Origin of the sequence: Serratia sp. CY40230, assembly GCF_052168835.1 — a bacterium.
GTDB lineage: Bacteria > Pseudomonadota > Gammaproteobacteria > Enterobacterales > Enterobacteriaceae > Serratia > Serratia nematodiphila.
Window position 1 is genome coordinate 57,672 of record NZ_JBJNLX010000004.1, and the last position, 111,030, is coordinate 168,701.

The 111,030-nt window shown below is 59.2% G+C and carries 111 protein-coding genes and 5 tRNA genes (2 of these 116 running past the window's edge); 78 read left to right on the forward strand and 38 right to left on the reverse strand.

Features of this window, described 5'->3' with window-relative positions; genetic code table 11:
- Positions 1-53, reverse strand: partial view of an aspartate ammonia-lyase gene (gene aspA, locus ACJ8IJ_RS14880; protein WP_004929659.1) — the beginning only. It extends 1,384 nt beyond the left edge of the window; the window shows 53 of its 1,437 coding nt (coding positions 1-53); its start codon is at positions 51-53; its stop codon lies off the left edge, out of view.
- 367 nt (positions 54-420) lie between these two features.
- On the opposite strand from aspA, the gene ACJ8IJ_RS14885 reads away from it, so the two are divergent.
- From ACJ8IJ_RS14885 to ACJ8IJ_RS14905, 5 genes are all read left to right on the forward strand, one after another.
- On the forward strand, positions 421-909 hold the full coding sequence (locus ACJ8IJ_RS14885; RefSeq protein ID WP_004929660.1) for an FxsA family protein: 489 nt from the start codon (positions 421-423) through the stop codon (positions 907-909).
- A 189-nt stretch (positions 910-1,098) separates the two neighbouring features.
- Positions 1,099-1,392 carry a co-chaperone GroES gene (locus ACJ8IJ_RS14890; protein ID WP_004929661.1) on the forward strand — a complete coding sequence of 98 codons (294 nt, stop codon included), beginning with the start codon at positions 1,099-1,101 and terminating at the stop codon, positions 1,390-1,392.
- 44 nt (positions 1,393-1,436) lie between these two features.
- The gene (gene groL / locus ACJ8IJ_RS14895) at positions 1,437-3,083 is read left to right on the forward strand and encodes a chaperonin GroEL (RefSeq protein ID WP_004929662.1); all 1,647 of its coding nucleotides are present in this window, start codon (positions 1,437-1,439) and stop codon (positions 3,081-3,083) included.
- A 225-nt stretch (positions 3,084-3,308) separates the two neighbouring features.
- Positions 3,309-4,916: a methyl-accepting chemotaxis protein gene (locus ACJ8IJ_RS14900; protein WP_442518760.1), complete on the forward strand. Its 1,608-nt coding sequence runs from the start codon at positions 3,309-3,311 to the stop codon at positions 4,914-4,916.
- A gap of 178 nt (positions 4,917-5,094) precedes the next feature.
- Complete coding sequence (locus ACJ8IJ_RS14905) at positions 5,095-5,439, forward strand: DUF4156 domain-containing protein (RefSeq protein ID WP_004929664.1); 345 nt, start codon at positions 5,095-5,097, stop codon at positions 5,437-5,439.
- Positions 5,440-5,527: 88 nt separating this feature from the next.
- Here the strand turns inward: ACJ8IJ_RS14905 and epmB are convergent, their stop codons facing one another.
- Complete coding sequence (gene epmB / locus ACJ8IJ_RS14910) at positions 5,528-6,556, reverse strand: EF-P beta-lysylation protein EpmB (RefSeq protein WP_004929665.1); 1,029 nt, start codon at positions 6,554-6,556, stop codon at positions 5,528-5,530.
- Between the two features lie 42 nt (positions 6,557-6,598).
- On the opposite strand from epmB, the gene efp reads away from it, so the two are divergent.
- From efp to sugE, 4 genes are all read left to right on the forward strand, one after another.
- On the forward strand, positions 6,599-7,165 hold the full coding sequence (gene efp / locus ACJ8IJ_RS14915; RefSeq protein ID WP_004929666.1) for an elongation factor P: 567 nt from the start codon (positions 6,599-6,601) through the stop codon (positions 7,163-7,165).
- Between the two features lie 70 nt (positions 7,166-7,235).
- On the forward strand, positions 7,236-7,367 hold the full coding sequence (locus ACJ8IJ_RS14920; RefSeq protein WP_004929667.1) for an entericidin A/B family lipoprotein: 132 nt from the start codon (positions 7,236-7,238) through the stop codon (positions 7,365-7,367).
- A gap of 120 nt (positions 7,368-7,487) precedes the next feature.
- Positions 7,488-7,619, forward strand: a complete 132-nt coding sequence (locus ACJ8IJ_RS14925) for an entericidin A/B family lipoprotein (protein WP_004929668.1) — start codon at positions 7,488-7,490, stop codon at positions 7,617-7,619.
- A gap of 192 nt (positions 7,620-7,811) precedes the next feature.
- Positions 7,812-8,129, forward strand: coding sequence for a quaternary ammonium compound efflux SMR transporter SugE (gene sugE, locus ACJ8IJ_RS14930; protein ID WP_004929669.1), 318 nt, complete (start codon positions 7,812-7,814; stop codon positions 8,127-8,129).
- Here sugE and blc read toward each other — a convergent pair.
- The 5 genes from blc to frdA form a co-directional block, all read right to left on the reverse strand.
- Positions 8,123-8,656 carry an outer membrane lipoprotein Blc gene (gene blc / locus ACJ8IJ_RS14935; RefSeq protein WP_442518761.1) on the reverse strand — a complete coding sequence of 178 codons (534 nt, stop codon included), beginning with the start codon at positions 8,654-8,656 and terminating at the stop codon, positions 8,123-8,125. The genes sugE and blc overlap by 7 nt on opposite strands.
- A gap of 84 nt (positions 8,657-8,740) precedes the next feature.
- A complete protein-coding gene (frdD, locus tag ACJ8IJ_RS14940; RefSeq protein ID WP_004929672.1) occupies positions 8,741-9,100 on the reverse strand; it encodes a fumarate reductase subunit FrdD in 360 nt (119 codons plus the stop codon).
- Between the two features lie 12 nt (positions 9,101-9,112).
- Positions 9,113-9,505, reverse strand: coding sequence for a fumarate reductase subunit FrdC (gene frdC, locus ACJ8IJ_RS14945; protein ID WP_004929673.1), 393 nt, complete (start codon positions 9,503-9,505; stop codon positions 9,113-9,115).
- Between the two features lie 15 nt (positions 9,506-9,520).
- Positions 9,521-10,255, reverse strand: a complete 735-nt coding sequence (locus tag ACJ8IJ_RS14950) for a succinate dehydrogenase/fumarate reductase iron-sulfur subunit (protein ID WP_004929676.1) — start codon at positions 10,253-10,255, stop codon at positions 9,521-9,523.
- The gene (gene frdA, locus ACJ8IJ_RS14955; protein WP_015376381.1) at positions 10,248-12,044 is read right to left on the reverse strand and encodes a fumarate reductase (quinol) flavoprotein subunit; all 1,797 of its coding nucleotides are present in this window, start codon (positions 12,042-12,044) and stop codon (positions 10,248-10,250) included. The genes ACJ8IJ_RS14950 and frdA overlap by 8 nt, the downstream gene beginning before the upstream one ends.
- Positions 12,045-12,429: 385 nt before the next feature.
- On the opposite strand from frdA, the gene epmA reads away from it, so the two are divergent.
- On the forward strand, positions 12,430-13,407 hold the full coding sequence (gene epmA, locus ACJ8IJ_RS14960; RefSeq protein WP_004929681.1) for an elongation factor P--(R)-beta-lysine ligase: 978 nt from the start codon (positions 12,430-12,432) through the stop codon (positions 13,405-13,407).
- A gap of 68 nt (positions 13,408-13,475) precedes the next feature.
- Here the strand turns inward: epmA and mscM are convergent, their stop codons facing one another.
- From mscM to rsgA, 3 genes are all read right to left on the reverse strand, one after another.
- Positions 13,476-16,823, reverse strand: coding sequence for a miniconductance mechanosensitive channel MscM (gene mscM / locus ACJ8IJ_RS14965; protein WP_154870214.1), 3,348 nt, complete (start codon positions 16,821-16,823; stop codon positions 13,476-13,478).
- Between the two features lie 13 nt (positions 16,824-16,836).
- Positions 16,837-17,730 carry an archaetidylserine decarboxylase gene (gene asd / locus ACJ8IJ_RS14970; RefSeq protein ID WP_049188083.1) on the reverse strand — a complete coding sequence of 298 codons (894 nt, stop codon included), beginning with the start codon at positions 17,728-17,730 and terminating at the stop codon, positions 16,837-16,839.
- A gap of 76 nt (positions 17,731-17,806) precedes the next feature.
- Entirely contained in the window at positions 17,807-18,856 is a 1,050-nt protein-coding gene (rsgA, locus tag ACJ8IJ_RS14975) for a small ribosomal subunit biogenesis GTPase RsgA (RefSeq protein ID WP_033638924.1), read from the reverse strand.
- A 244-nt stretch (positions 18,857-19,100) separates the two neighbouring features.
- On the opposite strand from rsgA, the gene orn reads away from it, so the two are divergent.
- The 4 genes from orn (at position 19,101) to ACJ8IJ_RS14995 (ending at position 20,186) form a co-directional block, all read left to right on the forward strand.
- Entirely contained in the window at positions 19,101-19,646 is a 546-nt protein-coding gene (gene orn, locus ACJ8IJ_RS14980) for an oligoribonuclease (RefSeq protein ID WP_004929689.1), read from the forward strand.
- A gap of 192 nt (positions 19,647-19,838) precedes the next feature.
- Positions 19,839-19,914 (forward strand) — tRNA-Gly (locus tag ACJ8IJ_RS14985).
- Between the two features lie 66 nt (positions 19,915-19,980).
- Positions 19,981-20,056 (forward strand) — tRNA-Gly (locus ACJ8IJ_RS14990).
- A gap of 54 nt (positions 20,057-20,110) precedes the next feature.
- Positions 20,111-20,186 (forward strand) — tRNA-Gly (locus ACJ8IJ_RS14995).
- A 311-nt stretch (positions 20,187-20,497) separates the two neighbouring features.
- On the opposite strand, the gene queG is transcribed toward ACJ8IJ_RS14995, so the two are convergent.
- Positions 20,498-21,637 carry a tRNA epoxyqueuosine(34) reductase QueG gene (gene queG, locus ACJ8IJ_RS15000; RefSeq protein WP_004929927.1) on the reverse strand — a complete coding sequence of 380 codons (1,140 nt, stop codon included), beginning with the start codon at positions 21,635-21,637 and terminating at the stop codon, positions 20,498-20,500.
- Here queG and nnr point away from each other — a divergent pair.
- The 16 genes from nnr (at position 21,636) to ACJ8IJ_RS15080 (ending at position 40,261) form a co-directional block, all read left to right on the forward strand.
- Positions 21,636-23,150, forward strand: a complete 1,515-nt coding sequence (gene nnr, locus ACJ8IJ_RS15005; RefSeq protein ID WP_131164170.1) for a bifunctional ADP-dependent NAD(P)H-hydrate dehydratase/NAD(P)H-hydrate epimerase — start codon at positions 21,636-21,638, stop codon at positions 23,148-23,150. The two genes, queG and nnr, sit on opposite strands and share 2 nt — an antisense overlap.
- 10 nt (positions 23,151-23,160) lie before the next feature.
- Positions 23,161-23,631, forward strand: coding sequence for a tRNA (adenosine(37)-N6)-threonylcarbamoyltransferase complex ATPase subunit type 1 TsaE (gene tsaE / locus ACJ8IJ_RS15010; RefSeq protein ID WP_025305017.1), 471 nt, complete (start codon positions 23,161-23,163; stop codon positions 23,629-23,631).
- A 7-nt stretch (positions 23,632-23,638) separates the two neighbouring features.
- Complete coding sequence (gene amiB, locus ACJ8IJ_RS15015) at positions 23,639-25,435, forward strand: N-acetylmuramoyl-L-alanine amidase AmiB (protein ID WP_160125979.1); 1,797 nt, start codon at positions 23,639-23,641, stop codon at positions 25,433-25,435.
- Between the two features lie 22 nt (positions 25,436-25,457).
- On the forward strand, positions 25,458-27,341 hold the full coding sequence (mutL, locus tag ACJ8IJ_RS15020; RefSeq protein ID WP_442518762.1) for a DNA mismatch repair endonuclease MutL: 1,884 nt from the start codon (positions 25,458-25,460) through the stop codon (positions 27,339-27,341).
- A complete protein-coding gene (gene miaA, locus ACJ8IJ_RS15025; RefSeq protein ID WP_004933679.1) occupies positions 27,334-28,275 on the forward strand; it encodes a tRNA (adenosine(37)-N6)-dimethylallyltransferase MiaA in 942 nt (313 codons plus the stop codon). Before mutL ends, miaA begins: the two co-directional genes overlap by 8 nt.
- 114 nt (positions 28,276-28,389) lie before the next feature.
- The gene (hfq, locus tag ACJ8IJ_RS15030) at positions 28,390-28,698 is read left to right on the forward strand and encodes an RNA chaperone Hfq (RefSeq protein WP_004933678.1); all 309 of its coding nucleotides are present in this window, start codon (positions 28,390-28,392) and stop codon (positions 28,696-28,698) included.
- A 98-nt stretch (positions 28,699-28,796) separates the two neighbouring features.
- Positions 28,797-30,077, forward strand: coding sequence for a ribosome rescue GTPase HflX (hflX, locus tag ACJ8IJ_RS15035; RefSeq protein ID WP_442518763.1), 1,281 nt, complete (start codon positions 28,797-28,799; stop codon positions 30,075-30,077).
- A gap of 68 nt (positions 30,078-30,145) precedes the next feature.
- Complete coding sequence (hflK, locus tag ACJ8IJ_RS15040) at positions 30,146-31,396, forward strand: FtsH protease activity modulator HflK (protein WP_280631013.1); 1,251 nt, start codon at positions 30,146-30,148, stop codon at positions 31,394-31,396.
- A gap of 3 nt (positions 31,397-31,399) precedes the next feature.
- On the forward strand, positions 31,400-32,404 hold the full coding sequence (hflC, locus tag ACJ8IJ_RS15045; RefSeq protein WP_004933669.1) for a protease modulator HflC: 1,005 nt from the start codon (positions 31,400-31,402) through the stop codon (positions 32,402-32,404).
- 63 nt (positions 32,405-32,467) lie between these two features.
- A complete protein-coding gene (locus ACJ8IJ_RS15050) occupies positions 32,468-32,668 on the forward strand; it encodes a DUF2065 domain-containing protein (RefSeq protein WP_004933666.1) in 201 nt (66 codons plus the stop codon).
- A gap of 98 nt (positions 32,669-32,766) precedes the next feature.
- Positions 32,767-34,065, forward strand: coding sequence for an adenylosuccinate synthase (locus ACJ8IJ_RS15055; RefSeq protein WP_004933663.1), 1,299 nt, complete (start codon positions 32,767-32,769; stop codon positions 34,063-34,065).
- Positions 34,066-34,298: 233 nt separating this feature from the next.
- Positions 34,299-34,724 carry a nitric oxide-sensing transcriptional repressor NsrR gene (nsrR, locus tag ACJ8IJ_RS15060; RefSeq protein WP_004933660.1) on the forward strand — a complete coding sequence of 142 codons (426 nt, stop codon included), beginning with the start codon at positions 34,299-34,301 and terminating at the stop codon, positions 34,722-34,724.
- Positions 34,725-34,783: 59 nt separating this feature from the next.
- On the forward strand, positions 34,784-37,258 hold the full coding sequence (gene rnr / locus ACJ8IJ_RS15065; protein ID WP_015376392.1) for a ribonuclease R: 2,475 nt from the start codon (positions 34,784-34,786) through the stop codon (positions 37,256-37,258).
- A 61-nt stretch (positions 37,259-37,319) separates the two neighbouring features.
- Entirely contained in the window at positions 37,320-38,051 is a 732-nt protein-coding gene (rlmB, locus tag ACJ8IJ_RS15070; RefSeq protein ID WP_021504939.1) for a 23S rRNA (guanosine(2251)-2'-O)-methyltransferase RlmB, read from the forward strand.
- Between the two features lie 116 nt (positions 38,052-38,167).
- The gene (locus ACJ8IJ_RS15075; protein ID WP_021504938.1) at positions 38,168-39,796 is read left to right on the forward strand and encodes an isovaleryl-CoA dehydrogenase; all 1,629 of its coding nucleotides are present in this window, start codon (positions 38,168-38,170) and stop codon (positions 39,794-39,796) included.
- A 66-nt stretch (positions 39,797-39,862) separates the two neighbouring features.
- The gene (locus ACJ8IJ_RS15080) at positions 39,863-40,261 is read left to right on the forward strand and encodes a DUF350 domain-containing protein (protein ID WP_016929354.1); all 399 of its coding nucleotides are present in this window, start codon (positions 39,863-39,865) and stop codon (positions 40,259-40,261) included.
- On the opposite strand, the gene ACJ8IJ_RS15085 is transcribed toward ACJ8IJ_RS15080, so the two are convergent.
- Together ACJ8IJ_RS15085 and bsmA are read right to left on the reverse strand one after the other, a co-directional pair.
- The gene (locus tag ACJ8IJ_RS15085; RefSeq protein WP_033633541.1) at positions 40,258-40,533 is read right to left on the reverse strand and encodes a DUF1471 domain-containing protein; all 276 of its coding nucleotides are present in this window, start codon (positions 40,531-40,533) and stop codon (positions 40,258-40,260) included. The two genes, ACJ8IJ_RS15080 and ACJ8IJ_RS15085, sit on opposite strands and share 4 nt — an antisense overlap.
- Positions 40,534-40,655: 122 nt before the next feature.
- Positions 40,656-40,964: a biofilm peroxide resistance protein BsmA gene (gene bsmA / locus ACJ8IJ_RS15090; protein ID WP_048325827.1), complete on the reverse strand. Its 309-nt coding sequence runs from the start codon at positions 40,962-40,964 to the stop codon at positions 40,656-40,658.
- Between the two features lie 127 nt (positions 40,965-41,091).
- On the opposite strand from bsmA, the gene yjfP reads away from it, so the two are divergent.
- Both yjfP and ACJ8IJ_RS15100 read left to right on the forward strand, forming a co-directional pair.
- Positions 41,092-41,844 carry an esterase gene (gene yjfP, locus ACJ8IJ_RS15095; RefSeq protein WP_004933641.1) on the forward strand — a complete coding sequence of 251 codons (753 nt, stop codon included), beginning with the start codon at positions 41,092-41,094 and terminating at the stop codon, positions 41,842-41,844.
- Between the two features lie 122 nt (positions 41,845-41,966).
- Positions 41,967-42,326 carry a hypothetical protein gene (locus tag ACJ8IJ_RS15100; protein ID WP_033645683.1) on the forward strand — a complete coding sequence of 120 codons (360 nt, stop codon included), beginning with the start codon at positions 41,967-41,969 and terminating at the stop codon, positions 42,324-42,326.
- Positions 42,327-42,425: 99 nt separating this feature from the next.
- Here ACJ8IJ_RS15100 and ACJ8IJ_RS15105 read toward each other — a convergent pair whose 3' ends face one another.
- Positions 42,426-42,692: a DUF1471 domain-containing protein gene (locus tag ACJ8IJ_RS15105; protein ID WP_004933636.1), complete on the reverse strand. Its 267-nt coding sequence runs from the start codon at positions 42,690-42,692 to the stop codon at positions 42,426-42,428.
- 453 nt (positions 42,693-43,145) lie between these two features.
- Here ACJ8IJ_RS15105 and rpsF point away from each other — a divergent pair, with 453 nt between their 5' ends.
- The 5 genes from rpsF (at position 43,146) to ACJ8IJ_RS15130 (ending at position 45,058) form a co-directional block, all read left to right on the forward strand.
- Positions 43,146-43,544 (forward strand): 30S ribosomal protein S6, encoded by a 399-nt coding sequence (gene rpsF / locus ACJ8IJ_RS15110; RefSeq protein WP_004933634.1) that lies wholly within the window; start codon positions 43,146-43,148, stop codon positions 43,542-43,544.
- A gap of 8 nt (positions 43,545-43,552) precedes the next feature.
- Positions 43,553-43,870, forward strand: a complete 318-nt coding sequence (gene priB / locus ACJ8IJ_RS15115) for a primosomal replication protein N (RefSeq protein ID WP_004933632.1) — start codon at positions 43,553-43,555, stop codon at positions 43,868-43,870.
- 4 nt (positions 43,871-43,874) lie between these two features.
- A complete protein-coding gene (gene rpsR / locus ACJ8IJ_RS15120) occupies positions 43,875-44,102 on the forward strand; it encodes a 30S ribosomal protein S18 (protein WP_000135199.1) in 228 nt (75 codons plus the stop codon).
- Positions 44,103-44,141: 39 nt separating this feature from the next.
- The gene (gene rplI, locus ACJ8IJ_RS15125) at positions 44,142-44,594 is read left to right on the forward strand and encodes a 50S ribosomal protein L9 (RefSeq protein ID WP_004933629.1); all 453 of its coding nucleotides are present in this window, start codon (positions 44,142-44,144) and stop codon (positions 44,592-44,594) included.
- Positions 44,595-44,704: 110 nt separating this feature from the next.
- On the forward strand, positions 44,705-45,058 hold the full coding sequence (locus ACJ8IJ_RS15130; RefSeq protein ID WP_015376398.1) for a DUF488 domain-containing protein: 354 nt from the start codon (positions 44,705-44,707) through the stop codon (positions 45,056-45,058).
- Between the two features lie 3 nt (positions 45,059-45,061).
- Here the strand turns inward: ACJ8IJ_RS15130 and ACJ8IJ_RS15135 are convergent, their stop codons facing one another.
- Positions 45,062-45,736, reverse strand: a complete 675-nt coding sequence (locus tag ACJ8IJ_RS15135; RefSeq protein WP_016929348.1) for an OapA family protein — start codon at positions 45,734-45,736, stop codon at positions 45,062-45,064.
- A 267-nt stretch (positions 45,737-46,003) separates the two neighbouring features.
- Between ACJ8IJ_RS15135 and fklB the strand changes: the two genes are divergently transcribed.
- Positions 46,004-46,624: an FKBP-type peptidyl-prolyl cis-trans isomerase gene (gene fklB / locus ACJ8IJ_RS15140; protein ID WP_004933618.1), complete on the forward strand. Its 621-nt coding sequence runs from the start codon at positions 46,004-46,006 to the stop codon at positions 46,622-46,624.
- A 98-nt stretch (positions 46,625-46,722) separates the two neighbouring features.
- Here the strand turns inward: fklB and ACJ8IJ_RS15145 are convergent, their stop codons facing one another.
- On the reverse strand, positions 46,723-48,675 hold the full coding sequence (locus ACJ8IJ_RS15145; protein ID WP_015376400.1) for a bifunctional 2',3'-cyclic-nucleotide 2'-phosphodiesterase/3'-nucleotidase: 1,953 nt from the start codon (positions 48,673-48,675) through the stop codon (positions 46,723-46,725).
- Between the two features lie 255 nt (positions 48,676-48,930).
- Between ACJ8IJ_RS15145 and cysQ the strand changes: the two genes are divergently transcribed.
- Positions 48,931-49,671 (forward strand): 3'(2'),5'-bisphosphate nucleotidase CysQ, encoded by a 741-nt coding sequence (gene cysQ / locus ACJ8IJ_RS15150; RefSeq protein WP_004933611.1) that lies wholly within the window; start codon positions 48,931-48,933, stop codon positions 49,669-49,671.
- 1 nt (position 49,672) lies between these two features.
- On the opposite strand, the gene ACJ8IJ_RS15155 is transcribed toward cysQ, so the two are convergent.
- Positions 49,673-50,230, reverse strand: a complete 558-nt coding sequence (locus ACJ8IJ_RS15155) for a YtfJ family protein (RefSeq protein ID WP_025159587.1) — start codon at positions 50,228-50,230, stop codon at positions 49,673-49,675.
- A gap of 331 nt (positions 50,231-50,561) precedes the next feature.
- Between ACJ8IJ_RS15155 and ACJ8IJ_RS15160 the strand changes: the two genes are divergently transcribed.
- Positions 50,562-50,768 (forward strand): DUF1107 domain-containing protein, encoded by a 207-nt coding sequence (locus ACJ8IJ_RS15160; RefSeq protein WP_004933604.1) that lies wholly within the window; start codon positions 50,562-50,564, stop codon positions 50,766-50,768.
- Between the two features lie 69 nt (positions 50,769-50,837).
- Here ACJ8IJ_RS15160 and ACJ8IJ_RS15165 read toward each other — a convergent pair whose 3' ends face one another.
- Entirely contained in the window at positions 50,838-52,169 is a 1,332-nt protein-coding gene (locus tag ACJ8IJ_RS15165; protein ID WP_049186990.1) for a hemolysin family protein, read from the reverse strand.
- 180 nt (positions 52,170-52,349) lie between these two features.
- Complete coding sequence (msrA, locus tag ACJ8IJ_RS15170) at positions 52,350-52,991, reverse strand: peptide-methionine (S)-S-oxide reductase MsrA (RefSeq protein ID WP_442518764.1); 642 nt, start codon at positions 52,989-52,991, stop codon at positions 52,350-52,352.
- A 304-nt stretch (positions 52,992-53,295) separates the two neighbouring features.
- Here msrA and tamA point away from each other — a divergent pair, with 304 nt between their 5' ends.
- The 3 genes from tamA to ACJ8IJ_RS15185 are packed head-to-tail and all read left to right on the forward strand — an operon-like array spanning position 53,296 to position 59,179.
- On the forward strand, positions 53,296-55,014 hold the full coding sequence (gene tamA / locus ACJ8IJ_RS15175) for an autotransporter assembly complex protein TamA (protein ID WP_249339672.1): 1,719 nt from the start codon (positions 53,296-53,298) through the stop codon (positions 55,012-55,014).
- Entirely contained in the window at positions 55,011-58,829 is a 3,819-nt protein-coding gene (tamB, locus tag ACJ8IJ_RS15180) for an autotransporter assembly complex protein TamB (protein WP_131164164.1), read from the forward strand. Before tamA ends, tamB begins: the two co-directional genes overlap by 4 nt.
- A 2-nt stretch (positions 58,830-58,831) precedes the next feature.
- Entirely contained in the window at positions 58,832-59,179 is a 348-nt protein-coding gene (locus tag ACJ8IJ_RS15185; RefSeq protein ID WP_004933596.1) for a gamma-glutamylcyclotransferase family protein, read from the forward strand.
- 52 nt (positions 59,180-59,231) lie between these two features.
- Here the strand turns inward: ACJ8IJ_RS15185 and ppa are convergent, their stop codons facing one another.
- The gene (gene ppa / locus ACJ8IJ_RS15190; RefSeq protein ID WP_004933594.1) at positions 59,232-59,762 is read right to left on the reverse strand and encodes an inorganic diphosphatase; all 531 of its coding nucleotides are present in this window, start codon (positions 59,760-59,762) and stop codon (positions 59,232-59,234) included.
- 260 nt (positions 59,763-60,022) lie between these two features.
- On the opposite strand from ppa, the gene ACJ8IJ_RS15195 reads away from it, so the two are divergent.
- Entirely contained in the window at positions 60,023-61,576 is a 1,554-nt protein-coding gene (locus ACJ8IJ_RS15195; protein WP_049186985.1) for a methyl-accepting chemotaxis protein, read from the forward strand.
- A gap of 45 nt (positions 61,577-61,621) precedes the next feature.
- Here ACJ8IJ_RS15195 and fbp read toward each other — a convergent pair whose 3' ends face one another.
- Complete coding sequence (gene fbp / locus ACJ8IJ_RS15200) at positions 61,622-62,626, reverse strand: class 1 fructose-bisphosphatase (RefSeq protein WP_004933587.1); 1,005 nt, start codon at positions 62,624-62,626, stop codon at positions 61,622-61,624.
- A 169-nt stretch (positions 62,627-62,795) separates the two neighbouring features.
- On the opposite strand from fbp, the gene mpl reads away from it, so the two are divergent.
- The gene (gene mpl, locus ACJ8IJ_RS15205) at positions 62,796-64,175 is read left to right on the forward strand and encodes a UDP-N-acetylmuramate:L-alanyl-gamma-D-glutamyl-meso-diaminopimelate ligase (protein WP_016929338.1); all 1,380 of its coding nucleotides are present in this window, start codon (positions 62,796-62,798) and stop codon (positions 64,173-64,175) included.
- 196 nt (positions 64,176-64,371) lie between these two features.
- Here the strand turns inward: mpl and yhcN (ACJ8IJ_RS15210) are convergent, their stop codons facing one another.
- The 3 genes from yhcN (ACJ8IJ_RS15210) to argR all read right to left on the reverse strand — a co-directional run bounded on the left by yhcN (ACJ8IJ_RS15210) (position 64,372) and on the right by argR (position 65,893).
- The gene (gene yhcN / locus ACJ8IJ_RS15210; RefSeq protein ID WP_004933578.1) at positions 64,372-64,635 is read right to left on the reverse strand and encodes a peroxide/acid stress response protein YhcN; all 264 of its coding nucleotides are present in this window, start codon (positions 64,633-64,635) and stop codon (positions 64,372-64,374) included.
- 120 nt (positions 64,636-64,755) lie between these two features.
- Entirely contained in the window at positions 64,756-65,019 is a 264-nt protein-coding gene (yhcN, locus tag ACJ8IJ_RS15215) for a peroxide/acid stress response protein YhcN (RefSeq protein WP_004933574.1), read from the reverse strand.
- 403 nt (positions 65,020-65,422) lie between these two features.
- Entirely contained in the window at positions 65,423-65,893 is a 471-nt protein-coding gene (gene argR / locus ACJ8IJ_RS15220; protein ID WP_004933572.1) for a transcriptional regulator ArgR, read from the reverse strand.
- A 464-nt stretch (positions 65,894-66,357) separates the two neighbouring features.
- Between argR and mdh the strand changes: the two genes are divergently transcribed.
- On the forward strand, positions 66,358-67,296 hold the full coding sequence (gene mdh / locus ACJ8IJ_RS15225) for a malate dehydrogenase (protein WP_442518765.1): 939 nt from the start codon (positions 66,358-66,360) through the stop codon (positions 67,294-67,296).
- 66 nt (positions 67,297-67,362) lie between these two features.
- Here mdh and ACJ8IJ_RS15230 read toward each other — a convergent pair whose 3' ends face one another.
- Complete coding sequence (locus tag ACJ8IJ_RS15230; protein ID WP_049186983.1) at positions 67,363-67,623, reverse strand: helix-turn-helix domain-containing protein; 261 nt, start codon at positions 67,621-67,623, stop codon at positions 67,363-67,365.
- 181 nt (positions 67,624-67,804) lie between these two features.
- Between ACJ8IJ_RS15230 and ACJ8IJ_RS15235 the strand changes: the two genes are divergently transcribed.
- Complete coding sequence (locus tag ACJ8IJ_RS15235; RefSeq protein ID WP_015376406.1) at positions 67,805-68,161, forward strand: DNA-binding protein; 357 nt, start codon at positions 67,805-67,807, stop codon at positions 68,159-68,161.
- Between the two features lie 50 nt (positions 68,162-68,211).
- On the opposite strand, the gene ispB is transcribed toward ACJ8IJ_RS15235, so the two are convergent.
- The gene (gene ispB / locus ACJ8IJ_RS15240; RefSeq protein WP_016929331.1) at positions 68,212-69,183 is read right to left on the reverse strand and encodes an octaprenyl diphosphate synthase; all 972 of its coding nucleotides are present in this window, start codon (positions 69,181-69,183) and stop codon (positions 68,212-68,214) included.
- A gap of 270 nt (positions 69,184-69,453) precedes the next feature.
- Here ispB and rplU point away from each other — a divergent pair, with 270 nt between their 5' ends.
- From rplU to cgtA, 4 genes are all read left to right on the forward strand, one after another.
- Positions 69,454-69,765: a 50S ribosomal protein L21 gene (rplU, locus tag ACJ8IJ_RS15245; protein ID WP_004933561.1), complete on the forward strand. Its 312-nt coding sequence runs from the start codon at positions 69,454-69,456 to the stop codon at positions 69,763-69,765.
- A gap of 17 nt (positions 69,766-69,782) precedes the next feature.
- Positions 69,783-70,040 carry a 50S ribosomal protein L27 gene (rpmA, locus tag ACJ8IJ_RS15250; protein ID WP_004933559.1) on the forward strand — a complete coding sequence of 86 codons (258 nt, stop codon included), beginning with the start codon at positions 69,783-69,785 and terminating at the stop codon, positions 70,038-70,040.
- A gap of 105 nt (positions 70,041-70,145) precedes the next feature.
- Positions 70,146-71,117, forward strand: coding sequence for a DMT family transporter (locus ACJ8IJ_RS15255; RefSeq protein ID WP_021504260.1), 972 nt, complete (start codon positions 70,146-70,148; stop codon positions 71,115-71,117).
- Between the two features lie 16 nt (positions 71,118-71,133).
- On the forward strand, positions 71,134-72,306 hold the full coding sequence (gene cgtA / locus ACJ8IJ_RS15260) for an Obg family GTPase CgtA (protein ID WP_004933553.1): 1,173 nt from the start codon (positions 71,134-71,136) through the stop codon (positions 72,304-72,306).
- Positions 72,307-72,342: 36 nt separating this feature from the next.
- On the opposite strand, the gene pmrB is transcribed toward cgtA, so the two are convergent.
- The 3 genes from pmrB to dacB are packed head-to-tail and all read right to left on the reverse strand — an operon-like array spanning position 72,343 to position 75,505.
- The gene (gene pmrB, locus ACJ8IJ_RS15265; protein WP_021504259.1) at positions 72,343-73,404 is read right to left on the reverse strand and encodes a two-component system sensor histidine kinase PmrB; all 1,062 of its coding nucleotides are present in this window, start codon (positions 73,402-73,404) and stop codon (positions 72,343-72,345) included.
- Positions 73,401-74,063 carry a two-component system response regulator PmrA gene (gene pmrA, locus ACJ8IJ_RS15270; protein ID WP_004933545.1) on the reverse strand — a complete coding sequence of 221 codons (663 nt, stop codon included), beginning with the start codon at positions 74,061-74,063 and terminating at the stop codon, positions 73,401-73,403. Before pmrA ends, pmrB begins: the two co-directional genes overlap by 4 nt.
- 8 nt (positions 74,064-74,071) lie before the next feature.
- Positions 74,072-75,505, reverse strand: coding sequence for a serine-type D-Ala-D-Ala carboxypeptidase (dacB, locus tag ACJ8IJ_RS15275; protein ID WP_015376410.1), 1,434 nt, complete (start codon positions 75,503-75,505; stop codon positions 74,072-74,074).
- 256 nt (positions 75,506-75,761) lie between these two features.
- Here dacB and greA point away from each other — a divergent pair, with 256 nt between their 5' ends.
- A complete protein-coding gene (gene greA / locus ACJ8IJ_RS15280; RefSeq protein WP_004933539.1) occupies positions 75,762-76,238 on the forward strand; it encodes a transcription elongation factor GreA in 477 nt (158 codons plus the stop codon).
- A 112-nt stretch (positions 76,239-76,350) separates the two neighbouring features.
- Here greA and yhbY read toward each other — a convergent pair whose 3' ends face one another.
- Positions 76,351-76,644, reverse strand: coding sequence for a ribosome assembly RNA-binding protein YhbY (gene yhbY / locus ACJ8IJ_RS15285; RefSeq protein WP_004933536.1), 294 nt, complete (start codon positions 76,642-76,644; stop codon positions 76,351-76,353).
- Positions 76,645-76,787: 143 nt separating this feature from the next.
- Here yhbY and rlmE point away from each other — a divergent pair, with 143 nt between their 5' ends.
- From rlmE to yedF, 19 genes are all read left to right on the forward strand, one after another.
- Positions 76,788-77,417, forward strand: a complete 630-nt coding sequence (gene rlmE, locus ACJ8IJ_RS15290; RefSeq protein WP_004933533.1) for a 23S rRNA (uridine(2552)-2'-O)-methyltransferase RlmE — start codon at positions 76,788-76,790, stop codon at positions 77,415-77,417.
- Between the two features lie 56 nt (positions 77,418-77,473).
- Positions 77,474-79,405, forward strand: coding sequence for an ATP-dependent zinc metalloprotease FtsH (ftsH, locus tag ACJ8IJ_RS15295; RefSeq protein WP_004933529.1), 1,932 nt, complete (start codon positions 77,474-77,476; stop codon positions 79,403-79,405).
- Between the two features lie 92 nt (positions 79,406-79,497).
- Positions 79,498-80,334 carry a dihydropteroate synthase gene (gene folP, locus ACJ8IJ_RS15300; RefSeq protein ID WP_004933528.1) on the forward strand — a complete coding sequence of 279 codons (837 nt, stop codon included), beginning with the start codon at positions 79,498-79,500 and terminating at the stop codon, positions 80,332-80,334.
- A gap of 4 nt (positions 80,335-80,338) precedes the next feature.
- Entirely contained in the window at positions 80,339-81,676 is a 1,338-nt protein-coding gene (gene glmM / locus ACJ8IJ_RS15305) for a phosphoglucosamine mutase (RefSeq protein WP_004933522.1), read from the forward strand.
- Between the two features lie 220 nt (positions 81,677-81,896).
- On the forward strand, positions 81,897-82,232 hold the full coding sequence (secG, locus tag ACJ8IJ_RS15310; RefSeq protein ID WP_004933519.1) for a preprotein translocase subunit SecG: 336 nt from the start codon (positions 81,897-81,899) through the stop codon (positions 82,230-82,232).
- Positions 82,233-82,302: 70 nt separating this feature from the next.
- Positions 82,303-82,389: transfer RNA gene (locus ACJ8IJ_RS15315), tRNA-Leu, on the forward strand.
- Between the two features lie 60 nt (positions 82,390-82,449).
- Positions 82,450-82,526: transfer RNA gene (locus tag ACJ8IJ_RS15320), tRNA-Met, on the forward strand.
- Between the two features lie 217 nt (positions 82,527-82,743).
- A complete protein-coding gene (gene rimP, locus ACJ8IJ_RS15325) occupies positions 82,744-83,196 on the forward strand; it encodes a ribosome maturation factor RimP (RefSeq protein ID WP_004933515.1) in 453 nt (150 codons plus the stop codon).
- A 21-nt stretch (positions 83,197-83,217) separates the two neighbouring features.
- The gene (nusA, locus tag ACJ8IJ_RS15330; RefSeq protein ID WP_004933514.1) at positions 83,218-84,726 is read left to right on the forward strand and encodes a transcription termination factor NusA; all 1,509 of its coding nucleotides are present in this window, start codon (positions 83,218-83,220) and stop codon (positions 84,724-84,726) included.
- A gap of 23 nt (positions 84,727-84,749) precedes the next feature.
- Entirely contained in the window at positions 84,750-87,437 is a 2,688-nt protein-coding gene (gene infB, locus ACJ8IJ_RS15335) for a translation initiation factor IF-2 (protein ID WP_004933511.1), read from the forward strand.
- A 70-nt stretch (positions 87,438-87,507) separates the two neighbouring features.
- Complete coding sequence (gene rbfA, locus ACJ8IJ_RS15340; RefSeq protein ID WP_004933508.1) at positions 87,508-87,918, forward strand: 30S ribosome-binding factor RbfA; 411 nt, start codon at positions 87,508-87,510, stop codon at positions 87,916-87,918.
- Positions 87,918-88,862 (forward strand): tRNA pseudouridine(55) synthase TruB, encoded by a 945-nt coding sequence (gene truB / locus ACJ8IJ_RS15345; protein ID WP_265261466.1) that lies wholly within the window; start codon positions 87,918-87,920, stop codon positions 88,860-88,862. Before rbfA ends, truB begins: the two co-directional genes overlap by 1 nt.
- Before the next feature lie 124 nt (positions 88,863-88,986).
- Positions 88,987-89,256, forward strand: a complete 270-nt coding sequence (gene rpsO, locus ACJ8IJ_RS15350; RefSeq protein WP_004933502.1) for a 30S ribosomal protein S15 — start codon at positions 88,987-88,989, stop codon at positions 89,254-89,256.
- A 256-nt stretch (positions 89,257-89,512) separates the two neighbouring features.
- Entirely contained in the window at positions 89,513-91,630 is a 2,118-nt protein-coding gene (pnp, locus tag ACJ8IJ_RS15355) for a polyribonucleotide nucleotidyltransferase (protein ID WP_049186967.1), read from the forward strand.
- 128 nt (positions 91,631-91,758) lie between these two features.
- Positions 91,759-92,643, forward strand: a complete 885-nt coding sequence (gene nlpI, locus ACJ8IJ_RS15360) for a lipoprotein NlpI (protein WP_004933495.1) — start codon at positions 91,759-91,761, stop codon at positions 92,641-92,643.
- 122 nt (positions 92,644-92,765) lie between these two features.
- A complete protein-coding gene (gene yrbN / locus ACJ8IJ_RS15365; protein ID WP_223182019.1) occupies positions 92,766-92,840 on the forward strand; it encodes a protein YrbN in 75 nt (24 codons plus the stop codon).
- Positions 92,830-94,761: a DEAD/DEAH family ATP-dependent RNA helicase gene (locus ACJ8IJ_RS15370; protein ID WP_342578821.1), complete on the forward strand. Its 1,932-nt coding sequence runs from the start codon at positions 92,830-92,832 to the stop codon at positions 94,759-94,761. The genes yrbN and ACJ8IJ_RS15370 overlap by 11 nt, the downstream gene beginning before the upstream one ends.
- Before the next feature lie 146 nt (positions 94,762-94,907).
- A complete protein-coding gene (gene yedE, locus ACJ8IJ_RS15375; RefSeq protein ID WP_004933488.1) occupies positions 94,908-96,122 on the forward strand; it encodes a selenium metabolism membrane protein YedE/FdhT in 1,215 nt (404 codons plus the stop codon).
- Positions 96,119-96,358, forward strand: a complete 240-nt coding sequence (gene yedF / locus ACJ8IJ_RS15380; RefSeq protein ID WP_004933486.1) for a sulfurtransferase-like selenium metabolism protein YedF — start codon at positions 96,119-96,121, stop codon at positions 96,356-96,358. The genes yedE and yedF overlap by 4 nt, the downstream gene beginning before the upstream one ends.
- Positions 96,359-96,395: 37 nt before the next feature.
- Here the strand turns inward: yedF and ACJ8IJ_RS15385 are convergent, their stop codons facing one another.
- Positions 96,396-97,409 (reverse strand): luciferase-like monooxygenase, encoded by a 1,014-nt coding sequence (locus ACJ8IJ_RS15385; RefSeq protein WP_033633542.1) that lies wholly within the window; start codon positions 97,407-97,409, stop codon positions 96,396-96,398.
- 231 nt (positions 97,410-97,640) lie between these two features.
- On the opposite strand from ACJ8IJ_RS15385, the gene ACJ8IJ_RS15390 reads away from it, so the two are divergent.
- The 4 genes from ACJ8IJ_RS15390 (at position 97,641) to ACJ8IJ_RS15405 (ending at position 101,413) form a co-directional block, all read left to right on the forward strand.
- Positions 97,641-98,612: an HlyD family secretion protein gene (locus tag ACJ8IJ_RS15390; protein WP_004933479.1), complete on the forward strand. Its 972-nt coding sequence runs from the start codon at positions 97,641-97,643 to the stop codon at positions 98,610-98,612.
- Positions 98,594-99,748, forward strand: coding sequence for an ABC transporter permease (locus tag ACJ8IJ_RS15395; RefSeq protein WP_044029869.1), 1,155 nt, complete (start codon positions 98,594-98,596; stop codon positions 99,746-99,748). The genes ACJ8IJ_RS15390 and ACJ8IJ_RS15395 overlap by 19 nt, the downstream gene beginning before the upstream one ends.
- Positions 99,745-100,884 carry an ABC transporter permease gene (locus ACJ8IJ_RS15400; RefSeq protein WP_049243041.1) on the forward strand — a complete coding sequence of 380 codons (1,140 nt, stop codon included), beginning with the start codon at positions 99,745-99,747 and terminating at the stop codon, positions 100,882-100,884. The genes ACJ8IJ_RS15395 and ACJ8IJ_RS15400 overlap by 4 nt, the downstream gene beginning before the upstream one ends.
- 109 nt (positions 100,885-100,993) lie before the next feature.
- A complete protein-coding gene (locus tag ACJ8IJ_RS15405) occupies positions 100,994-101,413 on the forward strand; it encodes a hypothetical protein (protein ID WP_157798845.1) in 420 nt (139 codons plus the stop codon).
- A 307-nt stretch (positions 101,414-101,720) separates the two neighbouring features.
- Here the strand turns inward: ACJ8IJ_RS15405 and ACJ8IJ_RS15410 are convergent, their stop codons facing one another.
- Positions 101,721-102,599: a U32 family peptidase gene (locus tag ACJ8IJ_RS15410; RefSeq protein ID WP_049186960.1), complete on the reverse strand. Its 879-nt coding sequence runs from the start codon at positions 102,597-102,599 to the stop codon at positions 101,721-101,723.
- A gap of 11 nt (positions 102,600-102,610) precedes the next feature.
- A complete protein-coding gene (gene ubiU / locus ACJ8IJ_RS15415; RefSeq protein WP_015376422.1) occupies positions 102,611-103,606 on the reverse strand; it encodes a ubiquinone anaerobic biosynthesis protein UbiU in 996 nt (331 codons plus the stop codon).
- 258 nt (positions 103,607-103,864) lie between these two features.
- Between ubiU and ubiT the strand changes: the two genes are divergently transcribed.
- On the forward strand, positions 103,865-104,386 hold the full coding sequence (gene ubiT, locus ACJ8IJ_RS15420) for a ubiquinone anaerobic biosynthesis accessory factor UbiT (protein ID WP_049187007.1): 522 nt from the start codon (positions 103,865-103,867) through the stop codon (positions 104,384-104,386).
- Positions 104,380-104,883: a GNAT family N-acetyltransferase gene (locus tag ACJ8IJ_RS15425; protein ID WP_442518766.1), complete on the forward strand. Its 504-nt coding sequence runs from the start codon at positions 104,380-104,382 to the stop codon at positions 104,881-104,883. The genes ubiT and ACJ8IJ_RS15425 overlap by 7 nt, the downstream gene beginning before the upstream one ends.
- Here the strand turns inward: ACJ8IJ_RS15425 and ACJ8IJ_RS15430 are convergent.
- The 5 genes from ACJ8IJ_RS15430 to speFL form a co-directional block, all read right to left on the reverse strand.
- Entirely contained in the window at positions 104,870-105,166 is a 297-nt protein-coding gene (locus ACJ8IJ_RS15430) for a GIY-YIG nuclease family protein (RefSeq protein ID WP_154870273.1), read from the reverse strand. The two genes, ACJ8IJ_RS15425 and ACJ8IJ_RS15430, sit on opposite strands and share 14 nt — an antisense overlap.
- A 136-nt stretch (positions 105,167-105,302) precedes the next feature.
- On the reverse strand, positions 105,303-105,821 hold the full coding sequence (locus ACJ8IJ_RS15435; protein ID WP_004933453.1) for a nuclear transport factor 2 family protein: 519 nt from the start codon (positions 105,819-105,821) through the stop codon (positions 105,303-105,305).
- A gap of 502 nt (positions 105,822-106,323) precedes the next feature.
- Complete coding sequence (gene potE, locus ACJ8IJ_RS15440; RefSeq protein ID WP_028127578.1) at positions 106,324-107,640, reverse strand: putrescine-ornithine antiporter; 1,317 nt, start codon at positions 107,638-107,640, stop codon at positions 106,324-106,326.
- A 62-nt stretch (positions 107,641-107,702) separates the two neighbouring features.
- Positions 107,703-109,865 carry an ornithine decarboxylase SpeF gene (speF, locus tag ACJ8IJ_RS15445; protein WP_015376427.1) on the reverse strand — a complete coding sequence of 721 codons (2,163 nt, stop codon included), beginning with the start codon at positions 109,863-109,865 and terminating at the stop codon, positions 107,703-107,705.
- A gap of 273 nt (positions 109,866-110,138) precedes the next feature.
- Complete coding sequence (speFL, locus tag ACJ8IJ_RS15450) at positions 110,139-110,243, reverse strand: leader peptide SpeFL (protein WP_004933443.1); 105 nt, start codon at positions 110,241-110,243, stop codon at positions 110,139-110,141.
- 433 nt (positions 110,244-110,676) lie between these two features.
- Between speFL and ACJ8IJ_RS15455 the strand changes: the two genes are divergently transcribed.
- Positions 110,677-111,030 carry the 5' portion of a YhbP family protein gene (locus tag ACJ8IJ_RS15455; protein WP_015376428.1) on the forward strand. 87 nt of this gene lie beyond the right edge of the window, so the window shows 354 of its 441 coding nt (coding positions 1-354); its start codon is at positions 110,677-110,679; the stop codon falls past the right edge of the window.

Here is a 111,030-nt window from a genome sequence, read left to right on the forward strand (position 1 = left end):
GGGACTTCACGTGTTCCTAACAGGTCTTCTTCGATACGAATGTTGTTTGACATGAGAACCTTCTCTATGTGTTGCTGCCGAATTAATAATTTGTCAGGTCAAGGCTAAAGGGCACAGCCTAAATTAATATTGCCGAAGGCTTGGGGCGTGAAACGATTAACCAAATCGCCCGTTGCTGCCCAGATCATATGCTGGTTGATAAGAAATGACTGAATCCAGATCACCTTATGGTGTTTAAGGATATGCCCTTTTCCGGTTCTGTGACTTCTTTCACGTTTGTGAACTTTAGCAATAAAAACCGGCTCTCGGTTGAAATGGTGGGGGGATGCCCTCATTGTAATAGCGTCGGCCGTTTACGGCCTCTTTTTTCGCGCCGTCGCCCCGTGGCGGCCGCGCTTTACCTACCGATAGGAGAACCAGGTGCGCTGGTTACCGCTACTGCTGATATTTCTGCTGGCTTACATAGAAATATCCATCTTTATCAAAGTCGCCGCCGTGCTCGGCGTGGCTGTCACCCTGTTGCTGGTGGTGTTCAGCTCCTGCGTCGGCATTTCGCTGGTGCGCAATCAGGGCATGAAAACCTTCGTGCAGATGCAGCAAAAACTGGCGGCCGGCGAAAGCCCGGCGGCGGAAATGGTGAAAAGCGTTTCGCTGGTGCTGGCGGGCTTCCTGCTGCTGATTCCGGGCTTCTTCACCGACTTCCTCGGCCTGCTGCTGCTGCTGCCGCCGGTGCAAAAATCGCTGACGCTGAAGCTGATGCCGCATCTGTCGGTGTATCGCCCCGGCGGTTGGACGGGCGGCGACGCCGCCAACGGCAACACCTTTGACGGCGAATTCCAGCGCAAGGACGACGAGCGCCCGGTGCTGGAACACCGCCCGGACGAGGATCGCAAACCTCACGATCGTTAAGCAAACGCGGCCCAGGCCGCGTTTTTCATCTCTGCGGCACTCGCCGAACCAAAAATGCGAAATTTTTTTCGTTAGCCCCCTTGAAGGGGGCTGGAACGCCCCCATCTCAAATGCCACGAGGCCGGTAATAACAACCATCCGGTGTACAACCCTAAATCTGATAGAGACCTTCTTACAGGAGAGCGTTCAATGAGTATTCGTCCATTGCATGACCGCGTTATCGTCAAGCGCAAAGAAGTTGAATCAAAATCTGCTGGCGGCATCGTCCTGACTGGCTCTGCTGCGGGTAAATCCACTCGCGGTGAAGTGGTTGCAGTGGGTAAAGGGCGTGTGCTGGAAAACGGCAACATCCAACCGCTGGATGTGAAAGTTGGCGATATCGTGATTTTCAACGACGGCTACGGCGTGAAAGCAGAGAAGATCGACAATGAAGAAGTGTTGATCATGTCCGAAAGCGACATTCTGGCAATTGTTGAAGCGTAATTGCGCTTTATCTTCTGAACTGAACGAGTTGAAGGGAAATACCAATGGCAGCTAAAGACGTAAAATTCGGCAATGACGCTCGCGTGAAAATGCTCCGCGGCGTGAATGTTCTCGCTGATGCAGTAAAAGTGACCCTGGGCCCGAAAGGCCGCAACGTAGTGCTGGATAAATCTTTCGGCGCACCGACCATCACCAAAGACGGCGTTTCCGTTGCGCGTGAAATCGAGCTGGAAGACAAGTTCGAGAACATGGGCGCACAGATGGTGAAAGAAGTGGCCTCCAAAGCGAACGACGCGGCGGGCGACGGCACCACCACGGCAACCGTACTGGCTCAATCCATCATCACCGAAGGCCTGAAAGCGGTTGCTGCCGGCATGAACCCGATGGATCTGAAGCGCGGCATCGACAAAGCGGTTGTCGCTGCGGTTGAAGAACTGAAAAAACTGTCCGTACCTTGCTCCGATTCCAAAGCTATCGCTCAGGTGGGCACCATCTCCGCCAACTCCGACGAAACCGTGGGTAAACTGATCGCGGAAGCGATGGAGAAAGTGGGCAAAGAAGGCGTTATCACCGTTGAAGAAGGCACCGGCCTGCAAGACGAGCTGGACGTGGTTGAAGGTATGCAGTTCGACCGCGGTTACCTGTCCCCATACTTCATCAACAAGCCGGAAACCGGTTCTGTTGAGCTGGAAAGCCCGTTCATCCTGCTGGCTGACAAGAAGATCTCCAACATCCGCGAAATGCTGCCGGTGCTGGAAGCCGTTGCCAAAGCAGGCAAACCGCTGCTGATCATCGCTGAAGACGTAGAAGGTGAAGCGCTGGCGACCCTGGTGGTCAACACCATGCGCGGCATCGTGAAAGTGGCTGCCGTTAAGGCGCCTGGCTTCGGCGACCGTCGTAAAGCCATGCTGCAGGACATCGCGACCCTGACTGCCGGTACCGTTATCTCTGAAGAGATCGGTCTGGAGCTGGAAAAAGCCACCCTGGAAGACCTGGGTCAGGCGAAACGCGTTGTCATCAACAAAGACACCACCATCATCATCGATGGCGTGGGCGACGAAGCGACCATCCAGGGCCGCGTTGCTCAGATCCGTCAGCAGATCGAAGAAGCGACCTCTGACTACGATCGTGAAAAACTGCAGGAGCGCGTAGCGAAACTGGCCGGCGGCGTTGCCGTTATCAAGGTTGGCGCAGCGACTGAAGTTGAAATGAAAGAGAAGAAAGCCCGCGTTGAAGACGCCCTGCACGCAACCCGCGCTGCAGTGGAAGAAGGCGTGGTTGCCGGCGGCGGCGTCGCGCTGATCCGCGTTGCAGGCAAAATTGCCGCGCTGAAAGGCGACAACGAAGACCAGAACGTGGGTATCAAAGTTGCGCTGCGCGCAATGGAAGCCCCTCTGCGTCAGATCGTGGTTAACGCCGGTGAAGAAGCTTCCGTTATCGCCAACCAGGTGAAAGCGGGCGAAGGCAGCTACGGCTACAACGCTTACTCTGAAGAATACGGCGACATGATCGCGATGGGTATCCTGGATCCAACCAAAGTGACCCGTTCTGCTCTGCAGTACGCGGCTTCCGTGGCTGGCCTGATGATCACCACCGAATGCATGGTCACCGACCTGCCGAAGGCTGACGCACCGGATCTGGGCGCAGCAGGCGGCATGGGTGGCATGGGCGGTATGGGCGGCATGATGTAATCATCCCCCACACGCTTGTGTGCTGAGAACCCCGGTCAAACGACCGGGGTTTTTTTTATCTTAAAAATCAATAAAAAGAATGTTTGTTTAGCGTGTTATTAGTTCACTGAATGAATTATTGCATTATTTTGCTTTTACCCTAAACCGTTGTCGTTTCGTACCGATATAGCCCCTACCGGGCGGGGAATTTTCCCCCGCCGGGGTGACTGTCAACGGAGACGACTTATGCTGAAAAATATGAAAATAGCCACCTGGCTGATGTTGATGCTGTTGCTGCTGGGCTTGATGCCCATGGGAACCGGCGCCATCGCCTTCTATTTCATGCAGCAAAACGGCAACAGCATCGGCAGGATGAGCACTTTCTCCGACGAGGAAGCGGCACTGAACCGCAGCTGGCGTTCCTTGCTGCAAACGCAGACGCTGATCGACAACCTCGCGTTCGAGCGTATGGCGCAGACCAGCAGAGCCGATATTCAGCAGGGCATTGATGAGGCGCGCGGCGAGCTGCGCGGCGCCGATGTCGCTTTCAATCTGTTCTGGGATACGCCGGGCCTGACGGTATCGCGCCCGGAGCTGGGCGAGGCGATGAAAAAGGTCTACCTGGCGCAGCAGAGAGTGCTGAAGCAAGAGTTGACGCTGCTGGCCGAGACGCCGCAGGCATCGTTGATTGAACGGCTGCACGCCATGGCGGCCGAGAAGCGTCAGGTGCGCCAACGGTTGGACGGCCAGTTTGCCGACTACATGCGGGCGACGGTGGCCGCCCACCGTCTGGCGGTGGAGGAGGCGGAGCAGACTCAGAAAGTGTTCGCCCGCCTGCTGAGCGGCACCCTGGCGGCGATCCTGCTGCTGCTGGTCGCCGTACAGCGTGATTTCCGCCGGCGCCTGATCCTGCCGCTGCGCCAGATTGCCGAACACTTGCAAAAGGTTGGGCGTGGCGATCTGCGCAGCAAGATCGTGGCGCGCAGCAACGATGAGATTGGCATGCTGTTCGCCAGCCTGCAGGCGATGCAGCAGGAGCTGACTGCCACCGTGCAGCAGGTGCGTGACGGCGTGGAGTCGATCAACCACGGCACGCATGAGATCGCCGTCGGCAACGCCGATCTCTCCAGCCGCACAGAAGAACAGGCCAGCGCGCTGACGGAAACCGCCGCCAGCATGGAACAGATCACCGCTACGGTGCGGCAAAACGCCGATAACGCCAACCAGGCCGCCGGGATGGTCAATCAGACCGCCGGCATTGCCCGCAACGGCGAAACGCTGATGGCCAGCGCGGTCGACAAGATGCGGGCGATCAACGACAGCGCGCGTCAGGTGGGGGATATTACCAGCGTGATCGACGGCATCGCCTTCCAGACCAACATTCTGGCGCTGAACGCCGCCGTCGAGGCCGCGCGCGCCGGGGAGCAGGGGCGGGGTTTTGCGGTGGTGGCCGGCGAAGTGCGCAACCTGGCGCAGCGCTGCGCGACTTCGGCCAAGGAGATCAGCAGCCTGGTCGACGGCGTCACCGGCGATATCGCCGCCGGCGTGCGACTGGTGGAACAGGCGGGTGAGACGATGAATGCTATCGTCGGCTCGGTGAACCAGGTGACGTCGCTGATGGATAACATCTCGTACGCGTCGCAAGAGCAAAGCAAGGGCGTTGAGCAGGTCGGGGTGGCGGTGACCCAGATGGATCAGGTAACCCAGCAGAATGCCGCGCTGGTGGAAGAGGTGGCGACCACCGCCGTCGGCGTGGAGGAGCAGGCGGCCCTGCTGGCGCAGGCGGTGGCGGTATTCCAACTGGCGGGAGAGCCTGAAGCGTCGGCTTCGGCGGCCGGTGCCGGCTGGGTATAATGCCGCCGCTCTGTATTTGATGATATTTTTGCCGCCCGGGGCGATTTAGCTGGTAAACTGGTTAGTCATCAGCTGTCGCTCAAGACGTTGGCCCGCTCGCGCGGCAACGGATGCTTAAGAGATGGCATCGCTTTCTGATAAGCTTTTGCGTAATTCTCAACATCGAATGGGGAACAAGATGCGGATTAAAGCCTTACTGGGTCTTTCGGCAGCGGTGCTGCTGGCGGGTTGCAGCACCACTCATGAACTGACCGCTGCGGGTCAGCAGATCAAGTTCACCGACAGCAAGCCGGCGGCGGAATGCCAGCTGCTGGGGGAAGTGACCGGCACCCAGAGCAACTGGCTGTCCGGCAACGGCGGTGAGGGCAGCTCCATGCGCGGTGCGGCCAACGATCTGCGCAACAAGGCGGCGGCAATGGGCGGCAACGTGATCTACGGCGCCAACAGCCCAAGCCAGAACCTGCTCTCCAGCTTCGCGCCGCTGGACAGCAAAATGGTCGGCCAGGTTTACAAGTGCCCGTAAGGCGCTGAGGCCAAACGCCGCACAGAGATAAAAAAAGAGGAATGCCACGGCATTCCTCTTTTCGTTCCATCAGGCCATGTGACGCGCATCACTCCTGCATCAGGCGCAGGTCGATCGGTGTTTTGCTCGGTTCGCCGCCCACTTCACGCGTCAGGCGCGGCACCAGATAACCGGACACCTTGCTCAGCAGCGCCTGCATGATGACGCGCGCTTCATCGTCGCTGACCATGAAGTGCGCCGCGCCCTGCACCTTGTCCAGCACGTGAATGTAGTAGGGCAGGATGCCGGCGTCGAACAGCGCGTTGCTGAGCGCGGCCAGCGTGTCGGCGTCATCGTTGACGTCGCGCAGCAGCACGCTTTGATTGAGCAGCGTGACGCCGGCGAGGCGCAGCTGAGCCATGGCGCTCTGCAGCTCGCGGTCGATTTCGTTGGCGTGGTTGATATGCGTGACCATCAGCACCTGCAGGCGCGAGGCCGACAGCAGGCGGCACAGCGCCGGCGTAATGCGCGCCGGGATCACCACCGGCAGACGGGTGTGAATGCGCAGGCGTTTCAGGTGCGGGATGGTCTCCAGCTCGCCGACCAGCCACTCCAGCTCGCTGTCTTTGGCCATCAGCGGATCGCCGCCGGAAAAAATGATTTCGTCCAGTTCCGGGTGTTGGCGGATATAATCCAGCGCCTGCCGCCAGTTGTTCTTGTTGCCCTGATTATCCTGATAGGGGAAGTGGCGGCGGAAGCAGTAACGGCAGTTGACCGCACAGCCGCCTTTGACCAGCAGCAGCGCGCGATTGCGGTATTTGTGCAACAGGCCCGGCACCACGCTGCGCTGCTCATCGAGCGGATCGGTGGTGAACCCTGGGGCGTTGATGAACTCCTCTCTGGCGGTCAGCACCTGGCGCAGCAGCGGGTCGTTGGCATCGCCGGGGCGCATGCGCGCAGCGAAGGCGCGCGGCACGCGCAGGGCAAACAGCCGGCGGGCATCGCGCCCCTGCGGCAGTTCCGGGTGCGTATTCAGTGACAAAAGCTGCAGTAATTCATCGGGATCGGTAATAACATCGGCGAGTTGATGCAACCAATCTTCTCTATGTGCCGTACTTTGGGTTATAATGTGTGCCATTTTTTTGGCTAAGCTACCAGTTCAAATATTCAGAGGGCCATCATGGCGACTTATTCTAGCAACGATTTCCGTCCGGGTCTTAAAATCATGTTCGAGGGCGAACCTTACGCCGTCGAAGCCAGTGAGTTCGTTAAGCCGGGCAAAGGCCAGGCGTTTGCACGCGTGAAAATGCGCCGTCTGCTGACCGGCACCCGCGTGGAAAAAACCTTCAAGTCTACCGATTCTTGCGAAGGCGCAGACGTGATGGACACCAACATGAACTACCTGTACAGCGACGGTGAGTTCTACCACTTCATGCACCCTGAGTCTTTCGAACAGCATCAGGTTGACGGCAAAACCGTCGGCGACGCGGCCAAATGGCTGCAGGATAACGCAGAGTGCATCATCACCCTGTGGGATGGCCGTCCAATCGCCGTTCAGCCGCCGAACTTTATCGAAGCGGAAATCACCGATACCGATCCTGGCCTGAAAGGCGATACCGCAGGGACTGGCGGCAAGCCGGCGACCCTGAGCACCGGCGCCGTGGTAAAAGTGCCGTTGTTCGTCCAGATCGGCGAAGTGATCAAGGTTGACACTCGCTCTGGCGAATACGTCTCTCGCGTTAAGTAAGTTTCAAAACAGAGGAACCCCCGCGGTTCCTCTGTTTTATCCCATCCTCGTTCGTTGGCAGAAAATCCGCATGTTCAAGAAAACGCTGTTGGCCGTGCTCTCCCTGTTGTTCCTTTTCTCCCTCAGCAGTTGCAATACGTTTCGCGGTTTCGGCGAAGACGTTCAGCATCTCGGCGGCGCCATCTCCCGCACGGCCAGCTGATCCCGCCTTTAACCCGATGTATTTGCGCCACAAAGCCGGTCTCGATCCCACACCCTCCGTCAATTTTGACTACGCTTAGAAAGCCGTACTTTTTCATCAACGACAAATAAGGACTTTCTTATGCTGAAGAAAAGTATTATCGCGATCTTCTCTTTGATGATTTTGAGCTCGCTGACCGCCTGCAATACCACCCGCGGTGTGGGTGAAGACATTCAGGCCGGCGGCAAGGCTATTCAGCGCAGCGCGGAATAATCCGCATTCCACCCGGCGGCGTTCCGGCTGCGGAGAGCCGCCACATTTCTATCCCTTGCTTGAGCGTTAACGCTGCTGCTATCCTGCCGCAGTGCGGGTGAGGTTACCCGCCGTTCATCACCCCGCTGAACGGGACGACCCGTTTACGCGTCATTTTATCGGGGACGACCCCAGTGGTAGGGAGGCCGTCTCATGGCCTGGATTATTCTGCTTATCGCCGGTTTGCTCGAAGTGGTTTGGGCTATCGGTCTGAAATACACCCACGGTTTTACCCGGCTGACGCCGAGCATTATCACCATCGCCGCGATGGTGGTCAGCATGTTGCTGTTGGCCAACGCCATGAAAACGCTGCCCGCCGGCACCGCCTACGCGGTGTGGACCGGCATCGGCGCGGTGGGCGCGGCCATCATGGGCATGGTGCTGTTGGGGGAATCGACCAATATCGCGCGCATCATCAGCCTGTGCCTGATCGTGGTCGGCATCCTCGGGCTGAAGTTCAGCAGTCACTGATCGGCGGACTGCTGCACCCAGATCAGCTTGTCAGTGGCGAAACCGTAGCCTTTGGCTGTCTGCAATAAACGGTCGCGCACGGCGGCGTCAAGCGTCGGCGTGCGCGACAGGATCCACAGATAGTCACGGTTCGGGCCGCAAACCAGCGCATAGCGGTAGTCCGGGTCCAGGGCAATCACGTTATAGCCGCCGTAGAAGGGGCCGAAGAACGACACTTTCAGCGCCGCGACCTGCGGTGAACCGATAAAGTAGGCTTTGCCTTCGCTTTCTTGCCATTGCTGTTTCTGCGGATTGAAGCCGCGATTGATGACTTTCAGTCCGCCGTCGGCACGCGGGCTGTAGTGGGCGGTCACCTGCTGTAAACCGCGTTCAAAGCGATGATTCAGACGTGCAATCTCATACCAGGTGCCGAGATAGCGCTGGCTGTCGAAAGGGGTCACGACCTTGATGTCTTTAGGCGGGGAGACGCTGCAAGCGACGGAGAGCAGGGCGGAAAGCATGACGCTAAGCTTTGACCATAAACGCATCGGTGGCTCCTGTTTACCGGGGGCGAGTAGACAGTGTAGCCGATGAGAAAAGGGCGGCCAACGGGCGTTGGCCACCCGAGCGGTTTACAGCGTGACGACGCCGATGACGGTGACCACGCTAAGGATCGCCGCCAGACCGTAGAACACCCACTTGCCGGCCGGCACGTGGATCTTCAGATCGTGCATCGCATGGTGGATGCGGTGCAGGCCGCACCACAGCGGCAGAATGATCATCAGCAGCAGGAACAGGCGGCCGATCAGGCTCTGGCAGAACGCCAGCACGCGCTCGTAACCCAGCGCCTCACCGGGGAACAGCCCCAGCGGCAGCAGAATGCCGACCAGCAGTACGATGGCCGGCGCGACGATCGCGCCCCACATGCCGCCAGCGCCGAACAATCCCCAGAAAACCGGCTCGTCGGAGCGTTTAGGTGCTTGATTTATCATGTTTCCTCCGGATTAGATCAGGGCCACGGCCAGGATGACCACGCTGACGACGATGGTGACGGCCCACAGCCCTTTCACGATGGGGCCCGGCCCCATTTTCTCGCTGTTGACCACGATATTGGCGGCCTTCGGCGCCAGATCGAACCAGGTTTTGGTATGCAGCGCCGCCGCCAGCAGGGCGACGACGTTGATCAACAGCACCAGCGGATTCTGCAAGAAACCGACGAAGCCGGCCCAGCTCTCGGCGCCGCCCTTCAGCGCAAACACGCCGTAGAGCAGCACGATGCTGAACCACACCGCCAGCACCGAGGTGCCTTCGCGCAGCATGTAGAAACGGTAGAAGCCGAGCTTTTGCCACCAGGTGGGTGTCATGGTGCGCACATAGGGCTTACGTTGAGTTGTCATGGCAATTTTTCTCCCTTATTGCGGCTTCAGCATGGCGATCATGAAGTCTTTGGCGCTCTCCACCTTGCCCTGCTGGATGGCGGCGGCGGGATCGACGTGTTTCGGGCAGACTTCAGAGCAATAGCCGACGAAGGTGCAGCTCCAGACGCCGTTTTGGCCGTTGAGCTGCGGCATGCGCTGTTTCTTGCCGTGGTCGCGGTTGTCCAGGTTATAGCGGTGCGCCAGCGTGATCGCCGCCGGGCCGATAAACTCGGGGTTGAGGCCGAACTGCGGGCACGCGGCGTAGCACAGGCCGCAGTTGATGCAGCCGGAGAACTGGTGGTATTTGGCCATCTGCGCCGGGGTCTGCACGTTCGGGCCATCCTCCGGTTTGCGATCGTTGCCGATGATGTACGGTTTGATCGCCTCCAGGCTTTCGATGAAGTGGGTCATGTCCACCACCAGATCGCGCTCGATCGGGAAGTTGCCCAGCGCTTCGACCTTCATGCCGCCGACGTAGTCGCGCAGGAAGGTTTTGCACGCCAGCTTCGGCACGCGGTTGACCATCATGCCGCAGGAGCCGCAGATCGCCATGCGGCAAGACCAGCGGTAGGAGAGGTCTGGCGCCAGGTTATCCTTGATGTAGCCCAGCGCATCAAGCAGCGAGGTCTGTTCATCATAAGGCACGGCGTAAGTGACGAAATGCGGCTCGGCGTCACTTTCCGGGTTATAGCGCATGACGTCGATCTTCAGGGTTTGCATCTCAGCCATTTGCCTGCTCCTTATTCTTTTTCTCCTGCGCTTCGGCTTCTGCGCCGTAGACGCGTTTGGCCGGCGGCAGCTTGGTGATTTTCACGTCGCTGTATTCGAGACGCGGCGCGCCCTGCGGGTTGTGGAACGCCAGCGTATGCTTGAGGAAGTTGACGTCGTCACGCTCGGTGCAGCCTTCGTCCAGGCGCTGGTGGGCGCCGCGCGACTCTTTGCGGTTAAATGCGGAGTGCGCCATGCATTCGGCGACGTCCAGGCCGTAGCCCAGCTCGATGGTGTACAGCAGATCGGTATTGAACACGCTGGTGTTGTCGGTGATTTTGACGCGTTTGAAGCGCTCTTTCAGCTCGGCCAGCTTATCGATGGTTTTTTGCATCAGCTCCGGCGTGCGGTAGATGCCGCAGCCTTCTTCCATCGACAGCCCCATTTCGTCGCGGATCTTCGCCCAGTTTTCGTTGCCTTCCTGCTTCATCAGGTTGCCCAGGCGGGTTTCGACGTCGCGGGTTTGCGCATCCAGCGCGGCGCCGTTGGCCGGCGCGGTTTCCAGCGCGCGGCGCGCCGCGTGCTCACCGGCGACGCGGCCGAATACCACCAGTTCCGCCAGCGAGTTGGAGCCGAGACGGTTGGCGCCGTGCAGGCCGACGGAGGAACATTCGCCGACCGCGAACAGCCCCTTGATGCGGGTTTCGCAGTTCTGGTCGGTTTCAATGCCGCCCATGGTGTAGTGCGCGGTAGGGCGCACCGGGATCGGATCTTTCACCGGATCGACGCCGACGTAGGCTTTGGCCAGTTCACAGATGAACGGCAGCCGCTCCAGCAGCTTTTTCTCGCCCAGATGGCGCAGATCGAGGTAGACCACGTCGCCGCGCGGGGTGGCGATGGTGCGGCCGGCGCGCCATTCGTGCCAGAAAGCCTGCGACACTTTATCGCGCGGGCCCAGCTCCATGTATTTGTTTTTCGGCTCGCCCAGCGGGGTTTCCGGGCCCATGCCGTAGTCTTGCAGGTAGCGGTAGCCATCCTTGTTCACCAGAATGCCGCCTTCGCCGCGGCAGCCCTCGGTCATCAGGATGCCGGAACCGGGCAGGCCGGTCGGGTGATACTGCACGAACTCCATGTCGCGCAGCGGTACGCCGTGGTGGAACGCCATGCCCATGCCGTCGCCGGTGACGATGCCGCCGTTGGTGTTGTAGCGGTAAACGCGCCCGGCGCCGCCGGTGGCCATCACCACCGCGTTGGCGCGGATCTGCACGCGGGTGCCTTCCATCATGTTGAGCGCCACCAGGCCGCGCGCCTGGCCGTCATCCACCAGGATATCCAGCACGAAGTGCTCGTCGAAGCGTTGAATTTGCGGGTATTTCAGCGAGGTCTGGAACAGGGTGTGCAGCATGTGGAAGCCGGTCTTGTCGGCGGCGAACCAGGTGCGTTCGATCTTCATGCCGCCGAAACGCCGCACGTTGACCGAACCGTCCGGTTTGCGGCTCCACGGGCAGCCCCATTGTTCGAGCTGGGTCATCTCGCGCGGGCACTGATGCACGAAGTGATCGACCACGTCCTGCTCGCACAGCCAGTCGCCGCCGGCGACGGTGTCGTGGAAGTGGTAGTCGAAGGTATCGTGATCCTGAGTGACGGCGGCGGAGCCCCCCTCGGCGGCGACCGTGTGGCTGCGCATCGGGTAGACCTTCGAGATCAGCGCGATTTTCAGTTGGGGATTGGCTTCCGCTGCGGCTATTGCTGCACGTAAACCAGCGCCCCCGGCCCCAATAATGGCAAGATCGGCGTTAAAGGTTTGCACTGCATTCCTCCAATGTTCTTGTTAAGAACGGCAAGTTAAATATCTATGCTTAAAATTTAGCGAACTCTTCGGGTGCTAACTAATTGAACCGATTAATGTTGCTTAAAGGTTAAGGATAGATATCTCCCACCAATAATGGGGAATTAACTATACCTAAAGTTAAGTAGTCGAAATTTGATGTGATCGATTGTTTTGTCGATTAACGCTTGCCCAACAGGCTTGCCTGCCTTTTCGCGCGTTCGGCGTGCTTTACCCTTTTTAACGCGCTTTTGCCGCCTATTTATCGGAAATTGGCGTTATGGCCGGTTGCGCATCGTGAAGAATTTGTTTGGCTGCAAGGATGCGAGTAGACTGCATCCCCTGTTTGATTTCGGAGTTAATTACCATGAGCGAAACGGCAAGCTGGCAGCCTAGTGCACCCATCGCCAATTTGTTGAAACGCGCAGCGATTCTGGCTGAGATCCGGCGTTTCTTCGCCGATCGTGGCGTGCTGGAAGTTGAGACGCCCACCATGAGCCAGGCGACGGTCACCGACGTTCACCTGTTCCCGTTCGAGACGCGTTTCGTCGGGCCGGGGGCGGCAGAGGGCCTGACGCTATACATGATGACCAGCCCGGAATATCACATGAAGCGCCTGCTGGCGGCGGGCAGCGGCCCGATCTACCAAATGGGGCGCAGCTTCCGCAATGAAGAGGCCGGGCGGCACCATAACCCCGAATTCACCATGCTGGAGTGGTACCGTCCGCACTACGACATGTACCGCCTGATGAATGAGGTGGACGATCTGCTGCAACAGGTGCTGGACTGCGAGAGCGCGGAGACCCTGTCCTATCAGCAAGCGTTCCTGCGCCATCTGGACATCGATCCGCTGTCGGCGGAGAAGGCGCAGCTGCGCGAAGCTGCGGCCAAACTCGATCTGAGCAACATCGCCGATACCGAAGAAGATCGCGATACGCTGCTGCAGCTGCTGTTCACCGTGGGCGTGGAACCGCATATCGGCCGTGAAAAGCCGGCGTTCGTTTACCACTTCCCGGCCAGCCAGGCGGCGTTGGCGGAGATCAGCACCGAAGACCACCGCGTGGCGGAGCGTTTTGAGGTGTACTTCAAGGGCATTGAGCTGGCGAACGGTTTCCGCGAGCTGACCGACGGCCGTGAACAACAGCAGCGCTTCGAGCAGGACAACCGCAAACGCGCGGAGCGCGGTCTGCCGCAGCAACCGATCGACTACAACCTGTTGGCGGCATTGCAGCACGGCATGCCGGAATGTTCCGGCGTAGCGCTGGGCGTGGATCGTCTGGTGATGCTGGCGCTGGGCGCCGAGAGCCTGAGCGACGTGTTGGCCTTCCCGGTCGGGATCGCCTGACGTTTCAGGCGGTGAAAAAAGCAAAAAGGGTCGGCATTTGCCGACCCTTTTTTTATCGCGAGAAGCGCTTACAACCCCCCGGCGTCGCGCTTGGTGTTCGGCGCCGGCGTAGACGGCGGCGTACGGCCGTTGTTGGTCAACCGCGACAGCGTCTCGGTGCGCACCTGGAACGGCGGGTACGGCAGCGTGATGCCGTGCTCGCGATAGCCCGCCAGGATCAGCTGGTGGATCTCGTGGCGCAGCGGCATGCGGTGGCCCATCTCGGCGGCGTAAATACGCATCTCGAAGATCTGGATGCCCTGTTGCAGATCGACCAGGTAAACCTCCGGCGCCGGATTATCCAGCACCAGCGAACAGCGCTCGGCGGCGTTCATCAGGATCTTGGTCACCTCCTCGCTGTTGGCTTCGCCCGGCGCCGGTACGGTCAGCACCACACGGGTCAGGGTGTCCGACAGCGACCAGTTGACGAACTGTTCGGTGATGAACGCTTTGTTCGGCACGATGATCTCTTTGCGATCCCAGTCCGAAATGGTGGTGGCGCGGGTATTGATCTTGGTGACGGTGCCGGTCAGGTTGCGGATCGTCACGGTGTCGCCGATGCGGATCGGTTTCTCGAACAGGATGATCAGGCCGGAGATGAAGTTGGAGAAGATCTCCTGCATGCCGAAGCCCAACCCCAGACTGAGTGCGGTAACCACCCACTGCAGTTTTGACCATTCGATGCCGATCCAGGCGAAGCTGAGCACCGCGCCGAACAGCAGCAGCAAGTACTTGGTGATGGTGGTGATGGCGTAGCCGGTGCCCGGCGACAGATCCAAGTGCTGCAGCACCGCCAGCTCCAGCAGCGCCGGCAGGTTGCGCACCAGCTGCATGGTGATGATCAGCACCAGAATAGCGATCAGCACCGCGCCGAGGGTGATCGGATGGGCGGTCTCTACGCCGTTGACCGTCGAAGTCACGTCCCACAGCGAGATGTTTTCCAGGAAGGCGAACGCGGAGTGGATCTCCGACCACAGCACGATCACCGACACCAGCGCGATCAGCGTTAGGATCGACCGCACCAGCCGCAGCGACTGGGCGCTGATGGTGTCCAGATCGAAGTCCGAATCGTCCGGATCGATGGCGCCTTCGGTGCTGTTCGGGGTGTGCGAGGTTTCGTCTTCGCCGCGGGCGCGCTGGGCCAGGATGTCGGCGCGGCGCTGTTTGGCGCGATCGAAGGCGATGCGCCGCCGTTGGATCAGCATCCAGCGGCGGATGATGTGGTAGATGACCAGCAACAGGAACCAGATCGCCACCGAGGTCTCCAGGCGCGCCAACAGCGCCTGCGCGGTGGTGAGGTAACCGACGGTCGACGCCAGCGCCGCCAGCAGCGGCGCCGACAGCAGCAGCCCCCAGAAGGCGCTGTTGAGCATGTTGTCGCCGGAGCCGTTTTTATCCAGATACAGCGGAATGCCGGCGCGTTTCAGGCTGTGGGTGACCAGCGCCAGCGCCAGACACAGCAGGATGAAGCACAGCCGCCCCAGGGTGTTGGCGAACTCGCGTTCTTTCAGGCTATCGAAGGTGATCAGCGCCATGATCAGCGGCACGATCAGCCAGATCGACATCTTGTAGTAACGCATGGCGCGCGAAACCTGCTTCGCCGGCCAGCGGAAGTGCACGATGAACAGCCCCTGCGGGTGGGCGAAGGCGGCGCAGATCATGCAGATCCACAGGATCGGCAGCGTGGCGGTCACCCCTTTGCCGATCGCTTCCGCCACCGGGTAGTTCCAGGCGCTTTGCAGGCCGTAACCGAGCGCGGCCCACAGCACCGGCAGTGGCATCGCCACCAGAATCGACCAGAACACGGTGCGCACCGTGAGGAAGAATTCGTCCTGCGTCACCTTGCCGACGCGGCTGCTCGCGCGCTCGAGGAAGGCGTGATAGTGCTTGCGTGAACTGATGCTGAAAATCACCAGCAGCAGGGCGCCGAAGATCGGGATCAGCGTTTCGCGGCTGGTCACCATCATCATGAAGGCGCCGCCGAGCTGCGACAGCGTGTCCAACGACAGGACGCGCGTCAGATCGTGCGCCACGTTGAGCGGATAAGAGAAGTTGATCGGATTGACGTCCGGCACCCAGAACAGATAGCGGTGGGTGGCGTCGCGAATTTCGTTCAACGCTTCGATCAGCTGGGTGTTGGCCACCTTCAGCTTGGTCAGCTCGAGGATTTGGGTGTCGCACCCGGACAACAACGAGTTGAGCAGCTCGCGCTGGGTGCGCAGCTGGGCATCGACGATGCGTTGCTCCTGGCTGGTCAGCGCGCTGCCGTCGTCGCGCTTGAATTCGCGCTGCGACAGCTTTTCCAGCTGATTTTCAAACTGCAGGCGCTGCACGCGCAGCTGGGCCATGTCGCCGTCCAGCTGTTGCGGCTTGGGCATTTCCGGCAGCGTCGCCACCTGGGCGCGCAGGGTTTCCCCCAGCGCCGACGACGAGCCGAGCCACTGGGCCTGTTCGATGATGGTGCTCAGCGCCTGGCGCACCTGCAGCGTCTGCGCCGCCGCCTGCCGCTGCTGCGACGAAATCAGATCCATGCGCTGCGCCTGGCTGTTCAGCGCAGCGGACAGTTCGCGGTTGATCTGCAACTGCTGGCTGATGCTTCTTGGCAAGTCGCCGTTCTGCTCGGCCAACTGCTCGGTTCTTTCCAGCGCCAGCTCCGCTTCGCGTTGGCGCTGGGCATTGAGGTTGTTGCGCAGCGCCTGCAGCTGCACGTCTATTTTCTCGTGGCGCTTTTTATAGACCTCGGCGCGCATGCGCGCCAGCTCCTGCCGGTTGTTGGCCGACAGTTGCGCCAGCTCCAGCTCGTCCACTTTGGCTTTGCGCGCCGCGGCTTCGGCCTGCAGCAGGGCCAGGGCGGCCTGCGCGTACGGCGTGGTCGGGTTGGCAGGCTGCGCCTGCAGGCGGCGCTGCACTTCCGTCAGCGCACGGCGAGCGTCGGTCTGCTGCTGCGGCAACTGGCCGAGCGAATCGCTGATTTCCCGCGTGCGATCCTGCTCTTGCTGCAGCAGGCGCGCCTGTTCCAGCAGCAAGCTGCTGGTTTGCAGGATCTGCTGTTCCAGCTCGGCGGCCGGCAGATCGTCGCCGTTCGGCAGGATCTTGTTGCTTTCCAGCACCAGTTGACGGCGCAGCTCCTGCGTCATCTTCGGAAAATCGTCGATCACCCTCTGATACTGCTCGGAGCGAGTCTGCGACTCTTTACGCTCCGTCAGCCAGTTGAGGGCGCTTTGCAGCGCCTCGGTGGTCTCCGCCTGATTCGGCGCGTTTTTGCTGCTCTCCGCCTGCTTCAGCTCCTGTTTGAGCTGGGTCTCGGTCGGCACGGGGGCGGCCAGCGCCGGTTGCCACAACAGGCAACCGAGCAAAAGCGTGATGAAAAGGCGCACGGCGTCGATTCCTTTAGATCGGGGTCTGTGGTGTTTCAGCGGCGGCCGGGATTTCGGCGAAGGCTTCACCCATGCGGGTGACGGTGCCGTTATGCAGCTGCGGCGCAAACTGCACGCTGCCTGCGGTAAACAGGTTGATCACCGTGGAGCCGAGTTTGAAACGGCCCATCTCGGCGCCTTTTTCCAATGTGATGGCGCCTTCTTCACCAGCGGCCGGGTAGGTCCAGCGCTTGATAATGCCTTCGCGCGGCGGCGTGACGGTGCCGGCCCAGACGGTTTCAATGCTGCCGACGATGGTGGCGCCGACCAGGATTTGCACCATCGGCCCGATGTCGGTGTCGAAGACGCAGATCACGCGCTCGTTGCGTGCGAACAGGTTAGGCACGTTGGCGGCGGTGAGCGGGTTGACCGAGAACAGATCGCCCGGCACATAGATCATTTCGCGCAGCACGCCGGCGCACGGCATGTGGACGCGGTGATAGTCGCGCGGCGCCAGGTAGGTGGTGGCGAACAGGCCGTTGCGGAACGGCTCGGCCAACAGGTAGTTGCCGGCCAGCAGCGCTTCCAGGCTGTAGTGGTGGCCTTTGGCCTGGAAGATTTGGTCCTCGCGGATAGGGCCGAGCTGGCTGATGGCGCCATCGGCGGGCAGCGCCAGCCAGTTGGCGTCGGTGATGATCGGGCGCGCGCCATCGCGCAGCGGGCGCACGAAGAAATCGTTGAAGGTGGCGTAAGACGCCAGGTCCGGGTTTTGCGCTTCCTGCATGTCCACGCGGTAGTAGCGGGCGAAGGTTTTGACCACCAGTTGGGTCAGCCAGCCGGCACGTTTGTCGGCGCCCCAGCCCGCCAGGCGGGTCAGCGCCAGCTTCGGCAGCCAATATTGCAGTTTAATCTTGATGCTATCCAGCACGTTAACCTCGTGAATCAGGGTAAAGGGCGCGCATTGTAACGAGGGCTCCGCCGTCGTCAATGCCCGCCCGTCAGTGTCAGTCTGCGGCGTCCGTGAAGTTCTTGCGAACCTTCACCTGCGCCATGCTTTCCAGAATGCGGTGGTAGTTGTCGAAACGCTCTTCCGCGATATCGCCTTTCTCCATCGCCGCGCGGATAGCGCAGCCGGGATCGGTATCGTGGCGGCAGTCGCGGAATTTGCAACCGCCTAAATAATCACGGAATTCGACAAAGCCGCGGGTAATTTGTTCCGGCTCCAGGTGCCACAGGCCAAACTCGCGCACTCCGGGGGAGTCGATCACGTCGCCGCCGTGCTGGAAGTGGTACAGCCGCGCGGCGGTGGTGGTATGTTGCCCGAGGCCCGAGACGTCGGAAACCTGATTTACCAGAATTTGCTCTTCAGACGGCGGCAGCAGCGCGTTCAGCAGGCTGGATTTGCCGACCCCCGACTGGCCGGCAAAGATGCTGATGCGCCCGGCCAGCGCCTGTTCGAACTCCGCCATGCCTTCCCGCGTTTGGCTGGAGACTTCCAGCACCCGGTAGCCAATTTTGCGATAGATATCCATCATGCCGTCGACCAGCTTGCGCGCTTCGGCGTCCAGCAGGTCAATTTTGTTGAGCACGATCAGCGGCTCGACTTCGAGCGTTTCGCAGGCCACCAGATAGCGGTCGATGATGTTCAGCGACAGCTCGGGCAGGATCGCCGACACGATGACGATCTGATTGATATTGGCGGCGATCGGCTTCACGCCGTCGTAGAAATCCGGGCGCGTCAGCACCGAGGTGCGTTCGTGCACCGCTTCCACAATGCCTTTTACCCCTTCATGGGCGCCCAGGCCGGGGCGCCATACCACGCGATCGCCGGTCACCAGCGAACGCAGCGTGCGGCGGATGTTGCAGCGGTGCTGAGTGCCATCCGGCGCCTCAACGTCGGCGTGCATGCCGAAACGGCTGATGACGACGCCTTCCTGCGGCTCGCCCAGTTGGGAATCATCAGGTTCCGGTTTGTTGTCAGCGCGCTTCAGACGGCGCTGATGGTTCGCCTGCACGCGGCGTTGCTGGCCTTTGGACAGTTTGTTCTTACTCACTGCGCCTCACTTGAATCGGTTTTATACCTTTACGTATACGCACAGCTGCGGCGGGGAGTTGCCCCCGGCGCAGCCTTGAACCCGTCAGGGTATATGTCGCCCAAGGCGACCAAAAAGACTATGATACACGCTATTTTATATTAAATAACCGTTGTTAGCCGCCGGCTGCGGCGCGTTGCCACCGGCGGCGCCCGTCGTCTCGTCCGCACAGCGTTTTTCTCTCGGCTTTTAGGCAGGAAACATCATGACAGGAAACGAAAATAACCTGATTTGGATCGATTTGGAGATGACCGGGCTGGATCCCGAGCGTGACCGCATTATCGAGATCGCCACGCTGGTCACCGACGCCAACCTGAACATCCTGGCGGAAGGGCCGGTGATCGCCGTGCACCAATCCGACGAGCAGCTGGCCTTGATGGACGAGTGGAACGTGCGCACCCATACCGGTAGCGGGCTGGTGGAGCGGGTGAAAGCCAGCCGCCAGGACGATCGCGCCGCCGAGCTGGAAACCATCGCCTTCCTGCAGCAATGGGTGCCGGCCGGCAAATCGCCGATCTGCGGCAACAGCGTGGGCCAGGATCGCCGTTTCCTGTTCCGCTACATGCCGGAGCTGGAGGCCTACTTCCATTACCGCTACCTGGACGTCAGCACGCTGAAGGAACTGGCACGCCGTTGGAAGCCGGAAATTCTCGGCGGCTTTAAGAAGCAGGGCACCCATCAGGCGCTGGATGACATCCGCGAATCGGTGGCCGAACTGGCTTATTACCGCGAACATTTCATTCAGCTTTAAGGCGATGGCGGCCCCTGCGGGGAAAAAACGCCGTTTTTAGCCGCTTAATTCGCCAATCTGGCGCTTTAATCGGCAATCAAACAAAAATCGCGTTTTTTTGCTTTCAGGGGCTTGCGGCAAAAAGGATTTCTCGTATAATGCGCACCCCGTACCGATGAAGAATTTCGTAACGTTCCACCATCGATACGCCGGGCGGGAATAGCTCAGTTGGTAGAGCACGACCTTGCCAAGGTCGGGGTCGCGAGTTCGAGTCTCGTTTCCCGCTCCAAATTCAACAATGTCGCGATGCGGCATGATGAATAAATAAAGCAGTATCAAGCAGTACCTATGCGACGCGGGAATAGCTCAGTTGGTAGAGCGCAACCTTGCCAAGGTTGAGGTCGCGAGTTCGAGCCTCGTTTCCCGCTCCAAAAATTCAAAGGTCACGCCAGTGTTTGGTGACCGGATGCCGAAAGCATCTCTATGCGGGAATAGCTCAGTTGGTAGAGCACGACCTTGCCAAGGTCGGGGTCGCGAGTTCGAGTCTCGTTTCCCGCTCCAATTTTCTCTTCGTTTCAAATTCAAGTCCAACGCCTTATCCGGCGCGGATTTTTGTCCCGTTTTACACGCCCGGTAAAAATGTTGTGAACAGAGTTATCCACAGCCTCTGCACATAAACTCGCCTGCCTGAAAAATCAACGTCATACAAATTAAATATTTATCTATTTGATTTATATGCTTATTTATTTATCCCAAAACGTTATGCCGATCACTTGCTCTTTTTGTTGCAGTTGAAAGACAACGTGTTTTTATTTTTATGCACAAATCCACAGAGTAAGGATGCCGGTGATACGGCCGCGCGGCGCACGCCGTCAGGCGTCCCTCGGCAAACCTTTTTCCACAGCCCGTATCAGCCGTTTTTTCTGTGCCGTCTGCACCTCGATGCCCTGCGCTTCACGGCGAGCAAGCTGTTGCGCCAGCGCCCAGTGGATATGTTCGTCCAGCATGCTGTCCTGGCCCAAACGCGTGCGCAGCGCGAGCACGACGCCGTCCTCATAAGGCGCATTGCCCAGAGCCACGGCGATATTGCGCAACCAGCGCAGGTGGCCGATGCGGCGTATCGCCGAGCCTTCGGTGATGCGCAGGAATTTTTCTTCTGTCCAGTTGAACAGATCGATCAGCTGCGGCGCATGCAGTGCGGCGCGTGGGCTGAAATCGTCTTCGTCGGTGAGCTGCGAAAAGCGGTTCCACGGGCAGATCAGCTGGCAGTCGTCGCAGCCGTAGATGCGGTTGCCGAGCAGCGGGCGGAATTCTTCCGGGATCGCACCTTCCAGCTCGATGGTCAGGTAGGAGATGCAGCGCCGGGCGTCGACGGTATAGGGGGCGACGATGGCACCGGTCGGGCAAGTGGTGATGCAGGCGACGCAGCGGCCGCACTGTTCTTCCTGCGGCTGATCCACCGGCAGCGGCAGATCGATCAGCAACTCGCCGAGGAAAAACCACGACCCGGCTTCACGGTTGAGAATTAGTGAGTGTTTACCAACCCAGCCGATGCCCGCCTTGGCGGCCAGCGCGCGCTCCATCACCGGCGCAGAATCGACAAAGGGGCGGAAATTCAACTCGCCGCAGTATTCCTGGATCTGATCGCCCAGCTTTTTCAGGCGCTGGCGCAACAGCTTGTGATAGTCACGCCCCAGCGCGTAGCGGCTGACGTAGCCCAGTTGCGGATTCTGCAAGGTGCTGGCGAACGCCGCCTTGGCCGGCAGGTAGTTCATGCGTACGCTGATCACTCGCAGCGTGCCCGGCAACAGTTCGTGAGGGCGTGCGCGCAACATGCCGTGGCGCGCCATCCATTCCATCTCGCCGTGGTACTGCTTGTCGAGCCAGGCCTGCAGCTTCGGCTCTTCAAGGCTCAGATCGGTATCGCAGATGCCAACCTGCTGGAATCCTAGCGATTGCCCCCATTGCTTGATATGTTGGGCGAGTTGATGGAGATCGAGGGGGTGCGTCATGACGGGCCACAGTGAAAAAGCATACGCTGATAGTTTACCACACTCTGTCTGGCCTGCGGATTGGATCCGTCGTTCGGAACCCGCGGCGGCGGCCTCGCTCGGTATTTCTCTTTACGATTTGATGCAGCGCGCCGGTCAGGCAGCCTACGCGCTGGCGCGCAACGCGTATCCCTCCCGCGACCACTGGCTGGTGCTGTGTGGCCACGGCAACAACGGCGGCGACGGCTATGTGGTGGCGCGCCTGGCGAAGGCGGCGGGCGTGCAGGTGACGCTGATCGCCTGCGAAGGCGCACGCCCTTTGCCACCGGAAGCCGCAGCGGCTCGCGAGGCCTGGCAAGCTGCAGGCGGCGACATTCTGCCGGCGAACAGCCGCTGGCCGGCGTCTGTTTCGCTCATTATCGACGGCCTGCTGGGCACTGGCCTTGGCAGCGCGCCGCGTGCGCCTTACGACGCGCTGATTGAGGCCGCCAACCGCCATTCGGCGCCGGTGGTGGCGCTCGATATCCCGTCCGGCCTGCTGGCGGAAAGCGGCGCGGCGCCAGGCGCGGTGGTGCGTGCCGCGCACACCGTCACGTTCATCGGCCTCAAACCGGGGCTGCTGACCGGCCAGGCGCGCGACTGGGTCGGGCAACTTCATCAGAATGCGCTAGGCTTATCGGGTTGGTTGGCGAAGCAACCGGAGCAGATTCAGCGGCTTACCGCCGAGGTGTTGCCGCGCTGGCTGCATCCGCGCCGCCCCTGCGCGCATAAGGGCGAGCATGGCCGCCTGCTGTTGGTGGGCGGCGATAGCGGTTTCGGTGGCGCCATTCGCATGGCGGCGGAGGCGGCGCTGCGCAGCGGGGCTGGATTGGTGCGAGTGCTTACTCACATTGATCATGTTGCGCCGCTGCTGGCGGCCAGGCCGGAGCTGATGGCGCAGGCGCTCGACGAGGCGACGCTGCGGCAGGCGATGCAATGGGCGGATGTGCTGGTGATTGGCCCGGGGCTGGGCCAGGCTGAGTGGGGAAAAAACGCCTTGAGCGTGCTGCAAACCAGCGATAAACCAGCCTTGTGGGACGCCGATGCGCTGAACTTGCTGGCATTAAATCCCGAGAAACGGCAGAATCGCGTGATGACTCCGCATCCTGGAGAGGCGGCGCGGCTGTTGAGCTGCAGCACTGCCGACATCGAGAGTGATCGCTTACTTGCCGTGCGCAAGCTGACGGCGCGCTACGGCGGCGTGGCGGTGCTGAAAGGCGCCGGTACGCTGATCGCCGATGAGCAGGGGCAGATGGCGATCGCCGACGTCGGCAACGCTGGCATGGCCTCCGGCGGCATGGGTGATGTGCTGTCGGGCATCATCGGCGGTTTGCTGGCGCAAAAGCTCCCGCTGTATGATGCCGCCTGTGCGGGCTGCGTCGTGCATGGCGCGGCCGGCGATCGCGTAGCGGAAAGACAAGGAACAAGAGGCATGTTGGCGACCGATTTACTGCCGGACATCCTTCATTTCGTTAATCCTGAGTGGGCAAAATAGACTTTATCGAATGAAAGAACTCGTTTTACCTCTGCCGGACGAGGCAGCGACTGTCGCTTTGGGCACCACTTTGGCCAAGGCCTGCGATCGCGCCAGCGTCATCTATCTCTACGGCGACCTGGGCGCCGGTAAAACCACCTTCAGCCGTGGTTTCCTGCAGGCGTTGGGGCATCAGGGCAACGTCAAAAGCCCGACCTACACGCTGGTGGAACCCTATGCCTTGCAGCCGCTGGCGGTGTATCACTTCGATCTGTATCGCTTGGCCGATCCGGAAGAGCTTGAATTCATGGGCATTCGCGATTACTTCGCGCAAGACGCCATCTGCCTGGTCGAATGGCCGCAGCAGGGCACCGGCGTGCTGCCGGAGCCGGACCTGGCGCTGCACCTCAGCTATCAGGGCGAGGGGCGAGAGGCGAAGATTGAGGCGATTTCTGCTTACGGCAGCCAGCTGTTAGACCGTATTCATGGATCACAGGGATGATGCTGCAATGACGCATGCGTTGAAAAAATTTGCGGTCATCATGCTGATCGCCGTGCTGGGGCCGCTCGGCGCGTTGAACGCGCTGGCGGCATCCTCGCTGTCCGATATCAAAGTGTCCAACGCCCAGCGCGAAGCGACGGTGTCGGTGAGCTTCAATGGCCCGCCGGACTATGCGTTTTTCCCGCTGCACGGCCCGGAACGGGTGGTGCTGGATGTTAACCAGAAGGGCAAAGTCGGCGGCCTGCCGCTCAACTTTAGCGGGCAAAACCTGGTAAAGAGCATTCGCTCCAGCGCGCCGAAAGACGCTCAGAGCGTGCGCCTGGTGTTTGATCTGACCCAGCGCGCCAAAACCCGCGTTTCCACTCGCCAGAACGGCGGCGTGCATACCGTGGTGTTCACCATTTCGGCTGAAGGCGGCGCCAATATCGTGGCGCGTAAAGCGCCGGTGCAAACGCCTCCGCCGGTCGCCGTCAGTCAACCGCCGCGTCAGGCGCCGGTTGCGGTGCGTGAAGCGCCGGAGCCGCCGCTGCGCAAAGCGCCGACGGGATCGAATCCCTTTACCCAAAAACAGACTGTGGTCGCAGGCACCGCCACTGAGGTCACGCCGCGCAGCAGCCGCGTTTCCGCCGGTTCCGGCGATCGGGTGGTGGTGGCGATCGACGCCGGCCACGGCGGCCAGGATCCGGGAGCCATTGGCCCGAGCGGGTTGAAAGAAAAGAATGTCACCATCGCCATCGCACGCCGCCTGCAGGCGATGCTGGACGCCGATCCGCAGTTCAAACCGGTGCTGACGCGTAACGGCGACTATTTCATCTCGGTGATGGGGCGTTCCGACGTTGCGCGCAAACAGGGCGCCAACGTGCTGGTCTCCATCCACGCCGATGCCGCGCCAAACCGCAGCGCCAGCGGCGCTTCCGTCTGGGTGCTGTCCAACCGCCGCGCCAACAGCGAAATGGCCGGCTGGCTGGAACAGCATGAGAAGCAGTCTGAGCTGCTCGGCGGCGCCGGCGATTTGCTGGCCAACAGCCAGGCCGACCCTTATCTGAGCCAGGCGGTGCTGGATCTGCAGTTCGGCCACTCGCAGCGCGTCGGGTACGATGTGGCGGTGAAGGTGCTGCAGCAGCTGCAGAGCGTCGGATCGTTGCATAAACGCCGGCCGGAACACGCCAGCCTGGGCGTGCTGCGTTCGCCGGATATTCCATCGCTGCTGGTGGAAACAGGATTTATCAGTAATAGCACGGAGGAGCGGCTGCTGGGCAGTAGCGCGTATCAGGAGAAGATTGCCAAGGCCATTCATAACGGCCTGCGCAGCTACTTCCTGGCGCATCCGCTGCAAGCCGACCCAAAGGTGGAAAACCGACCGCTGGACGTCGCAGCGGCGGTTAACACCTCAACACCAGACGTGCGCCAGCCGGAGCCTATCGTCAGCCCGGCCGGCGCGAGTCGCAGCGTTAGCGGCAAGACCCAGATCCACGTGGTGAAGCGGGCGGAGACGCTGTCCGGCATCGCCGACAGCTACGGCACCACCATGGCGGCCCTGCGGGATCTGAACAAACTGAAGAAAGACGGCGTGTGGGTCGGGCAACGCCTGAAGGTGCCGGCGGGGAAAACCGCCGCCGTCACCGCCGTCGCCAAGGCGAAAACGCCGGCGAAGAAGCCGTCTAAACATAAAGTGGCCCGTGGGGACACGCTGTCCTCTATCGCTTCTCGTTATGGGGTCAGCGTCGGCGATCTGAAACGGGTCAATAATCTGAAGTCGGACGTCGCGCCGCTGGATCGGACGCTGACCATTCCGCAGGCCTAGCGCCACCGCTACAGGAGTCAGCATGCCTATCCAGGTGTTACCGCCACAGCTCGCCAACCAGATCGCCGCCGGAGAGGTGGTTGAACGCCCCGCGTCGGTGGTCAAGGAGCTGGTGGAAAACAGTCTGGACGCCGGTGCGACGCGCATCGATATCGATATCGAACGCGGCGGTGCCAAGCTGATCCGCATTCGCGACAACGGCTGCGGCATCGGCAAGGACGATTTGGCGCTGGCGCTGGCGCGGCACGCTACCAGTAAAATCAGCACGCTCGACGACTTGGAGGCGATCGTCAGCCTCGGTTTTCGCGGCGAAGCGCTGGCCAGTATCAGCTCGGTGTCCCGTTTGACCCTGACGTCGCGCACCGCCGACCAGAGCGAGGCGTGGCAAGCCTATGCCGAAGGGCGCGAGCAGGCGGTGACGGTCAAACCCGCTGCACACCCGGTCGGCAGCACGCTGGAAGTGCTGGATCTGTTTTACAACACGCCGGCGCGCCGCAAGTTCATGCGCACCGAGAAAACCGAATTCGGCCATATCGATGAAGTGGTGCGGCGCATCGCGCTGGCGCGTTTCGATGTGGCGATCAACCTCAGCCACAACGGCAAACTGATCCGCCAATACCGGGCGGCGAAAGAAGAGAGTCAGCACGAACGCCGTTTGGGCAGCATCTGCGGTCCGGCGTTTTTGCAGCATGCGCTGAACATCGATTGGCAGCATGGCGATCTGAACATCCGCGGTTGGGTGGCGGATCCGGACGGGGCGCGCCAGCTGGGTGAAATGCAGTATTGCTACGTCAACAGCCGCATGATGCGCGATCGCTTGATCAACCACGCCATTCGTCAGGCCTATCAGGATCAGCTGAAAGACGATCAGCAGCCCGCTTACGTGCTGTATCTGGAGGTCGATCCGCACCAGGTGGATGTCAACGTTCATCCCGCCAAGCACGAGGTGCGTTTCCATCAGGCGCGGCTGGTGCACGATTTTATCTACCAGGCAGTGACCACCGTGCTGCAACAGGCCGGTCAGACGCCGTCGCTGCCGCTGGCGGAAACGCCCGACGAAGCGCCCGCGCCGGTCTGGCAGCAGGAAAACCGCGTCGCCGCCGGCGGCAACCATTTTTCTCAACCGGCGCCGCGCCGTGAAACGCCGCCACCGGCCGGCACCGCCCGCGAGCGGGCGCCGCAGCCGAGCCGGCAAGCGGCGGGCGGCTATCAGAAACGCGAAGGCGAGCTGTACGGTAAACTGATGCAGCCCGCCGCCGAGCCGCCGGCCGCGGCCGCGCCGGAAACCCCGAGCAAGCCGCCGCTGTTCCCGCCGGCGAAAGCCGCAGCGGAAACGCCGTTGGCGGGCGGCCAGCACAGTTTTGGCCGGGTGTTGATGATCCATCCGCCGTGTTATGCGTTGATTGAACAGCGCCAGCAGCCGGCGTTGCTTAACCTGACGGTGGCGGAACGCTGGCTGCGCCAGGCGCAGCTCAACCCGCCGGCAGAAGGGCTGCGGCCGCAGCCGCTGCTGATCCCAGTCAAGCTGACGTTGGAGAAGAGCGAAGCGGCGGCCATCGCGCGGCATCAGGCGCTGTTGGCGGCGATGGGGCTGGATCTGCAGGCGGATCATGGCCGTGTGACGCTGCGCGCAGTGCCTTTACCATTACGCCAACAAAATTTACAAAAACTGATACCCGAACTGTTAGGCTATCTGGCCGAACATCAGGAGATGTCGCCCGCGGTGCTGGCCACCTGGCTCGCTCGCCGCCTTGGCAGCGAACATGAACAGTGGAACACCTCGCAAGCGATACAATTGCTGACCGACGTTGAACGACTTTGCCCGCAGCTGGTCAAATCGCCACCGAGCGGACTTTTACAACCCGTTGATTTACAGGCCGCACTGGCGGCCCTCAAGCATGACTGACACTGAAATGACACCACGTCCCCCGGCTATTTTCATCATGGGGCCAACCGCCTCGGGCAAGACCGCGCTGGCGATCGCGCTGCGCGAACGCCTGCCGGTGGAGCTGATCAGCGTTGATTCCGCGCTGATTTACCGCGGCATGGATATCGGCACCGCCAAGCCGAGCGCCGAAGAATTGGCGCAGGCGCCGCACCGGCTGATCGATATCCGCGATCCCGCCGAAGCCTACTCGGCCGCGGAGTTTCGCGCCGATGCGTTGAAAGAGATGGCCGACATCACCGCCGCCGGTCGCATTCCGCTGTTGGTGGGCGGCACCATGTTGTATTTCAAGGCGTTGCTGGAAGGATTATCGCCGTTGCCGTCCGCCGATCCCGCGGTGCGCGAGCGCATCGAACGGCAAGCGGCGGAGCAGGGCTGGGAGGCGTTGCACCGTCAGTTACAGGCGATCGATCCGGTCGCGGCATTGAGAATTCATCCGAATGATCCGCAGAGACTGTCCAGAGCACTGGAAGTTTTTTTTATTTCGGGTAAAACTTTAACGGAACTGACTAAAATTTCGGGTGAATCGTTGCCGTATCAAGTTCACCAATTTGCGATAGCGCCGACCAGCCGTGAGTTGATCCATCAACGCATCGAGCTGCGGTACCATCAAATGTTGGCGGCGGGTTTTGAGACGGAAGCGCGTGCACTTTTCGCACGGGGTGATTTGCATACGGACTTGCCCTCCATTCGCTGTGTCGGTTACCGCCAGATGTGGTCATACTTGTCTGGTGAAATTAGTTACGATGAGATGGTTTATCGTGGTATTTGCGCAACACGTCAGTTGGCTAAACGCCAGATGACCTGGTTACGGGGTTGGGAGTCGGTCCATTGGTTGGACAGTGAAAAGCCGGGAGAGGCTTTGGACTCGGTGACACAGGTTGTTAGTGCATAGGTTGGGTGATTGTGTACAATTGCTGAGTATTCAGCGCGCAAATTTTTTACGTCGTTTATTTTAGAGCCGACAGGTTCTTAGTTACAAACAACAAGCAAATAAGGAAAAGATAGAATGGCTAAGGGGCAATCTTTGCAAGATCCGTTCCTGAACGCATTGCGTCGTGAACGTGTTCCGGTTTCTATTTATTTGGTGAATGGTATTAAGCTGCAAGGCCAGATTGAGTCTTTTGACCAGTTTGTCATCCTGTTGAAGAACACGGTTAGCCAGATGGTGTACAAGCACGCTATCTCTACCGTTGTCCCGTCACGCCCGGTTTCGCATCACAGCAACAACCCGAGCGGCGGTTCAAGCAACTATCACCATGGCAACAATCCGTCTGCGCAGCAACAGCCGCAGCAGGAAAGCGATGACGCTGAATAAAGCGCGTTGCAAGTCAACCATGACGGGGAGCATAAGCAGCCGCGGGCTGTTTATGTCCCCCAAACTCACGGTGAGTGTCCGTTTGAGAGGTTGCACGCTTGTTTGACCGTTATGAAGCCGGTGAGCAGGCCGTACTGGTTCATATCTATTTCTCGCAAGACAAAGATACGGAAGACCTCAACGAGTTCGAATCGCTGGTCTCCTCAGCCGGTGTCGAAGCTTTGCAAGTGGTGACTGGTAGCCGCAAAGCCCCGCATCCGAAGTACTTTGTCGGCGAAGGAAAGGCCGAAGAAATTGCAGATGCGGTGAAAGCCAGCGGCGCGTCTGTTGTCCTGTTTGATCATTCCCTTTCCCCGGCGCAGGAAAGAAACCTCGAGCGCCTGTGCGAATGCCGGGTGATCGATCGCACCGGGCTGATTTTAGACATCTTTGCCCAGCGTGCCCGTACCCATGAAGGTAAGCTGCAGGTGGAGCTGGCGCAGTTGCGTCACATCGCCACGCGTCTGGTACGCGGCTGGACGCACCTGGAGCGGCAAAAAGGGGGGATTGGCCTGCGTGGGCCGGGGGAAACCCAGCTTGAGACCGACCGTCGCCTGTTGCGCGATCGCATCAGCTTGATTCTGCGCCGCCTGGAGCGGGTAGAAAAGCAGCGTGAACAAGGCCGACGCGCGCGGACCCGCGCCGATGTGCCGACCGTATCGCTGGTGGGCTACACCAACGCCGGCAAATCCACCCTGTTTAACCGAATAACGTCTGCCGAGGTGTATGCGGCGGACCAGCTATTTGCCACCCTGGATCCTACGTTGCGGCGCATTGACGTGCCGGACGTGGGGGATACCGTGTTGGCGGATACCGTAGGCTTTATCCGGCACCTGCCGCACGATCTGGTGGCCGCCTTCAAGGCGACGCTGCAGGAAACGCGCCAGGCATCTCTGCTGCTGCACGTCATCGATGCCGCAGATCCGCGCGTCGATGAGAACATCGAAGCGGTGAACACCGTGCTGGCGGAGATAGACTCGGATGAAATTCCTACACTGTTAGTGATGAACAAAATAGATATGCTGGACGATTTTGTGCCGCGTATCGACCGCAACGACGAAAACCTGCCGATCCGGGTGTGGCTGTCCGCCGCCAACGGAGAGGGTATTCCGTTGCTGTATCAGGCGTTGACGGAGCGCTTATCGGGGGAGATCGCGCATTACGAATTGCGCTTACCGCCACGGGCAGGCCGTCTTCGCAGCCGTTTTTACCAGCTTCAGGCGATTGAAAAAGAGTGGAACGAAGAAGACGGCAGCATTGGCGTGGTGGTGCGAATGCCGATCGTCGAATGGCGTCGTCTCTGCAAGCAAGAACAGGACCTGATTGACTTTATCGTATGATCATATCCTGTTACATTTATGCTTCGCGAAAGCCTGAAGTACCCAATCACAGAATATGGAGCTAAAACATGGCGTGGAATCAGCCCGGTAATAACGGACAGGACCGCGACCCGTGGGGGAGCAGCAATAACAATGGCGGCAACTCTGGCGGTAACAACAAAGGCGGTCGTGATCAAGGGCCACCTGATTTGGACGATATCTTCCGCAAACTGAGCAAGAAATTGAGCGGTTTCGGCGGGGGCAAAGGCTCCAACAGCAATAGCGGCGGCACCGGCACCTCTGGTCCGGGCTTCAGCGGCCGCATTATCGGTATCGCGGCGGTCGCCGTGGTGGTGATCTGGGCCGCCAGCGGCTTCTACACCATCAAGGAAGCCGAGCGCGGCGTCGTGACGCGTTTCGGTAAGTTCAGCCATCTGGTGCAGCCGGGCCTGAACTGGAAGCCGACCTTCATTGACGACGTGCGTCCGGTGAACGTGGAGTCGGTGCGCGAATTGGCAGCGTCCGGCGTGATGCTGACCTCCGATGAAAACGTGGTGCGCGTGGAAATGAACGTGCAGTACCGCGTGACCAACCCGGAAGCGTACCTGTTCAGCGTCGTCAATGCCGACGACAGCCTGAGCCAGGCGACCGACAGCGCCCTGCGCGGCGTGATCGGCAAATACTCGATGGACCGCATCCTGACCGAAGGCCGTACCGTGGTGCGTAACGATACGCAGCGCATGCTGGAAGAGACCATTCGTCCTTACAACATGGGCATCACGCTGCTGGACGTCAACTTCCAGGCGGCGCGTCCGCCGGAAGAGGTGAAGGCGTCGTTCGACGATGCGATCGCCGCGCGTGAGAACGAGCAGCAATACATCCGTGAAGCGGAAGCTTACGCCAACGAAGTTCAGCCGCGTGCGAACGGCCAGGCGCAGCGTCTGCTGGAAGACTCCAAGGCTTATAAGGACCGCACCGTCCTGGAAGCTCAGGGTGAGGTGGCGCGCTTTGCCAAGCTGTTGCCGGAATACAAGTCTGCACCGCAGATCACCCGCGAGCGTCTGTACATCGAAACCATGGAAAAAGTGCTGGGCCATACCCGTAAGGTGTTGGTGAGCGACAAAGGCAACAACCTGATGGTGCTGCCGCTGGATCAGATGCTGCGCGGCCAAGGCGCGGCGACGGAGAGCGGCAACAAGGATACCAGCCTGATTCGCCTCAATCCGAATCCTGCGCCGGCTGCCAACAGCAGCGCTCCGCGCACCAGCGGCGGATCGGTTATGGATCAGCGCCGGGCGAATGCGCAGCGTGACGACACCACTCGCGTAGGGAGAGAGTAATCAATGCGTAAGTCTTTTGTAGTTATTGTCCTCGCGGTGCTGGTGGTGCTGTACGCTTCGCTGTTCGTGGTGCAGGAAGGCCAGCGCGGCATCGTGCTGCGCTTCGGCAAGGTGCTGCGCGATGGCGAAAACAAGCCGCTGGTGTATGCGCCGGGTCTGCACCTCAAGATCCCGTTCATTGAGACCGTGAAGAACCTGGATGCGCGTATCCAGACCATGGACAACCAGGCCGATCGCTTCGTGACCAGCGAGAAGAAAGACCTGATCGTCGACTCCTATCTGAAGTGGCGCATCAGCGATTTCAGCCGTTACTATCTGGCGACCGGCGGCGGCGACGTCTCCCAGGCCGAAGTGCTGCTGAAACGCAAGTTCAGCGACCGTCTGCGTTCCGAAATCGGCCGCCTGGACGTGAAAGACATCGTGACCGACTCGCGCGGCAAGCTGATGTCTGACGTGCGTGACGCGCTGAACACCGGCACAGTGGGCGACGGCGAAGAAGTGGCGACCACCGAAGCCGATGACGCTATCGCCTCTGCGGCGGCGCGCGTTGAGCGGGAAACCACCGGCAAACAGCCGCAGGTGAACCCGAACAGCATGGCGGCGCTGGGCATCGAAGTGATCGACGTGCGTATCAAGCAGATCAACCTGCCGGCCGAAGTGTCCGACGCCATCTACCAGCGTATGCGCGCCGAGCGTGAAGCGGTAGCCCGTCGTCTGCGCTCGCAGGGCCAGGAAGAAGCCGAGAAGCTGCGCGCCAGCGCGGATTACGAAGTGACCCGTACCTTGGCGGAAGCAGAGCGTCAGGCGCGTATCACCCGCGGTGAAGGCGATGCCGAAGCGGCCAAGCTGTTCGCCAATGCGTTCAGCCAGGATCCGGACTTCTATGCCTTTATCCGCAGCCTGCGTGCCTATGAAGCCAGCTTCAAGGACAACCAGGACGTGCTGGTACTGAGCCCGGACAGCGATTTCTTCCGCTACATGAAGTCGCCTGATACCCTGCGCAAATAAGCGCGGGAGGCAATCTGATCGAGGGCCCGTTTATGCGGGCCCTTTCTCGTTTTTGGGGGATGCATGAACTCAACGATTTGGCTGGCGCTCGGGCTGGTTCTGGTGCTGGAAGGATTGGGGCCGATGCTGTTTCCGCAGGCCTGGCGCAAAATGATTGTGGCGATGTCGCAGTTGCCGGACGCGACGCTGCGGCGATTTGGCGGTGGAATAGTGGTTGCGGGCTGCGTGATCTACTACATGTTGAGCGGCCGCACGGGTCTTTAAAGTCTAGCCCAAAATTTATGCAATCGTATGCTAAAAGTGCTGAAAATCGAAAATTACGGTGGTAGAATCCATTTTTAAGCAATCGGTGATTTTGAAAAATGGGTAAGAACGTCGTCGTACTGGGCACCCAATGGGGTGACGAAGGTAAAGGCAAGGTTGTAGACCTGCTGACTGAACGGGCTCAATATGTTGTGCGCTACCAAGGTGGCCATAACGCTGGCCACACTCTGGTAATCAACGGTGAAAAAACCGTTCTTCATTTAATTCCTTCAGGTATTCTGCGTGAAAACGTCACCAGCATCATCGGCAACGGTGTTGTTCTGGCGCCGGACGCGTTGATGAAAGAAATGGGTGAACTCGAAGCGCGTGGCATCCCGGTACGCGAACGTCTGTTACTCTCTGAAGCTTGCCCGTTGATCCTGCCTTACCACGTTGCGTTGGATAACGCGCGTGAGAAAGCGCGCGGCGCGAAAGCGATCGGCACCACCGGTCGCGGCATCGGCCCGGCTTACGAAGATAAAGTGGCTCGTCGCGGCCTGCGCGTCGGCGATCTGTTCAACAAAGAAACCTTCGCCGTTAAGCTGAAAGAGATCGTCGATTACCACAACTTCCAGCTGGTCAACTACTACAAAGTTGACGCCGTCGATTATCAGGCGACGCTGGACTACGTGCTGTCTATCGCCGACATCCTGACCGCCATGGTGGTTGACGTTTCCGAACTGCTGGACGGCGCGCGCAAGCGTGGCGACCTGATCATGTTCGAAGGCGCTCAGGGCACCCTGCTGGATATCGACCACGGTACTTACCCGTACGTCACCTCTTCCAACACCACCGCCGGCGGCGTGGCTACCGGTTCCGGCATCGGCCCGCGTTATGTGGACTACGTGCTGGGCATCGTGAAAGCCTACTCCACTCGCGTGGGTGCAGGTCCGTTCCCAACCGAACTGTTCGATGAAACCGGCGAGTATCTGTGCAAGCAGGGTAACGAGTTCGGCGCCACCACCGGCCGTCGTCGTCGTACCGGCTGGCTGGACGCGGTAGCGGTGCGCCGCGCCGTGCAGATCAACTCCCTGTCCGGCTTCTGCCTGACCAAACTGGACGTCCTGGACGGCCTGAAAGAAGTGAAGATCTGCGTGGGCTACCGCATGCCGGACGGCCGCGAAGTGGACACCACTCCGCTGGCGGCTGAAGGCTGGGAAGGCATCGAGCCTATCTACGAAACCATGCCGGGCTGGAGCGAAACCACCTTTGGCGTGAAAGAGCACAGCAAGCTGCCTCAGGCTGCGCTGAACTACATCAAGCGCATCGAAGAAGTGACCGGCGTACCGGTAGACATCATCTCTACCGGCCCGGATCGCAGCGAAACCATGATCCTGCGCGACCCGTTCGACGCATAATCAGGCTTTGCGGCACTAAACAAACCGGGCGCGTCCCGGTTTGTTTTTATCCTGACTCCCTCCGATTGCGGTTTCACGTCAAAAAATCCTTTCATAAACCCGCCTTAGGGCGCGGGATTCGCTAAATAATTAGCGACGAACTCTCCGGCTGGTTTATTATCCAATGAGTAATCTTTTGAATAGCGCCGAAAAGCGGCGTATCAGACGGGTAAAGTGATACCCAGAGGTAAGATGTGCAGTTAACAAGTTTTACTGATTATGGCCTGCGGGCGTTGATCTACATGGCCTCGTTGCCGCAGGACAAGATGACCAGCATCTCGGAAGTGACCGAGGTTTATGGCGTGTCTCGCAACCATATGGTGAAGATCATCAATCAGTTGAGCCGGGTGGGTTTCGTCACGGCGGTGCGCGGTAAGCATGGCGGCATCCGTTTGGGCAAACCGGCCGAGAGCATTCGCCTCGGCGACGTGGTGCGGGCGCTGGAGCCGCTCGCGCTGGTTAACTGCAGCAGCGAGTTTTGCCACATCACCCCTGCCTGCCGATTGAAGCAGGTGCTCCACCAGGGCGTACAGAATTTCCTTGAAGAGCTGGATAAGCATACGTTGGCCGACATGGTCGAAGACAATCCGCCGCTCTACAAGCTATTGCTTGTCGAATAAAACGACGTTGAGAAGACAAGGCTCAACGTCATCCTGCTGATGACAACGGAGGAACCGCAATGTCACAAGATCCATTCCTGGAACGAGAAGCAGAAAAATACGAATCCCCTATCCCCAGCCGTGAATATATCCTGGCCCATTTGGCGAAAAGAGAAACGCCGGCCAGCCGCGAAGAACTGGGCAACGAATTGGGTCTCAGCGGTGAAGAACAGCTGGAAGCACTGCGCCGCCGCCTGCGCGCCATGGAGCGCGATGGTCAGTTAGTGTTTACCCGCCGCCAGTGCTACGCGCTGCCGGAACGTTTGGATCTGCTGCGCGGCACGGTGATCGGCCACCGCGACGGCTATGGCTTCTTGCGCGTCGAAGGCAGCAAAGACGATCTTTACCTGTCCGCCGAACAGATGAAAATGGCGATCCACGGTGACGTGGTGCTGGCGCAGGCCTTGGGCGCGGACCGCAAAGGGCGCCGCGAAGCGCGCATCGTGCGCGTGCTGGTGCCGAAAACCAGCCAGATTGTCGGCCGCTTCTTCATGGACGCCGGTACCGGCTTCGTGGTGCCGGACGACAGCCGTCTGAGCTTCGATATTCTGATCCCGGCGGACAGCGTCAGCGGCGCGCGCATGGGCTTTATGGTGGTGGTGGAGCTGACTCAGCGTCCGACCCGCCGCACCAAGGCGGTTGGCAAGATCGTTGAGATCCTCGGCGACAAGATGGGCACCAGCATGGCGGTGGACATCGCGCTGCGCACCCATGAGATCCCGCATACCTGGCCGCCGCAGGTGGAAAAACAGGTGGCCGATCTCAGCGAACAGGTACCGGAAGCGGCCAAGAAGGGCCGCGTCGATCTGCGCAAGCTGCCGTTGGTCACCATCGATGGTGAAGACGCGCGCGACTTCGATGACGCCGTGTACTGCGAGAAAAAACGCGGCGGCGGCTGGCGCCTGTGGGTGGCGATCGCCGACGTCAGCTACTACGTGCGCCCGCGCACCGCGCTGGACGATGAAGCGCGCAGCCGCGGCAACTCGGTGTACTTCCCGTCGCAGGTGATCCCGATGCTGCCGGAAGTGCTGTCCAACGGGCTGTGCTCCCTGAACCCGCAGGTCGATCGCCTGTGCATGGTGTGCGAGATGACCATCTCCGCCCAGGGGCGCCTGTCCACGGCCAAGTTCTACGAGGCGGTAATGAGCTCTCACGCCCGCCTGACCTACAACAAGGTGTGGCACATTCTGCAGGGCGATCAGGAGCTGCGCGAGCATTACCATCCGCTGGTCAAGCACCTGGAAGAGCTGCACGCCATGTACAAGGTGCTGGATAAGGCGCGCGCCGAGCGCGGCGGCATCGCGTTTGAAACCGAAGAAGCCAAATTCATCTTCAACGCCGAACGCCGCATCGAACGCGTGGAGCCGACGGTGCGCAACGACGCCCACAAGCTGATCGAAGAGTGCATGATCATGGCCAACGTGGCGGCCGCGCGCTTCGTCGAAAAACGCAACGAGCCGGCGCTGTACCGCGTGCACGATCGTCCAAGCGACGATCACATCTCCGCACTGCGCAGCGTGCTGAGCGAACTGGGGCTGACGCTGGGCGGCGGCAATAAGCCGCAGCCGAAGGACTATGCGGTGCTGATGGATGAAGTGTCCGAGCGCCCTGACCACGAAATGCTGCAAACCATGTTGCTGCGCTCGATGAAACAGGCGATTTACGATCCGGAAAACCGCGGCCACTTCGGCCTGGCGCTGGCGTCTTACGGCCACTTCACCTCGCCGATCCGCCGTTATCCGGATCTGGCGCTGCACCGCGCGATCAAATATCAGCTGGCCAAAGAACACGGCGAGCCGAAAGAGCGCTGGACGCCGACCGGCGGCTGGCACAGCGAATTTGAAGAGATGCTGCAGCTGGGCGAACACTGCTCGATGACCGAGCGTCGCGCGGACGAAGCGACGCGCAACGTCGCCGACTGGCTGAAGTGCGACTTCATGCAGGATCACGTCGGTGAAGTGTTCAGCGGCATCATCTCCAGCGTGACCGGCTTCGGCTTCTTCGTGCGCCTGAACGATCTGTTTATCGACGGGCTGGTGCACGTATCAACGCTGGATAATGATTACTATCGCTACGATAATATCGGCCAGCGCCTGATCGGCGAGTCTTCCGGCACGGTCTATCGCCTGGGGGATACGGTGGAGATCCGCGTGGACGCGGTGCATATGGACGAGCGCAAGATCGACTTCGCGCTGGTGTCCAGCACCCGCAAAGCGCGCGGTGAAGGCAAAACCGAGCGCGATCGCGCCAAGAAAGGCGGCCAGCGTACGCTGCGCGACAACGGTAGCGCAGGGCGCGGCAAGCGCCGCGGCGGCAAACCGCCGGCCAACTTCGAGCCGGACAGCGCCTTCCGCAAGCAGGATGACGCCAAGCCTGCGGACAACGTGAAGAAGGCGAAAAAGAAAGCCAAGAAAGCGTCCGACAAAACGCGGAAAATCGCGGCGGCGACCAAAGCCAAACGCGCAGCCAAGAAGAAAGGTGCCGAGCAGGCCTAACCTGCCGCACATCGTTATCATCGGCCGGTTATCGCCGGCCGCACGAATTTAAAAGAGCATCATGAGCGAAATTATTTACGGCATCCACGCCGTCAAAGCCCTGTTAGAGCGCGACCCGCAACGCTTCCTGGAAGTGTTTATCCTGAAAGGCCGCGAAGATCGCCGCCTGCAACCGCTGATCGCCGAGCTGGAAGCGACCGGCATCGTGATCCAGGTGGCGAACCGCCAATGGCTGGATGACAAGGTTGAAGGCGCGGTGCACCAGGGGATCATCGCCCGGGTGCGCGAAGGGCGTCAGTATCAGGAGAACGATCTGCCTAGCCTGCTGGAAAGCGTGGAGACGCCGTTCCTGCTGGTGCTGGACGGCGTGACCGACCCGCACAACCTCGGTGCCTGCCTGCGCAGCGCCGACGCGGCCGGCGTGCACGCGGTGATCGTGCCGCGTGACCGTTCCGCCCAGTTGAACGCCACCGCCAAGAAAGTGGCCTGCGGCGCCGCCGAAAACGTGCCGTTGATCCGCGTGACCAACCTGGCGCGCACGCTGCGTCTGCTGCAAGAGATGAATGTCTGGGTGGTGGGCACCGCCGGCGAAGCCGACCATACGCTGTATCAAAGCAAAATGACCGGCCCGATGGCGCTGGTGATGGGCGCGGAAGGCGAAGGCATGCGCCGCCTGACCCGCGAACACTGCGACGAGCTGATCAGCATCCCGATGGCCGGTACCGTCTCTTCGCTGAACGTGTCGGTCGCCACCGGCATCTGCCTGTTCGAAGCGGTGCGTCAGCGCGGCTGATTCTCCTGACGGGGGCGCAGTGCCCCCGTTAATTCCCCCTCTTGTGATCCCGCCTGCGGCAGAAATCTCTGTGCCGACCATACTTACTCCTGACGCTTTTTTCAGGGAGCACTCTCATGGTCTGGACTACGCACACCGTTTTTAACCAACCCAAGCCGCTGGGCAACAGCAACCTGTTTCTCTCCGATACGCCGCTGCGTGAAGCGTTGCAGCGCGAGCAAGGCGGCTGGGACGCCGAGGTATTGGCTTCGCTGGGCCAGCAGCTCGGCACGCAGGAGTCGCTGGAGCTGGGGCGGCTGGCCAACGCCAACCCGCCGGAGCTGCTGCGCTACGACGCCACCGGCCAGCGACTGGACGACGTCCGCTTTCACCCGGCCTGGCATATCCTGATGCAGGGGCTGATCGCCAACCGGGTGCACAACCTGCCCTGGCAGGAGGATGCGCGCATCGGTTCCTTCGTGGCGCGCGCCGCGCGCTTTATGCTTCATGCGCAGGTCGAGGCCGGCACGCTCTGCCCGGTGACCATGACCTTCGGCGCCACACCGCTGCTGCAGCAGGCGTTACCGGCCGAGTTTCGCTCCTGGCTGACGCCGTTGCTGTCGGATCGTTATGACGCTCACCTGCTGCCGGGCGGGCAAAAGCGCGGCCTGCTGATCGGCATGGGCATGACGGAGAAGCAGGGCGGCTCCGATGTCTTGAGCAATACCACCACCGCCACGCCGCTCGGCGCGCGCGGGCCGGGCGAAGCCTACCGGCTGGTGGGGCACAAGTGGTTCTTCTCGGTGCCGCAGAGCGATGCGCACCTGGTGCTGGCGCAGGCCGAAGGCGGGCTGTCCTGCTTCTTCCTGCCGCGCATTTTGCCGGACGGCAGCCGCAACGCCATTCGCCTGGAGCGGCTGAAAGACAAGCTGGGCAACCGCTCCAACGCCAGCAGCGAGGTGGAGTTTCAGGATGCCACCGCCTGGCTGCTGGGCGATGAGGGCGACGGCGTGCGGCATATCCTGAAAATGGGCGGCCTGACCCGTTTCGACTGCTCGCTGGGCAGCCACGGCCTGATGCGCCGTGGGCTGTCGGTGGCGCTGTATCATGCGCTGCAGCGGCAGGCGTTCGGCAAGTTGTTGATAGAACAACCGCTAATGCGCCAGGTCTTGGCGCGCATGGCGCTGCGGCTGGAAGGGCATACCGCGTTGCTGTTCCGGCTGGCCCGCGCCTGGGAGAGCCGCAGCAATGAAGGCGAACTGATCTACAGCCGGCTGCTGACCCCGGCGGCCAAATACAGCATTTGCCGTCAGGGCATGCCGTTCATCGCCGAGGCGATGGAGGTGCTGGGCGGCATCGGTTACTGCGAGGAGAGCGAGCTGCCGCGCCTGTACCGTGAAATGCCGGTGAACAGCATCTGGGAGGGCTCCGGCAACATCATGTGTCTGGACGTGTTGCGCAGTCTGCATAAACTGCCGGGCGCGCTCGAGATGTTGCAGTTCGAGCTGCAGCCGGTGCGCGGCCAGAATCGGTTGTTCGATCACGCCTGGCGGCAGTGGCAGCAGCGCGCCCGGCAACCGCGTGAAGAGATGGGGCGGCTGCTGACCCAGCAGCTGTTCGACCTGTGCTGCGCCGCGCAGCTGCTGCAGCACGCCAGCCCGCAGATCGCCGACGCCTGGTGCCACCTGACGCTGGATCACCGCGGCGAGAGCCTGCTGTCGGCCGAGGTGTGCGAACTGCTGCTGAACCGCGCCATCGGCGGTTAGGGAAAAGGGTGGCGCGCGGCGGCGAAAACCTTTTTAATTCAGCCTCACTCTGACAGGAAAATGCACATGGATATTCTCAGCGCGTTGGCGGCGTTCGCCTCTTACTTCTTCAGCGGCTTCGCCATGATTTTGGTGTTTCTGTTCGTCTATACCCGCATCACCCCGCATGACGAATGGGCGTTGATCAAGGCCGATAATCAATCCGCCGCCTTTGCCTTTATCGGCGCTTGCCTGGGGTATGTGATCCCGCTGGCCAGCGCGGCGATCAACTCGATCAGCCTGCTGGATTACCTGCTGTGGGGCGTGGTGGCGCTGGTGGTGCAACTGCTGCTGTTCGCGGCCGTGAAGATCTACATGCCGCGCATCAGCGAAAAGATCGAAGCGAATCACCTGGCCGCCGGGATTTTCCTGGGGGGCGTCTCCGTTAGCGGCGGCGTGTTGAATGCGGCTTGCATGAGCTACTAAAGGTATAAGATGGCCGAGGCGCGCCAGCCAAGCGGGTGCGCCTGCTCTTCCATCCGCAGGATGCGGTAATAGCTGGCGCCGTGTTGGCCGGCAGTGCGGGCGATGGCCAGTTCCGCTTCCTGCGGCGAGCCGGGCAGATCGCTGAAGGTGATCTCGGCGATTTCACTGAGCGGCGTCACGCGATCGGCGGGCGCCAGCTCGGCGGACTGTGCACCGGTGCTGAGCAACCCCATGGAAAGCAAGAGGGAGGTGAGTGCGGTGGAGCGTTTCATGGCGTTCCCCTTCGTCAGATCCTGAATCGCACCCGCAACATGCGGCATGCTGTCCCTCAGTGTGCAACACCCTGCTTCAGCCTGTGCAAAGCCAGTGTAAATCTGCTTAAAAAATCCCCGCCTTAGCGATACAGGATCGCCTGGGAATACCATTGGCCCGGCACGACGGTTTCGCTGTTCATGATGATCACATAATAACGGGCGCCGGCGGCGGTGGCCTTGCGCTGGATCTCCGCTTCCACGTCCATCGGGCTGCCGCGTACCACGGCGGTGACGGTGCCGATTTTCACCAGCTCGGCGGTCTGCGCGCGAACGATCTCCTGCGCCTGTGCGGTGGGCGGCGGCGGCGGTTTCGGCGTGGTGGTCATGATGCCGCAGGCGGAAAGCTGTGCGGCCAGCGTCAGGGCGATGAGTGTGCGGACAAACGTCATGGGAACCTCGAAAGAGCCGGTGCGATGGCTTCAGTGTAACGCAATATAAGCTGGAACAGATTGAGCTAACGCTGGCTGGCGCAAGTTTGTCATGATGAATGCTAACAGGTGAGTTGAGGATGAACGGATGATCGAAATTCATGACGAGCGGGCGGGCGATATTGCGGTGATCCATGCGGTGCCGGCGGGGCAGTATCATCGGCCGCTGCCGACGGTGTTCTTCTGCCATGGCTATACCTCGTCGAAAGAGGTGTACGCCTACTTCGCCTATGCGCTGGCGCGCGCCGGTTTTCGGGCGGTGCTGCCGGATGCCGATCGGCACGGCGAGCGGTTCGACGGCGATGAGACGCGGCGCCTGGCGGCGTTCTGGGAGATCCTGCGCAGCAATATCGACGAGCTGCCACAGATCAAGGCACATTTTGAGCGGCTTGGCCTGATTGCCGACGGACGCATCGGCGTTGCCGGCGCCTCAATGGGCGGCATGACCGCGCTTGGCGCCTTCGCGCGCTTCCCGTGGATCCGGGCGGCCGCCAGCCTGATGGGCTCCGGCTATTACCGTTCACTGGCGCAAACGCTGTATCCGCCGTTGGGCGAAGAGGGCGAAGCGCTCTCGCCGGCGGCGTTTGCCGCGCGCACCGCCGTGCTGGCGGAATATGAGCTGGAAGGGCGTTTGGAGACGATAGCCGGGCGGCCGTTGTTGCTGTGGCACGGCGAGACGGACGACGTGGTGCCGGCGGCGGACAGCCTGCGTTTGGCGGCCGAACTGCGGCGGCAAGGCGCGGATGGCCGTTTGACGTCGCTCGTCGAGCCGGGGGTGAAGCACCGCATCACGCCGTTGGCGTTGTCCGCCACGGCCGACTTTTTCCGCCGCGAGCTGTGATGCGCCGCCGGGCACGATGCATGGAATTGCAGCGCTCTGTGCCTGCTGTTTCGGCCATCGTTTGGCCGCCCGAAGGGGAGAATGTCAGCGTGAATTCTTTCTGGAGCAGCAAGGAGCAGGGCATGATAAAGGGTATCAGCAAGACGGCCGACGCCGATCGCAGTTTGATGGGAACGATGAAAGCGCGCGCCGAGCTTAACTCAGCGGCCTTCAGCGAGATGCTGGAGGCAGCCGACGGCAAGGTGCATCCGCTGTCGCGCATTACCGCGCATACGGTGCAAAACATGACGGCACTGTTCTCTTTCGCGCCGAAAGCGGCGGCCACTCACACTGCGGCGCCGGGAGCACTCTCGTTCGAACAGCGGGCGACCCTGGCGGAAAGTGCCGATCTGCTGCAAATGCGCACCCACTATCTGCGGATGGCGTTGCAGTTGCACAATCCGGGCAAGGCGCTCAATGCGCCGGCGTTGCTCAAGCTCTGATTGGCGGGGGAAGCGGAGCGCCCAACGGGCGGCGCTCCGGTGCGGACTGAACGGGCTTTCTGATGAAGCCCTGGGATTTCCCTGGCGTGGCGCGTCTCTTTAGCGGTACAGCTCGGCGCTGACGTGCATCGTGCTGTTGTCGCCCGGTTCGTGCAGGGCGATGATGCGATAAGAGCTTGCGCCGCGTTGGTCGGCGATTTTACTGACCTGGCTGCTGGCGTCGTCCGGCGAAACCACATTCTGGTTCAGGGTGACGAAGCCGACGCTTTGGCGTTGATCGGCCTGGTGCGAGGTGATCTCCGTCGCGGCCATCACATTGGCGGAGAACAAGGCGGCCAGCGCCGTCGCGAGAATAATGCGTTTCATAGTGCCTCTCTTACTTTTTGCCGTTACGGCCTGACAGCGAGTGTCGCTGCGGCAAAAAGTCATTTATCTGCATTGAATAACCTGGGATCTTTTTCGTCGCGCTGTCTGCGGCGGATATGGTTAATTTTAGTCCGTTGCCGGCGATTAAAAAGCGGGGTGTTTTGAAGGCGTCTTTCAAAAAAAGTGAAATAGATTTGTGACTCAACGCTGATTTCATTGAAAGATTTTTGAAACTGATGGATCGGCGTACATAGGTTCACTCACGAGCAAATCGTGCTATTTCCCATAGCGCCTCGCATTAACGCGAATAAAACCCACGCAGTCCTTGAGTTTCCCGCCCTGCGTCAGTATGATTACGCGTCATTTTTCAGCCGCACACTAAACACGTTCCTTGCTTCCATGGGCCGCGGTTGACCCTGACAGGAGGCTGAATAATCCGTAAGGAGCAATTCGATGCGTCATTACGAAATCGTTTTTATGGTCCATCCTGACCAAAGCGAACAGGTTCCGGGCATGATCGAGCGTTACAGTGCTACCATCACTAACGCGCAAGGTCAGATTCACCGTCTGGAAGACTGGGGCCGCCGTCAGCTGGCTTATCCGATCAACAAACTGCACAAAGCTCACTACGTTCTGCTGAACGTTGAAGCGCCGCAGGAAGCGATCGATGAGCTGGAAACTAACTTCCGCTTCAACGACGCCGTTATCCGCAGCATGGTTATGCGCGTTAAGCACGCGGTAACCGAAGCATCTCCGATGGTTAAAGCGAAAGACGAACGTCGTGGCGATCGCCGCGAAGACTTCGCTAACGAAACCGCAGATGATGCAGATGCTGGGGATTCTGAAGAGTAATTGCCGCCGTGACGGCTAATCGTCTGGTTTTGTCGGGCACTGTGTGCAAGGCGCCGGTTCGAAAAGTGAGTCCTTCCGGGATACCGCACTGCCAATTTGTGCTAGAGCACCGTTCGCAGCAGACGGAAGCCGGATTCAGCAGACAAGCATGGTGCCGAATGCCCGTGGTTGTCAGCGGACAACAGTCACAAGCACTAACTCAAAGATTAACGGTCGGCAGTCAGATTACCGTGCAAGGCTTTGTAAGCTGCCATCAAGGGCGCAACGGGCTGAGCAAATTGGTTCTGCATGCCGAGCAGATTGAATTGATAGATTCTGGAGACTAGCCAAATGGCACGTTATTTCCGTCGTCGCAAGTTCTGCCGTTTCACCGCGGAAGGCGTTCAAGAGATTGACTATAAAGACATCGCTACGCTGAAAAACTACATCACCGAAAGTGGTAAAATTGTACCGAGCCGTATCACCGGTACTCGTGCAAAATATCAGCGCCAGCTGGCCCGTGCTATCAAGCGCGCGCGCTACCTGTCTTTGTTGCCGTACACTGATCGTCATCAGTAATCGGCCACTGTCCATTAACGACTTTGAGAGGATAAGGTAATGCAAGTTATTCTGCTTGATAAAGTAGCAAACCTGGGCAGCCTGGGTGATCAAGTTAACGTTAAAGCGGGCTACGCTCGTAACTTCCTGGTACCACAGGGCAAAGCTGTTCCTGCTACCAAGAAAAACGTTGAGTTCTTCGAAGCACGCCGTGCTGAACTGGAAGCCAAACTGGCTGACGTTCTGGCTGCTGCTGAAGCTCGCGCAACCAAGATCAACGAACTGGGTTCAGTCACCATCGCTTCCAAATCTGGCGACGAAGGTAAACTGTTCGGCTCTATCGGCACCCGCGACATCGCTGACGCAGTGACTGCGGCAGGCGTTGAAGTTGCCAAGAGCGAAGTTCGTCTGCCGAACGGCGTTCTGCGTACCACTGGCGAGCACGAAGTGCACTTCCAGGTACACAGCGACGTGTTCGCACAGCTGAATGTAGTTGTGGTTGCAGAAGCGTAATTTACGCTGCTGTTAACCGGTTAAAACGCCAGCCTCGCGCTGGCGTTTTGCTTTTCTGCGCCCGGCAAAACGCGCTACGCTTGAAGACGGGATGAAAAGGAGAGCGTGCGATGGCAACGATTACGCTACAGCGGGTTTACGATTTCAGCGCGCCGGCGCCGGAACACTGTTATCTGATAGACCGGCTATGGCCGCGCGGCATCAGCAAAGAGCGGTTGACGGGCGTGCAGTGGTTGAAACAGGTGGCGCCGGATGACGAGCTGCGCAAGTGGTTCCATCAGCATACCGACCAGTGGGAAGCCTTTGAGACGCGCTATCGCCAACAGCTGGCGGCCAACGACGCCTGGCAGCCGCTGGTGGCGCTGTTACGGCAGGGGCAAACGCTGACGCTGCTGTATGGCAGCAAAGATACCGAGCACAATCAGGGCGTGGTGCTGCGCGAGTTTCTGCTGGCGCAGCTGTAGAGATTAGCGTTCCCGGCGGTAGCTGCCGTCGGCCTGGCGGCGGAACAGCGCCTGGCTGTTGTCTGCCGTGGTGACCGACAGCGCGCTAATCACACCGTTGGCGTCGCGTTCGATGCGCACTTCCTGGCCGGCTTTCATGTTGCTCAGCGGCTTGTCGCCGCCTTCCACCTGTGCCATGGCGAACACTTCATTCACCGGCAGATTGTTGTCGCGAAACAGTTGGGCCAGGGTCTGGCCGGGCTGGATCTGATAACGCTGCCAGTTGCCCGCCGGCGTCGGTTCGTTGGCAGGCGTGGCGGCGCTACCGCCGTTTTGCAGCTCGGCCTGCAGCGGCACGCTGGTTTCCTGCTGAGAGACCGGGAACGGCTGTCTTTCGGGCGAGTAGGGCCATAGCAACGCCAGCAGCAGAATGATGCCGAAGATCAGCACCCAGCGGCGATGAAAGTAGGGCAGCGGTTCCATCCAATGGAAACCGTCCGGCAGATGCCAGACTTTAATCAGCAGCGCTTTGACCCGCTGCATTTTGTCGTTGGCCGACGGCGGCTCCGATGGCGGTTCCGCGCCTTCAGCCGTGGGTGCGGCGCCCGGTTTCAGGCGCTGGCTGATGTTCAGCCAGGTGCGCAGCAGCGGCTGGTAGATGCGGGTGGTTTTCCTTCTCCTGGGCGCGATTCTGCCCATGGTGACCTCTCTTCGACGGCGTAATAATCAGTGCGGCGCGGCAAACGCGTCGCCTGCCCGATATCCTGCTTTCAGTATAGTCCGCTAACTGATTGAAGTGAAAGGCGGCTGAGCGGCAGAGCCGGGGGTTGCGGCTGCGGGCGTTAACAGAAGGTTATTGTTTCTTTTTCTACGACAAAAGTCATCATTCTCCACACAAGATTTTACCCGGCATTGACGCGCTGTTATGCTGCGCTTTCGACTTTTTACAGACTTAAGGAAAACCCCATGACAACCCCTTCTTTTGACAGCGTTGAAGCGCAAGCAAGTTACGGGATTGGTTTACAGGTCGGCCAGCAGCTGCAAGAGTCCGGGCTGGAAGGTTTGCAACCGGAAGCTTTGCTGGCGGGTCTGCGTGACGCGCTGGAAGGGAATGCCCCGGCGGTTCCGGTAGACGTGGTGCACCGTGCGCTGCGTGAAATCCACGAGCGTGCGGACGCGGTGCGCCGCGAGCGCCAGCAGGCGATGGCGGTTGAAGGCCAGAAATTCCTGGACGACAACGCCAAGCGCGACGACGTGACGCTGACCGAGTCTGGCCTGCAGTTCTCCGTACTGGAGCAGGGCAACGGCCCAATCCCGTCCCGTCAGGATCGCGTGCGTGTGCACTACACCGGCCGTCTGATCAACGGCGACGTGTTCGACAGCTCGGTTGAACGCGGCCAGCCGGCAGAATTCCCGGTCAGCGGCGTGATCCCAGGCTGGATCGAAGCGCTGACCCTGATGCCGGTCGGCTCCAAATGGCAGCTGTATATCCCGCACAACCTGGCCTACGGCGAGCGTGGCGCAGGCGCGTCCATCCCGCCGTTCAGCGCGCTGGTGTTCGACGTCGAGCTGCTGGAAATCCTGTAATCCCACCGAGGATTGTTCTGGGCGCCTTCGTGGCGCCCTTATTTTATGCGCCGCGCAGGCGAGCGATGAATGGCCGGGCGCGCCGGCCATAAACCGTGTTACTTACCGCTTAAATCGATGCGATAAACCGCGAAGCCGATGCTGTCGCTGCCTGCGGCGCTCATCGGATATTGGGCGTGCTCTTTGATAAACCTTGTCGCTTTGTCCGAAGGCGAGGTTTCGAAGCGGATATCCAGCGGCTGCTGGCTGCTGAAGTTCGCCAAACGCCAGTTGTTGTCCGCCTGCGGGCGCACCGCGCCATGCCGCTGGGTTTCGGCGCTGATGTAGGCCGCCAGCACCGAGCGGTTTTCATCCGGCGAAGCGAAGGCGATATGTTGGTCGCCGGTGCCGGCAAATTTGCCGCCGTAGGCGCGGTAGTTGTTGGTGGCGACCAGGAAGGTGGCGTTCGGATCGATCGGCTTGCCGTTGAAGGTCAGCTGCTTGATACGCTCCGCCTTGTCGTTGATCAGTTGGCATTCGCCGTCGTAGCGCGCCGGCTGACTGACGTCGATCTGGTAGTTGACGCCGTCGATCACGTCGAAGTTATAGGTACGGAAGCCGTCCCAGTTGATCAAGCCCTGCGGCTTGGCGCTGTTGACGTCGATCTGGTTGAACTGGCCGGCGGAGCACTCCAGCCACTCTTTCACCTCTTTGCCGCTCGCCTTCACCACCACCAACGTATTGGGGTAGAGATAGAGATCGGCGGCGTTGCGGAAGGTGAGCTGGCCTTTTTCCACTTCGACGAAGCTGGCGGGATCGTTCTTGCGGCCGCCGACCTTGAACGGCGCTGCCGCCGACAGCACCGGCAGATCGGCCAGGTCCGGATCGCCCTGGATGTAATGTTCGACGTAGGCTTTCTGCGCATTGTTGACGATCTGCACCGTCGGATCGTCCTGCACCAGCGCCAGGTAGCTGTACATGTTGCCGTCGGATTTACCGATCGGCTGGCTGACGAACTCGCGCGTGCCCTTGTGATCGTCCGCCAACACTTTCACCAGCGCGGCGTCTTCCGCCGCCAGCGATTTCTTGTTCTCTTTGTCGTAGATCGGCCGCGCTTCCGCGTTGGCGGCGGTCACTTTCCAGCTGCCGCCATCGTTGTTGAGCTGCAGGTCGACCACGCCGAGATGATCGCCCCATTGGCCCGGCATCACCGCCGGCACGCCGTTCAGCAGGCCTTTGTCGATATCCGCGCCTTTGATGTTGGCAAAGTCCTTGCTCGGGAACACCGCATGGGCGTGGCCGAACATGATGGCGTCGATGCCCGGCACCTGGCTGAGGTAATAGACCGAGTTTTCCGCCATCGCCTTGTAAGGCTCGCTGGACAGCCCGGAATGCGGGATCGCCACCACCAGATCGGCGCCCTCTTTACGCATCTGCGGCACGTAACGTTTGGCGGTGGCGGTGATGTCGTCCACCGTCACTTTGCCCTGCAGGTTGGCTTTGTCCCACACCAGGATCTGTGGCGGCACGAAGCCGATGTAGCCGATGCGCAGCGTATGCGCCTTGCCGTCGCGATCTTTCACCGGCGTATCGACGATGATGTACGGCGTGAACAGCGGTTTTTGCGTTTTGGCGTCGATGACGTTGGCGTTGATATACGGGAATTTGGCGCCGGCGATAGCGTTCTTCAGGTAGTCCAGCCCATAGTTGAACTCATGGTTGCCGATGTTGCCGACGACGTAGTCCAGCGTGTTCATCGCCTTATAGACCGGGTGCACGTCGCCCGGTTTCAGCCCCTTGGCCGCCATGTAGTCGCCGAGCGGGCTGCCCTGAATGATGTCGCCGTTGTCCACCAACACCGCGTTGGCGGCCTGCTGGCGCGCCTGTTGGATCAGGCTGGCGGTGCGCACCAGGCCGAACTTGTCGGTCGGCGTGTCCTTGTAGTAATCGAAGTCCATCATGTTGCTGTGCAGATCGGTGGTTTCCAGCACGCGCAGATCGACGGTGGCCGCTTGCGCGGAGGCGCACACCAGCAGCGCAAGCGCGGACAGCGTCAGTGGATGCTTCATCATTTGGGATTCTCTCCATTCCATTATTCGAGTGTTATCGCAGAGGGAAATGTAATTAACACTGCTTGCCACAGTAAACTGTGAAGTGTGGCAGAAAATGGCGGCGGGTAACGCGGGGAAGCTCACAGTTGTGCCCAACAAGAAATGAGGAATTCCCGAGGCTTAGGCGGTTGAGATGGATATTCGGCGTAAAAAAAACTAGTCTGCTAGCAGAGACAGAGGGAAATTTCCCACGGAGATGCAGAGTTGAGGTGCATGATGTTAGAGCGAATTTGCCAACTGTCCCGCGAGGCGGGGGCGGCGATCATGGCGGTGTACGACGGCGAACAACCGCTTGATGTCGCACAGAAAAAAGATGACTCACCGGTGACGGCGGCCGATCTGGCGGCGCATCACATCATCAAGCGCGGCCTGGCGGCCCTGACGCCGGAGGTGCCGCTGCTGTCGGAAGAGGATCCGCCGGCGTGGGAAGAGCGCCGCAGCTGGACGCGCTACTGGCTGGTCGATCCGTTGGACGGCACCAAAGAGTTTTTACATCGCAATGGTGAGTTCACGGTCAATATCGCCCTGATTGAAGACGGGCAGGCGGTGATGGGTGTGGTGTATGCCCCGGCGATCGACGTGTTGTATCTGGCGGAGCGCGGCAAGGCCTGGAAAGAAGAGAAGGGCGTGCGGCAGGCGATCGGCGTCAGCAACGCGCATCCGCCGCTGGTGGTGGTGAGCCGCTCGCATATCGATGACGAACTGAAAGATTATTTGCAGCAGTTGGGCGAGCACCAGACCGTGTCAGTCGGTTCCTCGCTGAAGTTCTGTCTGGTGGCGGAAGGCAAAGCGCAGCTCTATCCGCGCTTCGGGCCGACCAACATTTGGGATACCGCTGCAGGGCATGCGGTGGCGGTGGCCGCCGGGGCGCAAATTCACGATTGGCAGGGTAAGCCATTGCTCTATACCCCGCGTGAATCTTTCCTCAACCCCGGCTTCCGGGTGTCGCTGTTCTGAGTTAGTTCGCCAACAGCTGGTGCAGCTTGGACATCACCTGCTGCACCTCTTCCGGCGTCAGCGCGCCGTCTTTGGCGAACTGGATGCGCCCTTGCTTATCCAGCACCACGATGGCGGAGCCTTTTGGCTGCAGATCCCAGGCTTTGCGCACGTTGCCGTCGCTGTCGACGATAAACTGCGACCATGGGAACTCCTTCTTGCTGTCTTCAATGCTGCTGCGCACGAACATCGCGGTGCCCATCAGGGCATCGTCGGTGTTGACGATTGTCGTCGTTTGGTAACGATCGTGTGGTAGCTTCGCCTTCTTGATCGCTTCAATCAGTGGGTCGTTCATGTCTTTGGCGGAGCTGCGGCCGGCAATATGTTGTATCACTCGCACTTTTCCACTGAGCTGCGCGCTGTTCCAGTTTTGGTAGCTAAAATTACCGTCAGCGTAATTGAGCTCTCCTTTGTCGCTGACGCCGACCGGCGCCACGCGCTGCTGGAGCTGGAAGTTGTGCGCGGAAGCGAAAAGCGGGGCGAGCAGCAGGGATACCATCAGCATGCGACTTGTTTTCATGCTTTCTCCTTGTAATGGGGGGGAATTTGTGCGACAGCACTTCGACAGCCTAAAGCATAGGATGTGATAAGAGGTCTGTCCTGTTAACCGGATCGCAGATTTTCCCTTGGTTCGCTAATCATCAGATTTTGAAGGGATATCCTGAAAACGTTATAAATTATCATATACAATTCTGTCAAAAAGTGTAAATCCAGCGTAGATATCCGGGCAGAAGTGAACGTTCTGGTCTTTACTGGGTCTACTACATGCAATCAAGTTGCGTTCTGAATTTCGAGGCTGCCACCTTTGGCGGCTCGCTGAGCGCATGGATCAACGGGAGGAGCGTAAAAGAATGAGAATCTTCCAGCGTTATAACCCTTTGAAAGTGGCAAAGTACGTTAAGACCCTGTTTCGCGGAAGGCTGTATATCAAGGACGTGGGCGCATTTGAATTCGACGAGGGGAAAATCCTGCCGCCGAAGATTCGCGACAAGCGCCATTTCAGCGTGATGTCTGAAGTGAACCGTCAGGTGCTGCTGTTGCAGACCGAGATGGGGTGAGCACCTCGCTGACAGCGGTAAAAAAAATGCGGCCCCGATGGGGCCGCTGATGTTTTTGTCTTACCGCCGTCAGGCCGCAGACGTGTCGTCCGGCGCTTTCGGCAGCACCGCCGCCGGCTTGTCGCTCAGCCGGGTGACCAGCAACTGGTCTATCTTGTAGCTGTCGATATCCACCACTTCGAACTTGTAGCCGGCGTATTTGACGAAGTCGGTGCGTTTCGGGATCTTGCGCAGCATATACATCATAAAGCCGCCGATGGTCTCGTAGTTGCCCGCCTGCGGGAACTCGTCGATATCCAGCACGCGCATCACGTCGTCGATCGGCGTGCCGCCTTCAATCAGCCATGAACTTTCGTCGCGCGCCACGATCTGCTCTTCCTGGCCCTGGCCGACCAGATCGCCCATCAGCGTGGTCATCACGTCGTTAAGGGTGATGATGCCCACCACCAACGCATATTCATTGAGGATCACCGCGAAGTCTTCGCCGGCGGTTTTGAAGCTTTCCAGCGCTTCGGACAGCGTCAGCGTGTCCGGCACGATCAGCGCCGAGCGGATCTGCACGCCGCTGCTCAGCACCAGGCTTTGGTTGCCCAGCACGCGGTTCAGCAGGTCTTTGGAATCGACGTAGCCGACCACCTGATCGATATGGCCGTCGCACACCAGGAACTTGGAGTGCGGGTGAGTCGAGACTTTCTCCTTGATGCTCTCTTCGCTTTCGCGCAGATCGAAGTACACCACGCTTTCGCGCGAGGTCATCGAAGACGGCACGGTGCGCGATTCCAGTTCGAACACGTTTTCAATCAGCTCGTGCTCCTGCTTGCGCAGTACGCCCGCCAGGGCGCCGGCTTCCACCACCGCATAGATGTCATCGGAGGTGATGTCGTCTTTACGCACCATCGGCAGCTTGAACATACGGAAGATCAGGTTGGCCATGCCGTTGAAGAACCACACCAGCGGGCGGAAGATCATGATGGAGAAACGCATCGGGTTGATGATCCGGACGGCGACCGTCTCTGGTGCAATCATACCGATGCGCTTCGGGGTCAAATCGGCGAACAGAATAAACAGGCTGGTCACCAGCACGAAAGAGCAGATGAAGCTGACCTGTTCCGCCAATTCGGGCGACAGGAAACGATCGAACAACACCTTGAAAGTGGGCGAGAAAGCCGCGTCGCCGACGATACCGCCGAGGATGGCCACGGCGTTCAGGCCGATCTGCACCACGGTGAAAAAGATGCCAGGGGTTTCTTGCAGCTTGAGCACTCTGGCGGCGTTGACGTTACCTTCGTCAGCCATCAGCTTCAGTTTGATCTTGCGCGAGGCGGCCAGAGAGATTTCCGACAGTGAGAAGAACGCACTCACCGCGATCAGAAAAAGAATCAGTAAAATACTGTTTAACATAATCTATCCATACGTGCCGACGGGATGCCGGCGCTCTTGAGGAAGGGTAGTACATAGTAAAAAAAGCAGCGATAACAACCAGAAGGGAAGCTATCGGGCCGCAGAAGCGGCCCGCATAGTATAGCAGTTGCCCCACAGGGGCCGCCAGCGGTTAAAAAAGTGCCGCCGGCCGGCATCAAATCAGCCCTGCGGCGGCAGGCAAACGCCGATGCCGCCCAGCCCGCAGTAGCCTTCCGGGTTTTTGAACAGGTACTGCTGATGATCGTCTTCCGCGTAATAGAACGGCAGCGCCGGCGCGATCTCGGTAGTGATGACGCGCTTATCGCCCGCCGCATCCATCGCCTGCTGGAAGCGTTGCAGGCTGCTTTCCGCCTCGGTCTGCTGCTCTGGGCTCAGCGTATAGATCGCCGAGCGGTACTGCGTGCCGACGTCGCCGCCCTGGCGCATGCCCTGCGCCGGATCGTGATTTTCCCAGAACAGCTGCAGCAGCTGTTTGTAGCTGACGACCTGCGGATCGAACACCACGCGCACCACTTCGGCGTGGCCGGTCTGGCCGCTGCACACTTCGCGGTAGGTCGGGTTCGGCGTATAGCCGCCGCTGTAGCCGGCGGCAGTGCTGTAGACGCCCGGCTGTTGCCAGAACAGGCGCTCAACGCCCCAGAAACAGCCCATGGCGAAAATCGCCACCTCCATGCCGGCCGGCACCTGAGTCATCGAGTGTTCGGTGACGACGTTGAGCGTTGCGACAGGCATTGGCGTGGTGCGGCCAGGCAGCGCGCTTGCCTTATCGACGGTTTGTGATTTATCAAAAAATGGCACCACGGTTGACTCCTGTTGTCACAGTAAGAATTGACCCTACATGGCGGCGGTTCGGTTGTATCTCACCGCGTCTTTGCCCACAATAAGCGGCAAGTTGGATTTTGTATAAGCTTAACGCAGTATTTTGAGCGCCAAAAGTGAAGAATTCGCCTGTTGCGCGGTAGTGGCAAAGCGCGGCGGGCGGCGTCCGGAAGAAGGTTGAAGAGGGCTGCCGTCATGATAGCGCGGAGTCTGCCCTGGCCCCGGAGCGAACACCATAACAGGACAGTAAAATCAATAAGGAGAACACGTGCCAAAGTACCCGGTCATGTGCTTGATATCTGTGTTGCTTGCGGCACCTGCAGCCTATGCGGCGAACGTGCGGCTGCAGGTGGAGGGGTTAAGCGGAGAGTTGGAAAAAAACGTCCGGGTGCGGCTGTCGTCGATCACGCCTGAAGAGGTCGGCACCGACGGCCGCTTCCGCGCACGGGTGGACGAGGCGGTGCGCCAGGGGCTGCGCGCGCTCGGCTATTATCAGCCGACTATCGAGTTTACGCTGGACGATCGGCCGGGGATGTCGCGCCCGGTGCTGCATGCCAAGGTCAATCCGGGCGAGCCGGTGCGCATCGCCGGCGCCAACATCGTGCTGGAAGGTGGCGCAAAGACCGATGAGGACTACCTGACGCTGGTAAAGAAGGGGCGGCCGACCATCGGCGAGATCCTCAACCACGGCAAGTATGACAGTTTCAAAGGCTCGCTGACCGGCCTGGCGCTGCGCAAAGGCTACTTCGACGCCGACATGACCAAAAGCCAGCTCGGCGTGGCCGAAGATCTGCACAAGGCGTTTTGGGATATCGATTTTAACAGCGGCGAACGTTACCGCTTCGGCAAGGTGAAATTCACCGGTTCGCAAATTCGCGAAGACTATCTGCAAAATCTGGTGCCCTTTCATCAGGGGGATTACTACAGTTCGGAGGATTTGGCCGAGCTGAACCGCCGTTTGTCCGCTACCAACTGGTTCAACTCGGTGGTGGTGTCCCCTGATTTCAACGATGCCAAAGAGAACAAGATTTTGCCGTTGGACGCGCTGGTGACCCCGCGCACGCGCAACACCGTCGAAACCGGTATCGGTTATTCCACCGACGTCGGCCCGCGGGTGAAAGGCACCTGGAAAAAGCCCTGGCTCAACGATCGCGGGCATAGCCTGGAAACCAGCGCCAGCGTGTCGGCGCCGGAGCAGCAGCTGGATCTGACTTACAAGATCCCGCTGCTCAAGAATCCGCTGGAGCAGTATTACCTGCTGCAGGGCGGGCTCAAGAACGTCGATCTTAACGACACCAAATCCGTGACCTCCAAAGTGGTGGCCTCGCGCAACTGGGATCTCTCCAGCGGCTGGCAGCGGGCGATCAACCTGACCTGGCGCTGGGATAACTTTACCCAGGGCAACGTCAGCAACACCACCATGCTGCTGTACCCCGGCGTCAGCTTCAACCGCACCCGTTCGCGCGGCGGGCTGATGCCGACCTGGGGCGACAGCCAACGCTATTCCATCGATGTGTCCGACACTTCCTGGGGCTCCGGCGTGGACTTCGCGCTGATGCAGGCGCAGAACGTCTGGATCCGCACCCTGGCCGACAAGCATCGCTTTGTAGCGCGCGGGCAGGTGGGCTGGATCGAAACCAACGACTTCGACAAGGTGCCGCCGGATCTGCGCTTCTTCGCCGGCGGTGACCGCAGCATTCGTGGCTACAAGTACAAAGACATTTCGCCGCGCGGCGACGACGGCAAGCTGACCGGCGCTTCCAAGATGCTGACCGGCTCGCTGGAGTACCAATACAACGTGACCGGCAAATGGTGGGGGGCGATGTTCGTCGATTCCGGTGAAGCGGTGAACGATATCAAGCAGAGCAACTTCAAGACCGGCGCCGGCGTAGGCGTGCGCTGGCAGTCGCCGGTGGGGCCGGTGAAGCTGGATATCGCCGCGCCCGTGGGGGACAAGGACACCCACGGGATGCAGTTCTACATCGGTTTGGGGCCTGAACTATGAGCCTGGTTAAAAAGATTTGCCTCGGATTTCTGGTCATTCTGCTGTTGCTGATCGGCGGCCTGGCCTTCCTGGTGGGGACCACCACCGGTTTGCATATGGTCATCAACGGCGCGGCGCGCTGGGTGCCGGGGTTGGAGATCGCCGGCGTCAGCGGCGGCTGGCGCGATCTGACGCTGAAGGGCGTGAAGTATCAGATGCCGGGCGTGACGGTCAACGCCGGGCAGTTCCATCTCTCCCTCGATCTCTCCTGCTTTAAACGCAGCTCGCTGTGCGTTAACGCCTTGACCGCTCAGGACGTGGACGTGGCGGTGAACACCAAAGAGATGGCGCCCTCCGCGCCGGTGGAGGAGAGCAGTGAACCGACCACCAATCTCAGCACCCCTTATCCGATCACCCTGCGCCTGCTGGCGCTGAATAACGTCAAGGTCACCGTCGACGACACCGCCATTTCTCTGGCCGAGTTCCGCACCGGCGCGCAGTGGCAAGAGCGCGCGCTGACGCTGATGCCAACCAAAATCGGCTCGTTGCTGATTGCCTTGCCGAAAACGCCGCAAAATCCGTTGCCGGAAGCGGTGCAACCGGCGGTCGAGGTGGCGAAAAAGGTCGGTGAGCAGGTTACCGACGCGGCGAAACCGGCGCCGCAGCCGGAGGAGAAGCCGCTCGGCGAAACGCTGAAGGAACTGTTCGCCAAACCGCTGTTGCCGGATCTGCCGGACATCCGTCTGCCGCTGGATATCACCGTGAAAGAGATCAGCGGCGAACAGCTGCGCTTGACCGGCGATACCGACGTGCTGATCACGAGTCTGTTGCTGCAGGCCAGCACGCAGGATCAGCATATCCAGCTGGACAACTTCGACGTGAAGTCGCCGCAGGGCACGCTGTCGGTGCAGGGGCAAGCGACCCTGACCGGCGACTGGCCGGTGGCGCTGACCGCCAACAGCGCGTTGAATATCGAGCCGCTGAAGGGCGAGAAGGTGAAGCTGAACATCGGCGGTGGGCTGCGCGATGAGCTGAAGGTGGCGCTGAACCTGTCCGGCCCGGTCGGCGCCCAGCTCGATGTGCAAACCCGGCTGGCCGAAGCCGGCCTGCCGCTGGCGCTGACGCTGCAGAGCAAACAGCTGAAATGGCCGCTGAGCGGCGAGGCGCAGTACCAGGTTAACGATTTCCGCCTGCGCTTTAACGGCAAGGCGACCGACTATGCGCTGTCGACGCGCGCCAATCTGAAAGGCCAGGATCTGCCGCCGGCGGTGCTGACGCTGGACGGCAAAGGCAACGTCGAGCAGTTCAAGCTGGAGCGCCTGCGCCTGGCGGCGCTGCAGGGCAATACCGATCTCACCGCGCTGGTGGACTGGAGCAAGGCCATCAGCTGGAACTCGCAATTGACGCTGAGCGGCATCAATACCGCCAAGCAGTGGCCGGAATGGCCGGCGAAACTCGACGGCAAGATCACCACGCGCGGCAGCCTGCACGGCGGCAGCTGGCAGCTGCAGGTGCCGGTGCTGCAGCTGGACGGCAACGTGAAGCAGAACAAGGTCACGGCGCGCGGCACGCTGAGCGGCAACGCCGCCGGGCAGTGGAAAATCCCCGGCATCGATCTGACGCTGGGGCGCAACCAGCTGAACGTCAAAGGACAGCTGGACGAGAAGAGCTGGAACCTGGACGCCAACATCGACGCGCCGCGTCTGGACGGCGCGCTGCCGGGCCTGGGCGGCACCGCCAAAGGGCTGCTGAAGCTGCGCGGCAATCTGCAGGCGCCTCAGCTGCTGGCGGATTTGACCGCCTCCGGTTTGCAGTGGCAGGCGCTGCGCATCAACCGGGTGAAGATCGACGGCGACGTGCGCTCCACGGATCAGATCCAGGGGCAGCTGGCGGTACGCGTCGAGCAGCTGAAGCAGGACGCGCTGGAAGTCAGCCTGCTGACCCTCGACGCCAAAGGCAGCGAGAAGCAGCATCAGCTGCAGCTGAAGATCGACGGCAAACCGGTCTCCGGCCAGCTGGCGCTGCAGGGCAGCTTCGATCGTCAGCAGCAGCGCTGGCGCGGCAATTTGAACAATACCCGCTTCGATACGCCGGTAGGGGAGTGGCGCCTGACGCGCGCCATCGCGCTGGACTACCTGAACACCGCGCAGAAAATCAGCATCGGGCCGCACTGTTGGCAGAACCCGAACGCCGAGTTGTGCGTGCCGAAGACCATCGAAGCCGGCCAGAGCGGCCAGGCCAGCGTGGTGCTCAACCGGTTCGATCTGGCGATGATCAAGCCGTTCCTCGGCCCGGAGACCGCCCTGAGCGGCGTGTTCACCGGCCGGGCCGACGTCAGCTGGAAACCGGGCGGCGCGCTGCCGGAGGCGAAGGTCACGTTGGCCGGCAACGGCGTCAAGGTGGTGCAGCAGGTGCAGGGCAATGCGCTGCCGATCGCCTTCGATACGCTGACCCTCAACGCCGGCCTGAACAACGGCCGCGCGCAGGCCGACTGGCGGATCAAACTGACCAACAACGGCCAGTTCGACGGCAATATCCAGGTGGCGGATCCGCAGGTGCGGCGCACCATCAGCGGCAATGTCAATATCACCAACATCTCGCTGGCGCTGATCAACCCGGCGCTGATGAAGGGCGAAAGCGCGGCGGGCATGCTGAACGCCAACCTGCGTCTGGGCGGCAGCGCGCAGAAGCCGCTGGTGTTCGGGCGTCTGGCGTTGGATCGGGCGAAGGTGCAGGGGCACTGGATGCCGTTCGATATGACCGACGCGCGGCTGGCGGTGAATTTCAACGGCATGACCTCGACGCTGGAAGGGCTGCTCAGCACCACGCGCGGCCAGCTGAATCTGGCGGGCGATGCCGACTGGCGTGACATCAATGCCTGGCGCGCGCGCATTGCCGCCAAGGGCGACAAGCTGCGGGTGACGGTGCCGCCGATGATCCGCATCGACGTGTCGCCGGATCTGGTGTTCGAAGCCACGCCGCAGCTGTTCTCGCTCAACGGCAAGGTCGATATTCCCTGGGCGCGCATCACGGTGCAGGAACTGCCGGAAAGCGCGGTGGGCGTCTCTTCCGACGAGGTGATGCTGGACGATCAGCTGAAGCCGATTCAACCGAAGACCGCCTCGATCCCGATCAACAGCAATCTGATGATCCACGTCGGCAACGACGTGCGGCTGGACGCCTTCGGCCTGAAAGCCCGCCTGAAGGGCGATTTGAAAGTGGTGCAGGACAAGAAAGGGCTGGGCCTCAATGGCCAGATTGACATCCCTTCCGGTCGCTTCCATGCTTATGGTCAGGATTTGATCGTGCGTAAAGGGCAGCTGATGTTCTCCGGCCCGCCGGATCAGCCGCTGCTCAATATCGAGGCGATCCGCAACCCGGAATCCACCGAGGACGACGTGACCGCCGGCGTGCGCGTGACCGGCCTGGCGGATGCGCCGAAGCTGGAAGTGTTCTCCGATCCGGCCAAATCGCAACAGGAAGCCCTGTCTTATCTGCTGCGCGGTCAGGGCTTAAGCAGTTCCGGCGCCGACGGCAACGCCATGACGTCGATGTTAATCGGCATGGGGGTTGCACAAAGTGGTCAACTTGTGGGTAAAATCGGCGAGGCATTCGGCGTGAGTAATTTGGCTCTGGACACTCAGGGGGTTGGCGACAATTCCCAGGTTGTCGTGAGCGGCTATGTCCTCCCAGGCTTACAAGTAAAATATGGGGTGGGCATTTTCGACTCGCTGGCCACGCTGACGTTGCGTTATCGCCTGATGCCTAAGTTGTATCTTGAAGCGGTGTCTGGTCTCGACCAGGCATTAGATTTGCTCTATCAGTTTGAGTTTTAGCGATGCGAATAATTGTCTACGGCAGTTTACGGCGCAAACAGGGAAACAGCCATTGGATGACCAACGCCCAATGGCTCGGCGAGCACGAGCTCGAAGGCTATCAGATTTATAATCTGGGCCATTACCCGGCGGCGATCCCTGGAGAGGGCACGATACATTGCGAAGTGTATCGTATTAACTCATCGATTCTGGCAGAGCTGGACGAACTGAAAAGCAACACCAAGGACTATAAGCGCGAGCTGATTCAGACGCCTTATGGGAGTGCGTGGATCTACCTGTATAAACACAGCGTGGACGGTTACCCGCGAATTACCAGCGGTGACTGGCTGAAACGCCTCGAAGATCAGTAATAAAAAAACACCGCTCAATGAGCGGTGTTTTTTCATCGGACGGCGGCGAAAATTACTTCTTGGCAGCGCGTTCGAAGGAGGCGATGATTTCCGCTTTAGCTGCGGCAGCGTCTGCCCAGCCTTCCACTTTCACCCATTTGCCTTTTTCCAGATCTTTGTAGTGCTCGAAGAAGTGAGCGATCTGGGCTTTCAGCAGTTCCGGCAGGTCGTTCACGTCTTTCACGTGATCGTACTCTTTGGTCAGCTTGCTGTGCGGTACCGCAACCAGCTTGGCGTCTTCACCGGCTTCGTCGGTCATCTTCAGCACGCCAACCGGACGGCAGCGGATCACGGAGCCCGGCTGCAGCGGATATGGGGTTGGGACCAGCACGTCAACCGGATCACCATCCAGAGACAGAGTGTGGTTGATGTAGCCGTAGTTGCATGGGTAGAACATCGCGGTGGACATGAAACGGTCAACGAACAGCGCGCCGGTTTCTTTGTCGATTTCGTATTTGATTGGATCGGCGTTGGCCGGGATTTCGATTACTACGTAGATGTCTTCCGGCAGGTCTTTGCCAGCTGGGACCAGATTCAAGCTCATGTCGGTTTCCTTTAATCATCAAACCAGAAATGGAGTGGCGGCTATTATAGCGGACTCTTTTGCGATTTCCTGCCCTTTTCATCGTCGAAAACCCAGTGTCTCTGCGCGCGGAGAATTTCCAGATTAATCCCGCCGCGGCATGAAGTTTTGCCTCCGCCTGCCGATAACTTCAACAAACAATAATGAGCCAGCAAAGCTGGCTCCGCGTTTTGCCACCCCTACTACGTCTGATCTCACTATTCTGAAGCCGGGAAGAACTCATGCTAAAAAAGATTACGGTGAAGGCTGGGCTGATCGCCCTGCTGAGCCTGATGACCATGCTGCTGATCATGGTCAGCGTTATTGGCGTCAACGCGATTAACGAAGGATCGCGCTCGATCCATACCTTGAACCAGATCCTCGGCGAAGAGCTGGGCTCGCTGGCCAACAGCTCCAACCTGACGCTGCGCGCCCGAACCGCCGCTTCGCTGGCGGTGCGCCAACGGGAGATCGGCCAGACTGATGTCTCCGACGCCACCGTGGGCCGCATCTACGGTTACCTCGAACAGTCGAACAAGGAAATGGCGCGCTTTGTCGGCGTCGGCACCGTGACCGAGCGCGGCCGCGAACTCTCCAATCGTCTGCAAAACAGCTATCGCGCCTATCTGGAGCAGGGCGTGAAGCCGATGGCCGCCGCCATCAAGGCCGGCAAGATCGATGAGTATTACCATATCCAGGAGACGCGCATTTCCGCCTTGAGCATCGCGTTTGAAAAGGATCTCACCGATTTCCGCAGCTTCGCCATGAAGCTCGGCGCCCAGCAGGTGCATGACGCGGAAAGCAACGCCAGCACCAAGATCTCGCTGATCGTGGTGGCGGGCCTGCTCAGCGTGCTGCTGGCGGTGCTGGCCTGGTTTGCGTTGCGGGTGATCATTTTGCGTCCGCTGGATGAGTCCATCGCGCAGCTGGAATACATCGCCGGCGGCGATCTGACCCATGAGATCCGCGGCGAGGGCGATACCGAGATGGGCCGCCTGGTGCGGGCGATGCAGCGCATGCAGCAGGCGCTGGCCAATTCGGTCAGCAAAGTGCGTGACGCCAGCAGCCAGATCGACACCGGTTCACGCGAACTGGCGGCCGGTAACCTGCATCTGGCGCAGCGCACCGAAGAATCGGCCGCTTCGCTGGAAGAGACTGCCGCCAGCATGGAACAGCTGACCTCGACGGTGAAAATGAACGCCGAGAACTGCGAGCAGGCCAACCAACTGGCGTTGAGCGTGTCCGATATCGCCAACCAGGGCAGCGACGTGGTCAGTCAGGTCATGAGCAAGATGCAGGCGATCACCGACAGCTCGCGCCGTATTGCCGACATCATCAGCGTGATGGACGGCATCGCCTTCCAGACCAATATCCTGGCGTTGAACGCAGCGGTGGAGGCGGCGCGCGCCGGCGAACAGGGCCGCGGTTTCGCGGTGGTGGCCGGCGAAGTGCGCAATCTGGCGCAGCGTAGCGCCCAGTCGGCGAAAGAGATCAAAGGGTTGATCGAAGCGTCGCAGAACCGGGTGCAGGAAGGCGAGCAGATGGTGGAGTCGGCGGCGCAGACCATGAGCGGTATCACCGGTGAAGTGGGCCGGGTGACGGCGTTGATGCGTGAGATCTCGGCGGCGACGCGCGAACAAAGCAGCGGTATCGAACAGGTAAACCTGGCGGTGGCGCAGATGGATCAGGTGGCGCAGCAGAATGCGGCGCTGGTGGAAGAGTCGGCGGCGGCGACGCGCTCGCTGGAAGATCAGGCTCAGCTGCTGGCGCAGAGCATGGCGGCGTTCAAGCTGTAAGGCGATAAGGGTTCGGCGCGGCGCCGAACCCTTGCCAGTAACGCGTTACTCGTCCGGGTTTTCGGCGATGAAGCGTTCTGCGTCTTCTACCATCGACTTGGTGCCGACGAAGAATGGCGCGCGCTGGTGCAGTTTCACCGGCGTGATGTCCAGAATGCGATTTTTGCCGTCGCTGGCCTTGCCGCCGGCCTGTTCGGCCAGGAACGCCATCGGGTTGCATTCGTACAGCAGGCGCAGCTTGCCTTGCGGGTGGCTGGCGGTGCTTGGGTAAATGTAGATGCCGCCTTTCAGCAGGTTGCGGTGGAAGTCCGCCACCAGAGAACCGATGTAGCGCGAGGTATAAGGGCGCTGCGTCGCTTCGTCCTGCTCCTGGCAGTACTTGATGTATTTCTTCACGCCGAGAGGGAACTTGATGTAGTTGCCTTCGTTGATGGAATACATGTTGCCGCTCGCCGGGAAGCGCACTTTCTCGTGAGAGAGACAGAACACGCCCAGAGACGGATCGTACGTGAAGGCGTGGACGCCGTAACCGGTGGTGTACACCAGCATGGTGGACGAGCCGTAAACCACGTAACCCGCTGCGACCTGGGCGCTGCCCGGCTGCAGGAAGTCTTCTTCGGTCACCGGCGTGCCGACCGGCGTGATGCGACGATAGATAGAGAAAATCGTACCGACCGAGACGTTGACATCGATGTTGGACGAACCGTCCAACGGATCCATCAATACGACATACTTGGCATTTTCAGCTCGCTCGCCGTCGAATATCACGATTTCATCTTCTTCTTCGGAAGCGATACCCGCAACTTCACCACGCGCTTTCAACGCCGCTTTCAGTTTTTCGTTCGCGTACAGGTCCAGTTTCATCTGAACTTCGCCCTGTACGTTGGACACCCCGCTGGTTCCCAGAATATCAACCAGGCCGGCCTTGTTGATGTCGCGGTGGATGATTTTGGCGCCCAGTTTAATTGCAGAAAGTAACGCGGTCAGCTCGCCGGTGGCGTGAGAGAAGTCGTGCTGTTTCTCGACGATAAATTCGCCTAACGTTTTCATGACACAATCCCTGAATCTACGGATGGATAGCGGCCTGTTAACAAACCGCCAACGTTTTCGCGTGCAGTGTAGCCCAAAGATGCGCGCCATTCATAGGCAAATCCATTTCTTCTGGACGATTCTGAGCGTTAGAATATGCCGACATTCGATGCACTCACATGAGAAACCTATGCGCATTCACATTCTTGGGATCTGTGGCACCTTTATGGGCGGGCTGGCGATGCTGGCGCGCTCACTGGGGCATGACGTCACCGGTTCGGACGCCAACGTCTATCCGCCGATGAGCACGCTGCTGGAGAACCAGGGGATCGATCTGATTCAGGGTTATGATCCCGCCCAGCTGGATCCGGCGCCGGATCTGGTGATCATCGGCAACGCCATGACGCGCGGCAACCCGTGCGTGGAGGCGGTGCTGGAGCGTGGTATCCCTTACGTTTCCGGCCCGCAGTGGCTGCACGACGCCGTGTTGCGCGATCGCTGGGTACTGGCGGTCGCCGGCACCCACGGCAAAACCACCACCGCCGGCATGGCGACCTGGATCCTCGAAGCCTGCGGCTACCAGCCGGGCTTCGTCATCGGCGGCGTGCCGGGCAACTTCGACGTATCGGCCCGCCTCGGCGGCAGCCCGTTCTTCGTGATCGAGGCCGACGAGTATGACTGCGCGTTCTTCGACAAGCGCTCCAAGTTCGTGCACTACAGCCCGCGCACGCTGATCATGAACAACCTGGAGTTCGACCACGCCGATATTTTCGACGATCTGAAAGCCATCCAGAAACAGTTCCACCACCTGGTGCGTCTGGTGCCGGGCAAAGGCAAAATCATCCTGCCGGACAACGACAGCCACCTGAAGCAGGTGATGGCGATGGGCTGCTGGAGCGAACAGGAGCTGGTGGGCGAAGAGGGCGCCTGGCGCGCGCAGAAGCTGACGCCGGACGCCAGCCATTACGCGGTGTTCCTCGACGGCGAGCAGGTTGGCGAAGTGAACTGGGCGCTGGTGGGCGAGCACAACATGCATAACGGCCTGATGGCCATCGCCGCGACTCGCCACGTCGGCGTGCAGCCGGCGGACGCCTGCCGCGCGTTGGGCGATTTCATCAATGCCCGCCGCCGCTTGGAGCTGCGTGGCGAAGCCAACGGCGTCACGGTTTACGACGATTTCGCGCACCACCCGACGGCGATCCTGGCCACTCTGGCCGCGCTGCGCGGCAAGGTCGGCGGCACGGCGCGCATTCTGGCGGTGCTGGAACCGCGATCCAACACCATGAAAATGGGCATCAGCAAAAACGATCTGGCGCCTTCGCTCGGCCGTGCCGACGAAGTGTTCCTGTTCCAGCCGCACCACATTCCGTGGCAGGTCGCGGAAGTGGCGGATGCCTGCGTGCAGCCGGCGCACTGGAGCGCGGATCTCGACACGCTGGTGGAGATGGTGGTGAAAACCGCACAGCCGGGCGACCACATTCTGGTGATGAGCAACGGCGGTTTTGGCGGCATTCACGATCGCCTGCTGGACGCGCTGGCGAAAAAGCAGGAACCGAAGGTGACCTACTGATCGCTTAGCCGCATCAGCCAACAAAGGGCCGCATTCGCGGCCTTTTTTACGCCCATAAAAAAGCCCTCGCGAGCGAGGGCAACGGGGTTCGTCGGATAGGACGACGAGAGGGTCTCTGGGAAATCGGCGTTTGCGTCAGAACTCGGCAGTGGCAGTGACGAGGGTAATCAGCTCTGCAAAGCCGTTCCCAGAGTTGTTATTTGTAAATCTCGGCGGTGGCGTGGTAGTTGCCTTCGTTACGGGCTTCGATCACGCGGTAGGCGGTCGCGCCTTTCGCGTCGGCTTTCTCCGACAACGCCTGGCGAATGTCGGTCGGCGCGCCGTCGATGCCGCTGACGGTAATGGTGCCGATAGATTGCAGATTGGCGGTCTGATCGTTAGTCACCAACTGGGCGGCAGACGCGCCGAAGGAGATGACGGACAGCAAACCGAGTGCAGCAACAGTAGTTTTCATGTTCATGATAGCGATCCTTGGTCATAACAGCCTGGAAGGGCTTGGCAGCGATTTTTATTCTTGAAGGCCGTTATGACAGCGTTTGATTCCAGAGATGTATTGCCCGTTGCCGGGTAATGCCGTTACTTATTTGTAGATTTCAGCGGTCGCATGGAAGTTGCCGTCGTTGCGCGCTTCGATCACGCGGTAAGCGGTCGCCCCTTTGGCGTCAGCTTTGTCGGACAGTGCCTGGCGAATGTCGGAAGGCGCAGCGGCGACGCCGCTCACGGTGATCACACCGGCGGGCTGCAGTTTTGCGGCCTGGGTTGCATCAACAGATTGTGCTGCGAATGCACCAAAGGAAAGCATGGACAGAACGCTCAGGGTTGCAACGGTAGCTTTAATTTTCATCATCTCACCTCATCGTATTCTTTTATCAGTTCCAACGAACTGTGATTCAGTTCACGAAAATGAGTATACAGCTAGTAACGCGAAAAATTAATAGTTCGCTAACAGTTGCTAGTGAAACTTTAACCTCATGATCCTTATTTTTTATAACCGTAAGGAATAAAAAACGCTCATAAAACGATCTTTTGATGTTAAATTTATGTAATTTCAATAAGGTAAGTGATTTTGACCAAAAGTGCGGAAGATCACAGTCGGTACTGCTGGTTACATAGAGATGTCATGGAAATGTGTTGTTGCGGGATAAAAAAGCAGTGTTAAACGCGGTTGAAGGCTGGGAAGGTAACGCGAGGGTTAAAGAAGCGCTAACAAAATGCGGTTTACAGCCGCACTTTGTTAGCGCCAGGTTTCACAGCTCTTGTTCGAACACGCCCAAGATCGCTTCATGCAGCTTCTGAGCGGTAAAGCCGTTGGACGGGGTGACGAAAATCGTGTCGTCGCCGGCAATTGTGCCGAGGATGCCCTGGGATTTACCCAGTGAGTCGAGCAGGCGGGCGATCAGCTGTGCGGCGCCCGGGCTGGTGTGGATCACCACGACGGCATCGTTATGGTCGACGTCGAGCACCAGATTCTTCAATGGGCTGGTGGTGGTCGGCACGCCGAGTTCGGCAGGAAGGCAATACACCATTTCCATTTTGGCATTGCGCGTACGTACCGCGCCGAACTTGGTCAGCATGCGCGATACTTTGGATTGGTTAATGTTTTCGAAGCCTTCTTCTTGCAGCGCCAAAACGATCTCGCCTTGAGAACTGAATTTTTCTTCTTTCAATAACGCTTTGAACGTCTTGATCAGATCTTCCTGTTTTGCGGGATTACGCATTTTGCACCGTGGAATGTTGATAGTGGAAGTCATGATTATGCATATAGATGAATTTTTATGCAACAAAGGCCGCCCCAAAGAAAATAAAAATGACCGGACGGCGAGGAAAGGGCGGCATTTTAACAAAATCCGGCCGCGATGAATATGCCCTTTTGACGACGGAAAATCGGCCTGCGCTGGTAAATAAAATGTTATTAAAATGATGTTGTTCTGATGTTGCGTAAGGGTGTAATGTAACGGCCGGTTAACTTGCTCGTGAATAACCTCGCACTATTTTTGATTAGTGTGCGCTATGCCCTTCATGCGTAAGCGATTTAATCTAAAATGGGCGCGACAGCGGCCGTTTTATTACACCTGCAGGCAAGAATTGGCTAATTTATTGTTTTGATAGGTGTAATAACTTAAGGTCCGTAACCAACACATTCACGGCGCTTTATATATTTAAGATAATAAAGGAGTATAGGATGAAAGTTGCAGTTCTCGGTGCTGCTGGCGGTATCGGCCAGGCCCTCGCCCTTCTACTCAAAACCCAGCTTCCTTCAGGTTCTGAACTCTCTCTCTACGACATTGCCCCCGTTACCCCAGGCGTTGCCGTCGACTTAAGCCACATCCCAACCGCAGTTAAAATCAAAGGCTTCAGCGGCGAAGACGCGACTCCGGCTCTGCACGGTGCGGACGTGGTGCTGATTTCCGCCGGCGTGGCCCGTAAGCCAGGCATGGATCGCTCTGACCTGTTCAACGTTAACGCCGGCATCGTGCGTAACCTGATTGAGCAAGTGGCGAAAACCTGCCCGAAAGCCTGCATCGGCATCATCACCAACCCGGTTAACACCACGGTCGCCATCGCGGCGGAAGTGCTGAAAAAAGCCGGCGTTTACGACAAGAACAAACTGTTCGGCGTGACTTCGCTGGATATCATCCGTTCCAATACCTTCGTGGCCGAGCTGAAAGGCAAGCAGCCTGAAGAACTGAACGTGCCGGTGATCGGCGGCCACTCTGGCGTGACCATCCTGCCTCTGCTGTCGCAGATCCCTGGCGTGAGCTTCACCGATCAGGAAGTGGCGGATCTGACCAAACGTATTCAGAACGCCGGCACTGAAGTGGTGGAAGCCAAAGCCGGCGGCGGGTCTGCAACGCTGTCCATGGGTCAGGCGGCCGCCCGTTTCGGTCTGTCTCTGGTGCGTGCGCTGCAGGGCGAGAAAGGCGTTGTGGAATGCGCTTACGTTGAAGGCGACGGCAAATACGCTCGCTTCTTCGCGCAGCCGCTGGTGCTGGGCAAGAACGGCGTTGAAGAACGCAAAGATATCGGCACCCTGAGCGTCTTCGAGCAGAAAGCACTGAACGAGATGCTGGACGTGCTGCATAAAGATATCGAACTGGGCGAGAAGTTCATCAATAACTGATCGACACCGATAGTCAGCCGATAAACGCCGCCGGACGCTGTTCCGGCGGTTTTTTTTGCTCCGCGTTCACGATTTGATGCGTGCTTTGCGATCCAGCAGGCAATCGCTGTGCGGATCGAAATAGCGGCTTGGCCAGATCTCCGAAGGGTGGATGCCTATCGCTTCGGCGATCAGCCATTCCCCCTTTGGCCACGGGCGCGACAGCGCATTGGCCAGCGTCGATGAGCTTAATCCGGCCTTGCGCGACACTGCCGCCAGCGTGGTGCCCTGCTTGCGTAGCGCCGCGATGATATCTGCCGGATGCCAATCTGGGTTCCTTGAATTCATGTTTACATTCCTTTTCTGATTAGCCAAAGTTGCGTTAGTGGTATAACTAACGGGTCATGGTTAAGCGTTTGAACAACGTGAAACGCTTATTCGGAAACAAGAATACCATTAAATTTCCTAAAAAATACCCAAGTAATTTCCAAAAAACGACATTGCCCACTATTGCCCAGAGATGATGGCTATGAAAAACGAGTGGTTTGCCGCCAAGGAACTGACAGGCATCGCAGGATTACCTTCCTCACCACAGGGAATCAATCTGATGGCCCGACGCGAAGGCTGGATCAGCCGCAGGCGTAAAGGCGTGCAGGGAAAAGCGTTGGAGTACCATATCGACAGCCTGCCTCCAGGCGTGCGTAACCTGCTGGCGCTGAAAGAAGACGGGGCGACATATGACGTAGAACGCCAGGATCCGTTGGCGGTCTGGATCGAGTATTACTACCATTTGACGGAGAGCGAGCGCGAGAAAATGGTGGCTTTCCTGATGCGGGAAGGGATTGGCGGCCTGCTGGCGCGTATCGACGAAGAGAGCAATACCTAGGCAGGCCCGCGTGGGCGGGCCTGATGAATGTATTGCGAAATTAAAATTTCTTAAAAATCGCGTTGTACCGCCAAATGGGCCAGGCCTTCCAGCGCTGTACGGTGCTCTGATGCCGGCAAGACCTGCAGCGCGGCGATCGCCTTGTCGGCTTCTTCCTCGGCGCGTTTGCGGGTGTATTCCAGCGAACCGCATTGCTGCATCGCCTGCAGCACCGGCTCCAGCAGGTGGCGGCCGTTGCCTTGCTCAATCGCGCCGCGGATCATGTCACGCTGGGCGTCGTCGCCGTTGTGCATCGCGTGCAGCAGCGGCAGGGTCGGTTTCCCTTCGTTCAGATCGTCGCCGGTGTTTTTGCCCAGCGTGCTGCCGTCGGCGCTGTAGTCGAGCAGATCGTCGATCAGCTGGAAAGCGGTGCCGAGATAGCGGCCATAATCTTGCAGCGCCTGTTCTTGCTCAGCGCTGGCGCCGGACAGGATCGCCGACGATTGCGCCGCCGCTTCAAACAGACGGGCGGTTTTGCTGTAGATCACCCGCATATAACTTTCTTCGCTGATGTCAGGATCGTGCACGTTCATCAACTGCAGCACTTCACCTTCGGCGATGACGTTGACCGCCTCCGACATCAGCGCCAGCACGCGCAGGGATTCCAGGCTGGTCATCATCTGGAAGGCGCGGGTATAGATAAAGTCGCCGACCAGCACGCTGGCGGCGTTGCCGAACGCTGCGTTGGCGGTGGCTTTGCCGCGGCGCATGTCCGATTCGTCGACGACGTCGTCATGCAACAGCGTGGCGGTATGAATGAATTCGATCAGGGCGGCTACGGTGACGTGCTTGTTGCCTTCGTAGCCCAACGCCCGCGCCGCCAGGACGGCGATCATCGGCCGGATGCGCTTACCGCCACCGCTGATAATGTAATAGCCAAGCTGATTGATGAGCGTGACATCGGAATTCAGCTGTTCGAGAATTGTTGCGTTCACGGCCGCCATATCTTGCGCGGTTAACTCGGTAATTTGCTCTAGGTTCATTGTGTTTTTTTCAGCTGTGTTTCTCTTCACCGCGTTGAGATCGCTGCTCACATCGGTACATGGCGGTAACTGTCCCTATGATTGTACTTGAAAAACGGTTCAGATAAACGCCACGAAAGAAACTGCGCTTTTTTTCTTCTTTTTTCTCCTTCTGGTCTTATTCTGCTCTTGTCATGCGCCGCTTTTTTGCGTAGAATTCGCGCCCTATTGTGAATATTTATAGCGCGCTCTGAACTAACACAGTCGGGCACGCGGAAAGCGGAGTTTTATATGTACGCGGTTTTCCAAAGTGGTGGTAAACAACACCGAGTAAGCGAAGGTCAGACCGTTCGCTTGGAAAAGCTGGACATCGCAACTGGTGAAGCGGTTGAGTTTGACCAGATTCTGATGATCGCTAATGGCGAAGATATCAAAATCGGCGTTCCTTTCGTCGATGGCGGCAAGATCAAAGCTGAAGTCGTTGCTCACGGTCGTGGCGAGAAAATTAAAATCGTTAAGTTTCGTCGTCGTAAACACCACCGTAAGCAGCAGGGCCACCGTCAGTGGTTCACTGACGTTAAAATCACCGGCATCAGCGCTTAAGTTAGGAGAGCGGATTAATGGCACACAAAAAGGCTGGCGGCTCGACTCGTAACGGTCGCGATTCAGAAGCTAAACGTCTGGGCGTAAAACGCTTTGGCGGCGAAGCAGTACTGGCAGGCAGCATCATCGTTCGTCAGCGCGGCACCAAATTCCACGCTGGTACCAACGTGGGTTGCGGCAAAGACCACACTCTGTTTGCTTTGAAAGACGGTAAAGTCAAATTCGAAGTTAAAGGCCCGAGCAATCGTAAATTCATCAGCATCGAAGCTGAATAATTTTTCGAGCCTTACGAAATAGATGTAAGCCCCGCAATTCGTTGCGGGGCTTTTTACATTTATGGGTTGCCTGAGGGTTGGCCCGTCAGCGTTGGCGAAGGTGATATGGATACGAAGCAGCAGGTCGGCGTTGGCATTTCTCTGGCGTTAACCACGGCGGTTTGCTGGGGCGCGTTGCCGATTGCGATGAAAGAAGTGTTGGTGGTGATGGAGCCGTTTACCGTTGTCTGGTATCGCTTTACCATGGCCGCCATCGGTTTGGGCGTGATCCTTGCGGTGCGCGGCAAGCTGCCGCCGCTGACGATGTTCCGCCAGCCGCGTTGGCTGCTGCTGTTGGCGATCGCGACGGCGGGGCTGCTGGGCAACTTTGTGTTCTTCAGCTCCTCGCTGCAATACCTGAGCCCGACGGCGTCGCAGGTGATTGGCCAGCTGTCGCCAGTCGGTATGATGTTCGCCAGCGTGCTGATTTTAAAAGAACGCATGCGCATCACCCAGGTCATTGGCGCCCTGATGCTGATTTGCGGGCTGATGCTGTTTTTCAACGTCAGTCTGATAGAGATCTTCACCCGGCTGACGGACTACACGCTGGGCGTCATGCTGGGCGTGTGCGCGGCGATGGTCTGGGTGAGCTATGGCGTGGCGCAGAAGGTGTTGCTGCGCCGGCTGGCTTCGCCGCAGATCCTGGTTATGTTGTACACTTTATGTGCGATTGCGTTGTTCCCTCTGGCCAAACCCGAGGTGATTTTCCAGCTTAGCGGCTGGCAATTGGCGTGCCTGCTGTTTTGCGGCGCCAACACGCTGATCGGCTATGGCGCGCTGGCGGAAGCGATGGCGCGCTGGCAGGCGGCGCAGGTGAGCGCGTTGGTTACGCTGACCCCGCTGTTTACCCTGCTGTTTTCAGATTTATTGGCGCTGGCTTGGCCCCAGGCATTCGCCATGCCGACGCTGAACATCGTCGGCTATGTCGGTGCGTTTGTAGTTGTGGCGGGCGCCATGTTTTCCGCAATTGGTCACCGGTGGTGGCCGCGACGGGCAGACCCCCCCCTGGTTGCTCCTTTGAAGCAGCCCGGTGAATGATTTACGGAGACGGTAAATGAAGTTTGTAGATGAAGCAGCGATTCTGGTCGTTGCAGGCGACGGCGGCAACGGGTGCGTCAGCTTCCGCCGCGAAAAATATATCCCGAACGGTGGGCCTGACGGCGGTGACGGCGGCGACGGCGGCGACGTCTACCTGCTGGCGGACGAGAACCTTAACACCCTGATCGACTACCGCTTTGAGAAGTCTTTCCGCGCCGAACGCGGCCAGAATGGTCAGAGCCGCGACTGTACCGGCAAACGCGGTAAAGACGTCATCATCAAGGTGCCGGTCGGCACGCGCGTGAAGGATCAGGGCACCGGCGAGATCCTCGGCGACATGACCCGCCACGAGCAGAAGCTGATGGTCGCCAAAGGCGGCTGGCACGGTCTGGGCAACACCCGTTTCAAATCTTCGGTCAACCGCGCGCCGCGTCAGAAGACGCTGGGTACCGCCGGCGAAGCGCGTGACCTGTTGCTGGAGCTGTTGCTGCTGGCCGATGTGGGCATGCTGGGGTTGCCGAACGCCGGCAAATCGACCTTCATCCGCGCGGTGTCCGCCGCCAAGCCGAAGGTGGCCGATTATCCGTTTACCACGCTGGTGCCGAGCCTGGGCGTGGTGCGCATGGATCACGAGCAGAGCTTTGTGGTCGCCGACATTCCGGGGCTGATCGAGGGCGCCTCCGAAGGCGCCGGCCTGGGTATTCGTTTCCTGAAACACCTGGAGCGTTGCCGCGTGCTGCTGCACCTGGTGGACATCGCGCCGATCGACGAATCCGATCCGGTGGAAAACGCCAAAGTCATCATCAACGAGTTGAACCAATACAGCGAAAATCTGGCGCAGAAGCCGCGCTGGCTGGTGTTCAACAAAATTGATGTGATTGGTGAGGAAGAAGCCGCCGAACGCGCCAAGGCGATTGTGGAAGGCATGGGCTGGGAAGGGAAGTACTACATGATCTCCGCCGCCAACCGCGAAGGCGTCAACGCGCTGTGCTGGGACGTGATGAACTTCATCAACACCCAGCCGAAAGCGATGGCGATCGAAGAAAGCGCACCGGAAAAAGTCGAATTCATGTGGGATGACTACCACCGCGAGCAAATCGCAGAAGTGGAAGCCGAAGCGGAAGATGACTGGGATGACGACTGGGACGAAGACGACGACGAAGGCGTCGAAATCATTTACCAGAAGTAATTCGGTGATAAAGGGCTCAGCAACGCTGGGCCCTTATTATTTGAGCGCCTTTTCCGGCAGCCAGCACTGGGCATTCAGGCCGCGCGCATCGCGGCGGTTTTCCAGCGTCAAACGCCCCTGGTGCAGTTGCGCGATGCGGATCACGATATTCAGGCCCAGTCCGCTGCCGCCGTAGCGTTGATCCATGCGGCGAAACGCCTGCGTCAGCTCCCCGACCATCTCTTCCTTGATCCCCGGGCCATCGTCGATGACCTGCAGCAGATAGCCGTTGTCTTGCGGCGTTAACCGCACCTGTATCGCGCCGCCTTCCGGGCCGTAACGGTGAGCGTTTTCGACCAGGTTGCGCAGCAGAAGCCGCAGCAGCACAGGATCGCCGTTCACTGTGGCAGCAGCCGGCAATTGCCAGCCCAGCGTCTGCCCGCGTTGGGCGGCCATTTCGTCGAGCTCTTCGCGCAGCGGCTGGATCACATCGGCTACCCAATCGAAATGCTGATAATGGCCGCTGGCGAAGTCTTGCCCGGCGCGCGACAGCATCAGCAACTGCTCGACGGTATGCATCAGTTGATCGATGCGGGCGATCAGCGCCTGGCTGCCCTTGACGCCTTGTTTTTCCATCAATTCCAGATGCAGGCGGATGCCGGCCAGCGGCGTGCGCAGTTCGTGGGCGGCGTCGGCGGTGAACAGGCGTTCCTGTTGAATGGTGTTGTCCAACCGTGAGAACAGCTGATTGAGCGCATTGGTGACGGCCACCATTTCCTGGCTATCGCTGGTGATCGGCAGCGGCGTCAGGTTATCGGCAGAGCGCTTTTCCAGCCGCTGCTGCAGTTGGTTGAGTGGGCGGATGATCCAGCTGATAGCCCAGAATGACGCCAACAGGGTGACGATCATCATGATCAGCGAAGGCGCCAACAGCGATGCGATGGCCTCGGCGATCTCGGTATCGACGCGTTCGGTACGCACTTTGGCGGACAGGGTTTCGTCCACCAGGAAGCTGATCTGCTCCTGGCTTTCGTGCCACAGCCAGAAGGCGCTGATGAGTTGCGTGACCAGCAGGATCAGCGCCAGCATCAGCAGCAGGCGGCGGCGCATGCTGATCATGACGAGGGTTCCAGGCGGTAGCCGATGCCGCGCACGGTGCGGATGCGATCCTTGCCCAGTTTGCGGCGCAGGTTGTGGATATGCACTTCCAGGGTGTTGGAACCTAAATCATCTTGCCAGGTGTAGAGATCCTGCTGCAGGAGTTCGCGGTTGACCGTCTGCCCGGCACGCATGATCAGGCGCGCCAGAATGGCGAACTCTTTCGGCGTGACCTCCACCGGCTGCTGTTGCAGATAGACCTGCTGGCTGGAGAGATTCAACTGCAGGTCATCCACCTGCATCAGATTGTCGCTGTGGCCCTGGTAGCGCCGCAGGAGAGCGCGCACGCGCGCCTGCAGCTCAACCAGCGCGAAGGGTTTGACCAGGTAGTCGTCGGCGCCGGCGTCCAGCCCATCGACGCGGTCTTCCAGGGCGTCGCGGGCGGTCAGGATCAGCACCGGCAGATCGATCTGCTGGCGGCGCCACTGCCGCAGCAGCGCTGCGCCGTCCATGTCCGGCAGGCCGAGATCCAGGATCACCATGCTGTATTGGCTGGTGATGAGCAGGCTGCTGGCCTCCGCCGCTGTGGCGGCGCAGTCGCACACGTAGCCTTCACCGGTCAGCGCCAGCGCCAGCCCTTGTTGCAGCAGTTCATCATCTTCAACGACCAGCAGCTTCATGGCGATCCTCAGTTGTTTTGGTAAATATCCCGATACAGGCGGCTTTCGAAACGCACCAGCGGCGCGCGGCGCTGTTTCTGATCTTCCGGTGGCACGGCGTAGCCGGAGAGATACTGCACGAAGGCCATGCGCTGGCCGCTGGCGGTAGTGATGAAACCCGCCAGGTTGTAGACGCCCTGCAGCGCGCCGGTCTTGGCCGACACCTTGCCGTCTACGCCAGCCTCATGCAGGCCGCCGCGGTAGCGCAGGGTGCCGTCATAGCCGGACAGCGGCAGCATCGAGATAAAGTTCAGCTCGTTGTCGTGCTGCGCGATGTACTGCAGCGCCTGCATCATGGTCGCCGGGGCCAGCAGGTTGTGGCGCGACAGGCCGGAACCGTCGGCGATGATGGTGTTGCCCAGATCGATGCCGGCCTTCTGGCGCAGCACCTGGCGTACCGCATCGGAACCGGCTCGCCAGGTGCCCGGCACGCCGAAGCGTTCGTGGCCGATGGTGCGGAAGACGGTATCGGCGATCATGTTGTCCGATTTTTTCAGCATGATTTTCAACAGATCGTGCAGCGGCGCCGACTGGGTTTGCGCGATCACCGTACCGGTGATGCCGGGGCGCGTCTGGCGTTTCAAATGCCCGTCGATCTGGATGTCGGCCTGCTTCAGCTCGTCTTTCAGGATGGCGCCCGCATAGCTGGCACCGTCCTGGATGGCGAAGGCCAACGGCAGCGGCTCGCTGCGCTGCGTCAGGCAGCCGGTCAGGGTAAAGCGGTTCAGCTCGCCCGGCACCACGTCCAGCTCGCAGTACTGCGCGTCTGCCGAGCCGCGCGCCAGGGTGCGCACCTGGCTAAACATATTAACCGGATAATAGGAGGCGACGCGGATAAACGCCATGTCGCCCGGATTCGGCGCGCTGTACAGCGAGACAGAGAAACAGTTGCGATCGACAATGGCGGCGGCCGGCGGCGCGCTGAAGCACTGCGTCAGATCGTTCCACGGCCAGCCGGGCGCCTTGTCATGGCTGGCGAAGACCGAGGTATCGACCAGCACGTCGCCGCTGATTTGGCGCACGCCCTGCTTCTTCAGGACGGCCACCATATTGCGCAGGCTCTGGCGTTTGAAGGTCGGATCGCCGCTGAAGCGGGCGATCAGGTTGCCGCGCAGCACGCCGTCGCGGATATCACCCTGGCTCTCCAGCGTGGTGGTGAAACGGTAATCGGGCCCGAGTTGCAGCAATGCCGCCAGCGCCGTCAGCACTTTTTGGGTACTGGCCGGCAGCGCCATCTGCTGAGAGTGGTAATCGATCGTCGGCGCACCGGCGCCGATCTTCTGAACGACCAGGGCAAGGTTGGCCCCATCAGGCAGATATTGTGTGTACTCTTCAACCGGGGCCGCATTCGCATTCAGAACAAATGCGCAAGCCAATGCACTGACAATTCGTGAAAAACGCATAATCTCGGGATAACAGCTGGATAACGTGCCGTCATACTACGGTGCAATCAGGGAAAAAGTAAACGATGACCCTCAAGGAACTCTAGGCTAAAATGCGTATCAAAATGCAAAACCGATCTTGGCTTGGGCTCCGTTCCGAGTCAGGTTTCTTTTGTTTGTCGCCTGGAGGCGGGGGGCGGTATGCCAACCGTGTTTTCATACGAATACGTCAGGATGACGGTTATTTGAACAGGAAAGATTTAGAGGTATTTATACGATGAACCAAATTCCGATGACCTTGTTTGGCGCTGAAAAACTGCGCGAAGAGCTCGAATATCTGAAAAGCGTGCGCCGCCCGAAAATCATTGCGGATATCGCTGAAGCGCGTGAACACGGCGACTTGAAAGAAAATGCCGAGTACCATGCCGCCCGCGAACAGCAGGGTTTCTGCGAAGGCCGCATTCAGGAAATCGAAGCCAAACTGTCCAATGCGCAGGTGATCGATATCACCAAGATGCCGAACACCGGCCGGGTGATCTTCGGCGCCACCGTATCGGTGATGAATCTGGACAGTGAAGAAGAAGTGACTTACCGCATCGTTGGCGACGATGAGGCCGATTTCAAGAAAAATCTGATTTCGGTAAACTCGCCGATGGCGCGTGGCCTGATTGGCAAAGAGCAAGACGATGTGGTGGTGATCAAAACCCCAGGCGGCGACGTGGAATACGAGATCCTGAAGGTCGAGTATCTCTGATCGAGGCCGTTGGTCATTAATGCGCCAACGTTTTGTAAAGATAGGAAAAAGGCCGCAAGCGGCCTTTTATCTTGGTCAGGCGCATGGCACCTTTTCGTTAACCTGATGGTTATTAACGCGGTAGACTGATCTTGCGCTCTTTCGACGGGCGGTAAAGAATAAGCGTACTGCCGATAACTTGCACATTGCAGGCGCCCGTTTCACGCACGATAGCGTCGGCGATCAGGGTTTTGGTTTCGCGATCTTCAGCGGCGATTTTTACCTTGATCAGCTCATGATGCTCCAGAGCCTGTTCAATTTCAGCCAGCACCCCTTCGGTAAGACCGTTATTGCCCAGCATCACCACCGGTTTTAACGGATGCGCCAGGCCTTTCAGGTGCTGTTTTTGTTTATTATTCAGATTCATTGTCTTTTTTGCTTAAGTTGGGATTGAAAACGGTACATTCTACCGCCATCTCATGTATATCACCAAATCGGTCTTCACCGGTGTGAGTCTACGTGAGCAGCGACCCTGACATAAGACTCTTTTTATGATAGTTGGAAAACGAGATGGCTAATAAAAAGCGTTCGGCTAGCTCCAGTCGCTGGTTACAAGAACACTTTAGCGATAAATATGTACAGCAGGCGCAGAAAAAGGGACTGCGTTCCCGTGCCTGGTTTAAACTTGATGAAATACAGCAGAGCGACAAACTGTTCAAACCGGGCATGACCGTGGTTGACCTGGGCGCCGCACCGGGCGGCTGGTCGCAGTATGTGGTCACCCAAATCGGCGGTACCGGGCGCATCATCGCCTGTGATATTTTGCCAATGGATCCTATCGTTGGCGTCGATTTCCTTCAGGGCGATTTTCGTGATGAACTGGTGCTGAAGGCACTGTTGGAACGAGTAGGCGAGAGTAAGGTTCAGGTGGTCATGTCCGATATGGCCCCGAATATGAGTGGCACCCCGGCGGTCGATATTCCAAGGTCGATGTATCTGGTGGAGTTGGCGCTGGATATGTGTCGTGATGTCCTCGCACCAGGCGGAAGTTTCCTGGTGAAGGTGTTCCAGGGAGATGGCTTTGACGAGTACCTACGGGAAATTCGCTCCCTGTTTACGAAGGTTAAGATTCGTAAGCCAGACGCTTCCCGCGCCCGTTCGCGCGAAGTGTACATTGTAGCGACAGGGCGCAAACTGTAGTACCCTAACGCTGTTTGTTAACACAGTTGTAAGATGAGGTTAATCCCTTGAGTGACATGGCGAAAAACCTAATTCTCTGGTTAGTCATCGCGGTAGTGTTGATGTCTGTATTCCAGAGCTTTGGGCCCAGCGAGTCGAATGGCCGTAGGGTGGATTACTCTACCTTCATGTCCGAGCTGACCCAGGACCAGGTTCGCGAAGCGCGAATCAACGGACGTGAAATTAACGTTACCAAGAAAGACAGTAACAAATACACGACCTACATCCCTGTCAACGATCCTAAGTTGCTGGATACGTTGTTAACGAAGAATGTGAAAGTTGTCGGCGAGCCGCCTGAAGAGCCGAGCCTGCTGGCTTCTATCTTTATCTCCTGGTTCCCGATGCTGTTGCTGATCGGGGTCTGGATCTTCTTTATGCGGCAAATGCAGGGCGGCGGCGGCAAGGGCGCGATGTCCTTCGGCAAGAGCAAGGCCCGCATGCTGACGGAAGACCAGATCAAGACCACTTTCGCCGATGTCGCCGGGTGTGACGAAGCGAAAGAAGAGGTGAGCGAACTGGTGGAATACCTGCGCGAACCGAGCCGTTTCCAGAAGCTGGGCGGCAAGATCCCGAAAGGCGTGCTGATGGTTGGCCCGCCGGGGACCGGTAAAACGCTGTTGGCGAAAGCGATCGCCGGCGAAGCGAAGGTGCCGTTCTTCACCATTTCCGGTTCCGACTTCGTCGAAATGTTCGTCGGCGTGGGCGCATCCCGCGTGCGTGACATGTTCGAACAAGCGAAGAAAGCCGCGCCGTGCATCATCTTCATCGATGAAATCGACGCCGTCGGCCGCCAGCGTGGCGCCGGCCTGGGTGGCGGTCACGATGAGCGCGAGCAAACCCTGAACCAGATGCTGGTTGAGATGGACGGTTTCGAAGGCAACGAGGGCATCATCGTCATCGCGGCCACCAACCGTCCGGACGTGCTTGACCCCGCGCTGCTGCGCCCGGGCCGTTTCGACCGTCAGGTCGTGGTCGGGCTGCCGGATGTGCGTGGCCGTGAGCAGATCCTGAAGGTGCACATGCGCCGCGTGCCGTTGGCTGCCGACATCGACGCCTCCGTCATTGCGCGCGGTACGCCGGGCTTCTCCGGTGCCGATCTGGCCAACCTGGTCAACGAAGCGGCGCTGTTCGCCGCCCGCGGCAACAAGCGCGTGGTGTCGATGGTGGAGTTCGAGAAAGCCAAAGACAAGATCATGATGGGTGCGGAACGCCGCTCCATGGTAATGACCGAAGCGCAGAAAGAGTCGACCGCGTATCACGAAGCGGGCCACGCCATCATTGGCCGCCTGGTTCCTGAACATGATCCGGTACATAAAGTGACGATCATTCCTCGTGGCCGTGCGCTCGGCGTGACCTTCTTCCTGCCGGAAGGGGATGCGATCAGCGCCAGCCGTCAGAAGCTGGAGAGCCAAATCTCCACCCTGTACGGCGGCCGTCTGGCGGAAGAGATCATCTACGGGCCGGAAAAAGTCTCTACCGGTGCGTCGAACGACATCAAAGTGGCGACCTCCATCGCCCGCAACATGGTGACCCAATGGGGCTTCTCCGAGAAGCTGGGGCCGCTGCTGTATGCGGAAGAAGAGGGTGAAGTGTTCCTGGGCCGTTCCGTGGCCAAGGCGAAGCACATGTCGGATGAGACCGCGCGTATCATCGACCAGGAAGTGAAGTCGCTGATCGAACGCAACTACACGCGTGCTCGCTCGCTGCTGATGGAAAACATGGACATCCTGCACTCGATGAAGGATGCGCTGATGAAGTATGAAACCATCGATGCGCCGCAGATCGACGATCTGATGAACCGCAAAGACGTGCGTCCGCCGGCGGGCTGGGACGATGCGAACAAAGGCAACAGCTCCGACAACGGCGGCACCCCGAAAGCCCCGACGCCGGTAGATGAGCCGCGCACCCCAACGCCGGGCAACACCATGTCCGAACAGCTCGACAAGTAAGAACGGCTGTGTAATAACATCAAACCCCGGTACGCCGGGGTTTTTTTTTGCCCGGCGGGCAGTGAACCAGGCAACAGTAAGGTGGACCAACCATGCAGTTAACCGTGCGCGACATGACGCTCAATCTCTCCCATCCACAGGTGATGGGCATCCTCAACGTGACGCCGGATTCGTTTTCCGACGGCGGCCGCCACAACACCCTGAACCAGGCGCTGGTGCATGCGCATGCGCTGATTTCGGCCGGCGCCACGATGATTGATATCGGCGGCGAATCGACAAGGCCAGGGGCGGCGGAGGTGAGTGAAGAGGAAGAATTGGAACGGGTCGTGCCGGTGGTGGAAGCGCTGGCGCAGCGCTTCGAGGTCTTTATCTCGGTCGATACCTCGAAGGCGGGTGTGATCCGCGAATCGGCGCAGGCCGGCGCCCATCTGATCAACGACATCCGTTCGCTGCAGGAGCCGGGCGCCCTGGCGGCGGCGGCGGAAAGCGGCCTGCCGGTCTGCCTGATGCACATGCAGGGGCAGCCGCGCACCATGCAGCAGGCGCCGCACTACGACGATCTGATCGCCGATGTTCAGACGTTTTTCGAACACCATATCCAGCGCTGTAACGAGGCAGGGATAACAAATCAGAAATTGCTGCTCGACCCCGGCTTCGGTTTCGGTAAAAATTTGTCGCACAACTATCAGCTTCTGGCTCGGTTGTCGGAGTTTCATCGTTTTGGTTTGCCGCTGTTGGTCGGCATGTCGCGCAAATCGATGATTGGACAACTGCTGAACGTGCCGCCGGATCAACGGGTTATCGGCAGCGTGGCCTGCGCGGTGATCGCGGCGATGCAGGGTGCGCAGATTGTCAGAGTGCATGACGTTAAAGAAACCGTCGAGGCGATGCGTGTCGTCGAGGCAACACTTTCAGCTAAGGGACAGTAGAGACATGAGCGAGCGCAAATATTTTGGCACCGACGGCATCCGTGGCAAGGTCGGGGACAGCCCCATCACGCCGGACTTCGTGCTGAAGCTGGGCTGGGCGGCCGGTAAAGTGCTGGCGCGTCACGGTTCCCGCAAGATCATCATCGGTAAGGATACGCGCATCTCCGGCTATATGCTGGAGTCCGCTCTGGAAGCCGGTCTGGCGGCCGCCGGATTGTCCGCCTCCTTCACCGGGCCGATGCCCACGCCGGCGGTAGCCTATCTGACGCGCACCTTCCGCGCCGAAGCGGGCATTGTCATTTCCGCTTCGCATAACCCGTTCTATGACAACGGCATCAAGTTTTTCTCGATCGACGGCGCCAAGCTGCCGGACAATGTCGAAGAAGCGATCGAGGCCGAGATGGAAAAGCCGCTGACCTGCGTGGAGTCCTCGGAACTGGGTAAAGCCAGCCGCATCATCGACGCCGCCGGCCGCTATATCGAATTCTGCAAAGGCACCTTCCCGAGCGAGCTGAGCCTGAAAGGGCTGAAAATCGTGGTCGACTGCGCCAACGGCGCGACTTACCACATCGCGCCGAGCGTGCTGCGCGAGCTGGGCGCTACGGTGATCGCCATCGGCGTTGAGCCGGACGGCATGAACATCAACGAGAAATGCGGCGCTACCGATGTGCGTCAGTTGCAGGAGCGCGTGCTGCAGGAAAAAGCGCACGTTGGCCTGGCATTCGACGGCGACGGCGACCGCGTGATGATGGTGGATCACCTGGGCAATAAGGTGGACGGCGATCAGATCCTGTACATCATCGCCCGCGAAGGCCTGCGTCAGGGGCAGCTGCGCGGCGGCGCGGTCGGCACCCTGATGAGCAATATGGGGCTGGAGCTGGCGCTGAAGCAGCTGGGCATTCCGTTCGCTCGCGCCAAAGTGGGCGACCGTTACGTGCTGGAGAAGCTGCAGGAGCTGGGCTGGCGCATCGGTGCGGAAAACTCCGGCCATGTGATCTTGCTGGACAAAACCACCACCGGCGACGGCATCGTGGCCGGGTTGCAGGTGCTGACCGCCATGGTGCGCAACCACATGAGCCTGCATGACCTGTGCAGCGGCATGAAGCTGTTGCCGCAGATCCTGGTCAACGTGCGTTTCGCCGGCGATCACAATCCGCTGGAGTCCGAAGCGGTGCGCAAGGTCACCGAACAGGTGGAAGCCGAGCTGGCCGGTCGCGGCCGGGTGCTGCTGCGCAAATCGGGCACTGAACCGCTGATCCGCGTGATGGTGGAAGGCGAGGACGAGCAGCAGGTGACCGCGCTGGCACATCGCATCGCCGATGCGGTGAAATCCGCAGGTTAAAACAGACAGTTAGCCGCCGGGCTTGGCATCGCTGAGCCCGAACAGACGATTGTTGGCGTTTTTTTCCGCAAACGCGCCGGCGGCTGCAAATTGCCCTTGCGCGGGTTGGCGGCTTTGGTTAGTATTCACACCCGCTTCAGTAGGCAGTTTATAAACACGCCTGCTTGATGAGTGTGAAGCATTTGGCATGCGGTGAGGCCGCAAGGATACGGGTACTACTATGTACGAAGCTCTTCTGGTAATTTTCCTGCTGATTTCAATCGGGCTGGTTGCTCTGATTATGTTGCAGCAAGGTAAAGGCGCTGATATGGGAGCCTCTTTCGGAGCAGGTGCATCAGGCACGTTGTTCGGTTCGAGTGGTTCCGGTAACTTTATGACCCGCATGACTGCTGTATTGGCGACGCTGTTCTTCGTCATCAGCCTGATTCTGGGCAACCTCAGCAGCAACCAAAGCAAGAAAGGCAGCGAGTGGGAAAACCTCGGTCAGCCGGTGAAAACTGAGCAGACAACCGCGCCGGCAGCACCTGCCAAGCCGAGCAGCGACATCCCGCAGTAAGCCGCAACAAAGTTTGTAAACGGTGGTTGTGAACTCGAAAGAACAACGGCCGTTAGCAGTAAGAATCAGTACCGAGGTGGTGGAATTGGTAGACACGCTACCTTGAGGTGGTAGTGCCCTAACGGGCTTGTGGGTTCGAGTCCCATCCTCGGTACCAAATCCCAGAGATAACTTGCAATTTTGCGATTATCGGCGTAGTATTTGCCACGTTTTCGGACGCGGGGTGGAGCAGCCTGGTAGCTCGTCGGGCTCATAACCCGAAGGTCGTCGGTTCAAATCCGGCCCCCGCAACCACTTTCCTTTAAGTGTTTATTTTCAAATACACTTTTCGATTGAAATCCGCTTTTCTCGATCAACATTTGAAAATGACACTTGCTCGAAAGTTGTACCGAGGCCGCCTAGCGGCAAACAGGGTCCAGTTGCATAAAGCCCCGATTTTTCGGGGTTTTTTGTTATTTGGCAACAGAATCACTGGGCTATTTAGCCCTTTTTTTATGTCTTGGGGGTGGGCTTGTCCACATTAGAGCAACAGTTAACAGAGATGCTTTCGGCACCCGTAGAAGCGTTGGGCTTTGAGCTTGTAGGCATCGAATTCATTCGTGCGCGCCAATCGACGCTCCGCATCTATATTGATAGTGACAACGGCATCAATGTTGATGATTGCGCTGATGTCAGCCACCAGGTCAGCGCTGTATTGGACGTCGAAGATCCAATCACGGTCGCTTACAACTTGGAAGTCTCCTCTCCTGGCCTTGATCGCCCGATGTTCACCGCAGAACACTATACGCGTTACCTCGGTGAAGAAGTCAGCCTGGTCCTGCGCATGGCGGTACAGAACCGTCGCAAGTGGCAGGGTATTATCAAGTCTGTCGAAGGCGAGATGATCACGGTTACTGTGGAAGGGAAAGATGAAGTGTTCGCGCTGAGCAACATCCAGAAAGCGAACCTGGTACCCCACTTTTAAAGTTTGGAAGAGGCAACTAGGATGAACAAAGAGATTCTGGCTGTTGTTGAAGCAGTTTCCAATGAAAAATCCCTTCCGCGCGAGAAGATTTTCGAAGCGCTGGAAACTGCATTAGCCACCGCAACCAAGAAAAAATACGAGCAGGAAATCGACGTGCGCGTCAGCATTGACCGCAGGACCGGCGATTTCGATACCTTCCGCCGTTGGGTCGCCGTAGACGAAGTGACTCAGCCAACGCGTGAAATCACGCTGGAAGCCGCTCAGTTTGAAGATCCGAGCATCGAGCTCGGCGGCTACGTCGAAGATCAGATCGAATCCGTGACCTTCGACCGTATCACCACCCAAACCGCCAAGCAGGTTATCGTGCAGAAAGTGCGCGAGGCCGAGCGCGCGATGGTGGTCGACGCTTTCCGTGAACACGAAGGCGAGATCGTCACCGGCGTGGTGAAGAAAGTGAACCGTGACAGCATTGCGCTGGATCTGGGCAACAACGCCGAAGCGGTGATTGGCCGTGAAGACATGTTGCCGCGCGAAAACTTCCGTCCGGGCGACCGCATTCGCGGCGTACTGTACGCCGTGCGTCCTGAAGCCCGCGGCGCGCAGCTGTTCGTCAGCCGTTCCAGCCCGGAAATGCTGAAAGAACTGTTCCGCATCGAAGTGCCGGAAATCGGCGAAGAAGTGATTGAAATTAAAGCGGCAGCCCGCGATCCTGGCTCCCGTGCGAAAATTGCAGTGAAAACCAACGACAAGCGCATCGACCCGGTCGGCGCCTGCGTAGGTATGCGCGGTGCGCGCGTTCAGGCCGTGTCGAGCGAGCTCGGCGGCGAACGCATCGACATCATCCTGTGGGATGATAATCCAGCGCAATTCGTCATCAACGCCATGGCGCCGGCCGACGTCGCGTCGATCGTGGTAGATGAAGATAACTGCACCATGGATATCGCCGTTGAAGCCAGCAACCTGGCACAGGCGATCGGCCGTAACGGCCAAAACGTGCGTTTGGCTTCCCAGCTGCTGAAACAACACCGCGGCGACGATCGTTGGGAACTGAACGTGATGACGGCGGACGACCTGCAGGCCAAGCACCAGGCCGAGGCTCATGCCGCTATTGATACCTTCACCAAGTATCTTGATATCGACGAAGATTTCGCCACCGTACTGGTTGAAGAAGGCTTCTCCACGCTGGAAGAGCTGGCCTACGTGCCGATCAAAGAGCTGTTGGAAATCGACGGTCTGGATGAAGATACGGTTGAAGCATTGCGCGAACGCGCCAAAGCTGCATTGACCACGCTGGCCCTGGCACAAGAAGAAAGCCTGGGCGACAACAAACCGGCCGACGATTTGCTCAACCTGCCGGGTCTTGAGCGCAGCATGGCCTTTAAACTGGCCGCGCGTGGGGTTTGTACGCTGGAAGATCTTGCCGAGCAGGGTGTTGACGATCTGGCTGATATTGAAGGGCTTAGCGACGAGCAAGCCGGCGAGCTGATCATGGCTGCGCGCAATATCTGTTGGTTTGGCGACAACGCGTAATAACTGTAGCAGGAAGGAACAGCATGACGACAGATGTAACCGTAAAATCGCTGGCAGCAGAGATTCAGACTCCGGTTGATCGCCTGGTACAGCAGTTTGCTGATGCAGGGATCAACAAGTCCGAGTCGGACTCTGTTACCCAGCAAGAAAAAGAAACATTGCTGGCGCACCTGAACCGTGAACACGGCAGCGCGCCGGGTAAACTCACTTTGCAGCGCAAAACGCGCAGCACCTTGAATATCCCGAGCACCGGCGGTAAAAGTAAATCGGTGCAAATTGAGGTCCGCAAGAAACGCACTTATGTAAATCGCGATACGCAGGAAGCCCAGTTGGCTGAAGCGGCAGAGCAGGCACAGCGTGAAGCGGAAGAGCAGGCACGGCGCGAAGCGGAAGAGCTCGCAAAACGCGAAGCGGAAGCGAAGCGCGCAGCCGAAGAGCAAGCCAAACGTGAGGCCGCGGAGATTGCTAAGCGTAATTCAGCGGAAAAAGAAAAAGTGACCAATCAACATACCGACGAAATGACCAAGCCAGCTCAGGCGGAAAAAGCACGCCGTGAAGCCGAAGCCGCTGAACTGAAACGCAAAGCGGAAGAGGAAGTGCGCCGCAAGGTTGAAGAGGAAGCCAAGCGCGTGGCGGAAGAAGCCCGTCGCATGGCCGAAGAGAACGGCGAGAAGTGGGCCCAGGCAGACGCGGCAAGCGCCGCGGTTGAAAGCGCCGACTATCACGTGACCACCTCTCAGCACGCCCGTGCCGCGGAAGATGAAAACGACGCCAAAGTTGAAGGCGATCGTCGCAGCCGCACCCGCGGCGGCAAAGCCACCAAGCAGAAGAAAGGCAACAAGCTGTCCGAATCCAAAGCGGATCGCGAAGAAGCGCGCGCCGTTACCCGTGGTGGTAAAGGCAAACGCAAGCCTAGCGCTCTGCAGCAGGGCTTCAACAAGCCGGCGCAGGTGGTTAACCGCGACGTGGTGATCGGCGAAACCATCACCGTGGCCGAGCTGGCCAACAAGATGGCGGTAAAAGGTTCTCAGGTCATCAAAGTGATGATGAAGCTGGGCGCCATGGCCACCATCAACCAGGTTATCGACCAGGAAACCGCGCAGCTGGTTGCCGAAGAGATGGGCCACAAAGTTATCCTGCGTCGTGAAAACGAGCTGGAAGAAGCGCTGATGAGCGACCGTGATACGGGCGCTGCGGCCGAGCCGCGCGCGCCGGTCGTGACCATCATGGGCCACGTTGACCACGGTAAAACCTCTCTGCTGGACTACATCCGCTCCACCAAAGTGGCGGCGGGCGAAGCCGGCGGCATTACCCAGCACATCGGTGCCTACCACGTAGAAACCGAGAACGGCATGATCACCTTCCTGGACACCCCGGGCCACGCCGCGTTTACCTCGATGCGTGCTCGCGGTGCTCAGGCGACTGATATCGTGGTTCTGGTGGTGGCGGCCGACGACGGCGTGATGCCACAAACCATCGAAGCTATCCAGCACGCGAAAGCGGCGCAGGTGCCATTGGTGGTTGCGGTGAACAAAATCGACAAGCCGGAAGCCGATCCGGACCGCGTTAAGCAGGAACTGTCCCAGTACGGCGTGATGCCGGAAGAGTGGGGCGGCGAAGCGCAGTTCGTCCACGTGTCCGCGAAAGCCGGTACCGGTATCGACGAGCTGCTGCAGGCTATCCTGCTGCAGGCCGAAGTGCTGGAACTGAAAGCGGTACGCAGCGGTATGGCGAGCGGCGTGGTGATCGAGTCCTTCCTGGATAAAGGCCGTGGCCCGGTTGCCACCGTGCTGGTTCAGGAAGGTACGCTAAACAAGGGCGACATCGTCCTGTGCGGCTTCGAATACGGCCGTGTGCGTGCGATGCGTGACGAGCTGGGCCGTGAAGTGACCTCCGCCGGTCCGTCCATCCCTGTGGAAATCCTGGGTCTGTCCAGCGTGCCTGCAGCGGGTGACGAAGCGACCGTGGTGCGTGACGAGAAGAAAGCGCGTGAAGTGGCGCTGTATCGTCAGGGCAAGTTCCGCGAAGTCAAACTGGCGCGTCAGCAGAAGTCCAAGCTGGAAAACATGTTCGCCAACATGACCGACGGCGAAGTGTCCGAGCTGAACATCGTACTGAAATCCGACGTACAGGGTTCTTGCGAAGCGATCAGCGACTCGCTGCTGAAACTCTCCACCGACGAAGTGAAGGTGAAGATTGTCGGCTCCGGCGTAGGTGGTATCACCGAAACCGACGCGACGCTGGCTGCGGCTTCCAACGCCATCATCCTGGGCTTCAACGTGCGTGCCGACGCTTCTGCGCGCCGCGTGATCGAAGCGGAAAGCCTGGATCTGCGTTACTACTCCGTGATCTATAACCTGATCGACGAAGTGAAGCAGGCGATGAGCGGCATGCTGGCGCCGGAATACAAGCAGCAGATCATCGGCCTGGCCGAAGTGCGCGACGTGTTCAAATCGCCTAAGTTCGGCGCTATCGCCGGCTGTATGGTTACCGAAGGGACCATCAAGCGTCACAACCCAATCCGCGTACTGCGCGACAACGTGGTTATCTATGAAGGCGAGCTGGAATCCCTGCGCCGCTTCAAAGATGACGTTAACGAAGTCCGTAACGGCATGGAATGTGGTATCGGCGTTAAGAACTATAACGACGTGCGCGTCGGCGACATGATCGAAGTGTTCGAAATCATTGAGATCCAACGCACCATCGCTTAACGATTGCACATCTGCTTATATCTGTTTACGGGGGGCCTTTGTGCCCCCCGATTTGTCTGGAGAATCCAAAATGGCAAAAGAATTCAGCCGCGGTCAACGCGTGGCGCAAGAGATGCAGAAAGAGATTGCGATCATTCTGCAGCGTGAAGTGAAAGATCCGCGCGTCGGCATGGCGACCGTTTCCGGCGTGGAAGTGTCCCGTGACCTGGCGTATGCCAAGGTTTACGTCACCTTCCTGAACGTGCTGACCGAGAACCACGATCCGGATCTGGTCACCAACGGCATCAAAGCGTTGCAGGACGCTTCCGGTTACATCCGCACCCTGCTGGGCAAAGCGATGCGCCTGCGCGTGGTGCCGGAGCTGACCTTCGCCTACGACAACTCCCTGGTGGAAGGCATGCGCATGTCTAACCTGGTGACCAACGTGGTGAAGAACGACGCCGAGCGCCGTTCCGCCTCAGGCGATGACAAGGAGGACTGATGAGTCGCCCTCGTCGCCGCGGCCGTGATATCCACGGCGTGCTGTTGCTGGACAAGCCGCAGGGTTTGTCGTCCAACGATGCGCTGCAAAAAGTAAAGCGCCTGTACAACGCCAACCGGGCGGGCCACACCGGCGCGCTCGATCCGTTGGCGACCGGCATGCTGCCTATCTGCCTGGGTGAAGCGACCAAGTTTTCGCAATACCTGCTCGATTCCGATAAACGTTATCGGGTGATCGCCAAGCTGGGGCAGCGTACCGATACCTCGGACGCCGACGGTCAGATCGTGCAGGAGCGCCCGGTGAACTTTACCCAGGCGCAGCTCGACGCGGCGCTGGACACCTTCCGCGGTGACATCCAGCAGGTGCCGTCGATGTATTCGGCGCTGAAATACCAGGGCAAGAAACTCTACGAGTATGCGCGCCAGGGGATTGAAGTGCCGCGCGAAGCGCGCAGCATCACGGTGTACGAGCTGCAGTTTATCCGCTGGGAAGGGGATGAGCTGGAGCTGGAGATCCATTGCTCGAAAGGCACCTACATCCGCACCATCACCGACGATCTCGGCGAGTTGCTGGGCTGCGGCGCGCACGTGATCTATCTGCGCCGCCTGCAGGTGGCGACTTATCCGATCGCGCGCATGGTGACGCTGGAACAGCTGAATGCTTTGCTGGCGCAGGCGCAGGAACAGGCGATCGCGCCCGGCGAGCTGCTCGATCCGCTGCTGATGCCGATGGACAGCCCGGTTGAGAACTATCCGGAAGTGAATTTGCTGCCGGTGGTGGCGGGTTACGTCAAGCAGGGGCAACCGGTGCAAGTGGCCGGCGCGCCGGCTTCCGGCCTGGTGCGCATCACCGAGGGTGAAGAGCGAAAATTCCTCGGCGTTGGCGACATCGCCGAGGATGGTCGCGTGGCGCCGCGCCGCCTGGTGGTCGAGCATTTCGACTGACGGCGGGGCACTGCGTCGCCTTGCGATCGCACTGCGCTAAGAGTAGAATGGCGCAGCTTATGCATTGGGTTGCTGAATTAGAGATCGGCGCCTGTTTTTATTATCTATAATCTGGAGTATTACAATGTCTCTAAGTGTTGAAGCTAAAGCTCAAATCGTAGCTGATTTCGGTCGTGGTACTAACGACAGCGGTTCTACCGAAGTTCAGGTTGCCCTGCTGACTGCGCAGATCAACCATCTGCAAGGCCACTTCTCCGAGCACAAAAAAGATCACCACAGCCGTCGTGGTCTGCTGCGTATGGTTTCTCAGCGTCGTAAGCTGCTGGACTACCTGAAGCGTAAAGATGTAGCACGTTACACCAGCCTGATCGAGCGTCTGGGTCTGCGTCGCTAATCTAGCAAGTTTCAGTGGAAAGGGGCCTATTTTGGCCCCTTTCTTCTAGGAAGCATAAGCAAATCAGGTTAATGTATTACTGATGTTTCCAAACAGGTTCTTCCGTTACAGAGGTTCGCGCGGCTAATGAGAGGCTTTATCTCCCGCCTGAGATAAGGATTGTCATTAGTCGCGAGGATGTAGTGAGAAGGCAAATCGAGTCACAGGCGTGTCGAGTCGTCAATGCGATTGCGCGCCGTTAATCAAGGATATAATTTTGCTGACACCGATCATTCGCAAATTCCAGTATGGCCAGCATACCGTCACCATCGAAACCGGTATGATGGCTCGTCAGGCCACCGCCGCCGTTATGGTGAGCATGGATGACACCGCCGTCTTCGTTACCGTCGTTGGCCAGAAAAAAGCCAAGCCGGGCCAGAGCTTCTTCCCGCTGACCGTTAACTACCAAGAGCGTACCTACGCCGCCGGCCGCATCCCGGGCAGCTTCTTCCGTCGCGAAGGCCGTCCGAGCGAAGGCGAGACCCTGACCTCCCGTCTGATCGACCGCCCGATCCGCCCACTGTTCCCGGATAACTTCCTGAACGAAGTTCAGGTGATCGCGACCGTAGTTTCCGTTAACCCGCAGGTGAACCCGGACATCGTTGCGATGATCGGTGCTTCCGCGGCCCTGAGCCTGTCCGGTATTCCGTTCAACGGCCCAATCGGCGCAGCGCGCGTAGGTTACATCAACGATCAGTACGTGCTGAACCCGACGACCGACGAGCTGAAAGAAAGCCGTCTGGATCTGGTGGTTGCCGGTACTGCCGGTGCGGTGCTGATGGTTGAGTCCGAAGCGGACGTGCTGAGCGAAGATCAGATGCTGGGCGCTGTGGTGTTCGGCCACGACCAGCAGCAAGTGGTTATCGAAAACATCAACGCGCTGGTTGCCGAAGCCGGCAAACCGAAGTGGGATTGGCAGGCGCCTGCGGTCAACGAAGCGCTGCACGCGCGCGTGGCTGAACTGGCCGAAGCTCGCCTGGGCGACGCTTACCACATCACCGAAAAACAAGAGCGTTACGCTCAGGTTGACGCGATCAAAGACAGCGTGGTTGAAACCCTGCTGGCGCAGGACGAAACGCTGGACGCCGGTGAGATCCAGGACATCCTGGGTAACCTGGAGAAAAACGTGGTGCGCAGCCGCGTACTGCGTGGCGAGCCGCGTATCGACGGCCGTGAAAAAGACATGATCCGTGGCCTGGACGTGCGCACCGGCGTACTGCCGCGCACCCACGGTTCCGCGCTGTTCACCCGTGGCGAAACTCAGGCGCTGGTTACCGCGACCCTGGGCACCGCGCGCGACGCCCAGAACCTGGACGAGCTGATGGGCGAGAAGACCGACAGCTTCCTGTTCCACTACAACTTCCCTCCGTACTCCGTAGGCGAAACCGGCATGGTCGGTTCTCCTAAGCGTCGTGAAATCGGTCACGGTCGCCTGGCGAAACGCGGCGTATTGGCTATGATGCCTAAACCGGAAGATTTCCCGTACACGGTTCGCGTGGTGTCTGAAATCACCGAATCCAACGGTTCTTCTTCCATGGCTTCCGTGTGCGGCGCGTCTCTGGCGCTGATGGACGCCGGTGTGCCAATCAAGGCTGCCGTTGCGGGCATCGCGATGGGCCTGGTGAAAGAAGCCGACAACTATGTGGTTCTGTCCGACATTCTGGGTGACGAAGATCACCTGGGCGACATGGACTTCAAAGTGGCCGGTAGCCGCGACGGTATCACCGCGCTGCAGATGGACATCAAAATCGAAGGCATCACCCGCGAAATCATGCAGGTGGCTCTGAACCAGGCCAAGGGCGCGCGTCTGCACATCCTGGGCGTAATGGAACAGGCTATCAGCACTCCGCGCGGCGATATCTCCGAATTCGCACCGCGTATTCATACTATCCGCATCAACCCGGATAAAATCAAAGACGTGATCGGTAAGGGCGGTTCTGTTATCCGTGCACTGACCGAAGAGACTGGCACTACCATCGAAATCGAAGATGATGGTACAGTTAAAATCGCTGCGACCGACGGTGAGAAAGCGAAATTCGCTATCCGTCGCATCGAAGAGATCACGGCAGAGATCGAAGTGGGCCGTATCTACCAGGGTAAAGTGACCCGTATCGTTGATTTCGGCGCATTCGTCGCTATCGGCGGTGGTAAAGAAGGTCTGGTGCACATTTCTCAGATCGCCGACAAGCGCGTTGAGAAAGTGACCGACTATCTGCAGATGGGTCAGGAAGTGCCGGTTAAGGTACTGGAAGTTGACCGTCAGGGCCGCGTGCGTCTGAGCATCAAAGAAGCGATGGCGCCGGAAGCAGGTTCACCTGCGCCTGAAGCAGAATAACTGTATAGATAGTTTTACAGCTCCCCACCACGGGGTTGGGGGCTGTTCGTATCGCGCGGGTAGGATGCCCGCGTTTTAGCAAACGGAGGACAGGACGTTCATCCAATGTTTGTCTTCGGGAGTGGGAAATGAAGCCTTTCTTGCGCTGGTGTTACGTTGCGACAGCACTCATGCTGGCAGGATGCAGCAACCATGATTGGCGTAAAGACGAAGTTTTGGCAATCCCGTTGCAGCCAACGTTGCAGCAGGAAGTGATCCTGGCGCGCATGGAACAAATTCTTGCCAGCCGGGCACTGACGGATGACGAACGCGCACAGCTTTTATATGAGCGCGGTGTGCTGTATGATAGCCTCGGGTTACGTGCATTAGCGCGCAATGATTTCTCGCAGGCGCTGGCGATACGTCCCGACATGCCGGAAGTTTTCAACTACCTGGGCATTTACTTAACGCAGGCAGGCAATTTTGATGCTGCCTATGAAGCGTTTGATTCTGTACTAGAGCTTGATCCAACTTACAATTACGCGCGTTTAAACCGGGGCATCGCACTGTATTATGGCGGCCGCTTCCCGTTGGCGCAGGATGATCTGCAGGCGTTTTATCAAGACGACCCAAACGATCCCTTCCGTTCGTTATGGCTGTATCTGGTGGAGAGAGAAATCGATCCCAAGAAGGCCGAGGTAGCGCTTCAGCAGCGCTATGACAAAGCGGACAGAGGGCAATGGGGATGGAATATTGTCGAATTCTACCTGGGCAAGATCAGCGAAAAAACGCTGATGGAACGCCTCAAGGCAGATGCAACGGATAACACTTCGCTCGCTGAGCATCTCAGTGAAACTGACTTCTATTTGGGTAAACACTACCTGAGTCTGGGGGACAAGGACACCGCTTCGGCGCTGTTCAAACTGACGGTGTCTAACAACGTTCACAACTTCGTTGAGCACCGCTATGCATTGTTGGAATTGGCGCTTTTGGGCCAAGAGCAAGACGACCTATCGGAATCGGACCAGCAATAGCTGACGAACACCTATCAGCCTGATGGACATTGGTTTTTAACCAAAGTTATCGCCTTCACGGGCGAGGGCTTTTTTGTTCGTTTTATAATCTAATTTGAGCCGGTTCACACTTTTCAATGAAAATGACTGAAAATTTTCTCGACGAGTTATGTAGACTGGCTGCCATTATTAATGAGGCACGTGTACATGACGACTGAGTTTGAAACCTCTTTTGCTGATCTGGGGCTGTCTGCTCCAATCATTTCCGCCCTGAACGATCTGGGCTATGAAAAACCATCTCCGATCCAGGCTGAGTGTATTCCTCACCTGTTGAACGGCCGCGACGTGCTGGGCATGGCACAGACCGGTAGTGGTAAAACTGCAGCGTTCTCGCTGCCGCTGCTGCACAACCTGCAGGCAGACCTGAAAGCACCTCAGATCCTGGTGCTGGCACCGACCCGCGAACTGGCGGTTCAGGTTGCTGAAGCGATGACCGATTTCTCCAAACACATGAACGGCGTCAACGTGGTAGCCCTGTACGGCGGCCAGCGTTACGACGTGCAGCTGCGCGCTCTGCGCCAGGGCCCGCAAATCGTTGTGGGTACCCCAGGTCGTCTGCTGGACCACCTGAAGCGCGGCACCCTGAACCTCTCTAACCTGAGCGGCCTGGTGCTGGATGAAGCCGACGAAATGCTGCGCATGGGCTTTATCGAAGACGTAGAAACCATCATGGCTGAGATCCCGGCTGAACATCAGACCGCGCTGTTCTCCGCCACCATGCCGGAAGCGATCCGTCGCATTACCCGCCGCTTCATGAAAGAGCCGCAGGAAGTACGCATCCAGTCCAGCGTGACTACCCGTCCGGACATCAGCCAGAGCTACTGGTCGGTCTACGGCATGCGTAAAAACGAAGCGCTGGTGCGTTTCCTGGAAGCCGAAGACTTTGACGCGGCGATCATCTTCGTCCGTACCAAGAACGCGACCCTGGAAGTGGCCGAAGCGCTGGAGCGCAGCGGTTACAGCAGCGCCGCGCTGAACGGCGACATGAACCAGGCGCTGCGTGAGCAGACTCTGGAGCGCCTGAAAGACGGTCGTCTGGATATCCTGATCGCGACCGACGTTGCGGCCCGTGGCCTGGACGTTGAGCGCATCAGCCTGGTTGTCAACTACGACATCCCGATGGACTCCGAGTCTTACGTTCACCGTATCGGCCGTACCGGTCGTGCGGGCCGCGCCGGCCGCGCGCTGCTGTTCGTGGAAAACCGCGAACGCCGCCTGCTGCGCAACATCGAACGCACCATGAAGCTGACCATCCCTGAAGTGGAACTGCCGAACGCAGAACTGCTGGGCGAGCGTCGTCTGGCCAAGTTCGCCGCGAAAGTTCAGCAGCAGCTGGAAAGCAGCGATCTGGACCTGTACCGCGCACTGCTGACCAAACTGCAGCCGGAAGAAGAGCTGGATATGGAAACTCTGGCCGCCGCGCTGCTGAAAATGGCACAGGGCGAACGTCCGCTGATCCTGCCGCCGGATCCGGTCTTCAAGCCGCGTCAGCGCCGCGAGTTCAACGACCGTGACGATCGTCGCGGTGACCGTGGCGACCGTCGTGACAGCCGTGACGGCGATCGTCCGCGTCGCGAACGTCGTGACGTTGGCGAAATGCAGCTGTACCGCATCGAAGTGGGCCGTGACGATGGCGTAGAAGTGCGTCACATCGTTGGCGCTATCGCTAACGAAGGCGACATCAGCAGCCGTTACATCGGTAACATCAAGCTGTTCGCTTCTCACTCCACCATCGAGCTGCCAAAAGGCATGCCGGGCGAGATCCTGAATCACTTCACTCGCACCCGCATCCTGAACAAGCCGATGAACATGCAGCTGCTGGGCGATGCACAGCCGTTCGAACGTCGCGAGCGTCGTGACGGTGGCAACGGTGGCAACGGTGGCGAGCGTCGCGGCAACGGTCGTCCGTTCAACGGCGAACGTCGCGAAGGCGGCCCGCGTCGCTCCTTCGGCGAACGTCGTGAAGGCGGCAACGGCGGCGAGCGTCGTGGCGGTAACTACAACCGCGACGGCAAGCCGGCGCCACGCCGTGATGACGGCGCACCGGCAGCACCACGTCGTCGTTTCGGCGACGCGTAATCGCTGATTCGCCGTTCGCGGTGAAGCGCTCTGAAAAACCAGCCTGCGGGCTGGTTTTTTTATGCCTGAAAGTTGCCGTCAAACGCCCCTGAATGGCGTATCATTCATAAGGTTTTTTCTTATGGATGATATGCACGGGAGATGCCATGAGTTGGCAGCAGTTCAAATCTCAATACCTGGTGCGCTTTTGGGCGCCGCTGCCGGCGGTGATCGCCGCCGGGATCCTTTCTACCTACTACTTCGGCATGACCGGCACCTTCTGGGCGGTGACCGGCGAATTCACCCGCTGGGGCGGCCATGTGCTGCAGTGGTTCGGCCTGCACCCCGAGCAGTGGGGCTATTTCAAGGTCATCGGCCTGCAGGGCACGCCGCTGGAGCGCATCGACGGGCGCATGATCATCGGCATGTTCGCCGGCTGCATCGCCGCCGCGCTGTGGGCCAATAACATCAAACTGCGTCAGCCGCAGCACCGCATTCGCATCGTGCAGGCGCTGCTGGGGGGCATCATCGCCGGCTTCGGCGCACGCCTGGCGATGGGCTGCAACCTGGCGGCGTTCTTCACCGGCATCCCGCAGTTCTCGCTGCACGCCTGGTTCTTCGCGCTGGCGACCGCCGCCGGCTCCTACTTCGGCGCCAAATTCACGCTGCTGCCGATGTTCCGCATTCCGGTCAAGTTGCAAAAGGTGAAGGCCGCCGCGCCGCTGACGCAGAAGCCTGAGCAGGCGCGCCGTCGCTTCCGGTTGGGCATGGCGATCTTCGGCCTGGCGGTGGCCTGGTCGTTGTGGACGCTGTTCGATGCGCCGAAACTCGGCATCGCCATGCTGTTCGGCATCGGCTTTGGCCTGCTGATCGAGCGCGCGCAGATCTGCTTCACTTCGGCGTTCCGCGATCTGTGGATCACCGGCCGCACCCACATGGCGAAAGCCATCATCATCGGCATGGCGGTGAGCGCCATCGGCATCTTCAGCTATGTGCAGCTCGGCGTGGCGCCGAAGATCATGTGGGCCGGCCCGAATGCGGTGCTGGGCGGTTTGCTGTTCGGCTTCGGCATCGTGCTGGCCGGCGGCTGCGAGACCGGCTGGATGTACCGCGCCGTGGAAGGGCAGGTGCACTACTGGTGGGTGGGGCTGGGCAACATCATCGGCGCTACGCTGCTGGCCTATTACTGGGACGACCTGGCGCCGGCGCTGGCGACCGACTACGACAAGATCAACCTGCTCGATACCTTCGGCCCGATCGGCGGCCTGCTGGTGACTTACCTGCTGCTGGCGCTGGCCTTCGCCGCCATGCTGTGGTGGGAGAAACGCTTTTTCCGCGCCCGGCCTGAGGCGCAGGTGGTGAATTTGAGGAGCATGCCATGAAAGAGACGACGATAGTGCCGGACTACCGGCTGGACATGCTGGGCGAGCCTTGCCCGTACCCGGCGGTGGCGACGCTGGAGGCGATGCCGCAGCTGAAGCCGGGGGAGATCCTGGAGGTGATCAGTGATTGCCCGCAGTCGATCAACAACATCCCGCTCGATGCGCGCAACCACGGCTACAAGGTGTTGGATATCCAGCAGGACGGGCCGACCATCCGCTATCTGATCCAGCGTTAACGCCGAGGCGGTGGGGTTCCCACCGCCTTTTCGCTTTTTAGCCCTTCACGATGTCGCCCTTCACGCCGGCGACGATCTCGAACGAACGCAGCCGCGCCTGATGATCGAAGATCTGGCCGTTGACCATGATCTCGTCGGCATCGGTTTCACGCAGCAGCGTTTGCAGCCCGTGACGCACCGTTTTTTCATCGCCGACGATCGACATCCGCAGCGCCTGTTCGACGCCGTACTGCTCGCCGGCGGTCCACAGCGCGTGGATGTTATCCACCGGCGGCGGCAGCGGGCCGGGCGAACCGCGGCGCAGATTGATGAACTGCTGCTGCATCGAGCTGAACAGGAAGCGCGCGTCGCGGTCGCTGTCGGCGGCGATCACGTTGACGCACACCATGGCGTGCGGCTGCGCCAGCTGTTTGGAGGGTTTGAAGTTCTCGCGGTACAGCTGCAGCGCCTGGAACAGCATATCCGGAGCGAAGTGCGAAGCGAAGGCGAACGGCAGGCCGAGCTGCGCCGCCAGCTGTGCGCTGTAGAGGCTGGAGCCGAGCAGCCAGAGCGGCACATGCAGCCCCTGGCCCGGCACCGCCTGCACCGGCTGGCCGGGCTGCGCGTCGCAGAAGTAGTTTTGCAGTTCCTGCACGTCGCGCGGGAAGGTATCCACATCGCCGGACAGGTGGCGGCGCAGCGCCATCATGGTGCGTTGATCGGTGCCGGGCGCGCGGCCCAGCCCCAGATCGATGCGGCCGGGGTAGAGCGATTCCAGCGTGCCGAACTGTTCAGCGATCACCAGCGGCGCATGGTTCGGCAGCATTACGCCGCCGGAGCCGAGGCGAATGCTCTGGGTGCCGGCGGCCAGATAGCCCAGCAGCACCGAGGTGGCGGCGCTGCCGATGCCGGTCATATTGTGGTGCTCGGCCAGCCAGTAGCGCTGGTAGCCCCAGCGTTCGGCGTGTTGCGCCAGATCCAGCGAACAGTGGAAAGCGTCGCGCGCCTTGGCCCCTTGCGGGATTGGCGATAAATCCAGTACCGAAAGCGGTACGGCAGTGTGTTCAGTCATGACATCGTCCATCAGAGAGTGGATCGCTTAAAGGGCGATTGCAGGAATCTGCATACTAAAAGGCCGAAAAAAGATGCTTTTTAGTGTTAAAAGCATAATCCAATTTATAGTTATAAAAGAGGAGATATGTGCTTGTGATATCCTCATGAGTGCAATGGTGTTTTTTGGAGCAATTTGAGACATGGAAATGATGATCCCCGCCCGCCGCTTACCGTTCCGGGAGCCGATATAATGAAAAAAAAGACGCTGTTTACCCTGTTGCTGATGATGGTGGCGATCGCATTGGCGATCCTGTTCCGCGCGCACAATCAGGATCTGTTACTGCAGGGTGAAGTGGATGCCCCCGAAGTGATCGTCGCATCCAAGGCGAAAGGCCGGGTTGTTGAACGCCTGATCGAACGCGGCGATGACGTGAAAAGCGGCCAGCTGATCATCCAACTCGACAGCCCCGAACTGATGGCGCAGCTGCGTTCCGCGCAGGCGACGCGCGACGAGGCCAAGGCGCAGCTCGAGCTGTCGCTGCACGGCACCCGTGAAGAGAGCATCCGCAACCTGCGCGCCAACCTGGCGCAGGCCGAGGCGCAGTACCGCAATGCGCAAAACGACTACAACCGTAACCTGAGCGTGGCCGGCAAGGGCTATATCTCGAAGTCCGAGCTGGACGCTTCGCGCCGGTCGCGCGACACCGCCTTCCAGCAGGTGCAGGCCGCCAAGGCCAACCTGGATGAAGGCATCAACGGCGACCGCGTCGAGCAGCGGCAGCAATATGCGGCGGCGCTGCGGGCGGCGGAAGAGAACCTGCTGCAGATCCAGGCGCAGAGCGACGATCTGCAGGTGAAAGCGCCGGTGGACGGCGAAGTGGGGCCGATCCCGGCCGAAGTGGGCGAATTGCTGAACGCCGGCAGCCCGCTGGTGACGTTGATCCGGGTGCCGGACGCCTACTTCGTGTTTAACCTGCGTGAAGACATCCTGGCCCACGTGCGCAAAGGCGACAAGGTCAAGCTGCGGGTGCCGGCGCTGAAGGACAAAATGATCGACACCGAGGTGCGTTACATCGCGCCGCTGGGGGATTACGCCACCAAACGCGCCACCCGCGCCACCGGCGACTTCGACCTGAAAACCTTCGAAGTGCGCCTGTATCCGTCACAGCCGGTGGACGGCCTGCGTCCGGGGATGAGCACCTTATGGCAATGGAAAGAGTAAGGGCCGGCTGGCGCTGCTTCAGTCACGCGTTCGACAAAGAGTGTCGCGTCGCCTTTCGCAGCCCGGTAGTGCACTGGCTGAGCTGGATCTTTCCGCTGATCCTGTTTGCGCTGATCAGCAGCAACTTCTCCGAAGGCACGCTGCTCGATCTGCCGGTCTCGGTGGTGGACAGCGATCACAGCCCGCTGTCCAAATCGCTGACGCGCCGGCTGGACGCCGGGTCGCACGCCCACGTCGAGGCATACGGCGGCGGGCTGCCGGAGTCACTGAGCCGCCTGCGCAGCGCGCAGGATTACGCGTTGCTGTATATCCCACCGGACTTTGAGGCCAATGCGCTGTCGGGCAAACAGCCGAGCGTGGTGATGTACTACAACGCGCTGTTTTACGGCGCCGGGCTGTACTCCACCCAGGACTTCGGCGGCCTGATGAACGAAATCAACGCCAGCACCCGCAGCATCATCGCCACCGAGATGGGCAAGACGTTGCCGCCGCTGGCGGACGTGACGCTCTCCTACGGCAGCCTGTTCAACGCCAGCGGCAGCTATATCTATTACCAGCAGTTCGCCGCCACCATCCACCTGCTGCAGCTGTTCGCGGTGACCTGCATGATCTATGTGCTGGCGCGCAGCAAGTCGCTGCTGCAGGCCAAGCCGTTCAGCCTGGCGCTGCTCGGCAAGCTGGCGCCGTACACGCTGTGTTTCACCACCCTGCTGATGGTGGAGATCGCGGCGCTGGTGGGCATCTTTGACGCCCGCGTCAGCGGCAACCCGCTGTTTATGCTGATGATCGGCCTGTTCTATGTGATGGCGGCGCAGAGCATCGGCCTGCTGCTGTACACCTTTACCGGCAGCACCATCACCGCCTACAGCCTGATCGGTATTTTGGTCAGTATTGCAATGACCTTCTCCGGCATGGCGGTGCCTGAGCTGTCGATGCCGCTGCCGGCGCGCATCATTTCCAACATCGAACCGCTGACCCACGCGCTGTACGCGATGTTTGACGTGTTCCTGCGGCAGGTGCACGCCAGCGCCATCTTCAGCGTGTGCGCGCTGCTGGCGGTCTATCCGCTGGTGGCCGCGCTGCTGGTGCGCAATCGCCTGCCGGCGCGGCTGGCAAAAGAGGGGAACGCCGGATGAAGCTCTATTGGCAAACCTTCGTTAAAGTGTTGCTCGGCATGCTGGAGCGGCCGGTGTGGCTGATGCTGATCCTGTCGCTGTGCATCATGAGCCTGGTGTACGCCAACCGCACGGTGTGGGATCTGCCGGTGGGGGTGATAGATCAGGATCACAGCACCGCCAGTCGGCAGCTGATCCGCCAACTGGACGCTACCTCCAAGATCGCGATTGAAACCTACGACAGCCTGGAACAGGCACAGCGCGATCTCAGCTGGCGCAAGCTGTTTGCGGTGATCATCATGCCGGTGGATCTGGAGAAGAAAATTCTCAGCGGGCAGAACATCGTGGTGCCGATGTACGGCGACGCCACCAACCGCCTGGCCAACGGCCAGATCCAGCAGGACGTAGTGGCGGCCTATCAGCAGCTGCTGACGCAATACAACAACGGGCTGCTGCTGCGCAGCGGCTTCAGCGAACGGCAGGCGCAGATACTGCTGACGCCGATACTGGGGCAAACGCTGGACGTGTTCAACCCCGGCATCAGCTTTGCGGCGATCATCTTCCCCGGCCTGCTGGTGATGCTGTTGCAGCACTCGCTGCTGATCGCCTGTATCCGCGTCAATATCGCCATGAAGAGCATGCCCGGCGGCAAGGCGCCGCTGGCGGCGCACCTCGGCGGGCTGACGGCGCTGCTGCCGATCTGGCTGTTCCTGTCGATCGTGTTGTTCGTGCTGTGGCCGTGGGTATTGGGCTATAGGCAGACGGCGAACATCGCCGAGCTGCTGCTGCTGACCTTCCCGTTCCTGCTGGCGGTATTGGGGCTGGGCAAGCTGGTGACCGAGTGCCTGCGCAGCGTCGAGATGATCTACCTGACGCTGGCGTTCATCACCACGCCGATCTTCTACCTGTCCGGCACTATCTGGCCGCTGCAGTCGATGCCGGCCTGGGTGCGCGCCATCTCGTACAGCATTCCCTCCACCTGGGGCACCAAGGCGATCGCCGGCGTCAACCAGATGGGGCTGTCGCTGAATGAGGTGTGGGGCGACGTCGCCATGATGCTGATACTCGGCGTGGTCTACACCCTGCTGGGCTTCGGCGTCGGCTTCTTGCGCAACAGCGTGGCGCTGCGCGGGATGTTCAGGAAGCGGCGGGCGTAGGGGATAAATAAAGGCGCCATTTTCGGCGCCTTTATTATTTCGTATTATTGATATGTTTAAGGTGATTTATTTAGCGGGACGTCTACTCTTGTTTTTAATTTGATCTGTTATGTTGATTTTGGTAATTGTAATTGCTGACCTGCTTAGGGAATTAATGGTTGGCGTTAACTTTATCTATAACATGTTATTTAAAGGATGGAATAATATGTCAACAATAAGATCGCTTGATTTTGATGAGATGAAATTGATTGGCGGTTGTGGCGATGGAAATAACGGCGGCGATCGTGACAGGCCAAGCAGAGGTGCGTCAAACTCTTGTGCCAATCAGGTTGGAATGGGCATTATCATTGGCGCATTTACCGGTTTTTCCGGCGGCCCGCCAGGGATGATGGGTTTGGCCGTTGCCGGTGGCTTAATGGGGGCGGTCTCTTGCGCAGATAACAGCCCAGCCGGGAATAATAAGAATAACGGTGGTGCCTTGGGTGGGAATAAAAACGCCAATAGCGTTAATGGGCAATGTCGCTGGTGATGATTAAATCGCTTTTAGAGTGTCAAAAATAGAGGGTGGGTTATGGTTAACAGACGTCTTTTAAACCCGCTATGTAATATGATTGCGCTAACGTTGAGTATGTTACTTGTCTCGTTCTCCTCACTGAGTATTATTTCATACGGAGAACATTTGGTAGATGCGGCCATCGCGGTTTTCACTTATTTTGGTATCAGAAGCTGCTGCCTGATGTGTGTAAGTTTATTCCATTGGTTCCACGGTGGAGATGAGCGCATTAATCTTGATCAATAAACAGTGCCGGCAGCGCCCGCTGCCGGCACTGTCCTCGTTAAGACACCAACTCCAACCCCGCCACGCGGCGCCAGTAGCCGTTGCAGTCGGCGTGGTCGGTCAAGGCCAGCGGCTGCTCACCGCGCTCGTTGGCGCGGAAGGCGTCGATCTGCGCCAGCGTCTCGGCGCCCTGCGGCGACAGCCGCACGATGTCCACCAGCCCCTGCATGCTCGGCAGCTCGTTGCCGAGGTTGTAGCAGTAACCGCTCATGGTCTGGATGCCGTTGAGCACGAACACCTGCTGTTGCTCCTGCGAGCGCATCATGCGGCCCTGCGGATACTTGATGCAGCAGGTTTCGCACTCGTCCTTGCCGCGGTTCTCCGAGCGGGCGGTGAAGCAGCGCGCCGAATAGGCCAGCGGCAGATGGCCGTAGCTCAGCACCTCCACCTCGAAGTCGTGGCGGAAGCCCAGCTCGTCGCACTGCGTCAGCAGATTGGCCAGCCAGTCGCGCGACAGTTCGACCGGCATGCACCAACGCACCATGCCCTGGCGGCGCAGCAGGCGCAGGGTATAGGCGTTGTAGCAGTTCAGCGCATGGCCGGCGACGAACGGCAAACCGCGCTCCGCCGCCATGTTCACCGCGCCCAGATCGTTGGCTTCCAACAGGAACTCGCCGTTCTCCACATAGCGTTTCAGCTCATTCAGCTCGGACGGCGCCTGCAGCAGCGCCAGCGTGGAGATCACCACCTGTTTGCCGCTGTGGGCGATCTCGCGCGCCAGCGCCAGCCAATCGCCGACCTTCATCTCGCGCCGTTTGGTGCAGACGCTCTCGCCGAGGTAAATGATGTCGGCGCTGCTCTCTACCGCCTGTTGATAGAACGCCGCGATGTCGGTTTTCGGCCAGTAGTAGAGTACCGGCCCCAGTGCGTATTTCATGTTGCCTCCGGCTACTGCCATTTGCGGTGATAGGCGCCCAGCGTGGTCTGGGTGCCTTCGGACATCGCGCCCAGCGTCTCCATCCAGGCGGCGTCGGCGCGATAGGCGGCCGGATCGGCCTGGCAACGGTCGATCGCCTGGCGCCAGACGCGCGCCACCTGGCTGACGTAAGCCGGGCTGCGCTGGCGGCCTTCGATCTTCACCGAGGCGATGTTGGCGGCCAGCAGCTCCGGTAGCAGCTCCAGCGTATTGAGGCTGGTGGGCTCTTCCAGCGCGTGGTAGCGCACGTCGTCCACCAGATAGCGGCCCTTGCACAGCGTCGGGTAACCGGCGTTTTCGTGGTCCTGGTAGCGGTCGATCAGCACGTCGTTCAGGCGCGACTCCATGCCCTGCGGGGTTTGCTGCCAGCGCACGAAGCGCGCCGGCGAGCAGGCGCCGACGGTGTTCGGCGACTCGCCGGTCAGGTAGGAGGAGAGGTAGCAGCGCCCCTCGGCCATGATGCACAGGCTGCCGAAAGCGAACACTTCCAGCGGCACCGGGCTGGTGCGCGCAAGCTGTTTCACCTGATGCATCGACAGCACGCGCGGCAGCACCACCCGGCCTACCTCGAAGTTGCGCTGGTAGAAACGGATCGCCTCTTCGTTGGTGGCGGAGGCCTGCACCGAAACGTGGCGCTCCAGCTGCGGGTAGCGCTGGGCGGCGTATTCCAGCATCGCCAGATCCGCCAGAATCAGCGCGTCGGCGCCCAGCTGGGCAGCCATATCCACCGCGCGCTGCCAGCGGGCGTAGCCGTCGGGATGGGCGAAGGTGTTGATGGCGATATGCAGTTTGCGGCCGTGGCGATGCACGTAATCGACCGCTTCCTGCAGCTTTTTCTCGGTGAAGTTAAGGCCGGCGAAGTGGCGCGCGTTGGTATCGTCTTTCAGACCGATGTAAACGGCGTCGGCGCCGTTATCCACCGCGGCCTTCAGGGCCGGCAGGTTGCCGGCGGGACAAAGCAGCTCCATAGATTTATCCTGGCTTAGCCGTGCGCCCGGCCGGGCGCACGCTGTCTTTAAAGATTGCCGGCGGCGGTGTTCCGCCGGCAAACGCGATTCGGGGAGGCCATTTTAGGCAAAGGGGCGCACACAGGTTTTGATTTGGGGCAGCTTATGGCGTATTGATAAACATGGCGGTGAAATGCACTATTTGTTGATATAGACCGCTGAAGCCGCGCGCCAGTGTGGCAAAATAGCGGTAGTCCGTATTGAAAGGAGTGGATGACCGTGTTGGAACAACTACGAGCACGCCTTGTGCGCCAGGGGCCGTCGCTGCTGCGCATCCCGCTGAAATTCACGCCGTTCGCCCTGCAGCGCCAGCTGCTGCAACAGGTGCTGAGCTGGCAGTTCCGCCAGGCGTTGGCGGATGGGGAGCTGGAATTTCTCGAATCGCGCTGGTTAAAGATCGAAGTTCGCGATCTGGCGCTACACTGGTTTATGACGGTAGAAAACGACAAACTGGTGGTCAGCCAGCACGCCGAAGCGGACGTCAGCTTCAGCGGCGACGCCAACGATCTGATCCTGATCGCGGCGCGCAAGCAAGATCCGGATACGCTGTTCTTTCAGCGTCGGCTGCAGATTGAAGGGGATACCGAATTGGGCCTGTATGTGAAAAATTTGATGGACGCCATCGAGCTGGAAAGCATGCCTGCGCCGCTGCGCATGGGGCTGCTGCAGTTGGCTGATTTTGTCGAAGCAGGGCTGCAGGAGGGCACGGCGTCGGCTTCCCGTGTGGCGGTATCATGCTGATCCGCGTAGAGATCCCGGTAGATGCGGCGGGCATCGACGCCTTGCTGCGCCGCGCCTTTGGCCGCGACGACGAAGCCGATCTGGTGCAGCAGCTGCGCGAAGACGGCCTGCTGACGCTGGGCGTGGTCGCCACTGACGACGAAGGCGGGGTAGTGGGTTACGCCGCGTTCAGCCCGGTAGACGTGGCCGGCGAAGACCGCCAATGGGTGGCGCTGGCGCCGCTGGCGGTAGATGAAAGCCTGCGCCGTCAGGGGCTGGCGGAAAAGCTGGTGTACGAAGGCTTGGATTCGCTGAACGAATTCAGCTACGCCGCGGTGGTGGTGCTGGGCGATCCGACCTATTACGGCCGCTTCGGTTTCAAACCGGCCGCCGCCTATGGCCTGCACTGCCGCTGGCCGGACACGGAAAGCGCGTTCCAGGTGTATCCGCTGGCGGAAGACGCCCTGAATGGCGTCAGCGGCGAAGTGGCTTTTTCGGCGCCGTTTAATCGCTTTTAACGACCGGCAATAGATACTCCAACGACAGCGGCGGGTGATTCACCAGCCGCTCTTTTTGTATTTTGCTCAGCTGTTTGACGCGGTATTCCAGCTTCAGCGCCGTTGAGCGATCCCCCACCTGGCAGTGAAACGCCAGCGTCAGCTCCCCTTTACCACGCAGCGCCTTGGCGCCTTTGCCGGCTTGATGCTGCGCCAGGCGGCGCGCCACGTCGGTGGTGATGCCGGTATACAGCATGCCGCTCGGTAAACGCAGCATATAGAGATACCAGTGGGGTAAGTCCATCATTGGGGTCCTGTGCAAGGGTAGAGATGACATCAGGCCGCCATAGCTAAGCGCGGCATCTCTATTTTGTCACGATTTAACGATGGATTTCACCACTGGCGGAACGGTTTGTTTATTCCGTCTTGACGATAAGGGATTATTTTACACCCACGGTAAATTTGTTTTCCTCCCCTTTATGATGCTGAATTGTCCACTCGCCACTGACGCGGAATGAAGCCGCGGAAGCATAGGTGTCTTCCATAAACTGGAAATAAACGATTTTTCCGTCTTTGACCTGCGCTTTTATTGCGAAAGGAGAGGTGAACTGATGGCCTAACGCTACTGAGGTATAGGTGAATTGACCAAATACGGCCACGGTGCCTCCGTCGGCAAGAATGTCACCGATCGTGAAGTCGTTTATTTCCCAGTAAGTTCCGACATTTGAAAAGGTATCGATGTAAACCTGTCGCCCTTGAGAAGTGCCCGCCCAGGGCTCGATCTGTTTGAGCTCTTTGTTTTCAAAGTTCAGGGAAGTATAAACCGCGTTTTCATCGATAAGGCGCATGGCGGCATTGGTGACGTCTTCCTTTGCCGTGTTCATCAAGAATGCATAAACCACATCTTTTGGCAGTTGAGTCTCTTCTGCTTTCACAATGAGTTTTTCATTGTTTTTCATATAAACCTCGTCACGTGACTTCCGGGGTGAATAATTGGCCGTTTATTCCGATGATGAGCCGGTGATTGGTTGTAAATCAACGATGATCATAGCACCGCCGGAAAGCAGAGCAGATGATAGAAAGTGCTTAGGCGTTCGGGAAATAAAGTCCCTGCAAAACGGCATTAATCATCATAACGACATATTAAATAAGGGGTTTTATTCATGGTAAAGGCGTTGGCGCACATGGGATGACGAAGCGAGAACGCTGTTTTAAATGGATTTATATAAGCGGTATCAATGATGTTTTGATGCTTTTTATTTATGAATGGCGGTAGTGAACAGGAATTATGCTTGGTGGCTTGGATTTACTGATAATAAAGCCCGAGAGTAAGAAAGAGAGTGAGTCATTCCAGTCACTAGAGCGGCGTGGGCGACAGAGAGCGTCGGCTGGCCAGGGTTGCGATGAGGTGATATTGCGCCCCATCACAATCCCACCCCCGGCCGCCGGTGCTTTACCGCTTTACCCCTTTTTTCCCGCCAGCTCAAAGCGCGGCGAGACGATGCCGTACAGCGTCCAGCCGAGGAAGGTGGCGATGGCGCCCCACATCATCGCTTCCTCACCGGAGCTGTAAAGCGCATAGAAGCTGTACAGCGCACCGATGCCGGCGATGATATTGGCGATGCGCGCCTTGTTGTCCGGCACCTTCGCCACTTTTTGAATAATGACCAGCGCCGCCATCGACAGGATGTACGGGATGATGTTGGTCACCACCGCCAAGTTCACCAGCACGTTGAACTGCTTGTTCAGCGATGGGCTGATGGTCATCAGCGACAAACCGCTCTGGATGACGACGATGGTCAGCATGCCTTTAACCGGCGCGTCGGCCTTGCTCAGCTTGGAGAAGATTTTCGGGAAGAAGCCGCTGTCGGCGGAGGATTTGAACACCTGGGCGATGGTGAACTGCCAGCCGAGCAGCGAGCCGACGCAGGACATCACCATCAACGCCATTATGATCTTGCCGACCGTCGGGTTGAACATGTGGGAGAACGCCAGCCCGAACGGGGCGGTGGAGTTGGCCAGATCCATGTTCGGCACGATGCCGGCGATCACGTTGGTCGAAACGATATAGATCACTGCCGCGCTGAGGGTGCCGCCCAGTACGGCGATCGGCACGTTGCGCTCCGGGTTTTCCACCACGTCGGTGTTGGCGCAGGCGGATTCCAGCCCCAGGAATGCCCACAAGGTCATCGAGATCGAGGCGCCGATGGCTTCGAAGGTCGGCACCTGATGCGGGTTCCAGGCGGCGACGTAGGCGCTGCCGCTGAACCAGTACCAGCCGATGACCGAGATGCCCACCACCGGAATGATCACGCCCCAGACGGTGATGCCGCTGATTTTGCCGGTAATGCGCGCACCGCCGAAGTTGGCGACGGTCGCAAGCCACAGCACGCCGATGGTGGCGATACAGATCCCGAGCGGGCTGAGCGTAGCGCCAAACAGCTCGGTGCCGTAGCCGACGGCGGAAATGGCGATGGCGATATTGGCGATCAGCAGCGAAACGCCATAGGTGTAGTTCGCCATAAAGTTGCCTGATTTACCGAAGGCGTATTCGGCGTAGCCGCCCATGCCGCCGGATTTACGGCTGAACATGCCGCATTTGGCGAAGGCGTAGGCCAGCGCCATCGAGCCGACGGCGGTCACCAGCCAGGAAACGATCGAAATCGTGCCCACTTCGGCCAGCTTGGTCGGCAGCATAATTATGCCAGAACCCATCATATTCACGGCGGTCAGGATCGTTAATTGCACGACCCCCATTTTATTATTGGACTTACTCATGATCATTTTCTCTTTTAGGATGCGATCCGGGCGGCGAGAATAATCACCGCCCCGTAAGGTGATTAATTTTTCATGACGTAGCCGTAAGCGCGGTTCCAGCCGTCCTCATCCTGTTGGATATAAACGCCCTGCAATTCCGGCGCGAATCCCGGCAATAAATTGATGCCTTCTTCCAGTGCCAGGAAATAACGCTGCGCGGCGCCGCCCCAAATTTCGCCGGGCACCACGCACAGCACGCCTGGTGGGTAAGGCAGGGCGCCTTCGGCGGCGATGCGGCCCTCGGCCTTGGCCAGCGACACCAATTCCACATTGCCGCGCACGAACTCGGTATTGGCGTCCTGCGGGTTCATCACCACGCGTGGGAAATAGCTTTTGCGGAACATCTCTTTTTGCAGTTCTTTAACGTCATAGCTGACGTAAAGGTCGTGCATTTCCTGGCACAGCTGGCGGATGGTGTAGTTTTTGTAGCGCTGCTGGTGGTTTTTATAGACCGCAGGCAGCACCTCGCTGAGCAATGAGTTTTGCTCGATGTGCTTCTCGAAGCGGGCGATCAGGGCCACCAGATGCTGCATCTTGGCGATGTCTTCCGCCGGCGTCAGCAGGAACAGGATCGAGTTGAGATCGCATTTTTCCGGCACGATGCCGTTTTCACGCAGGTAGTTGGCCAGAATGGTCGCCGGGATGCCGAACTCGCTGTAGCTGCCGGTGGCGGTATCGATGCCCGGCGTGGTGAGCAGCAGTTTGCACGGATCGACGAAGTACTGCGATTCGGCATAGCCTTCAAAAGCGTGCCACTTCTCGCCGGGCACGAAGTTGAAGAAGCGCAGATCGTTGGCCATCGCCGCGGTGTCATAGGCCTGCCACGGCTTGCCGTCGATCTGATCCGGCACGAACGGTTTGATCATCGTGCAGGTATCCAGCAGCATTTTGCGCGCTTCGATGCCCACGCGCACGCACTCCTGCCACAGGCGCTGGCCGCTTTTGCCCTCGTGCATCTTGGCGTTGACGTCCAGCGCGGCGAACAGCGGGTAGAACGGGCTGGTGGAGGCGTGCAGCATAAAGGCGTTGTTGAAGCGCTTATGGTTGCAGTAGCGGCTCTGCCCCTTGATGTGCTTGTCTTTTTTGTGGATCTGTGAGGTCTGCGAGAAACCGGCCTGCTGTTTGTGCACCGACTGGGTGACGATGATGCCGGGATCGTTTTCGTTCAGCTCCAGCAGCAGCGGCGAGCAGTCTTTCATCATCGGAATGAACTGCTCATAGCCCACCCAGGCGGAGTCGAACAGGATGTAGTCGCACAGGTGGCCAATCTTGTCGACCACCTGGCGGGCGTTGTAGATGGTGCCGTCGTAGGTGCCGAGCTGGATGATCGCCAGGCGGAACGGGCGAGCCTCGTTGGCGCGTTCCGGCGCCACTTCGCGGATCTGTTGGCGCAGGTAGCGTTCGTCGAAGCAGTGCGCGTCGATGCCGCCGATAAAGCCGAACGGGTTACGGGCGGTTTCCAGATAAACCGGCGTAGCGCCGGCCTGGATCAACGCGCCGTGGTGGTTGGATTTATGGTTGTTGCGGTCGAACAGCACCAGGTCGCCGCGCGTCAGCAGGGCGTTGGTCGCCACCTTGTTCGAGGCCGAGGTGCCGTTGAGCACGAAGTAGGTCTTGTCGGCGTTGAACACCTTGGCGGCGTGCTGCTGCGCGGCGCAAGGCGCGCCTTCGTGGATCAACAGGTCGCCCAGTTTGACGTCGGCGTTGCACATGTCGGAGCGGAAAAGCGTTTCGCCGTAGAAGTCGAAGAACTGGCGGCCCGCCGGGTGTTTGCGGAAGAACTCGCCGCCCTGGTGGCCGGGGCAGGCGAAAGTGGCGTTGCCCATTTCTACGTATTGCGTCAGCGTGTTGAAGAATGGCGGCAGCAGCTCGCTCTCATATTTTGCGGCGGCGGCCTCCAGCTGTTTGCCGTAGAACTGGGTATTCTTGCCGCACAGTTCAAATACGCCGTGCAGCGCCGGCAAGACGGCATTATCCAGCTCTTCTTCGCAGCAGACGGCGACGAACAGCGGAATGTTCAGGCCGTGTTCTTCGATGCGCGCCACCATACCTTGCGCGACGTCGTCTACCGACAGCACGATGGCGGCGACGTCATTGAAATCGCTGTGATGCACATCGACGATGTCGCGTTCAGTTTCAAAGCAGCCGAGGGTTTGGGTGTTGGCGGCAATTTTTAATTTTTTCATTTTTCTCATTCTTCAGGCAAAGGCATTCCGCCGGCAAATAATTTCATTTGCCGCTAACGCCTTCACGAAAATAAAGGTGTGCGAGAACCCAGTGATGCCGAAAGGCATTAACTGTGTTCGCTGTTTTATTTATCCTGGATGCGCTTGGCCGAAATTAAAAATGTATTGCGTGCCCTTCCCGCTTAGCGAGAAAAAGACATTATCACCGGAGTGCGGAGAATAAAGTGAAACGCAAAGACACTCTTAACAACGGCGTAAGAGCGAGGGGGAGGGTTATCTGTAGTTGAAGAATGCGAAGCTAAAGCAGCTGCGATGAGCCATCATCATAATATGGGTTGTGCGCCTGATGTGCGCCATTTTTCGGTTATTGTTTTCCATTTTCTAATCCACCTTGCTGAGTGAAAAGATGGCGCTATTTTAACGCAAGATGCACTAAAAATTGTGATTAGAATCACATAAATGCCGGTTTTGATAAATAACTATTCACTGGTTATGCAATGTGTTGCATAAGTATCATCCAGGCGCAGAGGTTGGCATGTAAATGAATTGCTAATGTTCGCGAGCCCTGAACACTTAATTTCAATGGCGCTCGGGAAGGAATAAAAAAAGCGGTCAAATAACCGGCTGCATAACGATCAAATAAATCTGTATTGTGTTATTTATGTTATCAACCTGCTTTATGCTAAAATAAATAAAAATTCACTATCTTTGTTTTTATATTCACTTTTGTTTTTTGGCGATTATCGTTATTTGTGACTCGCTTCAACAACGCAGGGTAAGATGAAGTGAGTGAACCGGGAGGCGAGTAACCTTGAATACCCCAGAACAACGGCAACAGATTGCGGATTTCATCGGCAAGCAACATGTCCTAACGCTGTGCGCCGGCGACGGCCTCGACATGTGGTGCGCCAACTGTTTTTACGTGTTCGACGCCGCGACGATGGCGCTGTGGCTGATGACCGAACCGCACACCCGCCACGGCGGGCTGATGCTGAACAACGGCCGGGTGGTCGGCACCATCGCGCCGAAACCGAAAAGCATCGCGCTGATCCGCGGCGTGCAGTACCGCGCCGAGGCGGTGCTGCTGAGCGGCGAAGAGGCCGAGGCGGCGCGCGCGCGTTACTGCAAGCGCTTCCCGATCGCCAGGGCGATGAAGGCCTCGGTA

Excerpts from the sequence above, each read along its gene's own strand:
- ACJ8IJ_RS14890 (WP_004929661.1), top strand. The coding sequence starts at position 1,099 with ATGAGTATTCGTCCATTGCATGACCGCGTTATCGTCAAGCGCAAAGAA.
- groL (WP_004929662.1), top strand. The coding sequence starts at position 1,437 with ATGGCAGCTAAAGACGTAAAATTCGGCAATGACGCTCGCGTGAAAATG.
- ACJ8IJ_RS14900 (WP_442518760.1), top strand. The coding sequence starts at position 3,309 with ATGCTGAAAAATATGAAAATAGCCACCTGGCTGATGTTGATGCTGTTG.
- ACJ8IJ_RS14905 (WP_004929664.1), top strand. The coding sequence starts at position 5,095 with ATGCGGATTAAAGCCTTACTGGGTCTTTCGGCAGCGGTGCTGCTGGCG.
- epmB (WP_004929665.1), bottom strand. The coding sequence starts at position 6,556 with ATGGCACACATTATAACCCAAAGTACGGCACATAGAGAAGATTGGTTG.
- efp (WP_004929666.1), top strand. The coding sequence starts at position 6,599 with ATGGCGACTTATTCTAGCAACGATTTCCGTCCGGGTCTTAAAATCATG.
- ACJ8IJ_RS14920 (WP_004929667.1), top strand. The coding sequence starts at position 7,236 with ATGTTCAAGAAAACGCTGTTGGCCGTGCTCTCCCTGTTGTTCCTTTTC.
- ACJ8IJ_RS14925 (WP_004929668.1), top strand. The coding sequence starts at position 7,488 with ATGCTGAAGAAAAGTATTATCGCGATCTTCTCTTTGATGATTTTGAGC.
- sugE (WP_004929669.1), top strand. The coding sequence starts at position 7,812 with ATGGCCTGGATTATTCTGCTTATCGCCGGTTTGCTCGAAGTGGTTTGG.
- blc (WP_442518761.1), bottom strand. The coding sequence starts at position 8,656 with ATGCGTTTATGGTCAAAGCTTAGCGTCATGCTTTCCGCCCTGCTCTCC.
- frdD (WP_004929672.1), bottom strand. The coding sequence starts at position 9,100 with ATGATAAATCAAGCACCTAAACGCTCCGACGAGCCGGTTTTCTGGGGA.
- frdC (WP_004929673.1), bottom strand. The coding sequence starts at position 9,505 with ATGACAACTCAACGTAAGCCCTATGTGCGCACCATGACACCCACCTGG.
- ACJ8IJ_RS14950 (WP_004929676.1), bottom strand. The coding sequence starts at position 10,255 with ATGGCTGAGATGCAAACCCTGAAGATCGACGTCATGCGCTATAACCCG.
- epmA (WP_004929681.1), top strand. The coding sequence starts at position 12,430 with ATGAGCGAAACGGCAAGCTGGCAGCCTAGTGCACCCATCGCCAATTTG.
- orn (WP_004929689.1), top strand. The coding sequence starts at position 19,101 with ATGACAGGAAACGAAAATAACCTGATTTGGATCGATTTGGAGATGACC.
- nnr (WP_131164170.1), top strand. The coding sequence starts at position 21,636 with ATGACGGGCCACAGTGAAAAAGCATACGCTGATAGTTTACCACACTCT.
- queG (WP_004929927.1), bottom strand. The coding sequence starts at position 21,637 with ATGACGCACCCCCTCGATCTCCATCAACTCGCCCAACATATCAAGCAA.
- tsaE (WP_025305017.1), top strand. The coding sequence starts at position 23,161 with ATGAAAGAACTCGTTTTACCTCTGCCGGACGAGGCAGCGACTGTCGCT.
- amiB (WP_160125979.1), top strand. The coding sequence starts at position 23,639 with ATGACGCATGCGTTGAAAAAATTTGCGGTCATCATGCTGATCGCCGTG.
- mutL (WP_442518762.1), top strand. The coding sequence starts at position 25,458 with ATGCCTATCCAGGTGTTACCGCCACAGCTCGCCAACCAGATCGCCGCC.
- miaA (WP_004933679.1), top strand. The coding sequence starts at position 27,334 with ATGACTGACACTGAAATGACACCACGTCCCCCGGCTATTTTCATCATG.
- hfq (WP_004933678.1), top strand. The coding sequence starts at position 28,390 with ATGGCTAAGGGGCAATCTTTGCAAGATCCGTTCCTGAACGCATTGCGT.
- hflK (WP_280631013.1), top strand. The coding sequence starts at position 30,146 with ATGGCGTGGAATCAGCCCGGTAATAACGGACAGGACCGCGACCCGTGG.
- hflC (WP_004933669.1), top strand. The coding sequence starts at position 31,400 with ATGCGTAAGTCTTTTGTAGTTATTGTCCTCGCGGTGCTGGTGGTGCTG.
- ACJ8IJ_RS15050 (WP_004933666.1), top strand. The coding sequence starts at position 32,468 with ATGAACTCAACGATTTGGCTGGCGCTCGGGCTGGTTCTGGTGCTGGAA.
- ACJ8IJ_RS15055 (WP_004933663.1), top strand. The coding sequence starts at position 32,767 with ATGGGTAAGAACGTCGTCGTACTGGGCACCCAATGGGGTGACGAAGGT.
- rnr (WP_015376392.1), top strand. The coding sequence starts at position 34,784 with ATGTCACAAGATCCATTCCTGGAACGAGAAGCAGAAAAATACGAATCC.
- rlmB (WP_021504939.1), top strand. The coding sequence starts at position 37,320 with ATGAGCGAAATTATTTACGGCATCCACGCCGTCAAAGCCCTGTTAGAG.
- ACJ8IJ_RS15075 (WP_021504938.1), top strand. The coding sequence starts at position 38,168 with ATGGTCTGGACTACGCACACCGTTTTTAACCAACCCAAGCCGCTGGGC.
- ACJ8IJ_RS15080 (WP_016929354.1), top strand. The coding sequence starts at position 39,863 with ATGGATATTCTCAGCGCGTTGGCGGCGTTCGCCTCTTACTTCTTCAGC.
- ACJ8IJ_RS15085 (WP_033633541.1), bottom strand. The coding sequence starts at position 40,533 with ATGAAACGCTCCACCGCACTCACCTCCCTCTTGCTTTCCATGGGGTTG.
- bsmA (WP_048325827.1), bottom strand. The coding sequence starts at position 40,964 with ATGACGTTTGTCCGCACACTCATCGCCCTGACGCTGGCCGCACAGCTT.
- yjfP (WP_004933641.1), top strand. The coding sequence starts at position 41,092 with ATGATCGAAATTCATGACGAGCGGGCGGGCGATATTGCGGTGATCCAT.
- ACJ8IJ_RS15100 (WP_033645683.1), top strand. The coding sequence starts at position 41,967 with ATGATAAAGGGTATCAGCAAGACGGCCGACGCCGATCGCAGTTTGATG.
- ACJ8IJ_RS15105 (WP_004933636.1), bottom strand. The coding sequence starts at position 42,692 with ATGAAACGCATTATTCTCGCGACGGCGCTGGCCGCCTTGTTCTCCGCC.
- rpsF (WP_004933634.1), top strand. The coding sequence starts at position 43,146 with ATGCGTCATTACGAAATCGTTTTTATGGTCCATCCTGACCAAAGCGAA.
- rpsR (WP_000135199.1), top strand. The coding sequence starts at position 43,875 with ATGGCACGTTATTTCCGTCGTCGCAAGTTCTGCCGTTTCACCGCGGAA.
- rplI (WP_004933629.1), top strand. The coding sequence starts at position 44,142 with ATGCAAGTTATTCTGCTTGATAAAGTAGCAAACCTGGGCAGCCTGGGT.
- ACJ8IJ_RS15130 (WP_015376398.1), top strand. The coding sequence starts at position 44,705 with ATGGCAACGATTACGCTACAGCGGGTTTACGATTTCAGCGCGCCGGCG.
- ACJ8IJ_RS15135 (WP_016929348.1), bottom strand. The coding sequence starts at position 45,736 with ATGGGCAGAATCGCGCCCAGGAGAAGGAAAACCACCCGCATCTACCAG.
- fklB (WP_004933618.1), top strand. The coding sequence starts at position 46,004 with ATGACAACCCCTTCTTTTGACAGCGTTGAAGCGCAAGCAAGTTACGGG.
- ACJ8IJ_RS15145 (WP_015376400.1), bottom strand. The coding sequence starts at position 48,675 with ATGATGAAGCATCCACTGACGCTGTCCGCGCTTGCGCTGCTGGTGTGC.
- cysQ (WP_004933611.1), top strand. The coding sequence starts at position 48,931 with ATGTTAGAGCGAATTTGCCAACTGTCCCGCGAGGCGGGGGCGGCGATC.
- ACJ8IJ_RS15155 (WP_025159587.1), bottom strand. The coding sequence starts at position 50,230 with ATGAAAACAAGTCGCATGCTGATGGTATCCCTGCTGCTCGCCCCGCTT.
- ACJ8IJ_RS15160 (WP_004933604.1), top strand. The coding sequence starts at position 50,562 with ATGAGAATCTTCCAGCGTTATAACCCTTTGAAAGTGGCAAAGTACGTT.
- ACJ8IJ_RS15165 (WP_049186990.1), bottom strand. The coding sequence starts at position 52,169 with ATGTTAAACAGTATTTTACTGATTCTTTTTCTGATCGCGGTGAGTGCG.
- tamA (WP_249339672.1), top strand. The coding sequence starts at position 53,296 with ATGTGCTTGATATCTGTGTTGCTTGCGGCACCTGCAGCCTATGCGGCG.
- tamB (WP_131164164.1), top strand. The coding sequence starts at position 55,011 with ATGAGCCTGGTTAAAAAGATTTGCCTCGGATTTCTGGTCATTCTGCTG.
- ACJ8IJ_RS15185 (WP_004933596.1), top strand. The coding sequence starts at position 58,832 with ATGCGAATAATTGTCTACGGCAGTTTACGGCGCAAACAGGGAAACAGC.
- ppa (WP_004933594.1), bottom strand. The coding sequence starts at position 59,762 with ATGAGCTTGAATCTGGTCCCAGCTGGCAAAGACCTGCCGGAAGACATC.
- ACJ8IJ_RS15195 (WP_049186985.1), top strand. The coding sequence starts at position 60,023 with ATGCTAAAAAAGATTACGGTGAAGGCTGGGCTGATCGCCCTGCTGAGC.
- fbp (WP_004933587.1), bottom strand. The coding sequence starts at position 62,626 with ATGAAAACGTTAGGCGAATTTATCGTCGAGAAACAGCACGACTTCTCT.
- mpl (WP_016929338.1), top strand. The coding sequence starts at position 62,796 with ATGCGCATTCACATTCTTGGGATCTGTGGCACCTTTATGGGCGGGCTG.
- yhcN (WP_004933578.1), bottom strand. The coding sequence starts at position 64,635 with ATGAACATGAAAACTACTGTTGCTGCACTCGGTTTGCTGTCCGTCATC.
- yhcN (WP_004933574.1), bottom strand. The coding sequence starts at position 65,019 with ATGAAAATTAAAGCTACCGTTGCAACCCTGAGCGTTCTGTCCATGCTT.
- argR (WP_004933572.1), bottom strand. The coding sequence starts at position 65,893 with ATGCGTAATCCCGCAAAACAGGAAGATCTGATCAAGACGTTCAAAGCG.
- mdh (WP_442518765.1), top strand. The coding sequence starts at position 66,358 with ATGAAAGTTGCAGTTCTCGGTGCTGCTGGCGGTATCGGCCAGGCCCTC.
- ACJ8IJ_RS15230 (WP_049186983.1), bottom strand. The coding sequence starts at position 67,623 with ATGAATTCAAGGAACCCAGATTGGCATCCGGCAGATATCATCGCGGCG.
- ACJ8IJ_RS15235 (WP_015376406.1), top strand. The coding sequence starts at position 67,805 with ATGAAAAACGAGTGGTTTGCCGCCAAGGAACTGACAGGCATCGCAGGA.
- ispB (WP_016929331.1), bottom strand. The coding sequence starts at position 69,183 with ATGAACCTAGAGCAAATTACCGAGTTAACCGCGCAAGATATGGCGGCC.
- rplU (WP_004933561.1), top strand. The coding sequence starts at position 69,454 with ATGTACGCGGTTTTCCAAAGTGGTGGTAAACAACACCGAGTAAGCGAA.
- rpmA (WP_004933559.1), top strand. The coding sequence starts at position 69,783 with ATGGCACACAAAAAGGCTGGCGGCTCGACTCGTAACGGTCGCGATTCA.
- ACJ8IJ_RS15255 (WP_021504260.1), top strand. The coding sequence starts at position 70,146 with ATGGATACGAAGCAGCAGGTCGGCGTTGGCATTTCTCTGGCGTTAACC.
- cgtA (WP_004933553.1), top strand. The coding sequence starts at position 71,134 with ATGAAGTTTGTAGATGAAGCAGCGATTCTGGTCGTTGCAGGCGACGGC.
- pmrB (WP_021504259.1), bottom strand. The coding sequence starts at position 73,404 with ATGATCAGCATGCGCCGCCGCCTGCTGCTGATGCTGGCGCTGATCCTG.
- pmrA (WP_004933545.1), bottom strand. The coding sequence starts at position 74,063 with ATGAAGCTGCTGGTCGTTGAAGATGATGAACTGCTGCAACAAGGGCTG.
- dacB (WP_015376410.1), bottom strand. The coding sequence starts at position 75,505 with ATGCGTTTTTCACGAATTGTCAGTGCATTGGCTTGCGCATTTGTTCTG.
- greA (WP_004933539.1), top strand. The coding sequence starts at position 75,762 with ATGAACCAAATTCCGATGACCTTGTTTGGCGCTGAAAAACTGCGCGAA.
- yhbY (WP_004933536.1), bottom strand. The coding sequence starts at position 76,644 with ATGAATCTGAATAATAAACAAAAACAGCACCTGAAAGGCCTGGCGCAT.
- rlmE (WP_004933533.1), top strand. The coding sequence starts at position 76,788 with ATGGCTAATAAAAAGCGTTCGGCTAGCTCCAGTCGCTGGTTACAAGAA.
- ftsH (WP_004933529.1), top strand. The coding sequence starts at position 77,474 with ATGGCGAAAAACCTAATTCTCTGGTTAGTCATCGCGGTAGTGTTGATG.
- folP (WP_004933528.1), top strand. The coding sequence starts at position 79,498 with ATGCAGTTAACCGTGCGCGACATGACGCTCAATCTCTCCCATCCACAG.
- glmM (WP_004933522.1), top strand. The coding sequence starts at position 80,339 with ATGAGCGAGCGCAAATATTTTGGCACCGACGGCATCCGTGGCAAGGTC.
- secG (WP_004933519.1), top strand. The coding sequence starts at position 81,897 with ATGTACGAAGCTCTTCTGGTAATTTTCCTGCTGATTTCAATCGGGCTG.
- nusA (WP_004933514.1), top strand. The coding sequence starts at position 83,218 with ATGAACAAAGAGATTCTGGCTGTTGTTGAAGCAGTTTCCAATGAAAAA.
- infB (WP_004933511.1), top strand. The coding sequence starts at position 84,750 with ATGACGACAGATGTAACCGTAAAATCGCTGGCAGCAGAGATTCAGACT.
- rbfA (WP_004933508.1), top strand. The coding sequence starts at position 87,508 with ATGGCAAAAGAATTCAGCCGCGGTCAACGCGTGGCGCAAGAGATGCAG.
- truB (WP_265261466.1), top strand. The coding sequence starts at position 87,918 with ATGAGTCGCCCTCGTCGCCGCGGCCGTGATATCCACGGCGTGCTGTTG.
- rpsO (WP_004933502.1), top strand. The coding sequence starts at position 88,987 with ATGTCTCTAAGTGTTGAAGCTAAAGCTCAAATCGTAGCTGATTTCGGT.
- nlpI (WP_004933495.1), top strand. The coding sequence starts at position 91,759 with ATGAAGCCTTTCTTGCGCTGGTGTTACGTTGCGACAGCACTCATGCTG.
- ACJ8IJ_RS15370 (WP_342578821.1), top strand. The coding sequence starts at position 92,830 with ATGACGACTGAGTTTGAAACCTCTTTTGCTGATCTGGGGCTGTCTGCT.
- yedE (WP_004933488.1), top strand. The coding sequence starts at position 94,908 with ATGAGTTGGCAGCAGTTCAAATCTCAATACCTGGTGCGCTTTTGGGCG.
- yedF (WP_004933486.1), top strand. The coding sequence starts at position 96,119 with ATGAAAGAGACGACGATAGTGCCGGACTACCGGCTGGACATGCTGGGC.
- ACJ8IJ_RS15385 (WP_033633542.1), bottom strand. The coding sequence starts at position 97,409 with ATGACTGAACACACTGCCGTACCGCTTTCGGTACTGGATTTATCGCCA.
- ACJ8IJ_RS15390 (WP_004933479.1), top strand. The coding sequence starts at position 97,641 with ATGAAAAAAAAGACGCTGTTTACCCTGTTGCTGATGATGGTGGCGATC.
- ACJ8IJ_RS15395 (WP_044029869.1), top strand. The coding sequence starts at position 98,594 with ATGGCAATGGAAAGAGTAAGGGCCGGCTGGCGCTGCTTCAGTCACGCG.
- ACJ8IJ_RS15400 (WP_049243041.1), top strand. The coding sequence starts at position 99,745 with ATGAAGCTCTATTGGCAAACCTTCGTTAAAGTGTTGCTCGGCATGCTG.
- ACJ8IJ_RS15405 (WP_157798845.1), top strand. The coding sequence starts at position 100,994 with ATGTTGATTTTGGTAATTGTAATTGCTGACCTGCTTAGGGAATTAATG.
- ACJ8IJ_RS15410 (WP_049186960.1), bottom strand. The coding sequence starts at position 102,599 with ATGAAATACGCACTGGGGCCGGTACTCTACTACTGGCCGAAAACCGAC.
- ubiU (WP_015376422.1), bottom strand. The coding sequence starts at position 103,606 with ATGGAGCTGCTTTGTCCCGCCGGCAACCTGCCGGCCCTGAAGGCCGCG.
- ACJ8IJ_RS15425 (WP_442518766.1), top strand. The coding sequence starts at position 104,380 with ATGCTGATCCGCGTAGAGATCCCGGTAGATGCGGCGGGCATCGACGCC.
- ACJ8IJ_RS15430 (WP_154870273.1), bottom strand. The coding sequence starts at position 105,166 with ATGGACTTACCCCACTGGTATCTCTATATGCTGCGTTTACCGAGCGGC.
- ACJ8IJ_RS15435 (WP_004933453.1), bottom strand. The coding sequence starts at position 105,821 with ATGAAAAACAATGAAAAACTCATTGTGAAAGCAGAAGAGACTCAACTG.
- potE (WP_028127578.1), bottom strand. The coding sequence starts at position 107,640 with ATGAGTAAGTCCAATAATAAAATGGGGGTCGTGCAATTAACGATCCTG.
- speF (WP_015376427.1), bottom strand. The coding sequence starts at position 109,865 with ATGAAAAAATTAAAAATTGCCGCCAACACCCAAACCCTCGGCTGCTTT.
- speFL (WP_004933443.1), bottom strand. The coding sequence starts at position 110,243 with ATGGAAAACAATAACCGAAAAATGGCGCACATCAGGCGCACAACCCAT.